We start from the raw sequence: 115,343 nt of genomic DNA on the forward strand, positions 1-115,343 counted from the left end.
GCCATGCACCGCAATATCCTTTTCCTAGGATCTCCATGATTCTGTATGTGGATCTGTTTCCGATGAACTTGACTTGTAATAGGATCGGTTTAGCTTCTCAGTTTGGTGGCAATCTGGTATCAGATGTTGATATTTTGCTGTTAAAGGATAGGATATAGGAATAGATTTCCTATCGCTTTTTGGGGAGTTGATTTAGCTGATTCCTCTCACATATGATTTTATAAATTGCAGCTCTTGTACTATGTCTGATATTACCTGGGCATATCATCTATTATTATCTCCATAACCTTCTTTTTATGAAGATATATCTCGCTTATGCTGTGATCATGTTATTCTTAAAGTATTTGCTCGATAATATTTTCCTTCCCATCATCTTTTTTATCGATTGAATAACCTCAACATTCTACTCAAGCGTTATCGAAAGTATGATTTTACATGATGATCTTGCTTTATCGCTTATTTTAGAATAGCGGTATTTGCTCGATTTCTTACCAATTGCGATATGTTATTTGCATGCTAGGGGAATTGTTGATGTAGAATTACTTTTAAGAAAAAAAGGCTAATGCGATGTCCATGATATATCGCATTAGCCTTTTAATAAGCGCAAGTGTACAGATCATCTGAAGAGCGCTGATGACCTTATTAGAATTATACTTTTAACTCATATAAATATAAAGAATGGTCGCTAGTGCGCTACCAATAAGTGGGCCAACTACAGGTATCCAAGCATAGGCCATATGGAAAGACTTTTTGTTTTTTATGGGTAATAAAGCATGTGCTATTCTCGGACCTAAATCACGAGCAGGATTAATGGCATATCCAGTAGTTCCTCCTAGCGAAAGTCCAATTCCCCAAACGATGAAACTTACGGGTAATGCTCCTATAGAGCCTAATCCAAAAGTTTCACCTTGATGTGTAGTTGGATTAGTAAAATGTAAAATCGAAAATATTAATACAAAAGTACCAACGATTTCACTGATTACATTAATTTTTGGATTATAAATAGCTGGTCTTGTGCAGAATACAGCTTCTTTAGCTGCAGCATCATCAGTTTCTGTGAAATGATCTTTATATATAAACCAAACAAGGAAAGAACCAAACATAGCACCGAGTACCTGCATTAGGATATATTGCAGACCTAATACGAGTGTCATTTTATTTAATATTAAATTGGCTAATGTGACTGCTGGATTAATATGGGCGCCACTATAAGGCCCAGCAATGATAACACCTGTAAAGACGGCTAGAGCCCAGCCCGTGGTGATGACTATCCAACCAGCATCATTTCCTTTGGTACCTTTTAATACCACATTTGCGACCACTCCACCACCCAATAGAATAAGCACTGCTGTACCTATAAATTCTGCGATTAATGCATTCATATCAATTACTCTTAGTGATTAAGATCATAATTTGCCCAAAATTTTACTGTTTCCACAGCTCGCTTCCATCCTTTAAGAGATTCTTTAACAGATTGATCTGGTATGGGAGTAAAGGTTCTGTCTATTTTCCATTGTTCCGATATTTCTTCGATATTTGACCAAAATCCTACAGCTAAGCCTGCTAAATATGCAGCTCCTAATGCTGTTGTCTCAACGACTTCAGGGCGTAAGGTAACCACATTTAAAAAATTAGCTTGGGTTTGCATTAAAAAGTTATTGGAACTCGCTCCTCCATCTACACGAAGTTCCTTGATGTCCGTCTGTGCATCAGATTGCATAGCGCTTAATATATCTGTAATTTGGAAGGCAATTCCTTCTAATGCTGCTCGGGCAATATGTGCTGAATTGGTTCCTCTAGACATGCCCAAAATAGTACCCCGTGCATAAGGATTCCAATGTGGTGCTCCTAATCCGGAGAAAGCAGGAACCAGATATACACCATTACTATCGTTGACGCTTTCCGCCAATTTTTCAATTTCTTGAGCATTTTTAATGATGCCTAATTCATCCCGTAACCATTGGACAACTGCTCCACCTATAAATACGCTGCCTTCCAATGCATATACAACTTGATCACCGATTTTCCAACCAATAGTTGTTACCAAATTATTTTTGGATAGAATGGGTTTAGAGCCGATGTTCATCAATAGGAAACAACCTGTTCCGTAGGTATTTTTTACCATACCCTTTTCTGTACACATTTGCCCAAAAAGAGCGGCTTGTTGATCTCCAGCGATCCCTGCTATGGGCACCTTGCTGGAAAGAATTTGTCCTGAAGTGTGTCCATATATTTCAGAAGATGATGCGACTGTTGGAAGGATACGTTCGGGAATATCGAATAGGGTCAAAAGCTCGGTATCCCAATCTAAGGTTTCGATATTGTATAACATTGTTCTGGAAGCATTGGACACATCTGTGACATGGACTTCTCCATTAGTTAAATTCCAAATAATCCAACTATCCACCGTTCCAAAAGCAAGTTCTCCAGCATTTGCTCTTTCTCTTGCCCCTTGAACATTGTCCAATATCCAATTGATTTTCGATGCCGAGAAATAGGCATCTATTCGGAGACCGGTTTTACTCTGTATTAGATCTGCATACCCTTGTTTTTCGATATTTTTACAATAATCAGCAGTCCTTCTGTCTTGCCAAACTATGGCATTGTAGATCGGTTCGCCTGTTATTCTGTCCCAGATAATAGTGGTTTCTCTTTGATTGGTAATTCCTATTCCTTTGATATTTTTCGGGGTTATTTTCATCTTAGCCATGACTTCTGTAAATACAGAGAGTTGACTAGACCAGATTTCTTTGGGATCATGCTCCACCCAGCCTGATTCAGGATAAATTTGTGTAAATTCTTTTTGTGCTATAGCTTCAATTTTTCCAGATTTTGAAAAAACGATCGCTCTTGAACTTGTAGTGCCTTGGTCTAGTGCCAAAATATATTCAGATGTATTCATGGGACAAGGTTTATTGTGATTGGTAATCGTATTGTTTGCAAAGGTTTAAAAATGAGGCTAATTGATCTTCTTGCCATGCAGTTGATCGGTCCAATTCTTTAGCCATTATTTTTACGACAAGGGGAGCTGCTTCTATTGCTGCTTTTGCATCCAGAAATAATATACGCATCCTTCTTGCCAATACATCTTCTACACCTCTAGCCATTTCATTTCGTACGGCCCACACGACTTCTGCGGCGATGTGATCAAATTTTGGATGTATTTTTTGAGCTAAATCGGGATTTTCTACAGCTAGATCCTGAATTGATTTTGCATCGGATCCATAAAATTGCCAGTGACCGTCTTGTTGCTCTTTTTGATAACCATGAATTTTTAATGTTTTGGTGACACATGGTTCATCCCTTAATTTTCCGATTTCAATAGCCTTATTTACCGTTTCTTCAGCCATTTTACGATATGTGGTCCATTTTCCTCCAGTAATGGTGATTAAACCTGATGGGCTGCTGATTAATTTATGATCTCGAGATATCTCCTTCGTCGAAGTTGAATTCGAATCTTTAGGTGCAGCTAAAGGTCTCAATCCTGCAAATACACTTAATATATCGGCTCTTTGTGGGGCAGGATTTAAATAATTTTTAGCGGTATCGAGAATAAATTCAATCTCTTCCTCTAAAGGTCTTGGTTCAATACTATGCACATTTAAGGGAGTATCTGTTGTTCCTAATAAAATATGATCGTGCCAAGGAACTCCAAACAATACGCGACCGTCTGTCGTCTCCGGAATCATAAGTGCATCTTCTTTGCCCAAGAACTTCTTGTCAATGACAATATGTGTTCCCTGTGAAGGTCTGACCAAATTTTTATGATTAGGAGATTCCATTTTTAAGATATCATCTACAAAGATTCCTGTAGCATTGATGACTGTTTTTGCTTTAATTTGATAACTTTCATTGGACTCGATATCGGTAAATGAGATACCGGAAACAAGTCCATCTGCATTTTTATGTATAGCATTTACATCGCAATAATTTAAAATTGTCGCTCCTAATGTATGTGCGGATTGTGCTAAATTAATCGCAAATCGCGCATCATCAAATTGTCCATCGTAGTAGATAATACCTCCTTGTAATCCCTCTTGTTTAACCGAATGAAGTTTAGAGATGACTTGTGCATTGGACAGAAATTTAGAATTTCCAATTCTATACTTGCCTGCCATCCAATCGTACATCTTCAAGCCAATGAGAAACTTCCATTTGCTAAAGAAAGAATAACAAGGAATGATAAAACTTTGTATTCGTGCCAAATGGGGAGCATTTTGGAAAATTAAGCCTCTTTCATGTAAAGCTGAGTACACGAGCTTAATATCGCCATTTGCTAAGTAACGTACACCCCCATGAACCAATTTTGTACTCCTGCTGGATGTCGCTTTTGCAAAATCGTATTTTTCCAGCAATAGGGTTTTGAATCCTCTTGATGCTGCATCTACAGCGATACCAAGTCCCGTAGCTCCACCTCCGATAATGACGGTATCCCATTCAGTAGTGCTTTTCACCGTTGCTAAACAGGTATTTCTATTAAAATTAATCATATATGTATCGTTTTATTACGATTTGTTTCTTTTTTATTATTCACTTGTGTCAATCAAATATAAATGAAACATTTTAATAATAAAACGAAATCTTACGAAAGCTTTTTTTATTTATATCACAATAAGTACTAACTTGCATTAAAAATTATTCAATTTTTATGAATCTGATAGATCGACATGAATATATCCTAGCCCAATTGAAAAAGTCTGAACATGTAACGGTGATGCAGCTGTGTAAAGATTTGAATGTTTCTACGGTAACCATACGAAAGGATTTGAAGCAATTGGAAGATTCTAACTTACTTTTTCGAACACATGGTGGTGCTACCAATAAAAATCCTTATATTATTGACCGTAATGTTTTTGAAAAAGAAAAATTTTATTCAAATGAAAAAGCATTGATTAGTAAGTGTGCTGTTTCTCATATGGAGTCTCATGAATCTATTATTATTGCTTCGGGAACGACTATGCACGCTTTGGCAGATGCCATGGATTCCAATATGGAGTTAAATGTGATTACATCGTCTTTACAGGTTAGTATGAAGCTCAATCAATTTCCTGCGGTAGAAGTCTTACAGTTGCCTGGGATTCTTCGGAAAAGTAGTATTTCCATCTCAGGCCATTATGCAGAACAAATTTTGGGGGATTATTTTTGTTCCAAATTGTTTATCGGCGTTGATGGTATTGATATCACGTATGGGTTGTCTACGACTTCTGGTCAAGAGGCTAAGTTGAATAAAGCAATGATCCAATCTGCCCAGAAAGTAATTGTTCTAGCAGACTCTTCTAAGTTTGGAAGAAAATCTTTTGGACGGATCTGTGCGATTGATGAAATTGATATCATCATAACCGACTACGGAATTACTCCTTATTATAAAGAAGAGATTGAGAAACTAGGCGTTAAATTAATAATAGCTGAATAGAAAAAATAGGCTATGTTGTTCGGAAATATGGTAACAAAATTTGGGATTTTACTCAACCAGATTTTATTATTTTTCTTTAAATTATGTAAAAAAAGACTAAAAATATTGTCATTCGTTAAAGAAATGCCTTTATTTGCACAAATCTCAAATTTAAATGGCTAAAAATTTACTCATAGTAGAGTCTCCTGCGAAAGCGAAAACAATAGAAGGGTATTTAGGTAAGGACTTTTTAGTGAAGTCTAGTTACGGACATATTCGTGATTTGGTGAAGACCGATGATGCTATTGATACAGACAAAGATTTTCAACAAAAGTATGAAGTTCCGAGTGATAAAAAGGCTGTTGTCAGTGAATTAAAGAAATTAGCTAAAGCTGCAGAAACCGTATGGTTAGCGTCCGATGAGGACCGTGAAGGAGAGGCAATATCGTGGCACTTATTTGAGACTTTGGGATTAAAGGATGAGAGTACCAAGCGTATTGTATTTCACGAGATCACGAAACCAGCAATTTTAAAAGCCATTGAGAATCCCCGTAAAATAGATTATAATTTAGTAAATGCTCAACAGGCACGTCGTGTATTGGATCGTTTGGTCGGATTTGAACTTTCGCCTGTATTATGGAAAAAAGTTAAACCGTCTTTATCTGCTGGACGTGTTCAATCCGTCGCTGTTCGTCTGATCGTTGATCGTGAACGTGAAGTTATCAGATTTAATGCTGAAGCATCCTTTCGTATAGTTGCATTTTTCCATACCGGAAAGGTCAAAGATAGTTTTAAAGCAGAATTGCCACATCGCTTTGCTACAGAAGCGGAAGCTAAGCAGTTTTTAGACGATTGTAAGACTGCGGAGTTTGCAGTGAAGAGTTTGGAAACTAAACCTGCAAAACGCGCTCCTGCGGCACCATTTACCACTTCAACGTTGCAACAAGAAGCTAGTCGTAAGCTTGGGTTCTCTGTTGCTCGTACGATGCAAGTGGCACAACGATTATATGAAGCTGGACGTATTACTTATATGCGTACCGATTCCGTTAATTTAAGTGATACTGCAACAGAAGCTGCTGAAAAAGAAATTCGCTCTGCTTATGGTGATCGTTATCACAAGCTGAGAAAATATAAAACTAAAACTTCTGGTGCTCAAGAGGCTCACGAAGCTATTCGCCCGACGTATTTTTCTGAACATAGTATCGAAGGTGATGCTGCGGAAAAACGTTTATATGATTTAATCTGGAAACGTGCTATTGCCTCTCAAATGAGTGAAGCAGAGTTCGAAAAAACATTAGCTAAAATTTCTATATCAACACGTAAGGAAGATTTATCTGCTTCGGGTGAGGTGATGAAATTTGATGGATTCTTAAAGGTTTATTTCGAATCTACGGATGAAGATCAAGATCAAACGAACGACGAAGAAAGTGATAATTCATTACTACCTCCATTAACAACAGGACAAGCAGTTGTGTTGAAAAGCATGAATGCGACAGAGCGTTTCACTAGACCTCCTGCTCGTTATACGGAAGCTGCCTTAGTGAAAAAGTTGGAAGAACTGGGTATTGGTAGACCTTCTACTTATGCACCAACGATTTCGACCATTCAAAACCGCGGTTATGTAGTGAAGGAAGAAAGAGAAGGTCGTTCCCGTGATTATCGGGTATTGACTTTGGAAAATGCTGAAATCTCTGCCGTGACTAAAACTGAAATAACGGGTGCTGAGAAAGGAAAAATGTTTCCAACGGATATCGGTATCGTGGTCAATGATTTCTTAGTTGAACATTTCAAGGGTATTGTTGACTTTAATTTCACTGCAAAAGTGGAAAAGGAATTCGATGAAATTGCACATGGTTTGACCGAATGGACCGATATGTTGCGCGAATTTTATGGACCTTTTCATTCGGAAGTACAGAATACGTTAGAAAATGCTGAGCGTGCGAACAATGAAAGGGAATTAGGTGTAGATCCTGTATCGGGTAAGCCTGTATCTGTTCGTATCGGTAAATTCGGTCCTTTAGTGCAGATCGGAGCACAGGACGATGAAGAGAAGCCGCGTTTTGCTTCTTTACGTAAAGGACAAATGATCGAAACGATTACTTTTGAGGATGCCATGGAACTGTTCAAGCTCCCTAAAAAAGTAGGTGTTTTTGAAGAAAAGGAAATGACCGTTGCTATTGGACGATTTGGTCCTTACATTCGTCACGATTCTTCTTTTTATTCTTTACCAAAAGATCTTGATCCTCTTGATGTAACCGAGGAAGAATGTATTCAGATCATTAAAGAAAAGAGACAAAAGGATATAGAAAAGGTTATACGTGTTTTTGATGAAAATCCTGAAGCTCAAATCGAGCAGGGCCGTTGGGGTCCTTTCATCCGTTTTGGAAAGCAAAATTTGAAAATCCCTAAAGGAACGGAAGTGGAGCAAATTACTTATGAGGATGTACTCAAATGGGCGGAAGCTGATGCACCTAAAGGAAAAGCTAAAGTAACCGCAAAAAAAGCGACTACAACAAAGAAAGCACCAGCTAAAAAGGCTACAGCAGCAAAAAAAACAACAACAACAAAAGCGACTACTACAAAAAAAGCAGCTCCAGTTAAAGCAACTAAAGCGAAATAATTGAAATGAAAAAGGATTTACCTGAAAACATTGTTCAAAATATCACAATCGCTGTTGTTTTGGAAAGTGAAAGCCCAGAGTCTAAGGTATGGAATGTCTATTTGATCAATGAAAAAAGTCAAGAGATTCAAAATGTATTGGTTACTTCTAAAGGGTATGGTGAAAAAGATGGTGTTCAGGTACAAACAAGTACATTGCGCCATTTTATTGGAAATGTTGCCGCACATTCTTTTGAAAAAATCGAAGCGATTGATGAACAGGTGTTTGGTTTAACAAATGAATATTGGTTGAGTTTTTACATAGATAATATTATTTACGATAAGAAATATATCTTCTTGCCAGAGAGTATCATTGAAGGAAATTTAATACTTGTTCCTTTGGTTAATAAGCTTGGGGTAATCATAGGGGGTATGAATTAGTTTTATGACAACTAGACATAACTTTATTATTGCTATTGATGGTTTTTCTTCCTGTGGAAAAAGTACAGTAGCAAAGGCATTAGCTAAAAAATTAAAATTCGTCTTCATCGACAGTGGTGCTATGTACCGTGCTGTAACACTTTACTTCATTAGAGAAGGGATTGATGTAGAAGATGATGCGGCAGTTGCACAAGCATTAGAAAATATTCATATTGACTTTATACCTAATCTAGAGAAAACAGAGATTCATCTCAATGATGAGGATATATCTGATGAGATTCGACAGATGTATATTTCTGATAAAGTGAGTGAAGTGAGTACGATCAAAGCGGTACGTCAAGCCATGGTTGCACAGCAACAAAAGCTAGGGCGTAGACGCAATATTGTGATGGATGGTCGTGATATTGGTACGACTGTATTTCCAGATGCTGATATGAAGATTTTTATGACAGCAGATCCACAGGTACGTGCAAATAGACGTTATCTGGAGTTGACCAATAAAGGTGAGCAAGTAACCATGGATGAGATTGTTAAAAATCTGGCACATCGCGATCATATCGATAGCACGCGAGAAGAAAGCCCACTACGGAAAGCTGATGATGCCATCATATTGAATAATTCCTATATGACTCAAGAAGATCAGCTGAAATTTGTCATCGAAGAATATACAAAAAGAAGAGCTTCCAAATAGGAAGCTCTTCTTTTTGTATTATGCAGTACTATTTTTTATTTAATACTATTGATTTGCTGTTGTTCTTTTAGTTTGGCAACATTGTTCTTCTCACCATACTCATCTGTTTTCTCTTGGAAAGAGTCCAATAGTTGACGAATTGCATCTGAATTGTCTGCCGTCCGTTGAAAAATATCCGGTAGAATTTTCTCCAGATTTTGGTCTCCAAGTTCGATATTATCCACCTCAATTTTTCCAATTTTTTCTAATACGGCTTGCTGACTTTTTCTTACATCTTCTAATTCTCTGGAAATTTTTTCCATCAATTCAAATTTCTTCAATTTATCCATATTATATCTATTTAGTGATCAATTACTATAATAACGTTTGAAGTGGGTAAAATGTTTTGTATGAAAAGAATAAACATCTTAAAACCGTTAGCTTTTGTATGCGAACTACATCATATTTTGATAGATCTATTGTGGGCCAAAAAAAATTAGCGATAAAAAAGGGACTATCGAGAACTTATTATAATCGCTTATGGAAAAATCCATGTAAAAGGCAATTGCATGGATAGCTGGTTAGGGGAAGTGTTTATTATAAAATAAAGGCTTATCACACAAGTGATAAGCCCTTATTTCATAGTTAAGTGAACAGGAATACAGTTTTGAACATGTATTCGATCGACTTATAGTGTACGGCCAGGATATACTTCGAGACCTTTTTCTAAACAGATCAATGCTTTTTTCAGGTCTTGTTGATTGAGTACGTATGCTAAACGAACTTCATTGTTTCCTGCGCCTGGAGTACTGTAAAATCCAGTAGCTGGTGCCATCATCACGGTCTCGTTTTCGTAAGCAAATTCTTCTAACATCCACTGACAGAATTTATCTGCATTGTCAATGGGTAATTTTGCTACAACATAAAATGCACCCCCAGGGTTTGGTGAAAATGCACCTTCAATTTTATTTAAGCCATTGACCAATGTATCACGACGGGCAGTATATTCTTTTGAAACAGCTTCAAAGTAACTATCGGGAGTATCTACAGCTGCCTCAGCAGCAATCTGACCTTCTAAAGAAGGGCTTAAGCGTGCTTGGGCAAATTTAAGTGCTACTTGGTATAGTTCTTTGTTTTTTGTTATTAAGCAACCTATTCTAGCCCCACAAGCTGAATAGCGTTTTGATACCGTATCAAAAACAACCACGTGCTGCTCTAATCCTTCCATATGCATAGGTGAAATAAATTCACGACCATCATAGCAGAATTCACGGTATGCTTCGTCAGAAAATAAGTACAAGTCATATTTTAAACAAAGTTCACGTAAGGCTTCTAGCTCTTCTCTGGAATATAAATAACCTGTTGGGTTATTTGGATTGCAGATAGCAATAGCTTTTGTCTTATCGGTGATCACTTTTTCAAATTCGGCGATAGAGGGTAAAGCAAAACCACTCTCGATGTAAGACATGATCGGCTTAACCACGATATCTGCTGAACATGCAAAACCATTATAATTAGCATAGAAAGGCTCTGGAATAATAACTTCTTCACCAGGGTTCAAACAGGCTTGCATAGCAATCATAATCGCTTCAGAGCCACCAGTTGTTACTAAAATATCAGTAGGTTCGATATGGTAGTTTAAATTATTGTAGTAGGTCGAGAGTTTATTGCGATAGGAAGCTGTTCCTTCTGAAGCCGTATATGCCCAAACTTTGAAGTCCATGTTTTTTAAAGCATTAAGCATCACCTCTGGTGTTTCAATGTCTGGCTGTCCGATATTTAAGTGATAGATTTTTTTTCCTTCTTTCTTTGCTTGATCAGCAAAAGGTGTAAGTTTTCTAATTGGGGAAGCGGGCATATCATACCCTTTTGTTGATATAGATGGCATTATTTTATATAAATTAGCAATACAAATTTAAGGAATAAAAACTAAAAAAGCCACTTTAGTTGAAGTGGCTTTTGTTCATGACGATATAGGTAAAGTAATTACTCTACAATTCCCTTAATGTACAATGTTTTTACAGGTGTTTTCGTATTGGATGTTACAGTAAAGCTCTTTGTAAATGGAGCCTTTGATGCCGCATTGAACGTCACCTTAATTGTTCCTGTATCACCTGGTTTTATTGGTGTTTTTGTGAACTCTGCCACTGAACATCCACATGATGGTTTTACATCACCAATGATAATCGGCTCACTACCTACGTTTGAAAATTTGAAACTATATGAAACTGGTGTTCCTTGTGCAATCTTTCCAAAATCATGCGTTTCCTTCTCAAATTTAAACTCGCTCTGACTCGTTTGCATTGCAGTAAATCCTACAAATGCGATAATAACAGTTAATACGGCTAAAAACTTTTTCATATCTTCTTCTTCTTTATTTGTTTACTATGCTACTTGATAATGTCAAACAACGTACCAAAGTAGCCATTTAGACTTTCATTTATTGGATAAAAGGAGCTAATAACAATAATATTACATTTATGTCAGATTAGATAATTCCTTCTTTTAACAAATCCTGAATGTGAATAATACCATCATATTTTCCTGCCTGTAAAACAATCAGTTGGGAAATGTTATTTTGGCGCATCATATGCAACGCATTTACTGCGAGTTCAGATTTGTCAATTGTTTTAGGGTGTGCACCCATGATGTCAGCGGCAGTGAGTCCAGTTAAATCCTGATGATTTTCGAGCATACGTCGAATATCACCATCGGTGATCACGCCAATAATCTGATCTTGCTCCAATACAGCAACTGCACCTAATCTATGTTGCGTAATGGTGAGTATAATTTCTCTGATACGCGCATTACTTTGAATTTTTGGTTTTTCATTTTGATCTGAAAGATCGGCAACTTTTAGATAGAGTTTTTTGCCGAGTGCTCCTCCGGGGTGATACTTGGCAAAATCTTGATGTGAAAAATCACGACACTCTTGAAGACATACGGCTAAGGCATCGCCCATCGCCAATTGCGCTGTCGTACTGGAGGTAGGAGCGAGGTTGTTTGGGCATGCTTCTTTGTCAACTGTAGTGTCTAATACATAATCAGCTTGTTCAGCTAAATAAGAATTAATATTTCCAACAAGAGCTACCAAAGTATTGCCTGTTTGCTTCAAGAAAGGCACCAATACTTTGATTTCAGGAGTCGTTCCGCTTTTGGAAATGGCAATGATTAAATCTTGCTGTTGAATGATCCCTAAATCACCATGAATGGCATCAGCGGCGTGCATAAAAATGGATGGTGTTCCTGTCGAATTCATTGTTGCAACAATTTTTTGAGCAATTATTGCACTTTTTCCTATGCCGGTAACGATGACTCTACCCTGTAAGTTTACAATTTGTTTAACCACGTTAACAAAGTCGTCGTCAATCCGTTGTGACAAGTCGGCTACCGCTTTAGCTTCTTCTTGTATCGCTTGGATAGCTATATTTTTTATATCGATGTTGCTTTTCACAAATAAAATATCTACTTTTATATTAAAGAATGAATACAAAAATAGGTTATTTTACAGATTTTTTGGTCATTTATCTATCTTATTTTTGCCCGAGGCTCGATGGAAATAGAAAAATCACTTTTCGACAATTTACAAGATTTTTTTGGTTTTGATACTTTTAAAGGGGATCAAGAAGCAATCATAACAAACGTGCTCCAGAGAAAGGACACATTTGTCATCATGCCTACTGGAGGTGGTAAATCCATCTGTTACCAGCTACCGGCATTGATGAGTGAGGGGACAGCAATTGTCATTTCACCTTTAATTGCCTTGATGAAAAACCAAGTTGATCAACTTCGCGCGTTTGGCGGAGAGGATAGTATTGCTCACTTTTTAAATTCTTCATTGAATAAAGGTGATATTATGCGTGTTAAACAGGATGTTACGGCAGGAAAAACAAAATTACTATATGTTGCACCAGAGTCGCTTTCCAAATTGGAAAACGTCGAATTTCTGAAGCAGATTACGGTTTCTTTTGTTGCTGTAGATGAGGCTCATTGTATCTCCGAGTGGGGACATGACTTCCGTCCTGAATATCGCAAGATTCGTCAAGTTATCAATGGTATTGGTGAAAATATTCCCATTATTGCATTGACAGCTACTGCTACACCAAAGGTGCAGTCCGATATTCGTAAGAATCTTCAAATGAATGATGCCATGCTCTTTAAATCTTCTTTTAATAGGGGTAATTTATTCTATGAAGTAAGACCTAAGAAAGATGTTGTTAAAGAAATTGTAAGATTTATCAAAGGTCAATCTGGAAAAACGGGTATTATTTATTGCTTAAGCCGTAAGAAGGTTGAGGAGATTAGTGAAGTCTTAAATATCAATGGAATCAAAGCTCTTCCTTATCATGCTGGTCTGGACGCTAAAACGCGTGCTGATACACAGGATAAATTTTTAATGGAGGATGTAGAGGTTATCGTGGCAACGATTGCTTTTGGTATGGGGATCGATAAACCCGATGTACGTTTTGTCATTCACCATGATATTCCAAAATCAATGGAAGGTTACTACCAAGAGACGGGTCGTGCTGGTCGTGATGGTGGAGAGGGTATATGTTTAGCTTTTTACTCAGAAAAGGACGTCGAGAAATTAACGAAATTCATGAAGGACAAGCCTGTTGCTGAAAGGGAAATAGGTACTCAAATTCTGAAAGAAGTTATTGATTATTCCGAATCTGCGGTTTGTCGACGTAAACAAATTTTACATTACTTTGGAGAGAACTTTGATGAAACGGGCTGTAGTAATATGTGTGATAATTGCCGTTCGCCAAAAACTTACTTTGAAGCGGAGGGCTCTTTATTAGAAGTGCTATCTTTCATCAAAGAGCAAGGGGAGAATTTTGATGATCTACATGTGATCAATGTCATGATCGGTCAAAATAATCAACCTGTTTCTGCATATAAACATGACGAACACCCATTATTTGGAAAAGGTAAGGATAAAGGACTTGTTTATTGGGAATCTTTGGTTCGTCAAGCAGTTCTGAATAACTTTTTAGCTAAGGATATTGATCATTATGGTTTATTAAAAATGACCGATATAGGACGTCATTATTTAGAAAATCCATATGCGTTGAAATTTGTGATGAATCGTCCTTTGGATTTTTCAGGGGATTCTTCATCTGAAGATGCTGGACATGCTACTGGAGCTTTAGATACCGAGTTGTTGAAGATGTTAAAAGATCTTCGTAAAAAGATTGCCAAATCAAAATCTTTACCTCCGTTTGTTATTTTTCAAGATCCATCGTTAGATGAAATGTGTACGCATTATCCTGTTTCATTGGATGAGCTGAAGCAGATACAAGGAGTGGGGAATGGTAAAGCGGTGAAGTTTGGTGCACAGTTTGTTGAATTGATCAAAAACTATGTAGAGGAAAATGATATCGATCGCCCAGTTGATTTGGTGATTAAGGGGACAGCTAATAAGTCTGCTTTAAAGGTTGCCATTATACAGAATATCGATCGTAAGATTGGATTAGATGATATTGCTGCGGCTAAGGGAATCAGCTATGAGGATTTGTTGAAAGAAGTAGAGACCATCGTCAATGCAGGTACAAAACTTAATATCGGATATTTCGTTGATGAGATGATCGATCAAGATCGTCAAGATGAGGTTTACGATTACTTTAAACAGGCTGATTCAGATTCTATTAATCAAGCTTTGAAAGATTTAGGTGGAGATGACTATTCGTATGAAGATATTCAATTGATGCGAATTAAATTTATGTCTGAATTAGGAAATTAGAAACGCATATAATAAATGATAAATACAGTACTACCTCAAATTAAAAATGGAGATTCTACGAATTTCTTTTTAATGGCAGGGCCATGTGCGATAGAAGGAGAAGAAATTGCTTTACGTATCGCGGAGAAAATCGTTACCATTACTGATCGCTTACATATTCCTTATATATTTAAAGGTTCTTATCGTAAAGCAAACCGATCTCGTGTAGATTCTTTTACGGGTATCGGCGATGAGAAAGCATTGCGTATTTTAGAGAAGGTGGGTAAAACATTTGGAGTACCTACAGTGACCGATATCCATGAAAGTCACGAAGCCGCATTGGCAGCAGCTTATGTTGATGTTTTGCAAATTCCAGCTTTTTTATGTCGTCAGACGGAATTGCTTGTAGCTGCGGCTGAAACGGGTAAAGTGGTGAATATAAAGAAGGGACAATTTTTAAATGCAGCTTCGATGAAATTTGCTGTTGATAAAGTGATAGACTCGGGCAATAAAAATGTGATGTTGACTGATCGTGGTAATACATTTGGATACCAAGATTTAATTGTTGATTTCAGAGGTATTCCTGAAATGCGTGGTTTTGGTGTACCTACAATCATGGATTGTACGCACTCTTTACAGCAACCAAATCAAACTTCTGGAGTGACAGGAGGTAAGCCCGAATTGATCGAAACGATTGCTAAAGCTGCAATCGCTGTAGGTGCTGATGGCTTGTTTATTGAAACGCATCCAAATCCTGCGCAAGCCAAATCAGATGGTGCCAATATGCTGCACTTAGATTATCTGGAAGATTTAATGGAAAAATTAGTTCGTGTAAGACAAGCTATTCTTTAACACGAATGATCATAGTGTAGCGTCCTAGAATAGGATGACATAAAAATTTGACGGTAATTATCCTTGCTTGACTATTTCAAGTAAGGATTTTTTGTTTCTGTACTTGACTAGGTGTTTTCTGCAACTCGATATCCATTCCAATTATTTTTTGCATAACTCTAGTGATTTGTTTTTTTGATTTGTCTTAATAATAGTTAGATTTGATTCTCAATCTAAATTATGAAGTTAAACTTATTTTTGTCTTTTTTAGGACTTTTTATTGCTTTCAGCTCATCTGCACAACAGCTTAAGTGGAATGACCCTCTTAAAAATAAGGCGATCCAAGGACGTATAGCTACGGAAGAATTAGCAAATTATTATCGATTGCCAGATCAGTTAAAAAGTCAGGTTCGATCACCGGTTTGGAGCCTCGGGACCAATAGTGCTGGTTTATATGTTGATTTTAAGACTGATGCTTCAGCGATTACGATTCGTTATAAAGTCAGTGGTTCGTTGGATATGCCCCATATGCCAACTACTGGGGTGAGCGGCGTAGATCTTTATGCAAAAGATGACAAAGGAAACTGGAATTGGGCATTTGGGAACTATAATTTTGCAGATACTGTTACTTATACCTATCAGAAATTAGGTGAAAATGCTCATTTTACTTATCGGTTATACCTACCCTTGTACAATACTGTTGAATGGTTGGAAATAGGGGTAGAAAACGATAAAAACTTTAAGTTTGAAGTGGAAGAGGGCAAACCTATCGTGATTTATGGTACTTCAATCGCACAAGGTGCCTGTGCTACAAGACCAGGTCTGGCATGGAGTAATATGTTGGGAAGAGCGGTTCCAAGTCCCATCGTCAATGTTGCTTTTTCGGGAAATGGCCGTTTGGAGCAGCCGATTATCAACCATATCAATCAAGTCGATGCAGCTGTGTATATCTTAGATTGTATCCCGAATCTAGCATTAACAAAAGATAGAACCGCTCATCAACTGGATTCTTTGTTGACGAATGCAGTTGATGAAATTAGGAAAAGACATCCCAAAACTCCTATTATCATTACGGAGCATAGTTCTGGATTTAACAAGGCTATTTTTAATTTAGATAAAAATGAAGAATACCGCAAAAGCAGTGCGGTTGCCTATGCATTTGTTGGTCGTGTAGCCGCATCTGGGGATAAGAATTTATATTTGTTAACCAATAAGGAAATTGGATTGGATATAAATTCAACAGTTGATTATGCACATCCGAATGATATTGGCATGCTTAAAATAGCTGATGCGTACCAAAAGCTGATTGCCAAAATACTTAAGAAGTAGCTCGCTTATCTATAGATGAAGCGATCCATGCTCCTGTGCTAAAGCATGCCTGCAAGAGGTATCCTCCTGTAGGCGCTTCCCAATCGATCATCTCGCCTGCGCAGTACACGTTAGGAAACTGATGGAGTGCAAGATTTTCACGAAGTTCTTTAAAAGGTATGCCTCCAGCTGTGGAAATAACTTCATCAATCGGTCTTAATCCAGACACTTGAATGGGATAATGTTTTATCGCGTCAGCTAAAGCTTCGGGATTGGTAAAGGTGTGTTTATCGAGGCGTTTTAAAAGGGCCGTTGCTGTTGCTGATAATCTGAGCTTGGTCTTGAGTATGGTGCTGACCTGGCCGCCAGATTGAAGCTGCTTGACAATAGCATCTTTAGTCAAGTTTGGTTTAAGATCAATATGAAGGTTTAACGGAAAATGGAAAGTTCTGGTGTACCGGTTCATATAATATAAAGGGCTACCCTCTATACCATATTTTGTAAATACCATTTCTCCTAATTTCTTTGTATTTTGAAAGGAAATTTCAATGTTTTTTAAGACCTGTCCCTCTAAATTAGCATAATCATCCGTTGTATTGTATCCAGAGTTGGCAGCTTGCAGGGGTTTTATCGTGATGTTTTTATTTTCTAATAGGGATATCCATGCTGCGTCCGATCCCGTTTTTTTCCAAGAGCCTCCTCCTAATGCTAATATCAGTTTTTGATAAGGCTTATGGATCGGTTCGTTGTTGTGATTTAAGGTCACCGAGTGCCGATCGAAATCAATGAAATTATGTTCATAATGTATCATAACGCCCAGTTGCTTGAGCTGGTCTAACCATGCTTGCAATACCTGTATCGGCTTGATATCTTTTTCGGGGAATATTTTTCCTGAACTTCCTACATACGTGGAAATGCCGATCTCGGCTAGCCACGCAACGGTATGACTGTTGTCAAATGATTGAACGATATGCTGGATCTGTTTGGCATCATATTTTTCTACGAAGGATGCGATCGGTTCGCTATGTGTGAGATTAAAGCCACCATGTCCTGCAACTAAGAATTTCCTTGCTGCAGCTTTATTTTTCTCGTAAATATGCACTTTGTAGCCTTTTTTTGCTAGTTGATGTGCTGCCATTAATCCTGCAGGACCTGCACCAATGATGATAATAGGATCTTCGTTCATTTGCTGCAAAAATAAGCATTTAAGATCATGAATAGCGTAGGCAGGATCAAAATCATTGACCGCATGAATAGGGAAGATGATGTACTAACCTTGGTCAGTCATCATCTTTTATTGTAGGTGTGTAATTTCTGCAATTTTAATTAAAGACTCTTTTTAGTGTTTTATGGGTACTCTACTTTAAAGGATAATATTTCTTTTTTAGCCATAAACTAGTTCTTACCAGAAGAATTAAAACGGGGACTTCTATCAAAGGCCCGATAACGCCCACAAAAGCTTGGGGAGAATGGATTCCAAATACGGCTATAGCAACTGCAATCGCCAGTTCAAAATTATTACCCGTAGCTGTAAACGCAATCGAAGCATTCTTGTCATAGGGGATATTTTGTGATTTGCTGATAAAGAAACTTGTAAAAAACATGAGTACAAAATACAGTATCAGTGGAATTGCTATTTTAACAACGTCTAGCGGTAACCTGACAATTTGATCTCCTTTTAAACTGAACATGAGTACAATGGTAAATAATAGCGCATAAAGCGTGATCGGGGAGATAGCAGGGATATATTTTCGATTGAACCAGTCCTTACCTTTTGTGCTGATCAAGATATATCGACTGAGGAAGCCAAGTAAAAAGGGGATGCCCAGATAAATGAGGACACTTTCAGTCACATCTCTTATGGATACCGACACATTAAATTGCGCTATACCTAAGCTAGCGGGTAGCTTATTGATAAAGAGCCAAACTAAAAAACTATAGGAAAATACTTGGAAAATACTATTCAATGCGATCAATAGCGCTCCATATTCTCGATTTCCTTTGGCGAGATCATTCCATACGATCACCATGGCTATACATCGGGCTAGCCCGATTAAAATCAGTCCGACCATATAGTCGGGTTGATCTCGCAGGAAGATGATCGCTAATCCGAACATCAATATGGGACCGATGATCCAGTTGAGTACAAGTGAAATTGTTATTGCTTTTTTGTCCGAAAATGCCTGAGGTAATAGGGAGTAGTCGACTTTTGCCAATGGCGGATACATCATGAGTATTAACCCTATGGCTAAGGGAATATTGGTACTTCCTACTGTGAGCGTGTTGAAGATATCAGGTACTTGGGGATAAAAATAACCAAGCGATACACCGAGCAACATGGCTAAAAATATCCATAAAGTCAAAAATCGATCAAGAAATTTTAGTTTGGTCTCCATACTTATTTTTTAATTTGAGAGCATACATAAAACATTTGTGAGGCAATTTCTAAACTTCGTGCTCTGTACACTTCCTCTTGCTGCTCGGTACCATCAGCTATTTTGGGATCTTTAAATGTGACTGAAATTCTTTTTTCAGCAGCAGGGATATAAGGACAGCCCTGATCTGCCTGTGAGCAGGTCATAATCGCAGCAAAATGGGATTGTGGGTTGAAGTTGTTATCATACTGCTTAGAGAAGCCAATTAGAGGTGCTGCATTTTGATCAAATTTGATTGCATATATGGGATTGGCAGTGTCAGCGATCATATCGATTTGCATGCCTTCTTCTTTCAGTATTTCTACTACTTTTGGAAATAGTGCAGTTGCTTCTGTACCTCCAGAATAACAATATGTTTTTGGAATTTGATAGTACAAAGCAGCTAATTGCGACCAGATCTGACAAAGGTGACTTCGTCTCGAATTGTGCGTACAGATAAAGTTTAAATTGACGTCTGCACCTTGATTCACCTTCAGTTGGATAAAATCAATCAAGGGCTGTAAAATAACTTTACGCTCGTGATTGATTGCTGTACGTACGATGCTTTTGATCGTGATGTCTAATTTTGGATTCATATTTTTACTGATTAGCAGCAGCCAGAGCCAGGTGTACAGGAATTGTTGGTAGATGCTACCACATGTAATGGTTGTAATGGAATACCACAAGACTCTAACGCTAGGCAGGCGGTGGTTTTATTGATGAGTATCAAGTTTTTTCCATCGAAATCTAAGCTGTATTTTCCAATGGTATCACGTTGATATTCTACTTCGATTTCATAATCGCCGATCTGCAGTTTTTCATCTGATAATTGAATAATATGTAACAATTTATCTGGTTTCAAGCGATGCTCGTAATCGTCGGCATTCCACAATTGAAAATTTACAGTATTTTCTACTCGAATGGTGCCTCCACAATCGATGAAATTTTTATTGATTTGCCCGACTTCGGTGACATGAACATGTGCTGGAACAGCTGTACCATCTGCTAGTTGGAAGACCACATTTTCTAATGTTGGTAGGATTTTTTTGATGTCTGATAATTTCATATGCTATATGATCTGTATATCGCTATATTACGATATATATGTTTAAAAAAATTTATGCTACAAGATGAAATACAGTATTAACAGCATTTCTGATTTTGGGTATTGACCATTATACCACCAAAGTAATTTTTTAAAAATCCAAAGGTTTTTTCATCAATACAATAACATATAGAGGTTCCTTCTATATTTCCTTTTATGAGTCCTGCATTTTTCAACTCTTTGAGATGCTGAGATATGGTTGACTGCGCTAATGGTAGTTCCTCTACGATATCACTACAGATACATACATTTACTTTTAATAAGTATTCGATAATGGCAATACGTGCTGGATGTCCGAGTGCTTTAATGATGTTCGCGATATGATTTTGTTCGGCTGTAAAAAGATCAGCTCTGGTGATTCCCATATGGATGTTATTTGTATATCGCAATATTACGATTAATTATTTATATTATTCATTTCTTTTAATTTTTTTTAATGTAGACATTGCTGGTGCATGATAGGAGCATATGCTCGTAAACTTAAAGTAATTATAAACGGGTGATTGATTGGAATAAAAATATGATTTTAGTATATTTAATGTAATCAATAATACTTAATATGGCTAAATCAATTAAATTAACTCAGCGGGTTAAAAAAGGTGATGAGGTAGTAGAGAGACCAATCTTTTTTATAGCAGAAAATATCGTTCATTTTGTTCAAAATGATTATCAGGGAAGACCCTTTACGACTATTTTCTGTATCGTTTCTACCACACATGGTACGATGTCATTTGACGTTACTGAATCGGCGGAAGAGGTGGCTAGATTGATAAATTTGTAGGGGAATATTTGGAAGACGAGTACCTTTTATGGCTATCCATTCAGGATAGCCTTTTTTCTATTAACATGACAATAAGTGCACAGGAATGTACCCTTTTGAAGAATTTGAGGGTGATCGATCATGAAAGATCACTTTGGCCCATTTATGAAGGATATTAACGATTAATGGGGTTCTATATGGATCAGAATATTTCCCAGTTGCGGCATTTCTTTTTGGAGATATGCCTGCAAATTATGCGCCAAGATATGTCCTTCTTTAACTGTTATATCACCATTAACAATGGCATGTAGATCGACCAGATGTTTTGTGCCTGATTTTCGAACGAAACATTTTTCTGTATCTAAAATTCCTTCGACTTTCAAAGAATGCATGCGAATATCTGCGATTAGTTCTTCGTAAAGGTTTTCATCCATAATTTCCGCTAATGCTGGTCTAAAAATTAGATAACAATTGTACAGTATAAACCCAGATGCAAAAAGTGCAGCAAAGTCATCGGCACTTTCATAACCTTTTCCTAAAATCAAGGCAATAGAGATCCCAATAAAAGCAGCTATAGAAGTTATCGCATCACTTCTATGGTGCCAAGCATCAGCTTTGAGCGAGGAGCTACCCGTCTCTTTGCTCTTTTTTATGACAATACGATAGGATACTTCCTTCCATATGATGATCGTAAGTAAAACGATGAGCGTCCAAGGTTTAGGCAATTCGTGTGGTGTACCAATATTTTGAATACTTTCATAAGCAATAACAGTGGCTGAAATAATTAAGAATCCGACAACTGCAAATGTAACCAGAGGTTCAATACGACCATGGCCATAGGGATGGTTTTCATCGGCAGGTCTCTTGGCATATTTTAATCCAAGTAGTACCAAGAAAGAAGAGAAAATATCTGCGGTGGATTCTATTGCGTCAGCAATAAGGGCATATGAATTACCAAAATAACCCGCTAGCCATTTCAGAACGGCAAGTAAAAAATTTCCTATTATACTAAAATATGTTGCTTTTATAGCTGTTTGTTCATTTGACATGTTACTGCTCTTTTATTGTCACATTAAAATTCTATATAAAAATACGATCCTTTAACTGCATCGCGATATAATAACACATGCATAATATTAAAGGGGTTCATCAAATAGGATGATGCTAATCAACATTATCCAACTCGATGTAGGTAAGGTATCAGATTTTAAAAAAATGATTATAGGAGCTTTGGTGGTTGCCAAATATGATTGATGTACGTACTGATGCGGTCTTGATCATCATGAAAAAATGCCTTTTTTTCGAAGAAAATAGTTGACATCAGCTGTGGTAGCTGGGTGGAAACTTGACAGTAGATGGCTGTTATATTCAAAGAATTAGCATGCTTAATAAAGGGAAGTTTCTGATCGGTATCTGCATCACCATCTTGATCGTGCTTATTATAATGATCGAACAAAAACTGTCCTATCGTTAGTTTGCTGTTATTTTTTTGATGCTCAAGGCAATGTGAAATCAAGATAGGCATCTTCAATAACTGAATTAATTCTGTCGTAGAGAATAAATAAAGAGACAATATTAATATGATTGAAAGATTTTTCACGTGGACAAATGTAATGGTTTTTGTCCTGTTTTAAAACTGCTGAATGCAATAAAGCCATAAAACAAAACCCAACTACCAGTTGGGTTTTGTTTTGTCTGCCACACACTTTTAAATCTCATTGAGGTATTATTAATGATAGCAGACTATTCTGCCATTGTCTATTTATCGTAACATACATGTAATCATTATTCGATAACATCCCCGAGGACAATAATTAATTTCTTGTACAGTGGTAAAATTTTTTCTATAAAAGGTTGAATGATACTATACTGCGACATTAATTAAATAAAAATTCAATTATAATACGGCCTATTGTAAAAACTGTATATTTGAAAGTATTGTAACAATTCTCTTTCTTTATGAATTCACCCAAACAAACAAAGCTCAAATTTACATTCGATAAAGGTGTCACTATACCCAGCTTGATATTTATAATAGGAATATGTCTTTTCTCGGTCCTGTTTCCTGTTGAGATCAAGGAAGTTTTGGATGAAATTAAAAATTTTATTTTTGTTAACCTCAACTGGGTATACGTATGGTGTGTTACGGTATTTGTGATTTTTCTGATATTTCTGATGTTTAGTAAGTATGGGAAAATTAGACTGGGCACAAATGACAGCAGACCCGAACATTCTTTTTTTTCATGGATTTCTATGCTTTTTGCTGCCGGTATGGGAATAGGTTTGATGTATTTTAGTGTGGCAGAACCGATGCAGCATTATTCTACGGATGCTTTTTCTGAAAGTCATGTTATAAGCAGGGCAAAAAATGCACAACTTTATACATTTTTCCACTGGGGAATTCATGCTTGGGCAATTTATGGTCTTGTGGGTCTGTGTTTAGCTTACTTTACTTACCGATACCGACTTCCATTATCGCTTCGCAGCTGTTTATATCCTTTATTGAAAGACAGAATCAAAGGCAAGTGGGGAAATGTCATTGATATATTTGCGCTATGTAGCACTTTTTTTGGTATTACAACAACCTTGGGATTTGGAGTTGTTCAAATAAATTCAGGACTGGAGACTCTTAATATTTTGCCGCAAACGGGGTTTATTTATCAGATATTAATTGTTGTTGTTTTGGTATCGTTTGCTGTTTTATCTGCAGTTTCTGGCGTTAATAAAGGAATTAAGATCTTAAGTAATATCAATGTTGTTGCAGTTATTATTCTCCTTTTATTTGTGTTGATTCTAGGGCCGACCGTTTATCTTATCGGAAGTTTTACCAATGGACTGGGTAATTATATCAATAATTTTTTTGATCTTACTTTCAATACGCATGTGTACGAGGATAAAACACTCCCTTGGTTTTATAACTGGACCATTCTGTATTGGGCATGGTGGATTTCTTGGTCACCTTTTGTTGGGCTTTTTATTGCAAAAATTTCTAAGGGACGCAGTATCCGTGAGTTTATTGCAGCAGTTTTGATTATTCCAACACTATTCAATTTTATCTGGATGTCGGTTTTTGGCAACAGTGCAATCTGGATTGACTTTAATATCGCAAACGGCGCACTAAGTGCCTTGGTTTCTGATCCGGATGCTCTGATGTTTAGATTTTTGGAGTATCTGCCACTTTCCAATATTTTAGCTTTTACGGTCATTTCCATTATTATGATATTTTTTGTCACCTCCGCGGATTCAGGAATGCTGGTGATGGACAGTATATCTTCAAAAAACTCCAGTAAATCTCCTAAACTTCAAATCGTATTCTGGGGCATACTTTTAGCCGTATTGTCGTTAATGTTACTGAATGCTGGAGGACTAGAGGCGCTGCAAACAATGACTCTTATCACTGCTTTGCCGTTTGCTATCATTATGATCTTATTTGTGGTGTCATTGATGAAGGCTCTTGTCATCGACTATCGTTACTACGAAAAAGGATTGTCTGTTTCAACAATCCCGTGGTCTGGCGAATTCTGGAAGCAAAGGCTGAAGCAAATTATTTCTTTTAAGACAGAAAAGTCCGTAAAAACTTTCATACAAGATCAGGTACTGCCTGCTTTCACTGAATTAAAGGATGAATTTGCACTAAACGGAATTACTGTTGAGATCAATTATATGCCGGATACTTTAAAGATTAATTTAGAAATCCATCACGACATTGTCAACAATTTTGTCTATGGCGTGATGGGTCAAAAAAGGATTGTCTCTGAATATATGGTGGATGATGACAATTTACCTGATCTGGATGGCAAGGTGACTTATTTTCCTAAAACATATTTTGGTGATTCACGTGAAGGATACGATGTGCAGTATTTTACCAAAAATGAATTAATCAGTGATGTACTTAAACACTATGACCGTTTTCTTAAAATAATCGCTGAAGAGTCTAACGAAATGTTCATTAGCATCGAGAATAATACTCAAGAAAATTAAAAACGATAAGCTAGTATGAAGAAAATAGGATTTTTATCATTTGGACATTGGGCCAATCATCCATCTTATCAGGCACGGACAGCCAGCGACACTCTGCTTCAGTCTATTGATCTCTCGGTAGCAGCAGAAGAAATAGGACTTGATGGAGCGTACTTTAGGGTACATCATTTTGCTCAGCAACTGGCTTCGCCGTTCCCCTTGCTTGTTGCTATCGGTGCTAAGACGAAACAAATAGAGATTGGGACCGGGGTGATCGATATGAGGTATGAAAACCCAATGTATATGGTAGAAGATGCTGGTGCCGCTGATCTGATCTCAGAGGGACGGCTGCAGCTTGGTATAAGCAGAGGTTCTCCTGAGCAGGTAATTGACGGATGGCGTTATTTTGGCTATGGGACCGAAGAAGGAGAGACTGATGCTGATATGGGACGTAAAAAATCCATGGAGTTTTTAGAAAGATTGAACGGTGTAGGATTTGCTATGCCAAATCCCAATCCAATGTTTCCTAATCCTCCAGGTTTATTACGATTAGAGCCCTATTCTGCAGGATTGCGGGACAGGATCTGGTGGGGGGCAGCATCTAATGCGACAGCAGTATGGGCAGCGGAGCATGGTATGAACCTACAAAGTTCTACCCTTAAGTATGACGAGAATGGAAAACCATTCCATATCCAGCAAGCAGAACAAATTAGGCTGTATAAAGAAGCTTGGAAAAAGGCAGGACATCAACGTGAACCAAGAGTAGCTGTGAGTCGATCTATTTTTGCGCTAATCAATGATCAAGACCGGTCTTACTTTGGACATGAAGGAAGGGGGACAGATAGCTTTGGTTATATTGAGCAGGATAGGCGGGCTGTCTTTGGTAAAAGCTATGCCGCTGAACCTCAAAAGTTAATTGCGGAACTTTCTCAGGACGAGGCTATAAAAGAAGCCGATACCTTATTACTCACCATTCCTAATACCTTAGGCGTTGAATATAATGTACATGTACTTTCAACTATTTTAAAATATATCGCCCCCGAATTAGGTTGGCGTTGATATTACTAGAGCCCTCTTAAAGGTGCTCTAGTAATATCAATCAGAAAGATACTAAAATGGAAATGTTTTAAGATTGAGGTGTTAGCAATATAAATTTTATTGCGACATCCAGTTATTGTCCGAATTCACATTTTCTAGAATGAAAAACTTCTCCTTTAATACACTCGGAATAGAAATGTACATTTAAAAAGGCATTATATTCTGTTTTTAACTAACCCAGACCAAATGTGGGCTCTAGTAATTCCATAAAATATGTAGACCGTAATTATTCCAAAATCCGTGATACATTAGATTGAACCTATATTTTTAACAGGACTCATTTTTGGATGATTGATATAGTGTAAAATTATACTTTATTTTATTAGTTTGGTGTAATTTATTACTAAATTGTGTTTTGTAAGAATATACATACAAAAATGGAAAAGGAAAATCTAATTACCGCAGATAAAATATTTGACTTGTACGGAGAGTACATCTTGAATCACGGCGAAAGACCAAAAAATATATACCGTTTCGCAAAGGACAATGAGTTTGAAGAAAAAGACTTCTACGATTATTTTTCAAGTTTTGAGCAGATTGAAAAATCAATGTTGGTCAATCTTTTTGATAAGTCTGTAGCATTGGCGTCTGAAGATCATATTTCGGATAAGATGTCCTCAAAAGAAAAGCTTTTGAACGTTTATTTTATCTTTTTTGAAAATATGACGATGAACCGTTCGTCGGTTTTGATGATTTTGGGAAATGATAAATTGCATTTCGCAAAAATTTCAAATCAACTCAAAGAAACGCATCGGCATTTTATCAAAACGCTTGATTTTAACGATTGGAGCATAATTAAAGAAGCAAAAGATGATGTGAAAAATTTCCACGAAAAAGCTAGAGAAGAGGCATTTTGGATTCATTTTGTTTCTGCCATCGAGTTTTGGAAAAAAGATACCTCTCCAGCATTTGAAAAAACAGATGTTTTCATTGAAAAAACAATTGATACAGGATTTGAACTGATGGACAATGAGCCTTTGCGAAAGGTAGTCGACCTCGGGAAGTTTTTATTCAAAGAAAAATTCAGAAAAAGTTAAAGGACAAATCTGAATTAAAAATCCTAATGTTTTCCAATCTAAATAATGGAAATTCTTTAAGTCTATTAGCTATGAAATTTTAATAATGAAAACACTCCATAAAATACCGACAGGAAAGTTAGAAAGAACGAGTAGTTTGCTGAAAGCAGGCGCCAAAGTTGGCGTTAATTACATCAAATATTACGGAAATAAAATTACAAGAGATAAAGATGAGGATGAAGCTCGAAAAACTTTAAATGAAGATAATGCGACTGATATTTACGATTCTCTAAAAGAATTGAAAGGTTCTGCTTTGAAAGTTGCCCAGATGCTGAGTATGGAAAAAAATATTCTTCCTCAAGCCTATGTTGAGAAATTTTCTTTATCGCAATTTTCTGTTCCGCCGCTTTCCGGAGCTTTGGTGAAAAAAACTTTTAGAAAATATTTTGGAAAAAATCCGGAAGAACTATTTGATGAATTTACTGATGAATCTGTTAATGCGGCAAGCATCGGACAAGTTCATAAAGCGAAGAAAGATGGGCAAAATTTTGCTATCAAAATTCAATATCCTGGCGTGAGAGAAAGTATTTCAAGCGATCTGAAAATGGTAAAGCCGATTGCGATGAAGATGTTTAATATTAAAAAAGAAGGTTCGGAATCGTATTTTCAGGAAGTGGAAAATAAATTGTTTGAGGAGACAGATTATGATTTGGAACTCAAAAGGAGTCAGGAAATTTCAGAAAAATGTGCTCATCTTCCGAATCTCGATTTTCCTAAATATTATCCAGAATTCTCTTGCGAAAGAATCATCACGATGGATTGGATGGAAGGAAAGCATTTCTCAGAGTTTACAAAACAAGATAACTCTCAGGATGATCTGAACAAAATTGGACAGACGCTTTGGGATTTTTATATGTACCAAATGCATGTTCTGAGGCAGGTGCATGCCGACCCGCATCCAGGTAATTTTTTGGTTTCGGCAGATAAAAAATTGCTTGTGATTGACTTTGGTTGCATTAAGGAAATTCCGAATGACTTTTACAGACCTTATTTTGAATTGGCAAAACGAGAGAATTTGGATAATCCTGAATTTTTTAAAGAAAAATTATACCAGTTGGAGATCTTGAGTGACAATGACTCTACAAAGGAACTGGAATTTTTTACCAAATTATTTTACGAATTGCTGGAATTATTTACAAGGCCTTTCAATACGGTGAATTTTGATTTTTCTGATGAAACTTTCTTTCAGGAAATTGCTGATTTAGGTCAGCGGTATGCGAAACTGAGCAATATGAAAGGGATGAACACCAACAGAGGTTCGAAACATTTTATTTATCTGAACCGAACATTTTTTGGTTTGTATAACATGATGCACGATTTGAAAGCCCAAAATATAGTCATCAATCAATATCAAAATTTCATCTAATATAATGCCTGCTAACTTACCTTCAAAGATTTGTGAAGTCTGTGGATTGCGCTTCAATTGGCGGAAAAAATGGAAAAAAAATTGGGACGACGTAAAATATTGCAGTGAAAAATGCCGGAAAAACAAAAAATCAACCTTCTCTGGTTCGGCAACGATTTAAGAATTAGAGACAATGAGTCACTTTTCAACGTCATGCAGGAAGATTTGCCTTTTCTTGCCGTGTATATTTTTGACGAAACTTTTTTCAGTTCGACACAATTTGGTTTCAAGAAAATTGGACAATTCAGAGCTCAATTTTTGTTGGAAACAGTTTCGGATTTGAACAATAATTTAAATCAAAAAAATATACCGTTTCTTAAAAAATTTGGGCAAACTCAAGATATTTTTAATCAAATTTCGGAATACTTTGAGATTGAAAAAATATTCTGTCAAAGTGAATGGACTCAAGAAGAAGTCGCGTTTGAAAAGCAAATTACATCTATTTTACCTTATGTAAAATGGGTGAAATCTTATTCCCAACTGTTGCTGCAACCTAATTTTGTAGCGGAGAAATTAGATGAAATTCCTTTACTGTTTACAACTTTCAGACAAAAAATTGAGAAAGATTTTAAAATTAGAAATGAATTTGAATGCGAACAGTTAGTGAACAGAAAACCGGATTTATATTTGAAAATAAAGAGCGATGACGTCACATTAAAAACGTTAGGTTTCGATGATTTTGAAATGCATCAATCTACGGCTTTTCCATTTTTGGGTGGAGAAACAGCAGCTATGCAACGATTGAATGCTTACTTTTTTGAAACTAAAAATCTCAGTCGTTATAAAGAAACAAGAAACGGTTTAATCGGTGAAGATTACAGTAGCAAATTTTCTGCATGGTTGGCGAACGGAAGTTTATCTGCTGTATCTATTTTCCACGAAATCAAGAAGTATGAAGCGAAATTTGGAAATAATGAATCAACCTATTGGCTTGTTTTTGAGTTACTTTGGCGTGACTTTTTTAAATATACTTCAATGCAATTTCGGGATAAAATATTCCTTAAAGTTGGAATTTTAGAAAGAGATGAGGAATTTAAATTTGCTCAAAATTTAATCAATCAATGGGTAAATGGTGGAACAAATTCTGATTTTATCAATGCCAATATGGAGGAAATTAAACATACAGGTTGGATGAGCAATCGCGGACGCCAAAATGTAGCTTCCTACTTTTGCAAAATTCTTAAACAGGAGTGGAGAATTGGAGCCGCATATTTTGAAGAAATGCTGATCGACTATGATGTTCATAGCAATTATGGAAATTGGATGTATCTCGCAGGTGTTGGAAATGACCCAAGAAGTAGAATTTTCCATGCTGAAAAACAGGCAGAACAGTACGATACGAACCACAAATTCAGAAATTTATGGCTATAGTAAAATCATCGACGGCTCAATTGATATTTCCGCATCAGCTCTTTAAAAACACAGATTATCTGGACAAAAATCAACCAATTTTCTTGGTGGAAGAGTTTCTGTTTTTTAATCAATACAAATTTCACAAACAGAAAATTGCCTTGCATAGAGCGAGTATGAAGTTTTATGAGGATTATTTAATCACAAAAAAATTTAAGGTTGAATATATTGAAAGTACGTCGCCACTTTCTGATGTCCAAAATTTGATTAAATATTTAGAAAAAGGAAAATTTGAGAAAATCCGCATTACTGATGTTTGTGACAATTGGCTTGAAAAAAGAATTAGGGAATCCAAATTGGAACTGGAAGTTCTTGAGAGTCCTTTATTCATAAATACTCGGGAAGATCTTAAGGTATATTTTGAGAATAGAAAATCCTATCATCAGACCGATTTTTACAAGCAGCAGCGCGTTTTTCGAAATATTCTGATGAAAGATGGCAAGCCTATTGGTGAAAAATGGACTTTTGATACGGAAAACAGAAAAAGATATCCTAAAAATAAAAAAGCGCCGGTCATTAATTTTCCTGAAAACAGCACATATTTTGAGGAAGCTAAAATATATACTAATCAAAATTTCAGTGATCACTATGGCAATTTAAGTTCATATCAACTGTATCCTGTTACTTTTGAGCAAGCAGAAAATTGGTTGAATCAGTTTCTTGAATTTCGATTTGCTGATTTTGGCGTGTATGAAGATAGTATCGTGGGTGGTGAACATTTTTTGCATCATAGCGTGCTTTCGCCTTTGCTTAATATTGGACTTTTGACTGCGGATCGTGTTTTGAAAAAAGCAATCGATCACGCTGAAGAACATAAAATCCCGATCAATTCTTTGGAAGGTTTTGTACGTCAGATTCTCGGCTGGAGAGAGTTTGTGAGGGGAATTTATTTGTATCAGGGAACTTATCAGCGTAACAAAAATTATTGGAAACATCACAACACGCTTCCCCAGTCTTTTTATACTGGAACGACAGAAATAAAACCGGTAGACAACACAATTTTAAAAGTTTTAGAAACGGGATATGCCCATCACATCGAGCGACTGATGATTTTTGCCAACTTGATGAATCTCCTTAAAATCGATCCTGATGATGTTTATCAATGGTTTATGGAATTATTTATTGATTCTTACGACTGGGTGATGGTGCCGAATGTCTATGGGATGAGCAGTTTTTCGGATGGCGGAAAAATGAGCACGAAACCGTACATCAGCGGAAGCAACTATATCAAAAAAATGAGCGATTATATGGACGGAGACTGGACAGATAAATGGGATGGTCTTTTCTGGAATTTTGTGAATGATAACCGATTTTTTGAGACAAACCCGAGGCTTGGCATGATGTTAAGGCTCACATTGGATAAAATGGAAGATGAGAAAAAAGCCAAGCATCTTGAAATAGCAAAACAGACGATTAAAAATCTAACATAATGACGAAAGAATTTGATTTAATACAAACGGACCGCATTATCGAGATGGCTTGGGAAGACCGAACGTCTTTTGAAGCGATAGAATTTCAGTTTGGAATTACTGAATCGGAGGTGATTGAAGTGATGAGAAGGGCATTAAAACCATCTAGTTTCAGAGTTTGGAGAAAAAGAGTGAATTCGAGTGTAAGCAAGAAACATCTGATGAAAAGAAATCCTGAAATAGAGAGGTTTAAATGTACAAGACAACGAACAATCAGTCATAATAAAATTTCGAAACGCTGAAAGTTTTGTTTCCCTTAAACTTAGGAGGAGTAAAATTTAATATTAATAAAATATTCGGATATGAAAAATATAGTTATCATTGGTTGCGGACAAGGAATTGGATTTGCCACTGCAAAAATATTATCAGAAAATCATCATGTGATTGGAATTTCACGAACTGAAAATCCTGAAGTTCGGAATTTGAATATGGAGTTTCATCCCATGGATATTCTCTCCGGAAATTTGGGCGAGATTAATTTCCCTGATGTGATTGACGGATTGGTTTATGCGCCAGGAAGTATTAATTTGAAACCATTTAGCAGACTTTCAGTTGATGATTTTAAAAATGATTTTGAAGTCAATGTTTTGGGTGCGGTGAAAACGATTCAGAAATTATTACCCAATTTAAAAAAATCTGATAGTGCTTCGGTTGTATTATTCAGTTCTGTGGCTGCTAAGATGGGTATGCCTTTTCACGCCTCGATTTCGGCCAGTAAAAGTGCTGTGGAAGGTTTGACTAAAAGTCTGGCGGCAGAATTGTCTGCTCAGAAAATTAGGGTTAATGCAATCGCACCTTCTTTAACGGACACAAAGCTTGCTTCACAACTCCTTTCAACACCTGAAAAGCGGGAGGCTTCGGAAAAAAGACATCCGCTGCAAAGAATTGGAAATGGAGACGAAATCGCAGAAATGGTCAAGTTTTTACTTTTAGAAAATTCAGCTTGGATTACAGGACAGATCATCGGAATTGACGGGGGGATGAGCAACATCAAATTGTAATCATTTATTTTTTTACCAAAAAAAATTATGCAAACCGACTCATTTATAGACTTGCTCTATCAAATGGAAGAATTTGATGTGAAGTTTCAATTTAAAAGTTCTAATTCCTGCTCAATTTCAACTTTGGTTGTCCATGTTATGGTATAAATAATCTACTTTCGTCTTTTTGCTCATTACCTTGGGTTACTTTGGAATGTCACCTCTAGCAATAATCTGATTAACAGATCCTAAAGTAGTTCTATACTTAAATCTTTATCTATGGATAGCCTGGTAAAGCTAAAGACGAATTCTGGATCATTTAATAGGAGCAATACGTTAAGATACTTCCATGTAATTACTGTACAAGATACCTACATGTATCTCGTCTTCAATTAGGGTTGCAAAAGTAATAGCAAATTTTATATTTTAAACAACAACATCAATGAAACGAACTACATGATCATCCGAAATAGTCTGATCCAAACTCGTGAAAAACATTTGATTGCGTGCCATCCCAGTAATGTGTTATATCATTAAATAGACAAATTGCATCCCTTACTATTGAAGTATTTTAGCTATTTTTGATATAATAACAGCGATTTTTTCACAGGCTGCCGTTAGCGGTAATTTTACAGATCTAAAGCAAAAACGGAAAAGACGAACAAATATTCAAAACAAATATCCTTTATGAATAAGTTAGTATGAATCTAAATGAAAAAACACTTTCGAAAGTAGTTGGAATTTTGATTATAATCATTGGCTTATCAATTATCTTTTATGATATTAAAAGTGAGTATAAATTATCAGTTTTATATTTAATTCCTTCAATTTTTGTTGCAGTTGGACTATTTGCTGTTTTTAAGGAAAGTATTTCAAGATGGTTTTATGCAATAATGATGAAAAAAATCATTGTAAAAAATAACAAATTTATCTTTTTTATTTTACCACTTTCTATATTTTCATTAATTGGTTTTGTTGCATTTTACTTTGCGATTAAATTTCCTCAAAATGTACCTTTATATGGCTGGGTTACTATTGCCATATTTGTAATAATACCGTTAATTTTAATCTATGGTTTCGTTTTTGGATTTTCAATTTCCGAAAAACGACAAAGACAAATCGAGCAAGAACAAAGACAAGAAAAAATATTTTATGATGATAACGGAATTACTATTGAAATGCCATTATTTGATAAAAATTGTTTTATAAGTTGGCAATCTATTGAGGCGATTATTTATTATAATTATGTTGTTAGTAGTGATTTTACCGAATATTATGAAGGTTATAAACTTTATTTGAATACTATTCCTATTTATGCAAAGTACAAAAAACAATGGTGGCTGAATAAGTTGTTTCCTAAAGACTCTCAAAGTAAAATAATCGACATAAAAGTAGAAACAAAGAACTTTTGGGAAATACCAAAAATAGTTGAGAAATATCTAAAATCAAAAGTTGATCTTGATTTTACAGACCCTATGAAAGGCACTATAGTTTCACGCCACACGTATCAGAGCAAGAATGTAAATACAACTATTGAAAATTGGAAGCCAAGCAAAAAAGAAAGTGAGCAAATTGTTTTTGACAAATTCAATAGAAGTGTAGACGAGATTAAAAAAAACTACCGCTAACATCAGCTTTGCTTCATGGCAGGTTTAGTGTTAATTTCAAGTTCAGTTTTTCAATAATACTTTAGTGCAAAACGGAAAGTTTCGTCTATGAAATCCGCCATTAATCAAAGTCTCGAAACGTTAAAAGCAATATTTACAAGACAATTATGACAAACGTCTTTCCTGAAATATTAACAACTGAAAAAATCAACGAAAGTCATCCTGACTTTCGCAAGGCTTTATTGGTTTTAGACTAAAAATCAATTCATGTTGTCCATTCAAAATACTTGACAAATATTTACAACTCAACGCAAAAACTTGACATTAGAAATAAAATTATAAAGCTATTTTATGACTTTAAGGTTGAAAGATTAAATGAATTCTTTTTCAAATGCGTATAAGAAGGGGCGGTATTTAGATATGAAAATCTATTCTTTACCTGGATTTTCAAATTTTGTTGAAGAGCAGGAGATTACTAAACCCAACGATTATCAAAGTGCATTAGAAAAAACTTATATACTGCTTTGAATTCAACGAAAGACGAGCGAAAAATCCTAATTGAAATTTTAGCTTGTATTGATATTCTTAAACCAGTTTCTTATGACAGACTAAATAGAGATTAATAATTGGACTTTTGTTGAATACTGGGGTGGAGAAAATAAATATAATGAAGAAGCTCTGAATAAATATTTTGGAAAATATATGACGTAAAAAAGCGAACTGAGAACGTCGGATTAAAAATATCCCATCTGCAATGCTTCTGTGGCTTATTTGCAAACTCGAACTATGATGCTTCATATCAAAGAAAAAAGCTTGGAAATTCAGCGCAGCATATGCAGTAAGCTGATCCCAGAAAAAATAAGATATACTTGTAAGAAAATCAAAGCGTTATGAAATTTCAGGCGCTTTTTTATTTAAATGTGTAACATTTTCTGTTTCTTATGCTCTAAATTCTAAAAACAGCAATGCAGGTTTTAAATTTCGAAGAGATATACCACGAGTACTGGAAGAGAATATTTCGAGTTTGTATGGGTTATGTGAATGATCATGATGTGGCAAAAGATCTTTGTCAGGAAACATTTGTGGCTGTTTTTCAGCAATTGCCAAAATTCAGGCAGGAAGCATCAGTCGGAACTTGGATTTATAGAATTGCTACTAATATCTGTTTAAGACAGATGAATATCGAAAAGAGAATGCCGAAAAGCGAGCTCTCTGATGAGATCAAAGACAATTCTGAAAAAGATAACAACCTGGAACAGGATAAAATGACCGATTTTCTTTACCAATGCATCTCAGAATTACCTGAATTGGAAAGGATCATCATCTCTCTGGAACTGGAAGAAATGAAACAGGCTGAAATTGCTGAAGTCGTAGGAATTTCGCCAGCCAATGTCAGAGTCAAAATACACAGAATCAAAGAAAAATTAACCTTAAAATTTAAGAATTATGCAAACAGATAATATCAATTTTCAAGATATTTGGAACAATAAAAATGCAGATATTCCTAACATTCAGGAAATAAAAGCTACTGCGGAAAAATACAGAAAAAAACAATTAAGCGGTACACTTCTTCTGATGTTATGGCTGATGGCTACCGCTTTTGGCATTATTTTCATTTGGAATGTCATTAATTTCAAAATGGTTACAACCAGTTTGGGAATCATCTTAATTCTTATTGCGCTGGCATTTTATATCTACTTATTTTTTCAAAATATCAACGTGATCAGGAAAATAAATCCATCGATCAGTAATCAGGAATACCTTTCTTCTTTGAAAAAACTACAGCGTCAGCGACTTTATATGCAGGCGAAAGGGATTAGTATCTATTACATTTTGCTTTCTGCTGGCTTTGCCTTTTATTTTTATGAATTTGCTTTATACATGTCAACAATGGCAGCATTTTTAGCTTATGGATTAACTTTCTTATGGTTGGCAATTGTGTGGTTTTTCCTAAGACCGAGACAAATCAGAAAGCAGAACCAAAAGATATTGAAGATTATCGATTCTCTGGAAACTATTGAAAAAGATTTAATATGATCTAACAGAAATTTTCACCATAAAAGATAGGTTTTGCTGCGATATCGGGTTTATGCCGTAGTCTTTTGCGGCATGTGGGCTGGAAACCCCATGTACTTTTGAATGTCTTATTCGACCGTTCTTAAGACAAATTGATGAAAGCTAAAATTAAAGACCAAGTCTATGATATGGGACTTAAACGGAAAGCTTATAAAAGCAGACACTACCCGCTAGAAACGCAGAATTTTTAAGCGTAAAAATAAGTGAAATTAAGTGATACTTACTCTGGTTAACACTGCTTTAGCCCGGCTAGAATATTTAAATGATCGGTAAATACTTCTTGTTCTATTCAGACCTTTTTCAATATCAATCGTAGTGTAAGCATATTTTTCTTCCAGTAGATCCACTAGTAACTTAGTCAATAGGAATTTGCCTTATTGCTGGTGCAATTTATTTTAAAGAACCTTTTAGACGTCGGCTTTTTATCGTCTTTCCTTTGGCTCTTTCAGCTTTTCATATCTGCTATATTATGATATCTATCATAAAAGCGTAGGAATGCCAACTTAACAAGATTGAAATCGCTATGACCAGCAGTTAAGATTCAATCAAAAACATCTGATTTTCAACAATAAATAACAAATAAAATAGTTTAATGTAAAATTATTTCTTTTGTATATATAATTGTAATATATTTACTAAAGAAATTTTTAGATAGTTATGTTATAGTCATTTTATATTTTCTAGTGACATTTTACCATCATGTTGGTTTTTAAATTAAACGTATGCTATCGTCCCTAAATATGATAAATCAATAATTGAATAATACATGAAAATAAATTTACTATTTTGTTTGCTGATACTTGTTTTTGTAAGTTGTAAAAATGAGAACAGTATCCTCCCTGAGAATAGCTCGTCAAATCCTATTGAAGCTTTGCACGCTGATTTTGAGAAACAAACAGGTTATCATCAAAAGGACTCCAATTTTCTGTTTCAAAGTTTTAAGACATCCATTAACTGGGAACAGAACAAAATAATCTCTGATGATACTGTTTACGTGAAAGTAAATGTTTTAGATAAGGTAGCTTTATTATCAACCGATTCACGTCATATTTCCATCAATAACATGGTTTGGATTAAAGCTATTAAAGTAAAAGATGCATGGTCGTATACTTTGCTGACGTTTGTTCCGGAAAACACTAAATTAGGATATACCGGTGCGATTATTTCGAAATCAATTTTATCCGGTGATCAATGGAAAGCATATTACGTAGAAGGTAAGCTTGTCCAGCATTCGAACGGCTTAAAAGCTTCGTCAACGGACCGAAAATGCACTTATGGAATTGTCAATGGTGAAGTGAATGTGATCAGCTGTGATCCTCCGCCCGGTGACAATCCTAACCATGGTGGAGGACCAATTGATTACGAAACTGTCGATCCGATGGAACATGGTGGTGCCGGAGGTAGTAGCGGAGGAGATGGCGCTGAAGGTGAGTCAACGACTAATCCTGACCATGAAATTATTGATGCTTTAGAAGGATATCCTTGTGCACAGGCAGTCTTAGCAAAATTGCCTAACTTAGAAAATAAGATTTCGACCTGGTTGAACAGTGTATTTAAAAATAATGCAAATAATAGCTTAACATTCAGAGTTAGTACTAATATAAAACCTGAAGTTGATGGCTTTTGGAACTATAATAACCCATCAGGAAAAGCTCAAACGATAAGTTTAAATGGCCAAATGCTTTCTAAGGCCTCTCAGGAATATATTGCGGCTACATTTTTTCATGAAGCTCTGCATGGCTATTTACATAATGAGAAAGTAAGACTTGAGGAAGAAGGTAAAGGATCTCAATTTGGAATTTTATATCCAGGATGGTCTGCTACAGATGTTCTAGTTGAAAATAGATATGTAATTGAGCATTCAACTATGGCAACCTCTTTAAAGGATTTAGCTGATGCAATAAAATCATTTAATCCTTCAATGAGTAACGCTGATGCGTTAGCATTGGCAAAAGCCGGTATAGTATCGAATATGACACAAGCAGAAATTGATTTGAACTTAAGACATAGAAATGGAAATGAGGGTACAAAATGTAACTAGGAAAATGAAATGTTGGTTTTTATTGCCGCTGTTATTGATTACGGTCAATTCGTCCGCACAGGTCAAATACTTTATTATACCGGATCAGGCAGAGGACTATACCATCAATCATTATAAATTATCGACTGAAAAATTATATGGTGTCAAAAAGAACGTAGAACTTTTTTCTCTGACCTTTCCTGGATCAGAAACCATAAAAAGAAGCATGAAACAGTATGTTGATATGGATCTCGATATAGTGCTTTTTTCAGTGCTGCCTGATTTATCAGGTAAAAGCGATTGGATTGAAATTAAAATGGATAGTATTAAAAGTAATATAATCACACATTCGAATCTAATAAGGCTACTGTCACTAAATACTTTTTCGGATTATGAGCAACAATATAGAGCAAAAAACAAATATTTTGATGAATATCAGGTTATAAAAAAAATAGACAATAAATACTTTGCATCCAAGCATTGTCTACTACAATTTTTTGCTGTCCGAAACAGGCCATCTGTTTTTCAAAATGTTTTTGGAACTATAAATACTGAGCAGGAACCGATCACAATCATTGAGATGGAGCAAATTTTTAAGAAAAGATACCGCGGTTCTATATTTCCACCCTATTCAATCGGAGAATCACCATATTCTTATTCTAGTGGGGGGTTCGATTTTCTACGGGATAGAAGAGAATACTTATCTAAAGTTATAAAATTGCGTAATGACGAACTGGCTTATCAATTCTGGACATATACAAATTGGCATGAGCATAGGCATGAATTTGAAATTGACCGGGGTATTGACCGTTTTGTATACCTGCCAGGTCAAGGCATTATCGGCGGTTCCTTTGACTTCTATTTTTACTTCCACAGAAAGAAGTTACCGATTGGATACGCTGACTTTATGCAGAATATAAAGGAAGAAAAAGTAATGATTGCAGATAATTATAAATAGGAAAATAATCACCCTTTACAAAAATTACCAATGGATTTTTGTAAGGGGTGATTATTTTGAGACCGATATCTTCTTGCGAAATCTCGAAGTCATGTACTATTTTTAGTTTCAGTATGCAGCTTTGAATAGATTTATAATTCCTTCATAATCTTAAGCAAAAGTTCCCATATTAGGATCAATATCTAGTTTCATTTTTATTCACTGATTCATTTGTCAAGATTTTCCTTTTCTATGACAAAAGCTTTCAATTCTGCAATTTTTCCATTTTCGAAGCGCCATATATCGCAATAATCATAGTGGTGATAAATGCCATTTGGCGCCTTCAAGGTGATTTCACCTGTCACGGTTACCATGCTACCTTCTTCAATGGTCGTTTCGACGGTAAATACAGGCGGTTCCACATAAAATTCTTTCATATAGTCTCGTACTTTATCTTTACCCTCGAGGATACGTTCTCCTACAAAAAACCATTTTGTATCTGGTGTACAATAAGCTAGAAAATCCTCGTAATTTCCCTTTTTAACAAATTCATTTGCTTGATGTAATATCGTTGCATTTTTCATTTTTGTTTCTTTTTTGATGTGAATTGATTCATTAATGCTTGTATCTAAACTGCTGTCAGATAATTCCATTTCCAAGCTTTCTCCATGATTTTCATTACAGTTATTCGTATTTTGAGCATTTGTAACTGTCAGGAATGTGTTTTGATTAGGAAGATATCTCATCGCTTGTGCAGTAATGCCGACTACTAGTAAGATGGATATGGTTAATGTCAGTTTTTTCACGTTAATATTTTATTTATACGCCAATTCATTAGTTCTAATCTTGATATTCATTATCACTTTTATATGCCTATTAATAAGGCATGTTATTCCTAATCTACTATAGGGCTTAGTTTAATAATGTTGATAATATCCGGATTAAGTATTATAAACTTTCCGAGGTTTCCTCCATCATTTCGATTCCGAAGCCTTTTAAGCGGTTACTGATATTATGAATTGGGACAATAGTTTCTGGAAGATATAAACCTCCAATCTTATGTTCCGGCTGTCCATTAAGTCCTAATATTTTTTCTGCAATCAAGTATACGCCAACAGCTGTTAGATGAGAATTTCCTCTCGGGCCCGATACGATCGTGCTGAGTTTTCTTTTTTCGCCGGAAAGTAGGGTACCTTCAATCGTCATGTATAAATCATGTGAAGCGTGCAAGCCTTTATTACTCCCTATTGACTCCCCTGTGATAAAGTCGAACCGAATATTTTTCGCATTCGTAAAAGCGGCAATGCTCGGTACATCCAGTGTGCTAAGTGGATAACCTATTACTGAGGAATGATTGTACAAATCAATAGTTCTCGGGTTTTCCTTTGCTTGTAATGATAGCCAATTCCCCTCCTTGCGGATCAGAGCATTACCAACAAAATCACTGACTTCGTTTGCAACTAGCGGTCCAACACTATCCTTTGGATCAAATAACCCGGCAAGTTCGATCGTTTTTATATCGCGGAATTTATTCGCTAGTTGTTTAACCACAAGGGTTAATATTCCTGCTTGCCAATGACCAGCGTATACAACTGGCGCAATGATCGTTTTGTGCAGGCCTAGAAATGCTGTGGGAGAAATTTGATCAGCTAATTCGCTGACGGCAATACACGCAATGCCATTTAAGATAGCAGTCTCTCTTAGTATATTACTATGATCATCCACTGCTGATATAATCAGATCAATTTTTTGAAAGTGACTTAAATCGAAGCTTTCTTCAAGGTTGATGTAAGCTGTTTCTGCATGATTTAATTCCTTCGCTAAAGATATTCCATTTTGCGGATTTCTTCCCGCTAGAATAAGTTCGATGTGATGATCAACTTGTCTGATTAGTCGTGCTATGTGACTTCCAACCATACCGTAACCGCCTACAATTAATACTCGTTTTTTCTGTGATTCCATCTTGAAATTTTTAAATTATATACTTTTTACATTTAGCAATTCAGTTTAAGCGTGTGGTCTGTCAAAATTTATCTAGAAACTCCAAATATGATTTGACACCAAGCGCTAGATGGCTTTTCGATATGTTGTGCTCTATCCCATAAAAAGCAAATGGCACTTGGTAATTAACTTTGACATATTGAAAAGTCAGCTCAAAAGGTCGTGTGAGTTCCTGTAAGGTGTACTTGTATTTTCCTGTCCCATTCAAATCGTTTTCATCTAAGCCCAGAGATATTGCCAAGGCTATTTTCTTCCCTTGCATCCGATATCCGCTTTGACTGCCATATGCCCATCCATGAGTCAACACGTCATCAAACCACTGTTTTAAAAGAGCGGGGCAGTTAAACCAGTAAAAAGGAAATTGGAAAACAATTTTATCATACTGTTCCACTAGGCGCTGTTTGGCCAAAACATCGATATTTCCCTCTTGATAACTTTCTTGTAAATGGTGTACGGTATATTTTTCAGGATATTTAAGCAGTTCCTCAGCCCATCTTTTATTTATCACCGACTTAGTTATATGAGGATGGACCACAATTATTAAAGTTTTCATATTTCAATTATTCATTTGTTGAAGACAAAGTTAGGGTTCCACATGAAGTTTTGTATATTGCCAGCTAATTGTTAGGTACTATAAATAATGTAAGTAATGAGTGAAATCAAACAAACCTCAACCAACTTCTCTAATAAGGCTGCTCTGAGCGATGAATGTCCGGAGGCATACGCCTCAAATATTATTGGCGGTCAATGGACATTGGTCATATGTTCATGGTTATTAAGTGGTAAACTTCGATTTGGGGAGCTAAAGAAGAAACTACCTGGTATTACTGAACGGATGTTGACTTTGCAACTGCGTAAGCTCGAAGAGAATAAAATAATTAGCCGGACTGTTTATGCTGAAGTTCCGCCACGAGTAGAATATGAAATGACAGAAATTGGATACGCGTTGAAGTCTGTTATTAAAGAGTTAGAAGCTTGGGGCGAAAGCCATAAGAAATTGACAAGTAAATAACCTAACATTCCTGTATGAAATCGTTAGTTTTTCTATTTCTTTTGAAAATCTAATGATTTAAATTCAGGAGCATTATACCAGGTACCTCATTTGGTTTGGTGCGATTGAAATAATTATTCCTTTCTATCAAGCAGCAAAGGTATGGTACGAGATTTCAAAAGCGACGTGAATGGTAATCAATAGAAGCTTGGGATATTTTGTGTATTTTAATGAAACAACTAAGCAAATTGTGTGCTATGCTAACCTAACATTCTGCACAAATTGTAAATATGGACATACAAATGAAAAAACAAATTTTACTATTTGCCACTTTATTATTTTTCACGTCTTGCAGTGGACAGGGAAAGGAAGTTAAAGCCTATTTTAAGAACGGCGAAATTAAGGAAGAGTATTATGTTGATGATAGAGGGCAAGTAACTGGAGATGCAAAAGTATATTTTAGCAATGGAAAGTTGTCAAGTGTTGGCAAATATAAAAACGGAAAGAAAATCGGAGAAAGAAAGTGGTATTGGGAAAATGGAAAATTAAGGGGTAGCATATCATTCAATGAAAATGAAAAAATGATAGGCGAATGGAAAGAATATCACGAGAATGGTCAACTGGCGGAAGTTGGGAATTATGAAAATGGTGAGAAAACAGGTCATTGGAAAATATATTTTGAAAATGGACAATTATCGAGTGTTGGAGAAAAGAAAAATGGGAGTGATGTAGGCGAATGGCGATTATATCACAAAGATGGAAAAACAAGAGCAAATTTTCAATTTGATGAAGAAGGGTTTAAAACAGGTGAATGGAAGGAGTATTTTGAAAATGGACAATTAGAAAGTATTGGTCAATATAAAAGAGGAGCGAAATCTGGTGAGTGGAAATATTATTATGAAAATGGGAAATTGGAACATTTAGAAATATATAATAAATATCATAAATATACTGGAGAATGGAAATTCTATAATGAAGAAGGTAATCTGATAAGAACTGAAAATTATGTCGACGGTAAAGAAATTGGTATCAAGGACAATTAGGAGCGTAAGACATCAAAAAAGGGAAAGAATGACATAAAAATCGGAACTAAAAAAGGTTCATTAATTACTTAAGTTTGAATCCTATTATAGAATTGTTTCAATAGTTTAATTTCACTCATTGCATTAGAGCTTTTGCCTTTTCTTATTTTTTACTTTAAACGCAGGAGCAGGAAATGCCATTTTCTTGATTGTCCCTGATTGTGGTCCTTTTAAGTCCGATGCAAGAATCTTTTTCCCATCCCTGAAGAACTTTAAAGATTTACCCATTGGATCAGCTTCAATTTGAATCTTAAGATTATCCAATTGTATGTCTACCGTTTTTCCCAGTTTTAAGCCATTTGCGATTGCCTGAATCTTTTGTAGATCTAAACCACCTAAATTTTCATGCTTTAGTAAAACCTGAATATCATAACCGGGGATACTGATTTCCTTTATCCTGATATGGCCAGATTTTAAACCGATCCCAATAATTAGAAAGATCGACCACGTTATGGTCCAAAGCAATTACACTGCGATTAGAAATGAGATTAGGGGATTGTAAATGCGGAGTTGCAGAGAATTATTTGAATTTGAAGTGAGGTGATCAATCCGCTACCTCACAATATTAATTTTAAGTACAACAATTTTTAATTATTTTTATTTGTTAAATGTATTTATAATGAATAGTCAGGATTACCTTTATCAGATCGGCTTATATCTAGCATGGTTTGAAACCCAGGTTGGAATTGAAAACGGAACAAATTATTTCGACATTAACAAGCATGCGGAAAGGTTTTAAATCAGAGAAATTTCTAAATTTGAAATGAATAGCGCAACGACGCAACAGCGGTTTGGCAATGTGGCAGCTCTTGTACTTCTATTAAAAATTTAAATAAAATGAGCAACATACCATTTCAGTCAATAGGCTGGTTATCAATTGATAAAATTGAATACCCAGGAAATAAAGAATAGCATTTTGGCAGACCATTCGATTTGAAGGACTTAGAATACGGTTGGTGAAATATTCAAATGGATATTTATCAGACCATAGGTGTCAAAAAGGAGACATTGTTCATAGTTTAGAAGGCGAATTCAAACAGGAGAGAAAATTAAATTAATGTTAGCTGTAACTATAGAACCGATGACGACCATGAAAAATAATATAATTTTAGTACTACTTGCCCTCCTTTTGCATTCTTGTAATTATGCACAAGAGCTAAAAGTAAATTCAGAAATTCAAGATTTTTTTGATGTGAAAGGAAATGTAAAAGAAATTACAACCACTAAAAAAATTTTTACAACAATGGGCGAAAGAAAATATGAGAGTAAAACTACTTTCAATAAAGAAGGAGAACCCATTGAAACTATTGATTATGACGAAAACGGAAATGTGGAAAGTAAAAAACCCTGGACAAAAGCTAATGAAAATGATTTTAAAGGATGGGAAGTAAAAGAGGTATTTGATGCACAAAAAAGGTTAATAAAAAGGACAAAATACAATAATGGGAAAATTTCATTCGAAAACTATTACAAATATGATTTAAATGGAAATAAAATTGAAGATTTTGAGAAAATAAATAATGAGAAAACAGAATTCAAATACATAAACAATCTTTTATCCGAAGAGATAACTTTCATTATTAATAAAGCGGAAGGCAACAAATTTTATTGGTACTGTAAAAAGAAGTTTTCTTATGATGAGAAATCAAATTTAACAGAAATGATTGTCTACTACTATCCTGATGACAAAATAATGAAAGGAAAATACAATTATAAATATGATAGCAAAGGAAGTTTAATAGAAAAAATTGCATATGTCGATAATGAAATTTCGGAAATATCGACAAGAAAAATAGTTTACTACTAAAAATACCTACAGCTAACAAGGTTTTGAGCCACTTTAAAAGACAATACAAAAACAAAACAAAATTTAAAGAAATCTATGGACAAAAAAGCCAAAAACATATTGTTCAAAACGTATTGGAAAAATGGTTGGATTGATGATAATGCAATACAAATAAATGGTGCTGACTTTGAGTATGCAAAATCAAAAGGATTGATGTTTGAACCTCTGACCATTTCTCACGACCAATGTTTGGACAAAATTTTTGAGATACTTCCAACAATTTCAATCGACAAAGTTGCAACAGCATTTTTAAGTAGTCTTTCTAATAGGCGTTTAGATTGGCGTTCCAGTTTGGCTTCCTATTTTATAGCGAAACAATTGGTTCCTCATCAATATAAAAAAGCAGTAAGTGGACAGAGTTTTGGAGAAGATGGAGAAGTAACACACGAGAGTTATACTTGTGGAATTTGCAGAGATTTAAAATATGGCATTATAGGCGACAAGGATTATACCAATGAAGACTTAAATGTATTGAATTTTGAAAGAATAAAATGGGGCGGAATTAGACACGGAAAACTTATTTACACTTTGTTCGACCTTCAACAACTACAAATAGCAGAAATCCCGGAACCTTCGATGGAAGATGTGGAGATTTTTAAAAATATCTTATCGATTATCAAAAATTCTCAATCCAACGATTATCCAAGTACATTAGAAAAAAACTTATCTACTGCTTTGAAATCAACGAAAGACGAGCGAAAAATATTAATTGAAATTTTAGCTTGCATTGACATTCTTAAACCAGCGTCCTATGACAGACCGAGTAGAGGAAAACACGATTGGAATTTTGTTGAATACTGGCGTGGGGAAGACAAATATAATGAAGAAGCTCTGAATACATATTTTGGAAAATATATGAAGTAAAAAAAGTACTGACAACGTCGGATTAAAAGTATAGTACCTGAAATGCTTCTCTGATCTTTTTTTGCAACCTTAAACCTTTAGTACTTCATATCAAAGAAAACTTTGGAAACTCAGAACGGCATGTGCAGTCAGCTAACCACCCCCAATTAATATATACTTGTAATAAAATCAAAGCGTATGAAGTTCCAAACGCTTTTTTTATTTAAATGTGTAACATTTTCTGTTTCTTATGCTCTTAATTCTAAAAGCAGCAATACAGGTTTTAAATTTCGAAGAGATATACCACGAGTACTGGAAAAGAATATTTCGTCTTTGTATGGGCTATGTGAATGATCATGATGCGGCAAAAGATCTTTCTCAGGGAAACATTTGTGGCTGTTTTTCAGAAATTGCCAAAGTTCAGGTAGGAAGCATCAGTTGGAACCTGGATTTATAGAATTGATACTAATATCTGCATCTTTCCCTACTATGTTGGGCTGGATACCGCAGAGATTTCTGTTGTGCACATTATCAACCACATACCACGCTTTTTGTGAAGTCGACTAATGTGCCTTGGTGCGCTGTTGCAACATTTTGATTAAAGATTTATTATAATCAAATCTTAACCAGATTACTTTTTTGCCCCGATGTGTTCCTAAAATAATTTTAAAAAGAGAAAGATTAAATTCAGGCTTCGTGTTTTGAGTATCCATAAGACTTCGCACTTTTAATATCTATAAAGCTATAAGTCACTGACAGATTGATAGATATTAAATTTGTGTGTTTTGTAAAACTTTCGGATATTTGTGCGTTACCAGCAATTTTAACCAAAATGACGTTAACACAAGAAATTTAAATAATCAAAAATGATATTAAAATACTTGAGTTTTAGCATTTCAATAGTTTTCATTTCTTTCATTGTTGGAATGATTTTGACCGCTCTGATAAGAAAAACAGATTTTTATAAAAAAACTTTATCAAAGCTGAACTTTCTAAAAAGTGACTTATTAAATAATTTAATTGGAGTTGGATTGGTAAAATGGATTGTTAAAAATACTTTTTTCAAATATCTAAATCCAAGTCTAAAAATTGACCGAAAAATGAAACTTGCAGAGTTAAATAATATTAGAAATCAAATGTCTAAAGCAGAAATTGACCATTTATTTGCTTTTCTTTTCGTCATAATTTTTGTAATTCTAAAAATTTATAAACAAGAATACATTTTTGCATTTGTAATCTTTTTGGTTAATATTTTAATGAACTTATGTCCAACTTTATTGCAACAACAAAATAAAAGGCGACTAGATAAATTAATTATAAGATTCTTAAAATCAACTGAATAGAAAACTGCAGGTAACAAGAGTTTTGCGTCAGGCGGGCTGAAGTGCAAAATTCAACAATAGTTTTTCAATTAAACCTTAGTAATAATATCAGCTTTTGTGCTTCGATTTCCCGCGCGAACGCAAAGCCCCAACCCGTTAACTGCAATCTTTCCAAAAACCGTATGAAATATAAAGTTTCAGAAAAAAGAGCTGAATTTTTAAGAGAAAAATTTTTTGAATACTCATTAAAAGGAGTTGATTTGGATCAAGAAACACTTAATAATATTTCTGAGCCCATTGAATTGGATTTCATTATCTTTAAAACTTACGTTTACCGACGTATATAAACAACAAAACCCGACTTGATAGTCGGGCTTTATTTTGTCTTGGCGGAAGAGGAGGGATTCGAACTACCTGCTCTAATGCCGCTAAAAAGCAATTTTTAAGTTACTTTTTTATTAGTGCCACGAATATGGATTTTCAATTTTTTATTGAATATCACTAATTCGTTTACTTTCTAAATTTTAGAATTTATCTTGAATCAAAGAGCAACCATCCGAAATGATTATTACAAAAATAATAAAAATAATTTTCGTTTTAAGTTTAAATATAATATTCCATTGGATTTCCAGGCTAACTGCTCAACAATTGCGTTTATGAATAATTGAATGGATTAAATTACTAATTCTTCTTGTGAGCACTAATTTTATAAATTTTCATTTAAGAGTTCTTTATCGATATATTTTAATTATGAAACTTTGTTTTAAAAAAGTATTTTTACAAAAAGTGATTCGATAATGTCACGACATCAACCATATATATATTAATTATAAATTATGAATATAAATCGCGGTTCGGAATGGAGAAAATGGGATTTACATTTTCACACTCCTTCTTCATATGATTATAAAGATAAAAATATCACCAATCAACAAATAATTGATGAATTGGTAAAAAATAATATTTCAGTTGTTGCAATTACTGATCATCATGTTATCGATTTAGATCGATTTAGAGATCTTAAAGTTTTAGGAGAGGCACAAAACTTAACTATTTTGCCAGGAATTGAATTTCTTTCTGATGCGAGAGGAGATGAGCCAATACATTTCATAGGAATTTTTGATTCAACAGATAAGCTTCCCTATATATGGAAACAAATAGAAAGTAATACAGATATAAAGAGAATAGAGGGAGAAGGAAAATCTCATAACCAAGTTTATTGTCATCTTATGCAAACCATCAATCTAATAAAAGAGCATGGTGGGATTGTTACAATTCATGCAGGCAATAAAACGAATGGTATTGAGAATATTACACATGCACTACCTCATGGGGTAGCTCAAAAAGAAGATATAGCTATCGCCATCGATATTTTTGAAATGGGAAAAGAGTCTGACTGTCCTGGATATAAAGACAAGGTTATTCCCTATTTAAAAAAGAAAATTTCTAAGCATATCCCTATGATTATTTGCACTGATAATCATAAGGTATCTGAGTATATCGTCAAACAGAATTTGTGGATCAAGGCAGATACTACTTTTGAGGGATTAAAGCAGATTATTTTCGAACCTGAACATAGGGTTAAAATTCAAAAAGATGAACCTGACTTTAAAGAAGATAAACTAATTATCGACTCAGTAAGATTCGTGTCTGCTGATAATAAATTTACAACAGAAACTATCTATCTGAATAAGAACTTAAATGTAATAATAGGTGGAAAATCTTCAGGTAAATCAATTTTACTTTATAATATAGCAAAAACACTCGTTTCTGACAATGGTTTTTTTGAAAAGGAAGGTATTTTGGATAAATACGATTTCAAAAGTGAAGACCCGACTTTTAATTTTGAAATTAAAACTAAAGGAGGGTTTTCTCAATCTCTATATAGAGATGAAAATGAGAACAGTATTATACCTGAAATAAAATATATTCCACAAAATTACCTTGTAAAACTTGCTGAACCAAGTTTAAATAAAAAAGGTGCGGAACTGAATAAGATTGTTAGGGAGCTCATAAATGAAGAACCAGAATCGCAGAAGAGATATGAAAAATTTATTTCTGCTTTAAAAGCAAATGATCGGCATAGAGAGAATATAATAATTGAATATTTCACCATAAAAGATCATATTGATTCTTTAAAAATTCAGCTCCAATCTAAATCAAAAAAAGAAATATTGGAAACAAATATCCGTTCCAATACCTTACGCCTTCAAGAGCTAAATGAAAGTGTAGGTTTGAATCAATCTCAAATTGATCATTTTAATAAGCTACAGTTTGAACAGGAGAATAATAAGCAAAATAGAGTAAAATTCATTAATGATTTTAAGAAAATAACAGAATTTAATTCAGAAATGAGAGATATTCTTAGTAGCCTAAAAAACAAAGAAATACTAGTTTCTAATTCTCTCGAGCATCCAGAACTTAAAGAACTTTTTTCAATTAATAGCAACAATATTAAAAATTCTATTGACGAATTGGAAAAGTTTATCTCCATTTTTGAAACTACAAAAGGTGAAGATGGCATTACTCGTTTGAGAAATGAAAGTTCACTTAAAACGTTAGTGTCTGAGATTGGAAGAAAGGAGAATGAAATCCAAGAACAGCTTAAGCCCTTTTTGGAGAATGAAGAAGTGAAAAAGCAAATAGAAACTATTTCAAAATCTATTAGCGAAGACAATTCATCTCTTAATGCAATTGAACAGCTAAGTAAAGAAATTAGGGATAACCAAATAGCATTAGAAAATACAAAACAAAGCTTATTTGAATTGTATAGATCAAATTATGATTTGTATTTAAATCTAATTGAGGATCAAAAAAGTCGTACATCTAATCTTGAAAGTGATGGATTAAAGATAACAGGAATTGCCAAGTTTAATTTTAGAAAATTTCAACAAAATATCTTTAGTATTAGTGATGGGCGTACGGCTTCTTATAAACAGTATGAAATATGCAATGAGAACAGAAATGCACTTTCAGATTACAATCTTGAATCTATTCTTGAATCAATAAAATTGATGTTTGAAAGTATTATTGTAGCTGAAACATATGCCTTAAATAGTAAAGCCGATCGAAAACATGCAATTGAAAAGCTTTTGGATGATTATTTTTTTGACTACTGGGAAATCGAATTTAAAGATGACAAGTTGGGGAAAATGTCCACAGGGAAGGCAAGTTTTGTAATATTAATGTTAATCGTTGGGCTAAGTAGATCGAAAGCCCCTATTCTTATTGACCAACCTGAAGATAATTTGGATAATCGTTCAATAACGACTGATTTAGTAGAATATTTGCGAAATAAAAAACTTGAACGTCAGATAATATTGGTTACACACAATCCTAATATTGTTGTAAATGCAGATGCTGAAAATATAATCATTGCAAATCAAAAAGGACAAAATGATTCAGAAACCTCTAGCCCTTACAAGTTTGATTATATAAACGGTTCATTAGAAAATACTTTTGCAAAAAAAGACTTTGAAAAAGATTTACTTAAAAGCATGGGGATTCGAGAGCATATTGCGGAAATCGTGGAAGGTGGTAAAGAAGCATTTAAGAAACGAGAAGAAAAATACGGGTTCTAAATATATAATGAAATGATAGTAAGAATTTGCAAAAGAAATATCTCATTACTTACAAAATGGCAATTAACTATTTAAATAAATAATAATGCAACAACTAATTTTACCTGAACGGTTTGGAAATTTAGAAAAAGTTGATAATCTAGTAGAAGGTTGGGAGACTGTAAAACTAGCTATAAGACCGGAATGTCGAGATGACAGAAGCATCAACAAAGCGAAAACTGCTATCGAATCAGGGCTCAATGACGCCGCGATCAATTATATATGGAACTTAGCTATGTATGATCTCCATAAAAAAATTATTGTATATGGAGTTGATTATTTTTCCAGTGCCATTAATTGGGATGGTAAACCATTAAAAACACTTGAAGATTTAAGAGAGGTAAAAGATTATCAATTAATTTCTGGTGCATTCGCTTTAGGAATCATTCCTTCAGAGGCACACTTTTTTTTACAACAGTGCAGGGAAATAAGAAATAATTTTTCTACCGCTCATCTACCAATGGGTGAAATTGATAAATTTGAAACTTTTAATTTCATAAAGAACTGCATCAAATATGTACTTACATTCGATTTACCTGCACCAGGGTTACAGATCAAAGATCTTGTAGAGAGCTTAATGGTAGAAAAGCTTGATAGCGTCGATGAGATAGAAGCAATAATCCAAGGTCAGTCTTCAAAAGTGTACGGACCGATTTTACACAATCTCTTTTCTAGCTTTATTAAGCACGATTGTGATCCAAATTTAAAACATAATATCAAACTTTTAGCACCGTTTTTATGGGAAATAGTATCTGACGAGGTCAAAAGCAATATTGCAGCCAAATTCTCCTCTCTTCGAGATGTAAAGGGGAAAGATGCGGCCAATGAGGCATTGGAGTTTTTAAAGGTAGTAAAAGGTGTAGAGTTCATACCTGAAAGCTTTAAAGAGATAATATTCAAAAAGCATGCTTTATTTTTAATAGACGCACATAATGGATGGGATAATTTCCATTATGAACCAGGTTATGCAAGAGACTTAGCATCCCTTGGTAGTAATGTTCCTGTATCAGCTATATATACATATGTAAAAGCTATATTATTGTCATTTATAGGCAATAGATATGGACTTGCCAATGCTGCTCAAGAATACAATACTCTAATGATAACAAATTTATCTCAAACGGGAATTAGGGCATTATTCTCAATTCTTAGCACAGATATAGATGTAATTCGAGAATTGACAAATGGTAGTCCTGCGGTGAGATTCTTAAAAGTTATGGATTTAATAAGAGAAAAAACAATGCTACCTAAACAAAAAGAGCTTTTTGAATTTATTGTTAAAAACAAGCTTCCACGTATTATAAAACATTTTAGTTCTTTGTATTGGGAACTTGTTAATAAATAGTTCGCTAAATTAAAAGATTTTAAAAGCATTGATATAAACAAAAGAGCGTGCCATTACACGCTCTTTATAATTGTACGGAAATCTCATTTTTGGAGTTGTTATTTCTGACTTTTATTCTACTTCCTAATTTTGGATGATAGGATGGATAATATTCAACATAATTAAGCTTCTGCAAATCCTTAATACATTTATGATAGGTTGGAAGGCTTCCGATATGGGATTTATTCATCAATACTTTTCTTGATGTTTGAATTGTCCTGTATCCATTTCCCCTACGGCTTAGCAAAACAATGGCAAAAAATAATGCCATATGAGATACAGTTAATCGTTGATCTGCAGTCGCCTTTCTGATTATTTCGTCATTCCACATTTCTGTCCTCCCTTTAATCTTTTGGTAATAGTTGTTTTACTTCATTATAGTTGTAATAATAATTGCCCCCTACCTTTTTATAAGTTAGTGCTCCAGTAATCCTCAAGCTCTGTAGCTTCCCTGGGGAGATTTGTAAAATCTGAAGTACTTCTTTTGACTTAATTGATTTCGGATAACTCTTTTCTTCTTGTAGGTTTAAGACTTGTTTGATCTCATTAAGCAATTTGATCCGAAACTCTTCCAGGTCCTCTTTTGTCACAATATTTACTATCATATCTAATTACTTATTTTTTCCATTTTCGATTTGTCATTGAAAAAATTCATAGGGTTTCATTCTTCCCTTTGAATTTTATCTTATCCGAATTACCCTCCATTTTATTTGAGTATTTCAATCGTCAACAAATAAAGCATGGGAGCTATATCAAGGCAGAAATGTGGTTCTGTTTGGCAGTTAGTGGTAGTAATTATCCAGGGTGCTTGTGAAATATTTCTGGATAATCGAAAAATATAGGAATTGTAAAATTTGTGATTTAGCTATCCATTTTAAATTTCAAACAAATGGAATGGGGTTGGTTTAAATGCTGGTAAAGAGTCTAAAATTTTGAATTTATCAGGATATAATTCAATTCCATAATCATAAAATCATAACAGTAGATTAAAGCAACAAGAAGATTCTATGACTCAGTTTTTAAATTGTGGGATTCAGCTTGGAATTTTAGTTATTCAGCATTGAATTTTACTGATTCAGCTTTTTAAAGGCTTCTATATAGCCATTCTCGGGGGTTTAAAGGCTAAATTTGGTATAACCATGCCGAACCGTATTATAATGCTCAAATGAGTTTTTTGCTGCCGATCCTCCACATATGACGAAACCTAAATAGACTTGAAAATGTGTAATCATCTGTTACCCTTTAAACGGTGTCCACCTTAACACGGAAATTGATTGCAGTCTCTTGGACTGAACTAATCCAAATTTTAATTCTAATAATATGCATATGAAAAGAAATTATTTTTTTGTTGCGATCACCATGTGGATTGCAACGATGGGTTGTCAAAAAAACTTAAACGACAACCAATTGAGCCATGATCGGATTGGGGAAGAATCTGGTTTAATGAATATTGTAGTGGATTGTACTCCAATTGTACTTTCAGGAACTATCAATAGCAATACCACCCTGCTTACTGGTAAGACTTATGTTTTAGATGGTGTTGTTGATGTGAAAAATGCTACTTTGACTATTCAGCCTGGTACATTGATATTGGGTAAATCTTCTGTATCTTCTGCGCTGGTGATTGACCGTACTGCGCAGATAAACGCGGTGGGAACGGCAACAAATCCTATTGTTTTTACATCGGATAAGTCCCCGGGGTCAAGAGCTGCCGGAGATTGGTTAGGTGTATATATTATGGGTAATGCTCCTAACAACCAAAGCAATGCTTTAGCTTTTAGTATTGAGGGTAATAGTTATACTGCTGGTGGTACTTCTCTAAGTAGCAGTGCCGGAAGTTTTCAATATGTTCAAGTTCATTTTGCTGGTAAACCTTCAAGCACTGGCGATGAACTGAGCAAAAGTGCGCTTTCGTTGGCTAGTGTTGGTAGTGGTATGACCATTAGAAACATTCAAATTACAAATTCATTAAATGATGGTTTAACACTATGGGGCGGTAGTGCAGGTGTTAAAGAGATTTTCGCCTTCAAATCTCATCGATGGGATTTTGCAGTTAGCCAGGGATATCGAGGTAATATGCAAAGCTTATTTGGGTTTAAGGATAACGTTTCTACTACGGTTCCTAATTCAACGAGCATGTATATTACAAATAACCTTAGAGGAGCAGACAACGCACCATATACCTACCCTGTAGTTTCAAATTTGACTTTACTTGGTGGTACTTACTCTAGTGGAAGCGATGCTGACTTTAATCGTGGAGTGACAATCGGTCTGAACGGAAGCGCAAGAATTTACAACTCTGTTATTGAAGGTTTTAGTCAATATGGTTTATTCCTTGCTGATGCCAATATTGTTTCAAAAACTAAAATTGGAACTGATCAATTAATTTACTCTTACAATTCTTCACATGATATCACTGCTAATCCGTATTTCGCACAAATTGCTCCTCTAACCTGGGCAGGTACGGACGGTTGCCGATTCAACGCCAGTGGAACAATGCAGAACTGGATTGAAGGTACTGCAGGTGTTGCCTGTCAACAAGCTGGCAATCAATTTAGTTTATTATCAACTGGATATTATAAAAATAGTATGTGTGGGGATAAGTGTTCTAATTTTCCTAATTTATACATAGACGCTGCAACAACTGATCTTGAAGATCCGGAGTATAGTGTGCTTGGAGGTTTCTTTGACCACCCTCAGTATAGGGGCGCTCTACAATCTTCAGCAAATACTTGGCTGAAAAATAGCTGGGTTGACTTTTGTATACTAACTCGAAATTACTGCGAATAAAATGCTTATAAGGAGTGGCTGGAAGCACTCTTGCATCCAGCCACCTTGTTTTATTCATTCTTATGGAATATCAAGAAGGCCATCGAGGTTAAAATTTTGAACAATGATGGTGATAATTGCCACTAAATAAAAAAATAAAAAGGCAGCCTCCTGGAAAGGAAGCCGCCCTAGTCGAACCATGACTGCTTATATGAAAAAAATTATCGAATCAGACTAATGTCTCCTTTTAAAATCTTATTTGTGCCATCTGGAAATTCTAGGCTTATGTTATAGTAGTAAATTCCAGCGTCACAATCTTTGTCCATAAATCTTCCGTCCCAACCGGCTTTATTATCGCTATATTGATATACCATTTGTCCGTATCGGTTATACACCTCAAATCTTAAGATATTCCAATTCTTACCTGGTAAGGTGAAAAGATCATTGATTCCATCACCATTGGGCGTAAAGGCATTAGGCATCCTGATATTCTTGTTAAAATCAACACTTACTTTTACATAAGCTGTATCCCGGCAACCATAGTCATTTGTTCCTACTACTGTATAATCGGTAGTTTCGGTAGGTCTAGCGATTACTTCATTACTTGTTCGTGTATTTAGGGAACCTGCGGGAGTCCAGGTATAGTTCACTGCACCAGATGCGCTTAGTGTAATTTCCTCACCGATTAGAAGTTGCGCTATTGGTGGTATTACCGTGATTACTGGTATCGGGTATGCTTTTAATTCTACTTCCATTGTAGTAAAACAGTCGCCGCGGGATGAAATATTGAGCGTATAGATTCCTGCATCTAAATTTGGAATTGAATGGTAACTCTCATTAGATTTTTCGTAAATCTTGCCTCCAAAACTATTGTACAAACTTAGTCCGAATGGAGCACCATTAATTGCTGCAGCCTTCAATTCGATGTAACCGGGACAACCATATTGAACGCCTTCAATATTGGGCATTGTGGCAAAATGTACATCAAAGGAATCTATATACAGAACGCAGTCTTTAAAATACTTAACCCAATATATTCCCGATTGTGTTACTGTAATTTCATTGTCTGGTGATCCATTGCTCCATTCGATACAACTAGCACCATCGGCCACTTTTAATGTATCACTTTCATGGTAGCAAACATTTTTCCGCAACAAAGGACTTGTTACTGTGTCTATATGATTCTTTGGGGGTAGTACGATTTCTCTAGGTAGATTTGTTCTTCCGTAAGTTTCAAACATCCCATTTTGAAAGTTATAAATGGCATTAAGATTTGGACTACAGCTTAATCCGGGCAAATCAGGCTGATTGATGACGTGTAAGGCAAGTCCAACGCCCGAGGTTCCTGTACAAACCTGGGGCTGCCCATTGGTCATGTACAGTTTGACGTCTCTCCCAATACGCATTGATCCAAGAGCACCAATATTTTGAGGACAGAATGTGATATTCCATTGAACAGCTGGATTCGATAAAATGAGGGTCTTACTGTTTTCAATTGCTGTTAAATCCAATAAGGAAAGGTCAAATTGATACAGGTGGTGCTCGGTCTGAGATAAGGGCTGATTAGGCTGAATTCTGGGCAAATTACATTGCACGTAAAGTTTGCTATTATCGGGTGAGAATGCAATTCCATAATTAAAATTCCCTTCATCAAAAATTCTGGCGTTTTTGAGCTTTCCATTACATTTATCAAAATCATACAACTCGATTCCTCCTTGCTGGTTAAGGTGGTCAACCTTTGGAAATGCGGTGGCCAATGATTGACCATTTGGTGAGGCAACGAGTTCAACCTGCGTACTGTAGGCATTTATGGGCATTAAGCCAATTTCTGAGACCACCGGAGTAATCTGTAAACCATTTTCATCAATCTTATAACTTAAGTACTGGTTGTTAATTTGATGCCTTACGATCAGCCATATACCATTGCAGCCCTGTACGGTAGTCATTCTTGAACCGATCACGGTATTGTAGTTACCAATTAGCCTATTATGCTGGCCAGGGACAACATTTCCCAGACCGCCGTTAAGGCTTATGTCAAAAAGTGAATACAGAAGGCCTTTGTTACGGGTATAGAAAATGTAGTACTGATTAGGATTGCCGGGATGCGGTACAATAGAGGGTATCTTATTATACGCTCCATCAAGCGGATCAAAAAGAAAGCTTGTGCCAGCGATTGGATTCTCGTTCCTGTCAAAAATATTTGGAGCATTTGGATTGGATACCGCATCCAAGCATTTGACCGTAAATAGTATATTACCACTGGCATCACATACCGTGCTAGCGCGATGATAATTAAAGAACACGTTGTTTGGATTTGTTGTCCGATTGGACTGACCGTTATAGTAGACCGTATCTTTTAAAATTGGAGGGCTATAATTGAAATCTAAAGAATACCCGTGCCCAAAGGTCCAGATGTTATTTTCTCCTGATTGGGCATATGATTTATAGATAAAACAAAACATTGCCATCAATAACAACACAGTACATCTTTTCATGGCTAAATAAGTTTAAATGGTTATTTAGAAAACTTAACTAAGGTTGTATTGCCCAGTGGTTTTCCGCTATTGGAATTGTAAACATTGAACAGATAATTTCCATTACTGAGATTTCCAAGCTCAATTTCACTGTTGCCTTCTGGAACTTCGATCCTGGATACGATCTTGCCTGACAGATCAGAAATCAATAATCGTAATTTCATGGATGAGGTAATCGATAATTGCTCATTAAATGGATTAGGATAGATTTTTATACCCAGGTTTTCCAGTTCATTTATTGAAGTATGGTCAGTGACCGAGATCTCATTGGATAGCCCGGTACACCCATTATTTCCTGTGACCTTTAAGGTATAGGTTCCATTTTGTAAAATTATATGGGTCGGATCGGTAGCACCAGTAATCGTACCTCCATTTAGTAACCATTGATATGTGCTAAAATTTTGAGATACACTCAATATATTGCCACTTCTACTGATTGTCGGAATAGGTGCGGGGTTAACTGTGACAGGCAAAAGCACGGTATCACTTGCACCGCATATATTTATTGCTACCGCTTTAAGTGTTCCTCCATTTGAACCTGTAGTTACACTTATTGTATCTGTTGAACTTATGCCCGTCCAGCCGTTAGGCAAAATCCAAATAAATGAATCCGCATCTAGGTTAGTAGGTATTGTATATTGCTGTTCGGAGTTCTCACAGACAACCGTGTTTCCTGAAATTGCTGTTGGCGTTGCTGGCAGGTTACACATTTTGATTTTTAATAGCCAGCCATCCTGATTCCCACCAAGGCTGGTTTGATGCGCACCTGTGGTGTTAATTCCGGTAATGCTTTCTGTTCTACCTCCAATAAAGATTTGCTCTTGATCATTGATGGCAATGGTATTTAGATCGTCAGTTATATCTCCACCCAGGTATGAAGCCCATAACCGTTGACCGGCTGAAGAAAACGTGACCAACATACCTTCTGAATAAGAATTATTGAATACAGGAACAATTGCATCTGGCGTTGCTATATTATTTGGACTTACTGTCATTCCAATAGCAAATAATTTGTCGTGAGCGAATGACAAAGCTGTTATTCCGTCATTATCAGAACCCCCATAATATGTGCTCCATTGCATCACACCTGTAGCATCTAATTTCCCAAGACATCCATCCATCGTACTTCCAATTGCTGTTTGGTGTGCATTTGCAGAAGCAATGTTTGCTGTACTATAAGTTATGCCTCCAAAATAGATGGCATTCGACGAATCTGTTGCAATGGTGATTAATCTTTCATAATCCTGACCTCCGAAGTAGGTACCCCAAGTCCTTTGTCCCGCGGCATTAAATTTTGCAATAAAGCCTTCCCGTCCTCCATTGCCAATTTCCAGGTAACTACCTGATGTAGAAAGGCCTGTGGTGCTCATGGTTTCTCCGGTTACCACAATATCTCCTGAATTGTCTACGGCTATCCCATTGATCCAATCTATGGAAGTTGTTCCGAAATACGTGCCCCAAATCAATGAACCGTTTGAATCAAATTTGCTGATAAAGCCATCTTCACTTCCCGGCCTTGTTACCTGGAAAGCTCCTGATGTTGCAATTCCATTATTGCTTTGGGTGTTACCTGCTAAATAAATTTGATTCAACTTGTTTGAAACTACTGCAACTGACTGCGTGCCATCAGCACCAGTACCACCAAAATAAGTCCCCCAGATAGGTGATCCTGACGTATCAAACTTTACAAGGAACACGTCATAACCTGATGACGTACCTGCCTTTGACTGCTGATAGCTTCCTGTAGTAGCAATTCCAGTCTGGCTGTTTGTACGACCAGCCATGTATACATTTCCAGAAGTATCTACTGTCAACGACAATCCTAGATCGATATTGCTTCCACCATAATATGTTGACCAAATACAATTCCCATCTGTACCAAATTTGCTAATAAAGGCATCCGAACCCTGAGAACCGGTACCTCCCTGAAAGGTGATGAGATGAGCTCCAACCGTTGCCATATTCGTTGTGCTGTTTGTTGATCCAACAACATAAATAAAACTGTCTTTTCCTATTTTTACATCTTTGATCTCATCGTACTCACTACCTCCAAAATAAGTTGACCAATCAATCACAGGGTCGATTACCAAAGTTCCTGTGTAAGAACCTGTTTTAAAGCTTACCGTATTGCCCATAATCTGATACGAGGAATTGACTTTCTTCTTTGAGCTTTGTTCATAACTATATGGGGCAGGTTCTGTAATTTGTCCATATTTGGTTGTAGCTATCAAATTGCCAAACCGATCAGCTTTTACTTGATCAGCCCCAGCATATTGCAGTTTAATATCAGACACTTTGCCGCCGGGTTTTACAATAAAGTCGTGTTCCAATTTACCAACTGAATTGAAATAAAATACCCAATCTATGCCATGATAAATTTCGTGGTAAACAATTCTTCTAAATCCTTTAGCTGTCCCATTTATATCAGCCAGATGATATTGCTCTCTGAAATCCGTTTCAGCTTCTTTACTAATTTTTGGATCAAGATTTGCCCCAATCAGCTTTGCATCCATACGGTATATTTCATTTTCATTTGCCCATTGATAATGAACGCCTGATTTTGATAGGTAGATGTTTAGTCCGTTACTAGCATTGTGTTTTGCAATAATATCCGGGCGTTTATTCTGAAATTGATCAGTTACCTGACCAACGTTTTCAATAAAATGCTTTTTCCAAGCGTGTGCTTTCAGGCTAAATCCCAATAATACAATAAACCCGATTATCACTTTGAATTTTTTGTTTGTCATGGCAGTTTATTTAATGGTTAATAATATAAGTTTGGGGTATTCTTTATAGGGCAAAGTAATATCTATATCATGCATTAAACAATTCGATTATTCGAAGATTGTGAACTGTACAGATATGCTTAAATTGTCGTAAATTGCATTAAATGCTAGCCTATGTACAAGAAAAAAGATTATGTTTCAGATCTTGTCTCATCGCTAAATAAAGATGAAAAACGCCAATTTACTTTACTTTACGGAGAATCATTCAAAGGGGAAGCTCCACCTTTATTCTATCAGCTATATTCTGTTTATGAAAATGACAAAAGTGAACTTCCCAAAAATAAATTGACTATAGTAGCTACTTCCATAACCTCGGCCAAGAGAAGGCTCTATCACAATTTATTGCGTACACTTAGGGATATGAATGAGAATTCTTCAACAGATATTTTTATTCAGAATAAACTCACAAACGTTGAATTGCTTTATAACCATAGGTTACCAGAACAAAGCGTACTGGAATTGAATAAAGCATATAGTGAAGCACAGAAGTTTGAAAAATTCGGGCTAATGCTACAATTACTAGAATGGGAGAAAAGATTAAACATCGTTTTACCTACGCCAACAAGAAGCCTATCCGAAATTAAAAAAGAGGAAAGGGAAATTTTGAAAAAATTTTCTCAGCAATTGGATATGGAAACTATGTATAGTCATATCCTGGAACTTAAAAGGGAGATTGGTTATGCCAAAGGAAAGGATAAAAGAAGGGTTGAAAATGCTACAATAAAGAGTGTTTTAATGCCCAAGGAAAGTGAATGCCTGAGCAACAATGCTAGGTTCTACCGGCATTACATTTATTCGATTTACTACTGGATGACTTTTAATCACAAAGAAGCCTATACTCACAGTAGACAGCTTATTGAATATGATCAGCATAATATTCAACCTAACGATTACATCCATGGCATCTTTCAACACATCACCTCCAGTGTTTGTATGGGGTTGTTTGCAGACACTTTGAATGGGATATCTCTAGCTGAGGCATTTACAAGCCAATACCGGCTTAACCAGTCCTTGCACTTTTCAAGCATTTTGTTTGCATATCACGTCAACTACAAGATGATTGTGTTAAACTATATGGGGGAACAGAGGCAGCTAAAGGATTTTGTTCAAAAAGTTGAACTTCGATTAAGAGATTCTGGCAAGACAATTCCAGCAGAATCTCTGCAGATTATTTTGGCGAATTTAATGGTGAGCTATATGGGGTTAGATCTTCACGATAAGGCTGTCGAAACTAGAAAACGTCTGCTTGATTTAAAAAAGAAAATCAGTATCCGACTGGATATCCTAACTGATGTTTATTTCTTTCAAATATTTATCCTCATGCAAGAAAAATCCTATGAGCTGATTAAGCCTGCGGCAGAGTCCGCGTTACGTTTTTTTAGAAAGAATGATGATGCTCAAAAGGTTTTTGAGGTTGAAATGCCAATTGCCTTGCTTTTGGCAAGGCCGCATAATTATGAGGATAAAAAAGTATTGTCTATGCTTCTTGTCAAATGCAGAAAGATCGTTGTTGAATATATTGCGAAATTAAAAGGTACAATTCAATTTCAGGAACATTATACCCGATACGTCATTTGGTTTAATGCCATTGATCAAGGTATTCCGTTCCATCAGGCAGCAAGGGATTGGTATAAAGAATTCAAGAAAACTGATTAATAAGCCGATTTGACGCAGTGGCCGTGGCTCATTTTATATACTTCGAGCTGTTCGTCGGTCATGTGGCCGTATTCTGCAATTGCCTGATTGAGAAATTCTGCTAAGGTCATCTTGCCTTTGACGCCCAGGTTGCTTTTAATATTGGCATTGCTGAATTTGTTTAATTTGGCTTGTTCATAGGCTTGCCATTCGTAAAATACTTCCGGATAATTTCGGTGAAGCCAAAGGATTTCTTGCTTACTCAGGAATGGACACATCATGCAATTGGAAGGTGGGGGCAAGGGTAAGCCTGTTGATCGGATATAGGACTGGCAAGCGGATCTATCCATTTGTAAATCCACCAATGGATATACCTTTTCCAAGCAGTGGTCCATCCATGTTGCTTTGGTGACAATCAGATTGCCAAAAATATCAACCTCATGTGAAGGTTTGGCTATGCGGGATTCTTCACCTGCAGCAATACCTAAGAGGACGTGGATTTTGCCATATTGCTTGCAGAAATGTTTGATGTACCGTTTTCCTTTCGGACGATTTGGTTCATTATAGCTGTAATAGTGCCTGGCTATGTAATGGTCGAGGAAATTGTATAGCGGTTTGATCTTTAGGTTGTCGGTGCAGGTTTTGGGAAAGGCAACTGACATTACCGTATTATGGGCCTGAAAATTTGCCTGTAAGGAATCCCAATTTTTAGGGTGATACCCCTGGGTACTGGTAATCAGATAAAATTCAATATTATGGGATTTACAGAAGGTCCTAATAAATTGAACATGTGCATACGTTGCGGGATGTTCATTTCCCGTATCGGACATTAATACAATCAATTTCCCTTTTACGTAATGATCCCGGAAATCTTTATCTATTACTAATTTGTACAAAATGGCGGTACTATCCTGTCCGGCTCCGAAAGATAATATAGTGATGTTCTTTTCCATGCTTTTTGAAAGCAGAACAGAGAAGGGGATGATCCCTCATTCCCGGAAATATATTTGCTGAAAACAGCCTGTGAAAAGAACCTGTTCTATTGGACCTGAGAGCTTAACATGGTAGAAAAACGGGGTGACAAACGATTAGTAACGTTATAGTTACGGGAAATCCCCTATTTGTTAGATTTCAATTTGATTGTATTTTTACATTAAAATAAAACACACATGAAAAATACATTCTATCCAAAATTGCCTTATCCTGTTGCAGATTTATCGGCCTATACTTTGAGTGTTGGCATATTTTTTATTTCGCTAAAAACAGAAGAAATTATTCGGTTTGAACCTGAAGATCAAGAACATTTTAAATGTTGGCTAGAAAAGTTTCAGGTAAGAAATATAAAGAAGGATTTGGATAAACTCTAGTTCTAAAAAATTGAAGTACCAATTTTTAGTTGGTACTTCAATAAGTTATCATTAAAAAGATTCTAAAAATCTCTTGAATTCTGTAAATTCTTTACGGGGATTATTTTGTCAATATTCGTTCTTTGGTCATATTAATTTCCTTACTGATGTTTCCTGTGCCCTTTGAGAAAAAAGAAAGACAGATGGAGACGAAAGAAAGATAGCCTCCAATATCCATGCCTCCCGAATAATATCCAGAAGGTATCACTGAGAATCCTTTATTTACAATAGCTTCTTCAAATCCAATGAATAAATTTTCTTTAAACAACGCTGTACACAGGTACGCCCCTTGAATTCCTTTAATTTTTGCTTTATCAGGAGGCAAATAAAGATAAACATATTGTCCGCCATCTTTAAAGCAGATACATCCGTATTGAATTTCAGCAGGTTCAGACAGAATAAAATCTTTAAAATGTGAATTTCGGAAGTTATCATTAAATTCTACATCACTGAAATTCTTATTATTTAACCAATAATGAGTTGGGGCATAGCCGTAGCTATTAAAACTTGCTATTATGGCAAACATTTCACCGTATCCTGAACAGTTAGCAAGATAATTCCGGATATCAAGTGAATCTACTTCAAAAGGTAGCTCTTCAGGGGCATTATCCTTATCATAGGATAAAAAAAGCAATGATGGATAGCGGGTGTAATTGATCATAATTGTTTTACAGGTTCGAAATAACCTATTTTAAATGGTATTTTTTACTCATCTTTAGCATTTCATCCGTAGTTCTTAAATTTTGAATTTTGGTAATTCTTTTTTCGCATTCTATGGCATTTTCATAACGTTCAGTCTGCACTTCACAAATATCCCTCAATTTTTCACAAAGATCTTTTTGTAGCGAAATAGTACGCATCGCCTTTAAGATATTAGTCGTGGCATCAATCAAATAAAGATTAACCAAATTACCTTCTGCATTTAACCAAACCTCTCGATCTGAGTCCGTCTTAATTTTGAGAATATTAATGCTGCAATCCAAACTCCAATTTTCAAATTCGATTATAAAGAAAGGGCAGCTATCTTGTTCAAAAATAGCATATGTCAATGCTCCTTTTTTCCAGTCTCTAATTTCGTCTATGACCGGATTATTGAGATAACATTTTACATCAAATAATGAGGGAGTAATATCGGACAAGGTTATTTCTGCGCCAGCGCCAGGATGAGGAAAGGGGAATGACTTATTAACTTCATATTTAATCATAAATTTATCTCTAATTGATTTTAGTTGGGGTAATTAAAACCCATATATTATCGTATTATTTACCATGTTTATTATTGATACTAACTATAAATATGCTCATTATAGTTGACAATTAAGGATGGTTGCGCAATTTAAGAAAATTCAAAAACAATACAAAAGGGAAGAGCATACTAGAGGAAGCTAGAAAAATTTCAGGTCATGGCCTTTGACGAAACGCTTCGTTAATTATTTTGTGCCCATTTAAATAAATATGACTAACTTAAGTTAAACAAAATCAGAATGGCTAATTTAAAGATTACTCTGAAATTATTGGAATTCTTTCAGGAGAAAGGTTATCAGGCCATACTTCTCAGGCATGGTCAAGATACCTATATTCCGGTTTTTGAAGATTTGTATGAGCTCACGGAAAAGATAAGTATGATTCCCTTACAGGAAGATCAAGTGATCAGCATATCAGATGCGATAGATCTGTTTGACGAGCTTGAACTTGCAGACAAAGAAATAATCAATGTATTTGAAAATGACTAAACTTCATTAATCAGAATAAAGAAGCTTGTACCGCATTCGGATCGTCTGTACCTAATGGTGGCAGACCTTCCCATTGGAAAGGATCGTATCGGTGCAAACCATCAGGTCTTTCTGGATATCCCCGGAGTGTATATACAGGATAAAATATCATTTGCTCTTCGGGGTATTGAAATTCAAATATTGCAGGCATATCACTTTCCTGAATATCGGAAATCCATTCTTTTTCTAGTCCAGGCGTTAAATACAATGGCATACGGTGTTTGTTGGGTCCGTGGTTATGTATATTTGCCATTGCCGGGTTAGCGGTTCTAGTTAGCATCCCAAAAGATCCAACTGTTTCGATCACTCCGTCACCATCTACAGTTTCATGTAATTGGTATAATCCTGGAACATAAAATATTTCCCGACCTTTTTCTGCAATGTAATATGGAACTTTCTTTTTCCAGCCTTTAATGGCGCGATGTTCATATGTACCGCTAACAGGAATAAGGCAGCGTTGATTTCTTAATCTATACCATGCAGATTTATGATCACCCAAAATTCGCTCACTTCTGATATTCACCTGGTTTCTTCGGCGGTCGGCCTGCTCTTTCGGATCTTTTATATATGTAGGCAATATACCCCATTCCATTTCAGTGAGTGCCAGGTCGCCCGTTTCTTTTTCTCTGTAAATTATGGGGTAAGGTGGGAACGTAATGGCCTGTACATTTTCAAAATAGTACATATCCATTTCTTTATCTTTTCGAAGGTCCGTTAACTGCGGAAAATTCTTTTTTATTATTTCTACGTCTGAATGTAGTGATATATCCCAACACATAATATTTGTTATTTAATTAGTTCAAATGCAGTAACATCTAATGATTTATCCTTTGCTCTTACTTCTGCAATTAATCGCCCAAATTTTAGCGTGAAATTGATATCAATACTATCCTGCCGGGTGAATGCAGTTTTGCTGCGGAGATAATTGACAATGTTTCGTTCATATTCTTTCAACATCCTTTTGTTCCAATTTGTTTCTTTGAATCTGTCAAGAAATAAATGGTACCCGGTTCCCTTTTTTATGAGGCCAAGCAGTTTGTCAACATCTTTGGAAATATCTAATAGCTTTCCTTCTTTTTCTTTGAGGTTTTGTTCATGATCTTTTGCTCGTTCTATATCAACATAAGGTGTTACGAGAAAAGTTGTTGATCTACTTAGCCGAGGCCACTCAAAACGCTGCAATACAAGAAAATGCTTTCCTTCTTGTTGAAGTGAACTTAATATTTCTTCTGTAAAACGAACAAATGGATTATACATTTTAAAGTGCTGTCTAAATAAAGATAACTAAATTCCTTGAGCCATATATTGCTTTTTATCCGCTTTTGGTTGTCAATCAAAATAAAGCACCTAAGAGGTAATTTACTTAGGTGCTTAAATTTAGCTATTTTGTTTTTGTCGGACGTACTTCGATTTTGCTGGGCAATACGTTCGGATTCATTTTGAGCAGATTTACGATAATTTCACCAATATCTGCAGGTTGAATTTTCCAATCATCTTCTTCATTTGGTACATGGCCGGCAAAGTGTGAAGTGACTGATCCAGGCATTATGGTCGTACATTTAATGTCATAATTTCGCAGGTCCAGCATAGCTGCCTGGGTAAATCCTACCAATCCAAACTTTGAGGCATTATATCCTGCACCTTGGGGGAAGAAATTTGTTCCGGCTAAGGAGGCAATAGAAATATAATATCCTTTGTTCTCCTTCAATTGCTCTACTGTGGCTTTGAGCGTATGAAAAGCACCAGTCAAATTCGTATTGATCATTTCATTCCAATCATCAATGGACAGTTCATCTACAGCGGCAAATTTTCCAACTCCCGCGTTTGCAATAACGATATCTAACTTACCGAATTTCTCCACAATTGCTTCCACAGCATTTACTTCATCATCAAAATTTCTTACGTCACCTTTTATTGCGATTACATTCTTATTGCCTAATTGCTGGGTAGCAGTTTCTAAATCCTGAATGTTTCTTCCTGAGATTGCAACTTTGAGTCCTGCTTCAATAAGCGCTTTAGCAATTCCCAGTCCTATACCCTTTGTGCCACCAGTAACATATGCTACCTTTTCATGAATATTTTGCATATTGTATTTTTTAATCTTTTTTGTTCAATAAGGACTTTATATCCTAAAGTATCCACAATATAAACCAAATATATTACCGAAAGTTTTTGCTAACAACATTTTAATAGGTAACCTGAAGTACTTTGTTGGGATACTTGTTAGCATAAGATAGTATCAATTGCGACATATAATGATTGCCATAATAACGATTTAAACTGCCTTTAATATCTAAAAGATCCTGTAATTGGCTATCCTGGTCTATGTATCCCATACCGTAGAAGTTACCTTTTTCGATCCAGATGCAACTTTTTTCTGTCCGTTCACGACCTTTGTCCATTATTGCGAATGTGGGCCTGCTGTTATCCAGATCATAGAGCGCTTCATCTACCAATGTATTGTGCTCATCCACAGAAGGTAAGGGTTTTGTGTCCACGTTCGTCAGCATTTCTTGGCGAGAAATCTTTGCGGTTGAAAATCTGCAGAGCCTTGGTTCAATTCCATATTTTTCTACTATGCCGGTAAGCATTTTAACTGCATCATATTCCCGGTTAACAACAGCAAAACAGGTTTGATATTTGGAAAGCTTACCTACAGAAATTCGTTTATATCCTGCCAGGTCTTCATATACAAACAATCCAAACTTTGGATCGAACTTCTTGAGTGCACGATTGTGTGCTGGCCATAGCTTCTTGATTTCAGCACATTCTAATAGCAGTGCCATCAGTTCCGTTGCACAGATTACAGAAGAAATGGAATATATTTCTCGGAGAAAGTTCTGACGCTGAGGGTTGATATTATGACCAGAAAAGTGCTGGCCTACACGCTTTTTAATATTGAGCGCCTTTCCCACATAAATCACTTTCCCTTTCTGGTCGTGAAAGTAATATACACCCGGGCGTTCCGGAAGTACTTCAAACTGCTGCTCGGGCAGGTTTGGCGGTAGCCTTTGGTCTTTGGAAGTCTTTTTGACCATATCAGCTATGATACCCTCTTCGTCCCACCCAATAAGCTTTGTAAAAAGAATGGCTGTTGCATCACAGTCCCCACCGGCTCGGTGTCTGTTCGCTACGGGAATATCGAGTTGATCACAAAGCTTGCCCAGGCTATATGATCTATGACCAGGCTTTATTTTACGCGCCATTCTTACTGTACATAGCTTTTTTGCTGTCCATTTAAATCCACATTCAGACAATTGATGTCGAACGAAGGAATAATCAAAATTGACGTTATGTGCTACAAAGATGCGGCCATCCAGCATTTCAAAAACCTGTTTTGCTATATCCTCAAATACTGGAGCGTTCTGCACCATTTTGTTATCAATTCCAGTCAGAGCGAAGATTGCAAGAGGAATTTCCTTTTCGGGATTAATTAAGGTTTCAAACGACTCTATTACTTCGGTTCCGTTATGTATACGGATGGCAATTTCTGTCATTCGGCTTCCGCGGGCATTGCCGCCGGTTGTTTCTATATCTACTATAGCGTATTCCATATTGCTATGTTGTACATTTAAAAATTAAATACTTCTTGGGTCTGGTTTCAAAGGCATTCTGGCGCAACGGATCACATCGATTGCGGGGCAACCAAATTCCAAAACCACGCGACCTTCTATTAGATACAATCCAGCACCGCGTAAGGGATACGAAGCTAATGACGGTGGGAAATGCACGGTATCAAAGAATTCGCCATCAGCGTCCAAAAAGGTTCCGAATTTCATGAGTTTATCGTTCTTTGCCATTACTCTTTTTTCGACCACAAAATCACCAACCATGCGAATGGTCTTTCCCTGGTATTGTATCAGATCACGGGCTTTTGCATCACCTCTGTAATCACTTTTGGCCAGGTCAAACATAGAGCCGGATACAATAAAACCTATGAGTTCAATTTCATCGTAAAAATCTTCCCAAATTGAACTGATCAATTTTGGAAGTACAGGTTTCCGGCTGTTACTTTCAAACAGCATTGGACCAGTGCTGGCTTTCTTGTCTTTAGAAAGTAGCAGATGTGCTTCCCATAACAACTCTTTCTTGGCCTGACCAGTAAAACGGAGAGCTCCAGTTCTTATTAGAATTATGAGATGTTCCAGACTTACACCTGTTCGAAGTACAAAATTCTCAAGGCTTGTATATTCGCCGTTCGTTAAACGTTCCTCCGGTATTCGATAAGCAAGTTCTTTATCCATGTTCAGTAAAGAGTCAAAACCGAGGTAAATATCATCCCCATATATGGCCGTATTATAAACGCTGTTATTCACACATGGCAGATTAATTAAAGCACCTGCTCTTTTCGCTTCGTTCACATACACTTTGCGATTATAAAAACCCCCATAATTGTTTAACACAGCCACGATAAATTCCCTAGGATAGTAGGTTTTTAGAAATAGACTCTGGTAGCTTTCCACAGCGAAAGAGGCGGAGTGCGCTTTATTAAAGCTATAGCCGGCAAAGCTTTCCATCTGGCGCCAGATTTCGCGGCTGGTCGCTTCCGGGTAGCCCATCTTTTTGCAATGGGTAAAGAATTTGTCCTCTATCTCAATGAGGTGTTCTTTGCTGCGGTATTTGCCCGACATCATTCGACGTAATACATCTGCATCCGCCATATCCAAGCCTCCGTACGCGTTTCCTATTTTCATCACGTCCTCCTGATACACCATTACTCCGTACGTTTCAGCCAACTGTTCCTTAAACACCGGGTGCGGATAGACCACTTTAGACGGATCATGGTGCCTGCGGATGAATTCAGCCATCATGCCCGAAGAAGCCACTCCAGGTCGAATGATGGAGGATGCAGCAACCAACGTTAAGTAATTATCACAGCACAATTTGGTAATCAGTTGCCGCATGGCGGGCGATTCGATGTAGAAGCAGCCAATGGTATTGCTAGACCGAAGTTGATCCGCAATTTTAGGGTCTTTAAAAAAACGCTTTGGATTGCTGGTATCAATAACAATACCTCGATTCTGTTTTACAATTTCGCGACAGTCTTTAATGTGACCAATCCCGCGCTGGGATAGGATATCAAACTTTTCAAATCCCATCTCTTCTGCAGCGTACATATCAAACTGCACTGTGGGAAGGCTCTTTGGCGGATAGTCCAAAGCACAATAGTATGTCAACGGTAATTCAGAAATCAATACCCCACTTGAATGAATGGTGCGCTGGTTCGGAAAGTCCACCATCCGATTATATACCGAAAGAATGGTGTTGGTGACTTCATTTACATTGAGCATGTTTTGGGGGTCTAGGACTAAGCGATCTATTTCAGCTTTGGGTAAGCCATAAACTTTACCTAGCTCTCGCAAGGTACTGCGGTGCTTAAAAGTACTCATAGCACCCATGAGGGCTGTATTTCCGCTCTGATATCTATTAAAGATATAGTCGTAGATATCGTCCCGATCATTCCAGGAAAAATCAATATCGAAATCGGGGGGGCTCTGTCTTTTGGGGTTTAGAAAACGTTCAAATGGCAAATTGAGTTCTATCGGATCAACATCCGTTATGCCCAAACAATAAGCTACCGCGGAGTTCGCGCCAGATCCCCGGCCTACGTAATGATAATCCTTTGAGCGTGCGTACCTGCATATATCATCTGTTATTAAAAAGTATGATGAAAAGTTCAGATTTTCGATGATCTCCAATTCTTTTTTTATACGCTCTGTGGCTACTTTATCTGTTTTGCTATATCTTCGTGCAAAACCGTCCTGGGTGTATTTGTGCAGTAGCTGGCGATCGTTCGTGCGGTTACCCGTAAAAGTCTCTTTATTCTTAATTTTTTTAAAGTCCAGATCAAAAGAACAGCTTCCCAATAATTTGTTTGTATTCCGGATCAAAAGCGGAAAATCACGGTACAATTCAAGTAGTTTTACCTTTGAAACAAACACTTCCTCTTTGGAAGCAACCATCTTTTTATCCAATTGAGAAAAAAGGATGTTATGATTTATCGCTCGCAATTGGCAATGCAATTTATAGTCTGCTAAAGCAAATGTAACAGGAGATAAAATCACATATTTCTCCAAATTAGTAGCAGGCTCAAATCTGATCAGATTCAGCTCAGCAGGCCTGATGCCGATATATTCATTCTCTTTTAAATCAGGAACCTGCTTGCTTCGATATGGGTAAATAAAATAAACTTGATCCAGGAAAGGTGCTTCTGCAGGCAATACTTTTTTATCTCTATTCGCTGCAGTCATGAATTCATTTAGCTGACGGAATCCTTCGTTATTTTTTGCTATTCCTATGTATAATAAATGATCACCATTCCTGAATTCCATTCCTGCAAGAATGTTAAGTCCAGCCTTCATGCCCAGGCGCAGAAAGTTCAATGAGCCTGATGAATTATTTATATCAGTCAACACTGCTGTTTCGTGTCCTGTTTCCAGCATCCCCGTAATTAAATCCTCTAAACTTAAGGTACCATATCTTAGACTATAATAGCTATGCAAATTGATCATCATGTCCACCTCCCTTTTCTTTATCCAATAAACAAATACCTTTTTTTATGTAATTGACTCCAAAACGGTTTCTGATTTTATCGATCGCCTGCATGAGGTTAATATCTTGCTGGGTGTCGTTAAAAAGATCAACTTGATAAGAACCATGAATCAGCTTAGAAAATTTCACACCTATGAGACGGATCAGCATACGTCGACTATATAATTTCTTAAATAGTTCCATTACCTTTTCCGTGATCACTCGATCAGAATTTGAATAATTAATACTGATCTGTTGTGTATGGGTATCAAAATTAGAGTAGCGGATTTTGATGGTGATACAACCAGTAAGTTTCTGTTGCGCGCGTAATTCGTATGCCAGCTCATCAACCATAGCGATAAGTGTCCTTCTCAGAATATTCATATCTATGGTGTCTATTTGAAATGTCGTTTCCTTACTCATAGATTTTTGCTCTCTAAAAGGCACAACAGGAGTGTTATCCTGACCATTGGCCTTTTGCCATATAGACACTCCATTTTCGCCCATTACCCGGCGCATGGTAAAGACTTCCATTTGCTGTAAAGTTTCAATCTGCGAAATACCCATATTGCGGAGCAGCAAATATGATTTTTCACCCACTTGCGGAATTTTCCGAATAGATAAGGGAGCTAGGAATAATTTCTCCGTTCCATCAGCCACCTGTTTTTCTCCGCTGGGCTTTGCTTCTCCGGTAGCAATTTTGGATACCGTTTTATTCACCGATAGTCCAAAGCTGATCGGTAGCCCTGTTTCTTTTATGATCTTGGACCGAAGCTCTTTTGTCCAATTCCAGGAACCGAAAAACCTATCCATGCCGGAGATATCCAGGTAATGCTCATCTATTGATGCTTTTTCTACAATAGGAGCGACCCCTTCAATAATTTCAGTAACGATATTTGAATATTTAGCATACAGGTCGTGGTCTCCGCGTACGACTGTAGCCTCAGGACACAATCGTAAGGCCAATTTCATTGGCATTGCTGAATGCACACCGAATTTTCGCGCTTCATATGAACACGAGGCCACCACACCTCTGTCGCCATTTCCGCCTATTAACACAGGCTTTCCTTTTAGGTCTGAATTTATCAGCCTTTCCACCGATACAAAAAAAGTATCTAAATCGCAGTGCACTATATGCCTATCCATGGTTTTTGCATTAATATTTTATATATTTGCTACAATTAGTAGCAATTGTATGATTGTTAAAGTAGCAATTCAATATGAAAGAGCAAAAAATATTTTTCGGAATCAACCTTAAATTCCTTCGAGAGCGCAGGAAAATCAGCCAGGAAGAGCTTGCAAAAAAAATGAATGTAACAAGGGCGAAATTAGGAGCACTAGAGACGGGTCATACTAAAGCCCCTCAGCCATTGGATTACATTGAAATATCAAATTTTTTTAAGATAAGTATTGATAGTTTATTGAGAGTTGATCTGAGTAAACTTGGCGAACTTAAATTGCGGGAGTTAGAGGCCGGTAATGATATTTATTTAAAGGGAGGAAATATTCGCATTCTTGCTATAAGCGTAGATTCAACAAATACGGAACAGACCCAATATGTACCCTTGAAAGCAAAGGCGGGTTATTCTGATGGTGGATACTCAGACCCTGAATATATTGCTGAACTCCCGAAATTCAAGTTACCTCATATTCCTGCGGAGGGGACATTTCGAATATTTCCAATATCGGGAGATTCCATGTTGCCTATACCGGATGGCGCGGATGTTACTGGTCAATTTGTGGAGGATTGGACCACACTGAAACCTGCCACACCTGCTATCGTCATTTTAAAAGGCCAGCAGGATATGGTGTTTAAATTGTTGACATTTCAGAATAGTGAAAATGTGCTTTTAGAATCTTTGAATAGTGCCTATGCTCCTTATACTGTAGAAGCTGAAGAGATATTGGAGGTCTGGAAATTTTATGCATACACAAGCAAAGAGATGCCTGAAGCAGCGACAGAACTTAACATGATTATAAGAGAGATTCGAGAACTTAAAGGAAGGCTTGGAAAATAAATCTCATAGCAAGAAAAAATACGTCAGTATAATTTTGCGTGTTGTCATTGTACTAAATTATTTGTCTTCACGATATTTTCTAATTGGCGAATGTGTCTCTGTGTGTGATAAATATTAAACCATATCCATTCGTATCGAGTGAATTCACCATATTCAGGAATTGAAAAATCAATACAGGTTAAAGAGAGGTCCTCGCTTTTGATTACTTTTTCTATTTGCTCAATCTTTTTTTGTAAACCACTAATTATGGTTTCTTTATTTATTTTTTCGTTTGTGGGAATAATGGCTTTGGGAGATTCCATTTTAAGCGAATCATCCGCGAACATAAATTTAACAGGTTCCAATTTTTCATCAATAGGTCGTACTGTCATTCTTGTTTCACCATTCAATGTCCTAACGAATGCGTAGGATTTCAACAAATGGTCCGCAAGCTGACCGGCAGACCAGCCTTGATCTGGTTGATAGTTTAACTGCTCTTCTGTTAAATGATTAAGAAGGTTTATTAGTCCCAATGCTGTATTATGAAATTCCTGGAATGTAGTTTCTTGCATTTTTTGTAAAATTTTATTTAATAAAACATGCTATTTATATAGGCAATACACAACTAGCCAATTTGAATGAGCTTACCTATTTGTACGAATCCAATAAAAGATATTCATTTCATCCCAACTATTTTGTAAAAGTACCACGAATTGAAGTTTAATCACTTGTCAGATGACAAGAAAAACACAGAAATTAAAAACTCTATTAAGTAAAAGTCCGAATGAAATATCAATAGTAATATATAATACAGAGTATCGCCTGGTCAAGAATGGCGAGTCATGGTTAAATAAGCATTATAATAAGATGTCTATGTCTAGTGAGCTCGCCGAAGCAATAGTAAAGACAGGATAAAATATAAATAAAGCCCCGAAAATTCGAGGCCATGCAACATAGGCTTGTACCGTACTTAAATATTAAAATCTATATTTTTTAATAGCCATTTCGATTTGCGGTACCTTAGAACGATTGATAGTTATTTAGAACTAAACAATATTTAAGGTTCCCCGGGGCTTTCGTATTGTTGCATATTATTTACACAGGAAAATACAGTTTGTATCATTTTGTTTCGTAAAGCATTCATCAATTTCATGCCTTTATAATTCTGCTCTTTCCTCCGCATATAGTACTTATAAAAATGCGCATTCTTGTTTCGCAAACTGGAAACGACACTTATATGCAACAATGTTTTCATGCTTTTATTACCGATCGCTGTTCCCCGGCTTCTTCTTTTCAAGCTGGTTCCTGATTCGCTCATAAAGGGAGCGATGGAAGCGTAAGATGCGTATTTCCTAGGACAATCAAAACTTTTAAATTCGTTTGTTGTAATTATCAGTGCACGGAACAGTTTAGGCCCTACGCCTGGCACAGAACAGATAACCTCTTTCAATTTCGACAACCTATCATCCCCCGCGATAAGTTCGGCAATACACTTCTCCAATTGCTTTATATCATTTTCGATCATTGACATCGATCTCAGGTAAGCATCTGAATATATTGGCAAGTTGAATTCCAGGTTACATTTTCGCTTAGAATCCAAAAGGAGATAGGCTTTTGACAAGCGACCGATAGATGTATCATAATACCTGAGATCCTGTATTATTTTTCGAGGTGGTGCATAATACGAAAGATTCTTTAAGTTCTTTAGGGCATAATCTCCGATACGTTTGGCATCAGCCTTGTCGTTCTTTCCTTTTACAATCCCCAGCGAGCGGTGTATCCTTAAGGGCGAATCAAAGCATACGCGCCATTTAGTTTTTTCTGTAAACTGTTTAAGGAATTCCCCATACACGCCTGTTTCTTCCGCACAGAAAATAGTGTTGGATACCTTGCATCCCAAATTTTTAATATGCTTTTCAAAGATTGAAATAGCAGCAGGGTTATTATCGATTTTGAAACTTTCCGAATATTCCCCTTCCCAAAATAGAGCAAGATCTAATGTTTTTTTAGAGATGTCAATACCGACAACATGACGTATACGTGCCATTATTAATTAATTGATTAAGTTAATAATTGCAGTATGGTTCGACGCGGGCAAAAGTATAGGATTTTCCAATAGGAGCCAATTAAAAAAAAGCCCTCTTTCGAGGGCTTGCAACAGCAAAGAATAACATGCGCTGTGAAAAAGAATTTCAGCCAATCGTATATTCATATACCTAAACCGATAATTTATCATAATGTCTAGTTACCTACAACTATGTTAAGTACTAAAAATTCCCGGTAGCTTCGGTGTTGTTGCTACTATTTGGCTGCGAAAATATGCTTTTTTATGATGATGGCAAATGATTAGTCTGAAGCGAATGTTAGAAACAAGCAAGCCCTCAAATGAGGGCTTGCAATAAGGAATAGTGCTCTTAAGGAATAGTAATTTAGAGACCTGATTATTCCAATTCGTATACCGGAGTCTTAGAACGATTGATAGTCACTAACGACTGACAATAATGTTAATTATCCCCGGAAACGACATTGTATTGCCTATACAACCTCTCTTCCAATGAGTGTATGTAATGATCATAGTGCATATTTATCAAGCAGTTTTCAACTTGAAATAATAAGAGCCCTTTACATTATAGAGTCGCGAAAGTATGGTATAATCCGGGACTTTAACGGTAAAAATAAATTTGAATGAAATGTTTTGAATCATGCAGATCATGTATCAATAAGTTTATGAAGTTATGTTAGTAAGGACGGAATCGTTTTCAAGTTGTCAAAAAACTTAACAAATGCTGCTTGGAGTATGATTTTTTCTTTTTTCTTTATACGCTTATTCTATTATAGACTAAAATCGTATGGCTGATATGAAAAGCTAGAAATGCCACAGAAACGGCAATAAAAGGCCAGCGTCTGAAAGGTAGGCTAAAATAAAATGAATCCCCGATAAGGCCAATTCCCAATAGCCAAATTGCTGGGGTATATGCAGGGGCAGAAAATCCTAACATACTTTCACTCCAAGTGTTATTAGGAAAAATGATCAAGATAGACCAGGAGGCAAAATACAATAGCAACCCAATTACATAAATACATAATCCCAATCGTTGCCTGTCGCTACGTAAATTTAAAGGCATCAGAAATGCTAATAAAAAGATCACAATTCTTGTGACGTTTTCCCCCAATGTTACATAAGCCGGAATTCCTCTTGAAAAGACGTCCTGCTGATAATTAACCGGTAATTTGTTGGTTAGAAAAACATTCCAAATCAGTATGGGTAAAACCAAAATGAAACAATTCATAAAATAATTCTTGCGCATAATCTATTTGGTATGGTTGAGTCAAATGAGCTCATTACTGATCAATACCCTATTCGCCCAAATTACTAATTATTTATCCATTCCTTGAAGGCTTTTGCTTTAAGCTGACTAACTACAGCGTTCACCGGAATCGGCATTAAAAGTTCCACTTCAATTTTTCCGTATTCCAGAGGCTTGTATGCTCTACATGAAGTACGTGAGGTGATTAATTGTCTATTGAGACGAAAGAAAGTATCATTTTTCAAGTACTCCTTTTCTAACTCATCCATTGTGAGGTCTGTCAAAAATTCTTTTTCCTCCTTACTTCGTATTATGACTCTTCCGTCAATTATATAGGTTGCAGCGATCTGATCAGGCCTTAAAAAAAGCACACTAATTCCATCCTGAACTTTTATCCTAAGTTCTGTATTCAAGTCTTCAACAATTTCCTCTGAAATTTGAGCTACCGGCACTGGTGCATGATTTCCTTTTAAGAACTGAATCCCCAGTAAACAATATGGAGTCATGATAAAAATCACATTAAGCATGAGGATCAATACGACCACAAATGGAAAACCATAATAGAGGTAATCCGTTCTCATGATATCAACATCATAGCTATAAAAGTAAATTGCAGCCATTATAAAAACTAAAACCAATGGTAAAAACAATCCGAACAATACCTGAAGTAATAGTCTATACAAAACGTGGCCATGCCAGGTTACTTTCTTCTCTAAGCGATTATTAACAAAGTTTACCAGCTCTACTACGGATAAACTAATCAAGACAGTAGCAACATACTCCTTATAAAAATCAAGCGTTCGGAGCCTGGTTGTCAAAGCATCGACACTTCCCAGTTCAGTTATATACACTGAAGCAGCCAAAACGATTACCAGCCTGAACCAAAATTTGTCCAATAGATTTTCAACGTCCATGTGATTAATTGAATTATTTGTTTTCAATTTTGTTTTATAATTAATATATTAGTCAATATCATAAACGCAAAACAATAAACCTTATGCCAAAACCCACTTTAACACCTATTGATGTAGACGCATACCTGGAAGAACTTTACGGGCTTTCCGATAGCGATCTTTTGTTAGAAGCAAATTCTGTTGCAACTGATTTTTCATCGTGGTTGAGTGCAAAATTTGTACTCACAACAGATGAAGCAAATTATCTCGGTACCTATACGGAAAAAGTAAACAAATTTTACGGTTACCTCTTTGCCGCTGCATTTTTAACCCGCGGACCGATATCTTTTCCAGCCATACCAGCTAATCCAGCACCAAGACGAATCAAAGAAACAAGAGCGAACCTATTCGGCAACATCAGCTTTAACGATAGTGCTCAAGACTTAGACGGAAGCGTTGAGGTCAATGTTGAATTCTCCTTACTTTAATAAATAAATGCTGCATTTGCGAAATGCGAACTATGCAGCATTTATCTGTTCATCCAATCTTTAAAGCTGGCAACCCGGTCGCCACTTACCATACATGTTTTTACGAATACTTCTGTTTTCATATCATCCAGTTTCATATACTCCGATTTAAATAATAAGCGTAGTCCCTTATCTGTTGTATTTTCAAATGCATCGATCATCTTAAAGTTCACAATACACTGTCTGTTGATTCTAAAAAAGTCCCGTTCATCCAAATATTCCATCAATTCAGATAGCGTGCCTGAATATTGATAACAGTCACCAAGATTTTTGATACCCTTAGTTGCGATGAATAGGGTTTTGTTATAGATAAAGAAGATGACTACATCCTTCAGTTTTATCGGAATACTCCTTAATGGCGTATCCACTATTAGGATTTCTTTTGGCTCTTTTTTCTGTTCGGCCTCCTTAGCTTTATGGTTAAGCATTGTGTTCTCCGCGTAACCATTGTTTGTTTCTAATTCGCTATTTGTTATTGATTCAACCTTCTCAACTGGTGTTGTAACCTCTATGGGGCTTTCCATTTGGTAAGTAAATGGTACCATATCCATTTGTACCTCTTGCTTATCTGCCGGCATTATTTCATGTTCGGATCTCGGATGCATGTAAAAATAATAGGCAACATAATAAAAGTTCAGGATTGTAATTAGTGCAATAGAGAATGGAAGTTCATAATCCAGATATCCTGAATCAGTAAGATCCTGCCCGAATGCAAAGAAATAAATCCAAACCAGAAAGAAGGAGAGGATAGATACGACTACGACTCCAAAAAGGAATTGTAACATGGCTCTACGCCATAAATCGCTGTACCAGTCGTGATAGCTATCCAGGAGAATAGTTACTTTTTTAACCCCCATTCCCACAATAAGCGCGATAGCATAATTAACTAGAAGTGTGGGGTAATAAGAAAGTATCATCAAAGCCTGGAATGTGCTCAGGTCGGGCCTTCCCATCATAACGATGTAATGTGCAGCCAGCAAACAAGCTATGCCGCGAAACAAAAAATCTTTATAATTTATAACTGGTTTATGATTATTTCTTTCCAATACGCCTCCCTTATCAAAAATAGGTGCTACATATCTTCTAAATATATTAAATAATTTCCTTATATTAGTAATAAGTTTAATAATATTCTAATTCCAATAAGGATATCCAATTTTTAACCACTGATATTTCAGTATTTTTTTTAGTCCACTTATTTATAAGATTATGGAGAAAGTTGAATTTAGCCCGGAAGGTTTTAAAGACTTAGAATCCCAGCTCTATGTATTAGATGACAATTCGTTAATTGCCGAAGCCAATGCGGTGCTGGCAGACTACATCAACTGGGTAGATGAGCATGTCATACTGAGTACGGATCAGGTGAATTATTTACAAGGATTAGACCCACTATTTATTGCTTCACTTGCAGCAAAAGCATCAATAGCTTTTGCCAACAGGTTGCCGCTTAACTTGATATTGCCGGCTGATTATCTCACAACAAATACAGGTGAAGGAAGGGGCAAATGGTTCCTAGATTCGAGTACAATCGAAGCATCAAATAAGCCTGGTGAAACAGTTACTGCAACCGGCGAACTCATCTATATTTTTGATTTTGAAGAATAAAAGAATAAAGTCATGAAATCTCGTGTGGAATATAGTGAGCAGGAGTTGCTACAGCAATTGAAGAAAGGTGATCATTCAGCCTTTGAACAGCTTTATAATAAATATGCCTACCAGCTTACCGCAAAGCTGTTCAAGCTGCTACGTGACGAAGAACTCGCCGGAGATGTCTTACAAGATCTTTTTCTAAAGATCTGGGAGCGGAGGGAAGATATTGATCCCGGACAGTCTTTAGGTGGTTATTTGTACACTATTGCCTCAAATATGGCAAAAAATAAATTTGCGAATGCGTTACATCGGCAAATATATTTCCAATCGCTGCCCGCCAATGAAGAAGGATTTGATAGCGTTTCCCGATTTGTAGACCAGAAAGAAATGAAACTTGCCATTGATCAAGCACTGGCAAAACTCCCCGAACGACAACGCGAAATCTATACACTGTATAAAATTGAAGGGCTATCCTATAAAGAGATTCAGGTTAGAGCCGGAATAAGCAAACCGGCAGTAAATAGGTTAATTCAGGAGGCAGGAAAGAAGATGCGTGAATACTTGAAACCACATAGCTATATAATCCTTTGCTGCGTCTTAATTGATGTCACACATTAAAAGCATAATGCTTTAATAATACATACTCAAGCCAGTTCCATGTCCAAACATGAGCTGGCTTCTTAAGTATGAAATTGTTCAAAATAAATTTTAAAAAAAATCATTTACACCCTATTACTTTTCTGCCCTGAACTGTAATACTATTAAAAGGTCATAATTACGGCTATGGAAGACAACATCAAGCAATTATTTTACAAATATATCAATGGCGAGACCAATGTGGAGGAGCTAAAAGAGCTGTATGACTATTTTGGTATTCATGAGAATGAAGAATGGTTGTCGCGTCTTATCCAGGACCATTTAAAGAGTGAGACCGAAAATTCTGATGACAACCAGATTAAACAAATTGTCGATGAGCGCTGGAATAACATCCATGCTTTAACGGGCAGCAATAAAAAGGTCAAAAAAATATGGAAGTATTGGACAGCTGTTGCTGCTCTTTTGATTGGTGTTGGGCTAGTATCCATGTATTATGTCATTACCAAACAAGAGATAAACTCAAAGGCTTTGACCAGCATTTACGGCTCAGATGTACTTCCTCCAAGTTCTTCACAAGCAACCCTTGTCCTTTCAGACGGTCGAACAATACAATTGGACAGTACCACTAATGGAATTCAAATTGGTGGGTCTGCTATAGCATATGAAAACGGGGGGCTGATTTCAAAAACAGATCAAGTCGCTTATGCAACGCTTCATGTTCCAAATGGGGGTCTTTACAACGTTATGCTTCCTGATGGCTCTAAGGTCATCCTTAACTCAGGTTCATCACTCAGCTATCCGATTCGATTTGACGACAGCATCCGTTTGGTAAAACTCATCGGAGAAGGTTATTTCGAAGTAGCAAAAGATTTAAAGCATCCTTTTAAGGTTGAAACAACGGACAGGCAATTGGTGACTGTATTGGGTACGCATTTCAATGTAAAATCTTATGGTGGAGAACTCACTGAGACCACCTTGTTAGAAGGAAAAGTAGCACTTACATCCGATCAGACAAATGCAACAGTCATTTTGAAACCCGGCCAGCAGAGCAAGTTCAACAAGAATAAATTTGAGACAAGGAATGTGAATGCAGAGGAAGCAACAGCGTGGTCGAAAAATTTATTTGTATTCAACCAGATGACGCTTGGTGAAATCTTTAAAAATTTGGAGCGTTGGTATGATGTTGAGTTTACCTATCCTCCACATTTATCAAAAGAAGAATTTATGATGGAGATTCCGAAGGATCGAAAGTTATCAGAAATATTAGAAGCCATTTCAGCATTTGTGAAGGTGACTTTTAAAATAGAAGGAAGGAGGATCACCGTCAAGCAAGAGTAAATAAATATCATATGTTTGCCAGATACCATAAAAATGCCGGAGTCGTTAGCGCAACTCCGGCGGGTATCGGGTTTAAAAAAAAATCTAACTCTACATTTTAACCCTTGGATACAAACTTAAGCATTGCTGGCATCATTGTCAACAGTGCAGAAGTAATATCCGCTAACCAAAATAAATTATGAATGGTCAATATCATTCTAAAGAACGCTCAAAAAGAGAGGTTCTGCAATCATCGAAAGATTGTTTTCGATTATTGCACAAGTTTAAGGCGCTGCTTTTTACTTGCCTGTTCTTGCTATTAAGTTTTAAGGCCTGTTTTGCGCAAACAGTTAGTTTGCAGGCCAAGAGCCAACCGCTTGAACAAGTTATTAAGCAACTCAGGGCACAGACAGACTATGCGATTATGGCCCCATCAGCAGTTTTAGCTAAAGGAAAAACAGTAACCGTTAATCTGAATAAAGTAACGATTGAACAAGCCTTAAAAGAAATCTTTAAAAATCAACCCGCTACTATTGATTATGAGATCAAAGGAAAGAATATTATTATCCGTGATCGTACGGTAGCAGAAACAGAAGAAAATACAAAAACAAAAAAAGAGCAACCTGCAAAAAAATCAGGGAGTGTTGTAGATCAGGACGGAAAACCATTAGCCGGAGCAACAGTTAAATTAATTGACGGAACATCGGTAACCACTAATGGAGAAGGTCGTTTTTTTATTAATAGTAACAATAGTAATATAGTTACTGTAACCATGTTGGGATTTGAGCCTTTAGAAATATACTTGAAAAGCGACAATGAAAATATAATTCAACTGAATAAAAGCCAATCAGTTCTTGATGAAGCGATAGTTATGGGTTATGGTATTACTTCTAAAAGATTTAATACCGGATCAATAGAACGGATTTCAACAAAAGAAATTGAAAGTCAACCCGTATCAAATTTGTTGTCAACATTATCAGGAAGAGTGCCAGGAATACTAATTAATCAATCCACAGGAGTTGCAGGTGGAAAAATTAGAATAGAAGTGCAGGGTCGTAACAATCTTGATCCGGGAACAGTAGCAGAGCCATTAATAATAATTGATGGTGTACCATTTGCAGCCCAAAATGACAGAACTAATAGAATGGGCAGTACCGATCTTAGTCCGTTATCACTTATAAACCCAAATGATATAGCCAGTATTGAGGTTTTGAAAGATGCTGATGCAACTGCTATTTATGGTTCAAGAGGTGCTTATGGTGTAATACTTATTTCTACTAAAAAAGGAACGATAGGTAAAACCACCGTCACGGCCTCGCAAAACTTCAACATAAATAGTCCTACTCGCAAAATTAATCTGCTAAATACGGAACAATACTTGGAAATGCGAAAAGAAGCTTTTGCCAACGATGGGGTAACGCCTGATATATTTAATGCTCCTGACCTGGTTAGCTGGGATCAGACAACTTATACAAATTGGCAAAAAGAACTGATAGGTAATAAATCCTATTCTAAAAACACGCAACTATCAATTTCCGGTGGCAGTAAAAATACGCGATTTTTGCTTAGTGGCAATTATCTAAATGAAGATTTGTTGTTTAAACACACCAAGCCATATTCAAGATTGTCTACCCACTCTAGCCTGGATCATACCTCTGAAAATAGCAGGTTTAATATTACATTTTCTGCCGGATATAATAAAAGTACTAATAATACCACGGTTTCGGATTTAACAGGCTTGACAATTTTACTACCCCCAAATTATCCAAAGACTTTAGACGAAAATGGGAACCTCATCTGGGAATATGATGGCGTATCGCTGTATTATGGAAATCCATACGATTATACCAAACAAAAATATCAGGTAACAACCAAGGGGTTAACCACTAATTTATCAATGAGCTATAAGATATTTAAAGATCTTACGGCTCGTATAAATAGTGGCTACAATTCTATCGATACTTATTCTGAATATTTAATTCCTAAATCTGCAGGTGATCCACAATATAATCCTACCGGTTATATGTCAACAGGAAATAATAACTATGATAGCTGGTTAATGGAACCACAATTGGAGTATAATAAGACTATTTATCAATCAAAATTGAGTGTTTTAATTGGCTCTACATTCCAGCAAACAAAAAATGATATAAAAGATTTACAGGCAATAGGTTTCACTACAGATGATTTGTTAGGATCTCTAGGTGCTGCCTCCAGTTATACCGCTTCAAGCTATAGTTCTGACTATCGATACTCAGCTTTATTTGGCAGGATAAACTACAATTTGAACAATCGTTATATCATAAATCTCTCCGGAAGAAGAGACGGCTCCAGCAGATTCAGTCCCGGACATAGATTTGGCAATTTTGGTGCAGTAGGTTTGGGATGGATTTTTACTGAGGATGGATTTATTAAAGAGCACTTACCATTGCTCAGTTTCGGGAAACTAAGAACTAGTTATGGGATTACAGGAAGTGATAAAATTGGAGATTATAAGTACATGGATTCCTGGCGTACGATCGTTAACCCATACTTGGACATAAAGGGAATCTACCCTGTTCGTTTAGCTAACCAAAACTTTATTTGGGAATCCAATAAAAAATTTGCCATTGGCTTAGAATTGGGATTCTTAAAGGATCACATTTTCTTTAATGCAGGATATTTTGATAACCGTAGCAGTAATCAATTAATCAATACCCCATTACCCAACATTGCAGGTTTTTCTACTATTATTGAGAATTTCCCTGCAACAATTCAAAACAAAGGTTGGGAGATTTCCTTGTTGACGACAAACCTGCGCACAAAGGAATGGAGCTGGAATACGAACTTTAATATCACTATTCCTAAAAATAAATTACTGGAATTTCCGGGAATAGAAACCAGTAATTATGCCAATACCTATATTATCGGGAAGTCATTAAACCTGATCAGGGCATATACTTCAAAAGGAGTTGATCCGCAAACAGGTATTTTTACATTCAAAGATGTCAATGGAGATGGCTTAATCAACCAGGAAGACCGATCATATTTTGGCACAACAGATCCGAAGTTTTATGGAGGACTACAAAATACACTTGGTTATAAAGGATTCTCGATGGACCTTTTCTTTGAATTTAGAAAACAAACCGGTTTAAATTATTTAAGCTCAATATATCAAGGTAATGGTGATGTCCCCGGATTTCTGGCAAATTTTCCGGACTATGTACTGGATAGGTGGCAACAACCAGGTGATATAACAAATATGCAAAAGTTCAGTGCTAATTATGGCACAGAGGCTTCTGATGCAAGTTTGCTATTAGGTAAAGATGTTGATATTAAGTACTCAGACGCATCATTTATCCGCTTAAAGACTGTGTCTTTATCCTACACGCTTCCTTCCCAAACTGTTTCTAAACTCAAAATAAACGGCCTGCGTTTTTCTATCAGAGCTCAAAATTTATTTACGATTACTGATTATAAGGGAGCAGATCCTGAAATCCAAAATTTAAGGATATTACCGCCCCTTAGAACAATTAGTTTTGGTATAGAACTATCGCTTTAACTCTTACCATTATGAAAAAGACATTCTACTCCATAAGCATTTTACTAATCATTCTGATTTCATCATGCGAAAAGTTCCTTGATAATGATCCTCCCGTACAGGATATAGTATCGCAAAAGGTTTTCAACAATGAAGAAAGTGCAAATGCAGCTGTTGTTGGTTTATATAGCCGAATGACGGCACGTAATAATGATGCAATGAACGGATTCTTATCCATCTTTACCGGTCTGGCAGGTGATGAGATATGGAATACCAGTACTAATGCATCATACGATGCTTTTAAAAACAATGCAATCCTGGATAATAACACCGTGATCAATTCAAATTTATGGACTCCTCTCTATAATTACATTTACCACGCCAATACTATTATTGAGCATCTGAATAAATCAAATGCAATTACTGCGGAAACTAAGAACAGGTTATTAGGTGAGATGTATTTTATAAGGGCCATATTGAATTTTTACTTGGTAAATTTATTTGGTGACATCCCGCTCATCCTAACAGCAGACTATGAATTAAATCGCTATGCTCAAAAAAGTAATCAAGAGGAAGTATACAAACAGATCACTAATGATCTACTCATAGCCAAAGATCTGCTACTGGAACCGTATACCAATACTGAACGGATCAGGCCAAATAAACATGCAGCAAAAGCATTGTTGGCAAGAATATATTTGTATACTAAAAAATATGAGCTGGCCATAACAGAGGCAACGGATATAATACAATCAGGTACTTACCAATTAGAAATTAATCTTTCTAATACATTCTTACCCACCAGTAAAGAAGCTATCTTGCAGTTGTATCCAACCAATACGGCTTACAATACTGCGGAGGGATTTGCCTTTATCCCAACTAATGCTACTGCCCGCCCAGCATTGTCATTTTATCGTAGAGTAACGAATGGATTCGAACCCGGAGATATGCGTAAAGTTTCATGGATAGATACACGCATCCTTTCTGGTATCAGTTACAGCTATCCGTCAAAATATAAGGTCAGGGCGAACACCATTAAATCTGAATACAATACTGTAATACGTTTAGCTGAAATGTACCTGATAAGAGCGGAATCAAACCTAAACCTGGGTAATACTAAGGATGCTATAAGAGATTTAAATATTATCCGTTCAAGGGCGGGAATCTCTGCACTGGACGAAAATATTCCCAAGGATGATTGTTTTACAACTATGATGAATGAAAGGCAAAATGAGTTCTTTGCAGAATGGGGACACCGATGGCTGGATCTTAAACGATGGAATATGATTGATCAGGAAATTCCAAAAACCAAAACCGGATGGGAATCTTCTGATTCTCTTTTCCCGATCCCATACGATGAGTTTGTTTATAATCCTTATTTATAATAATGCAATGATGAAATTAATAATATTTTCAATCCTGTTTCTTGTAAATTTTTACAGTAAAGGTCAAATTTATGGAATTAATGATTCTTTAAACCTAACAATTAATAATATAAAACACTATTCGGAAACAGCCATTAATGTGCCAACCAAAAATAAAAAATTGACCATTCTGAATATGATTTCCACTACTTGTGCACCTTGTCTTGAACATATTCCACAATTAGATAAATATCAAAAAATGTTCAATAATGATATCCAAATTATTTTAGTATTTCATGAGGACCAGAAAACAATAGATCGATTTCGAAGTTTTGTACCACAATTAAAAAATACGATTCTACCGGTAATAACAAAAGAATCTGGATTGGCTAAAAAATTTCAGACAAAAGTTTACGGCAGTTGTGTTTGGATTAATCATAATGGGATAATTAAAACTCAATTGGCTTATGAGCAATTTAATGACAAGGCTATAAGTTCTTATCTAAATCAAGGCACTCTTTTAAAAAATAAAGTTAATCACTTCATAGATACAAAAAAATCTGTAATGGATAACCTGAAGTTAGATTCCTCAAACATATTGACCACTTCTTTCCGATTGTTTCGAATAGATACTGGTTTTCAAACTTTGCAAAAAGATATGTGGCAATTTGAAAAAGACAGTAAAGGAAATATAAATAGAGCGTATTGTTACAATACGGATTTAAGAGCGATAGCTAAGCAGCTGATGGATCAAAAATATATTCACAATAGCAGAGTAATTTTAAATGTAACTGAAAACAAAAGATTACTGCCTAATTATAGTAAAGAACATTATAACCACTTTGCATTCGAATTTACCAATAGTGAAAACACAAATGGCAATATCTTAAAATCATTAAAGGTTTATTTTTCACAAGCTTTAGGTGTAGATTTTAAGGACACAACATTAAATATAGATTGCTATGTTCTTAAAAGATTCAAAAAAGTGAAACTAAAATCTAAAAAAATAATTGATCCCTTTTCACTTTCTGGGGATGAACATAAATTTAATAATAAAATGAAGTCAAAAACAGAGGACTACTATTTAAGTTTAAATAGTATGAAATGGGGAATGTTTATTGATGATATTAACCTTGGTAACTATAGTAAAAAATTTGATCTGTATATAGTTGATGAAACAGGAATACCGTTAGAAGAAATGGTGGATATTAGCTTTTATTTAAGACCTGAAAACATTAACCTTGTTAATAATTCTCTTTGGAAGTATGGATTAAAATTGGAGAAAGGAATTCGCCAATTACCAGTATTATTGGTTGAAGATAGGAATTAAAAAGGCGGCGATATTTTCGCCGCCATATCTAAACATCATTAAAGGATGTGACTATTGTTGACCTAATGTTGCCGCAGGCGAATTGATCTGACCAGGTTTTACACCAGAAGAGGGCACGCCAGGAGTATTTAACTGATCGTCACGATATCCACGTTCACAACCTGTCTTATTACGCTCGCATGGTGCTGTCTCCATTTCTTCATCGTCAATCGTATTAGATTGACGAAATACTGGAGTTCCTGAAGGTGAATACCAATGTAACACGTCAGCAGTCTGCGTATTTGCTTTCATTTCGACTTTTACTTCAGGTTTAGCATCTCCTTTTGTTTCAGGAGTACCGGCAAATGCGGTGAAAGATAATGCCATAATAATGGCTGCTGCGGAAAAGATTGATTTTTTCATGTTTTTTTTAAATTTTATGGTTCGATAATGAATACTTTATACCAACTACAAAGCAATCGGTTTTGGGTGAAGAAATATTGCCTACTCGATTTTACAGGTTTTCGGCTTCGCCTGTGTTTCCATCATTTATGAAGTTTTATAAATGTTCTTTCTTATGGTGTAAATATCAACCTTGCCTGACCACAAGCTGTTGCCGGGAACCATCTTGCTGTAGTCTGTGCACATGGACGGCAGTCTTGGGTAATAGCTACATAGGTATAAATAAGAGCTAGGCCACAGGGAGGTTCGCCAATGGTGCCAACAGTAGGTTGACAGAGCGTTGGACCATTTGGAATTCTGGCACCTACAATGCTTTTGGAAGCATTTATAGGATATGTGCCCCCCAGCGGAATTGATGTATTGTAATTGTGGACATTTCCCGGATTTATGGCAATTAATGCACTTAAATATTTATTTCCACAGATACAAAGGTCATCACCGAAAATCTGGTAATACTGTACACAATTGGTTTGATTTTCAACACGAAGTGCTCGGGCCTGGGAAAAAGCAATAGATGAAATTAATAAGGCAACAAGTAAAGAGAATAGCTTGTTCATATAATTTGAATTTAGGTTGAAATGAAAACAAAGGATTTCAGGCCGGTAGCTATGCAGCCGGGATTAAGGTTAAACAGAAATATTTTATTTCATTTTACAGGCAATTGGTTGCCTTTTTTATATGGACTCCAAAAAGGAGATGTTGAATCGCAAGGATGTGCTAATGCTGGGCTACTCGTATAATAATGTATCTTCTGATAGAAAGGTGCTGTTTTCATTTCCTCGCAGGTTAGCTTCTTGCTTAATAAACTTGGAAGTAATGCTAACGCAAGAACAATACCTATATAAATAAATCTCTTTAGCCTTAATATGAATATTTTCCGCTTTATTTCTTTCTTCGTCCGTTTCAGAATTTCAAGAGCAATTTTAAAAATTTCCCTCTCGACGGATGTAAGTTGTCTCTCTTCGTTATTCTCTTTATGGCTTTGTTCCATTCTAAAAGTTTTAGGAATACCATATTATCTAAAATATATATTCATCAATTTAAGCTTTCAGAAAAATAGCTTATCTTTAAAGCTCTATAAATGACCTCTTTAGGTGATTTACATACCAAAGATACACCCCGTATCCATGAAAAACATCAGGCTTCAAGTCAGGTTGTTCAACTATTATGTGAACGATATTTTTTTCTTTGTGAAAATCTTGATTTACTATGTAAACGTCAAAAAATAAATCAAAAAAAAGCCGGGATAATCCCGGCTAAAGAAAATAAACTGTGTTTAAGGACAAAGGAACGATACTGTAGGATGACCTGTTACCGATGTGGAACGTCCAGACCGGTTAGCATCTTTAGACGATTGGAAGGTTAGTACTGCTCGTCTTGTCAAGTTTAATTTGTTCTTTTTCATGATGTTGGTTTTAAATTGTGAAACATACCTAAATATAAAAATCTGAAGAGCTAGTCAAAAATTTATTATATGAACAGCAGGTTATCCTATACAAAAGCTCCGGCAACCATAAAAGAATTCTTGCGAACCTCTTTTTGGGTTGTCATTGTCTTTACAACTATCATTGTATTTACTAATCTTGAGTTTTATTTAGTCTCTAATTCCAGTCAGGGAACATATGCCCCTGTGTATGTATTTGTAATCTATTACTGTGAGGAGTTTGTATTTTTGCTTTTTTCCTATGTTTGGATACTACCACTTCTTAAGCGGAAAATACCCCGTTACCCTTTAATATTGATGATTACAATAACATGGTTAACTAGTGGAGCAATATTCAGCAACCTCATAAAAATCTACATTTATTATTTGCATGACCGTACTCAAACGTTTGGTGAAATAGTACTCTCGTTTTTCAACGCTTTATATCGTCATGGAATCCTCTTTATGGTTTTTAGTGCTGTCTATAGTTTTTGGCTTTGGATAAAGGAGCGCGTTATATCTCATCGGAATCAAAACCTCGTTAATGAGCTTACCCACGAGAATATGCAGCTCCAAACTTCTCTATTGGGTATACAGATGAATCCGCACTTGATGGTCAATGTGCTTAATGCCATACAAGGGAATATTATGGAGAAATCGCCCGAATCCTTTCACCTGATCAGTGGGATTGCTGGAATCCAAGAGCACCTGTTGACCAAGAGTGGAACAGAACAATTGAATACGCTGGCGGATGAAATAGAACTTATCCAAAAAGTATTGAGACTCTATAAAGAGCTAGGGCAAGAATTGGAAAATTTCAATCTAGTGGTCAATGCTCCCATTGAAAAAATATTATTTCCGGCTAATTTACTGGTTCCCTTGATCGAAAATATCTTTAAGCATGGTGACATTAATGACCTGAAAGATCCGCCCATCGTTAATTTACAGATTCAACCTTCGTTCCTAGAGTTGTACATCCGTAATAAAGCCTTATTAGTGGCTAGTTCTCAAAACCGGCCAAGATTTGGAATCCGTAACTGTATTAAGCGACTGGATGCCTATTTTGCCAATCGGTATAAGTTTATGGCATTTACCAAAGAACAACACTATCAGCTTATTCTTGAAATAAAACTTGAAAACTATGATTAATTGCTACATCATTGATGATATGCCCGTGCAGTTTAAACTGTTGAGCATTCTGATCAAACAACATGCTGAGCTTAATTTAATAGGAGCAGATACCAATGCTGAAGCATTCTTGACAAAACACCGTAGTGGAGAACTTGAAATTGATCTACTCTTTCTGGATATTGAAATGCCCGGCATTTCAGGGATTGATCTTGCTAAGTTACTATTGCCAAATGTAAAAGTGATCTTTGTAACCGGCCATCGGGATTTTGCGCTTGATGCTTTTGATCTACACGCTGTAGACTACCTGTTGAAACCTATACATCCCGAACGGTTTGCCAAAGCTATTGAAAAGGTGGTGGCACTATTGGGCGATAAAGATCGGCGTACTGAATTACAACCGGAAAATCAATTTCTAGTGGTAAAAGGAAGCGGTAAAGCGTCCTGGATAAAGTTAGCCTTTGATAAGATTATCAGTCTGGAAGCCGACTCCAACTATACCACCATTTACTATGAAGACACTAAAATCATGATTTACGGTACGCTTGGAAGTATGGAACAAAAGCTGGACTTCCCGCCATTTATGCGGATACATAAATCTCATATCGTCAACCTGGATCATGTGCAGAAGGGTTTACGTGGGGAAAAGGTGATCCTAAGTAACCAACGTGAAGTTCCAATCGGCAAAACCTTCGTTACCCGTTTAAAGGAATATTTGGGTCGAATTTAAACAATGCATATTCCCTTGCTTTACTTTGCTTAAAAAGGTACTCATAAAAAATAAGCTCATGTGTGCGCTGATGTTCCGGGAACATACGATTGATATGCATGTGTAGCAGATCTCCAAAGAGTGTTGCGTCCATTAAAGGACCGGCACTCTTCAGTAATTCCAGGAATGAATGTTCAAATTGGGTCTTCAAAGAATCTGTTTCATTTGAAATGAATAGCGTTTTGGTCTGTTTGTGCCATTTCTCAAAAGCGATATTGATTTTTTTATGGTGCTGTTTTTGCAAATTGTGCTCTGTGCCGAACTTACTCTTGATCTGCCGGATAACTTCCATAAAGCGAACTATTGCAAAATGTTGGGTACCTATATCCAGCATACATATGGCTAATAGTTTGTACCGCTCATCCGTAGAAAAGCCGTTTTTCAATACATCCAATACCAGTGCTGTATCGTGGCAAAAATGTTCTTCAACCAAGTCCATTCCTGCATAGGCATAGCGTTCTAATTCGCGGGTATAGGTACAGATTTTAATGTCGCTGATCAGACCCGTATTCCGGTAAGGGGCGAAGGAATGAAACAGTGTTTGGATTAGTTCGCCAGTATAGGCTTTATTCTGCTGTAAGATGCGGAGCCTTAAGTGATCCCCACCTTCATTGTAACGGATATAGAACCAACCTTTTATTTTGTCGTTAATCTCTTCCATGATGGCGGGAATCTGCTCTATTAACAGTTTATCCAGCACCTGCGGGTGAGCATAAATTTCAAAATACAGCCATTCGGAGCCTGGGTAAAAATTCCGCTGATCGGAATGCGATACGAGGTACAATGGGAGGGAGGTATATACCGGTGATTCATAGTAATAGGAAAGCACTATTTCTGAAACAAAAGGATTTCCTTGCCCATCCTGAACCAGTTCCCTATCGCTTTGAATGTACTCTTCCGCCCATAGCTCTTTCCGAAGTTTTAGTATGGAAACCAATAGTACCCTATCGGCCGGAGATTCGATATCTATCCGTAAGGTCTGATCACCAGATCCCACCTGCAGGTAGCGGTCAACCTTGCAATTGTGGATGTAATCTTTAAAATGGGAGGGAAGCTCGAAGTTATCATCATATTTTAATAGCCAGGAGCGTAGCGATATGATAACATTTCGGTACTGCAAACGCGGTCGATATTCCAAATCGGGCAGTAGTGTTTGCAATTCAGGCTTTAGGCTTGTCACCATGCCCTTTCCCTGTAGATCGCATAGCAACCGGAATAAAGGTAGATCGGACCTGCCGTAATTATACGCCGTTGCGATACGAGGCATTAACCGCTTTTGCATCTTTTGGGAAAATAACATCAATTCTGAACCGACTACTTTTAAAATGATATCCTGTATGTCGATTGTTGAGTCTTCGGAATAGTTGTGGATGGAAAGCGTGTGTTCATATATCAGTTTTCTTCGGTTAATGTTGTCAATGTCCGGTTCTCCCGAATAAGCTACGTCGAAAAAGAGGATATCCGGATTGGCCTGTTGCTCTATAGCTGCCAGTGCCTGGCATTGCTCATAAACGCTGTTATCTGCTATCGTAAATCTTCCTAATAGCGCATTCGCTGTTGTTCCCCCAACCTGATTGAGCTGTATTATGTCCCCGGTGATTTTTATTAATGCGCTGAAGGTATTTGGTAGCTTGTGGTTATCCTCGGCCTTATCGGGAAGATTCAGTTCTTCAAGCTGTATAGTAGCTTTCCTTTCCTTTTTTAATAGCTCAGCATATATCCGGTTCGTTATTGCAATTTTGTCAGGACTTTCGCTTGTTTCTTGCTTTGCATTAATAAGCTCCCGCAGCAGATCTGATTCCGCATCGGTTTTCGCATAACTTCCATATCCAATTCCCAGAATGGGGTCCAGGGCTTCCATAATAGGTACGGCTTGCTGGTCGTACCTTTTCTGAAATGCTATTATAAAATCCTCCAGTTCTTTATTGTTTGAGCTGCTAAGCCGTTTGCGGTTTAGATAATTGAGCGTTTCGGTTACGACATTTAACTGTTGTTGGGATAAAACGCCACTGACAGGTTTTTGTACCCCAATTTTGTAGCTTTTCTCTTCAGCGTCTGGCTCAGCATTAAGGAATTCCATCTTATCGCTAATTATGGCCGGGTGTTTATCGGTAATGATCAATTGGTATTCTATTAGCTCTACTATAAGTTCCCGTAACTCGTCTGGTGTAAATTCATTTGCAGGAAGATGCTTTTCCAGTCGCGGAAGTGTCTTTGATTCTTTTAGATTTTCCAGAATGGTAAACACTTCCGGGTAATAAGGAATTTCTGATAGTTCAAATTTATCCATGTTGTTATAAATGTAACGTATGGAGTCACTAAATCGGTAATAGCTCATGTTGGCCTGCAGGTACAACTCATCTAGTTCATAATCCTTCCATTTATCCTTTGCTTCTTTTACGAGTGACCAATCGCGAAGTTTAACGATGTGGGACTCACCAGGTATAACAATTGGATATGCTTCCGTATCAGAAATAGGAACGGTGCCAATGCTTGCAAAGGTGCCATATGGGGTCGAGCGAAACTTTGCGCGGTTAAAATATTTTTCAATGGTGCGCTTTATACTCACCGGCTGCGCTTCTATATCTCGGTATTCCAGATCCTTTATGGCGTTGAAAAAGTAGGTGGAAGCATCTTTTATTGAAAGTTTTAATGCTGGCCAACATTCTTCGAGTATTGCATTTGTTGGAAACTGGGGCACCCGAAAGAGGGCTTTAGGATATAGTTTAATCTTCATAATAAAATCCGGTTTCCCTAAAATAGAAAGGTATCTATTGTGTTTTTTAGAAATTATATGAACGACTATAAAAGCTATATGAATGAGCACGAATGCCATTACCATCTACGTTTGGCGGCTAAGTCCATTGGTCGATAAAATCTACCACTCTTGAAGGTATATCTGACAGCCAGTCTAGGATCCACACAAAAAATATACGTTTGATTAACTCCATCATTGCGGATTTAAATGATTTTTTGCGCGACTTTGTACGTTTTTTTTGCGTCATAATTAGATGTTTTTAATAACTGAGTAAGAAAAGTATAAGCGGTTTTGATTTAATAATCAAAAAAAGTTGAAAATTTTAGCCGATTTCCATTCTTACTACTAAATTCCAAATCATCTGATCAATAAAAAAAAATAGTCCCACATTGTGGGACTATTTTTTTTAAATTCTTGTATTTTCAAAAGATTAACCTGGGATAATTTGATTATTAAAATGGATTCCAAAGGTAATTCGGTAAATCAAACTCTTTCCGTACTTCTTCCATTCGCTTCTCTAAATTTTTGAAAAAGTCGGGGTTGGTAAAACTTTCGGTTCGCAATAAGAAATGAACGTAGCTTGTTTTTTCCATACGCCCTTCTTTAACTGCCTTTTCCAAAAGTTCTTTGAAGAAAGTTTGGCGCAGTTGGATATTATCGTAATGGCTTAAAATAATTGGTTGATACCAACTAACAGTTTTTCCTACTTCTTCTGAACTAAAGTATTTTTTATGTTGCTTGTAAAAAGCTAGGATATTGACATTTTGAATACTGTCTTGCTTTTTAAATTCTTGAAACCTTTTATCCTGATAGACAGGATCGTCTTCCTTGTATATGTACTTTAACTTCCTAATTAACTGATCATTGATAAAAAATCTAATGATTTGCTCTCCTGCAGCTTTATCCGAAGCCTTTTCATTTTTCTTATAATCGTTAATTGCTTTGGTAATTATCGGCTCCCGGTTCTTTTTCACACTGAAATACTTAATGAAAGCAATATCAGAGGTGATTAAAAGGCGTACCAAGTCCTCATAATTGTAATGCCTTAATTTTTGATTCAGGAGCTTTTTGCTTCGTTCTTCATTGCCAATAAAATGATAGGCACAGATTAAGTATGGGATGGGTAGTTGGCTAATTTCTGATTCTCTATCCAATATCAAAAGTTCACCATATTCAATGATATTCCGATAACGTTCCTCTAGTAATAAGGAATCAAAGGTTTTGGTATATCTAACTTTTTCCTTTTCTAATTCAGATTTTTCGATGGTTTGAAAAGCAGAAGTTTTTGCAGTGTCCTGGGCTTTTAAATTTAGAGTTGCCCAAAAGGTCAGCAGTAGGGAAGGCATAGCAAATAGCTTAATAAATTTTTTCATAACAGATAATTTTAGGTAAAAGATCTATTTCAAATTTGGCTTATTGCAATTTATATTATTCTTTGTAAATCAGATTCTATTATAATGATTTTTTTTAAATGCTTAATTTTATAGTTCACTATGACGTGAAATAGTTCACCCTTTTCATATCTCTATTTCACTATTCTTGGCGCGCTAAATATTTCCTTTAAAATAGCGCTATGGCCATTTTTGTCATCACAATTACTGTGACATTTCACCAAAATGATGCTATATGAGAAAATTTACGAAAGAGTTGTATCAAAACCTTCAATTGTCGATTCAGGATATTTCCAATACTGGTATGACTGGATTTGACTATTACAAAAGCTGTTATCAGGAAACTATGGAGGCAAGTAAAAAACTAAAGTCCTTTATATTGAATTATCGATTTTCCGATGAAGCAGAAGAGATAGAATTTTTTAAGGAAATTAAACCCCGATTTCAATCCAAGTTAATGTACTTCACGGAGTTGATCCAGGTGGAGATACAAAAGCCTTTGCTTGCTGAAAAAAGAATGTTATTGAAGTATTACCGGAGGTCATCGAGCCATTATACCGCACTTGCGAACAAGAATCAAATTTTCTTGCACTACGTTCGTTCTCAAATTGACATTGGAGATCATCATCTATTTGTTCGCTCAGGAGGTAGTTTTGATTTTATCCCCAATGATCTGGATCTTGACGATAAATATTCAACCCCCGGCAGTAATGAATTATCAAAGCTCCTATCTTACGAAATGGTTTTAGATCACCTGGCACAGAAAATTCAGGCATTAAGTACTACAAAGACGAGTGAGGTGACAATTCCACAACATCGATTGACATGGACAGGACGAAGTGCAGCCCTTATAGAGCTGGCTTATGGCCTACAATCTGTAGGTGCTATTAATAATGGAACTGCGTCGGTTTCCGAAATTGTCGCTGCACTTGAATATATTTTTAATACCGATACCGGTAAGTTCTACCGCGTTTTTCAAAACATCCGTATTCGTAAAGGGAGTCGCACAATTTTCCTGGATGAAGTTATAGCAAAGTTGATCCATAGAATGGATGAAACAGATTTACATGGAAAAAACTGGCAGTAACCATTTTTTTCATCAGCTTTAACCTTTAGCGGCTGGAAGGTGCGGCACGGACTGTGGATAGAAGTATAATCAAGTACCATGACAGACTGGAAAGCTTCAGTAAGCCAGACCAACTCAACTCTTGGTTAACAAGTGTTGAGTTGGTCTGGCATCGGACTTGTGATGTAAGCTTAAACGCAGACAAAGTCCACCATTAATCAATAATTTATAGCGTATTATTTTTGAATTGTTTCAAATGGAAGATTAATATTTATGGTAACAAGGAAACGCTTAAACATTTCTTCAAATAATCTTACTGAAAGTTCATCGTTGGCCGAATAAAGACGTATTAATTGCACCCAATTGTGGTTTGTCTTTGATTCCATATCTTTATTGACAAAATCTCTAAACTGGGATAACGTATTCAAGATTTGTTTATCGTGAATAGCCTGTGTATAGCCCTTTATTAAATAGTCTAAATCCTCAACCTTATTAACGTTCAAATTTGAAGGCTTGTTAATTGCTGAAAATACAAAAGTTAGAAATCTACTTAGTTCTATTTTTTTCATGTCCTTTATTTAAACTCTTTTTCCAAATAGAGCATATCTCGAAAATTCAAAGATTAATTTATAAATCTCTCAATCAATTTCTTTTTAAATTCAAGATCGTATTTGAAATTGCTTACTTGTTGTTGGGCAATAGTAAATTTATTCTTTTCGGTAAGGTATTCGAAGTAAGCAATCAAACCAGCTTCATACCTTACTTCCGCTGCTTTAAATGCTGTTTGAGCATAAAATAGCTGACTATTTGCGTTTTCATATTTTTGAATTGCAAGCTGGTAATCGGTGCAGGCAGCATAAATATCCTTTTTTAGTTTAAGTAGCCCTTCTTTATTAGCTATATAGGCTTTTTCTAGACCTATTTTGGCGGTTTTAATTGAATTCCTGGATGTAAAATTATTAAATAGTGGAATGCTTAATCCCAAACCAAATGAGTGTGACAAGTTGGAGTTTAGCTGCTTTCCAAAATTCATTAAACGTCTGTCACCGTTTGGTAAGTACTCATAAAAAGACGAAGAGTAATTCGTTCCTGTGGAGTAATAAGTATTAAGTGATGGTAAGCTACCGGCTTTGACTATTTGAATATCTTTTTTAGCTATTTGAATTGCTATTTCATTGGATTTAACGCTATGAAAAGTGTTTAGAGCTAATTGGTAAACTTCTTCGGGAATGTATACAGTCTTTTGGTTAAAATCCTCAGTTGATGAATAGGAAATGGCCATTGGAGTCTCGAAATCGAAATTCATCATTGCTTTCAATTCATAAAGTGATTGTTTATAATTTAGTTCGGCCTGTAGGAACATTCCACTATCTACTGTAAGCTGGGTATTTGCCTGGGATAATTCTAGAACATTACTTTTACCCGCATTTAATAATCTTTCAATTCTATTTTTGTTGTTAATACTAAGATCAATCTGATATTTCATATTTGCAACTTCTTCCTTTGCTAACAATCCACGCAAATAGGCTGTACTTATATTTAGTACTATATCATCTTTTAGTTGTTCGTATATTTCATTCGTTTTATCCAGATTTAATTGACTTTTTTCAATTGCATATTTTTTCTGAAACCATCCAAATAATAAAACACTGACACCACCACTTATACCTGTGTAAGTGTATTGGGTGTTTTCAAACTGGTTGGTTGTAGGGTTGATACTACGGCCTAAGCTAGTCCCGGCACTGGTTGATAAACTTAGACTTGGATACCGTGAACTTTTGGCTGAGTTTTGTTCAATAAAAAGTAGCTTTTTGTCTAATTCACTTTGCTTAATGGTAAGGTTATTTTCTAAGGCATAGGTAATACAATCCTGTAATGTCCATACCGTACCCTGACTATAGCAATTCAGGGAAAAGGATAAAACGATTAAAAATAAAAGCCTTCTCAAATTTTGTATTTTAGATTATTTCTTAATTGTTTTGATCAGGTCGTAGTAAAGGCTTTCGGCAAGGCGTAGATCTTTTGTAATTATCTCGGAATGGGCTATCAGGCCTTCTACAAACGGAATATTCTTTTTGTAATTTGTTTCCAGATTATTAGGTAAAATTACCTTGGCCAAATAAAAGCCGCTGTCGGTTGGAACTGGACTTATATAATCAATCTTACCTGTTACAGTTCCAAATTGTTGCCAGGGATAGGCTTCAAATTTTAAAATCACTTTTTGGCCTAATTCAACTTTCCCAAAGTTGTTTTGCGGAATGAGCGTTTCAAGATACATGTCACTTTTTGGCGGTATTATATTTGCAATAACCTTTCCAGATTCCAGGTTTTGATTGACCTGCAAAAATGAAGAGAAAACTAATTTTCCAGTGCAATTCGCTACCAAAAGGAAATTTTGCTTCCATAAATCAATTTTGCTCTTAAAATGTAATACAGCTTGTTCAAACAGCGATTGCTCAATACTAATTTTATTGTCCAACTCGGTTAACTCCTTATTTATAGCATTTACCTGTGCTTCATTGCCAATGAAGCCCGACCTGAGTTGAGGTTCGTTCATTTGCTTATTAATATATTGGCTGTTGAGATTTCGATACTCTTCCTCCGAAATTAATTTCTCATCTAATAATAATTTATTTTTATCAACGGTTGTTTGCGTTAAATCCATATCCTTTTTCTGAAGGCTCTTCTGGTCATTTAAAACACTTTTTGATTGATTTACTATACTTAAGTCCTTATTCAGGAGCTGTTTTCTTTTGGATACATAATCACCAAGCACATAATCCCGGAATGGAATATATGCCTGAACAAACGACTGATAATCCCCCTGCAACTCTCCAAGGTGCTGGAATGATTGCTGCATATCACTTTTAATATTATTTAATGAACCTTTTTGAATATTATCTTCTATATTTTTTAAAAGTTGTTCTAACCTCAGTATCTCGTTGTAATCAGCTGTAGATTCCAACACGGCTATAATATCTCCTTGCTTTACCTGTTGATTATCCGATATAAACAGATGTGCCAGACGAAGATTTTGTTTGGCAATGAGTGGTTTCGGTGCATTGGTCCCGGTAAGTTTTGAACGAGTAGTAACTGTTTCAGGGTATTTTATGAACCAGGTAAACAATCCCACAACTACTAATGTTATACAAGTAATGTAGGTTCCATATTTAGAAATTAAATTTAATCTCATAATTTATCAGATTTAGTTTCCCAGTTCAAGTTGGTTTTTGACTAACTCATAGTATTTTCCCTTTTGGAGACTAAGGGTTTGGTGTGTACCTTCCTCGACTATTTCCCCATGTTCAAGTACAACAATTTTGTCTGCATTTTTGACGGTGCTTAAACGGTGCGCAACTACAACAACAGTCCTGCCTTTAAAAAATGACTGTAGGTTTTCTAGAATTACCTTTTCGTTATTAGCATCCAGTGAATTCGTAGCCTCGTCAAAAAATAATATTTCTGGATCTTTATAAACCGCGCGGGCTATGAGAATCCTTTGCCGTTGCCCCATGCTTATACCCTTGCCTTCAAGTCCGATTTTAGTTCGGAAGCCAAGAGGCAATTCTTCAATAAATGACAGGATATTGGCCATCTTTGCCGCGTACTCTAATCTTTCTACATCAGGTTCTTCTACACCTACCGCAATATTCCCGGCTATGGTTTCATTGAAAATGTATCCATCCTGCATCACACTCCCGATGCTCTCACGCCAGTGCTTAGGTACGATTTGCTTCAATTCCTTTCCTTTTGAGGATAACTCATTATCTGATTGTTTTCCGGAAAGAATATTGATCGTTCCTTTATATTTATCATCGTAGAATTTCTGTAAGATCTTTAATAAGGTTGTTTTACCACTTCCGCTCATACCCACAATCGCCGTAACTTCTCCGACTGGAATATCTAGGTTAATTTGCTTCAGTACCCTTTCTTCAATTCCTGATTGATAGCCAAAATCAAGTTTTGATATCCTAAAACCAAATCCACCGGATCGTTGCGGAGCATTGTTAACAGATTGCTTTTCATCTTCTTCCTTATGGATTTCATTCAACCTTTCCAGTGAAATTTTGGCATCCTGAAACTCTTGTATAAAGCCAGTAAACTGTTGCACGGGGCTATTTAAAGCACCCAAAATGTATTGAATGGCTAACATTGTACCAAGTGTTAGCTCGCCCTTAATGACTGCGGTGGCTACCAGGCCAGTAACAAGCAAATTTTTGCCTTCATTGATAAACAACGCACCAGCATTCTGAATTTGGCTCAACGATAGGTTTTTAAAACTAATATCGAATAATCCTCTTTGCATTCTAGCCCAATTCCACCTGAAGGCTTTTTCGGCATTATGCATTTTAATTTCCTGCATTCCATGAACCAATTCCATAGTAGCACTGTTTTCCCGCGAAGCAAGCGCAAACTGTTTGTAGTTCAGTTTCCTTCTTTGCTTTAGAAAGACGGAGATCCACAACATATATAATATGCTCCCACACAGGAATATCATAAAGACAGGTATGCTGTATATCAGCATTACAAAAGAATAAACAAGGAGGTTAATCATGGAAAATAAGGTACTTATGCTGTTGCCGGTAAGAAATCGTTCTATACGGTTTTGGTCGCCAAGTCTTTGCATGATATCTCCAGTCTGTTTGGTATCAAAATAACTTATGGGAAGACGCATAAGTTTTTTCCAGAAATCAGTTAGTAATGAAAGGTTGATATGTGTACTGACATATAGTAAAATTCCCTGACGAGAAAAATCTATAATTGTTCTGCCCAACATTAAAACGAACTGAGCTGCAAGTGCTATATAAACGAAATTTACGTCCTGGGTATTGACACCTTTGTCTACAATTCCTTGTGTAAGAAATGGTATAAGGAGCTGAAATAAGCTAGCAGCTAACAAGCCTATTATTATCTGAAAAAAATATCGTTTATGTTGAACAAGATAACCCAAGAGTTTGTTCCAGGAAACCTCTTTATTCTGATCTTGATTCATTTCAACTTCCTCTTCGGTTTTTCCAAAATCAGGAGTTGTTTCCAAGAGCATAGCTATACCGATATTACTTTGATTACCATGCCAAAGGCTCATAAAGGTATCTGCATCTAGTTTCATCAGATCATCACTACCAGGATCGGCTATCCAAAACTTAGAACGTTCAACCTTTGATGTAGGATTACTTACTTTATGAAGTACTACATAATGGCCGTTATTCCAGTGAAGAATGCAGGGCATGGGGTCGGTGCGTATTTTTTCAGCTGTTGTTCTTACTTCTAACGTATTAAAGCCAATTTGTTCGGCAGCATTACTGATCGCAGCTAATGTAACACCTTGTTTTCCCGTTTCACAAATACGGCGAAGTTTATTAATACTGTATTCCTTTCCATGTTGCCTCGCTACTATTCTTAGGCAGGTAGCGCCGCAATCCATATTATCCAGCTGTTTATAAAAGGCGAATTTCATTAGTCAAGTTGTTTACAAAAGAAAGATGTGGTTTCCAAAAGGACTGAGAGAGCAACTAAAATTGATAATATTCAATCGCATTTTGCTTTAGCGGGTTCGTACTCCAATCTTCCCATTGCGCATTATAGGGATCATAACCACATTTTAGTGGGGCACTGTATATATCCGTCGGATTATCCAGGTAAGCCCTGCAATCTGTACATACGTACCTGAATTCACAATCCTTGCATTTTGATATTTCGTCCTTTTTGATGTGCCAAAACTTCTCAAAGTCGGGATGAGTAATAGCTTTTTCAAGGTTGGTATCTTTAATATTGCCATAACTTTGTATCATGCTAGGGCAGTTTTTAATATTTCCCAAAGTATCCACTGCGATCTTGCGATTCAGGCAAGTATTGTGGTTCATGGATTCAGTAAAATGATCGATTTCTAAATTGAAATAGAATTGCTGAATAGCGCCACAATTCTTTACATTAATGGATCTAGCAATTTGAATAATGTTAACTTTATTTTTTTCAACAAAAGTATGGTCATCGTTCTTGGCATTGAAAATTACGATCTCATTCAGGATAGAATATTTTTCGATAAAGTTTTCTTGCAAATAATTACTATTACCTCCAAAGCAATTTGCATCTATAACAACAGATAGGCCATAAAATGCCTTTAGAGAAACTATATAGTTCAATAATTCCTCTATTTTTTCTATTGTATAAATATTAAAAAAGCGTACCTGCAGGGTAGAAGTTCCTCGTAATCCAATAGCATGAATGAAGCGAAATATCTCCGCCTTTAGATTTTCGTTGTAATCAATTATGGCATTATTAAAATAGAATGGTGAGTCCCATTCCTTATACATTTCCCCGGCGTGCATACTCCAAAATGTCCACTCTTTTTCATTGCAAAATTTACCAAAACCAATTTCTTCAAGCCAATAGAAAAAAGCAAGAATGTCTTCCATATCATTTCCTTCGAACTCATCTCCAATTTCCAAAAAGCTTTTTGTATAGGATGACCTTAGCAATGGAATTAATTCACTATTTATTGAAAATATGGATTGTCTTGAAATATTTTGTAATAAAGCATTTTGATTGCCTTTGGTAATTTTACAGTTATTGAATATGCGAAAAAATAAAGTGTTATAGTTGGACATCAAATCTGCTTATTGCTTTGGTTAGTTTTTGCTTCTTTGCACGTGGATTTTTAATCGATGATATGTTGATACTATTTTTATCATCATGTTGGTTTTCCAGCACAACAGTTACCTTTCGCTTTACTAATGGAATATTATCGCATTCCAGGTATCTGAAATTAAAAGGCACAGTGTAAAGATCAGCTGGGTTCAGGATATTTAATTTCTTCCTTTGCATTTTCGATTAGAATTTTAGCTATTTCCCTTTCAATAAATTGGTTTGATAATACACTTAAAAAATCCAATTGACCAACAGGGTTAATCTCCAGGAAAACAAATTCATAATCGTTGGTTATCATAAAGTCTGCTGATCCGCTTTCCAATTTTAAGTTTTTTGCTAATCTTAATAATTTATGCTCTACATCAACTGGAAGTTTTATACTCGTAACCATTCGATCCTCTCCATAATCGTTTATTCCAGACCTTATATCAACGGGCTGGTTCATCTCATCATAGAATGAAATCGCAGCAGCAAAGGTTTTACCTAAGATAAAGAACACCCTTATCTCACATTTTCTATCAATTTTCTTTTGGAATAATGAAGGGAAGAAAAAATGACTTTCATCTTTTAATAGGTCTTCAATAGTTGCCTCTTCGGTCCCTTGAGTAAGAAATACGTTGTTTGTTAGACAGAAGAATGAGTCTTTTATAGCTTTTGTAATATATTGATCTACTTCCAGCTTCTGTTTTATAACATCTTTGTTTGAAGTAATAATCGTTTCCGGTATAAGAAAACCAACATTTTTAGCTTCTGCTAATGTGGATAGTTTGTTTACTTCATACCCAGTTGGAATATTAATGGTACGTACTTTCTTTTCAATCTGTTCATATACAAAGTCTATTAAGGTATTTGCTTCGGATTGTTTATAGTTAGAAAAGGAATTGTTCAACAATTCGTCATCTGGGAATGCTGCATTTTTAATTTCTGAATTTCCGAAATCTTTTACAAAAATTGAACCTCTCCTAAACCATATCAGATTGTAAATTTCCATCAAATTCAACCTTTTACCTTTGTAACTAAAAAGGAGCTGGGTATCATTGTTTTGGGAAATCACTACGGCTTCTAATAACAGAGGAATGTGGTCACTATTGATCCTGTCAAAATCAGCCCCAAAATGATCCAGCCATTGACTCACTTTATCTGCGGTGGTATCACCACTTTCGGTTATAATCAAAATCTTCTTTGCCACGGTATAAGATATATTTGATGCCTTTATCTTTTAGTATTTGTTCATAGCTATCTTCAAAATCTGGGTCTGGAATAATTTCAACTTCAGGATAAGCAAACCCTTCGGAGCCGTAGAAAAATTCATATGAAATAATCTTAGAATGTTCATATACATCATTTAGATATAATTGTTTCCTCCGATTATTTATGGTTTTTAATAAACTGTCTTCGATCATAAATATATAGCACGATTTAGTAAATTGTAAAGAAGCTGACCCGCCAAATAATCCATACACTTTATTGCAATTCTGTTCTTTTGACCAATTAGATTGCGTATTTAAGTAATAACTGGTGCAATATCGGTCATATAAGTAAGCTACTGATGGGGCATATAATACACCGCTAAAAACACAAGAATCTAATAATTCTTTGTTGTAATATCCCCAAGGTGAAGTGTGCCTTAAAATAACTAACAAATCTTGAACAGCTGGATAGCCTATTGTTTTTTCCAGGTTCAACTTATTCTTAATCGCCATCCTAAGCAATTCACAAACCTCATTAAAATTCACCGAATCGATCATTTTAACTGCTGGCAAAAGTGATTTATCCTGTGTATAAGCAATAGCTTGAGAGAGTTTCTCTGGCAAGATCCTAATTGCCTGATCTTTTATTAAAGCGTCACTAATCAGGTTGACAGCCATAAGATCTTTGGCAGGTAAGGAATCCTGATTGTTACTTTTTAAAAGGTTGATAAAAGGTAAATATCCAGGTAATTTACCGTATCGTTCCCTTACTGATATGCCTCTGGTTCCAATTTCTTTTAATAGTTTTTTGACATAATTACTATCAGGTTGCTTTGAATGAATAGCAGCATACAAAGCATTATTCAAATCAATAAAGTAGGCAGTTTGAAAATCTTTGAGGGCAATTTTATACATTTCATTTGCCTTATCAAAATTCCCCTGACACACCTCGCTTGTTGCCTTTTGTGACATTAAGTAATATTGCTCTAAGTCATTTTTGGCATAGCTATTCATTGTGAATAGTAATGCAATTGAAAGTAAAAATATTTTAGGAATGTGCATTTTACATTTTTTAAATGATGAAAACTCCACCACAAATTATCCGGATAATTTGTAGTGGAGATATTATTCATTATCCAACATCTTTTAACCACTGGGCGTAGTCATCAGATTTCATATAGTTATCTAAAGTTCCCCAAGAAGCCCCTACAAGCCTTGTTTTTCCATTAGCGGTTAAATCGCCACAATAATCCCAGGAAGATCCATCAGGTAACACTTTTTTACCACCGTCTGTTCTTGTTACAGTAGTACCGCCGGTAATATGACGTGTTTGATTTTTAGAAAGTGTATCATTTTCATACTTTCCGTTCTTTAAACTTTTCAATAAAGACATATTGTTGATATTAGTTTGGTTTTTCTCCCCTGTCTTAAACACCAATGGGGCGATTGTTCAGCGTTTTTTCCACTGTTTATTTATTCTTAGGTCAAACTGAGGACAATGACCGCAACTATAGCTATGAGTATCTTAGGCCATACTTTGTGAAAAGTATCGCAATTGTTTAGTGAAATTGGTAGGGATTTGGGTTTATTGGTGGCCAATAGCCGTCACGCACAAGAAGGTACTAGGTTAGGTCGGTTAGTTATATAACGCAACTCTCTACAATATAAATATGTATTAGTTGCTTGTAATCACAATATTAGATTGTTTATTTTTTAGCTCCAAAAATTTCGGCAAAAAATATTTTAGATAAACTATATCTTTGTTTTGTTAAACTAAACAAATTATGAACATCAATCTTTTGACTGCCAGTAAGATAAAAGAATTACGTGCCAAGCATAACTTAACTGTTGAAGCAGTTGCAGGTATGCTTAAGATCTCTAAGGGCGCTTACAGTCAATTGGAAAATGGTCATACTGAAATCACTCTTTCAAGGATTGAAGCACTTTCCCAAATCTTTAATGTTTCAATTGCTGATATAATCCCATCAAGTGTCGTAAACAATCAGACCAACAATGGCGATCACGGAATTAATGTAAGCAATAATTCCGCGCATACTGTAAATAATTTTTACACCAATGAGGAGAGCCTCGAAAGCATAATGCAAATAATTAAGAAAGCACTTCAAGGGCAAACTGGTCAGTCGTAGGAAGCATTATTTAGCTAGAACTATTAAAAAAAGAGCTTTCATTTTGAAATAGTCGATCAAAAATGAATGACGAAGGTATTTAATTAGTCTTAAGTCTCCAATAGGGGAATTCCCGTATTTTTCCATTTAAACAGCAACAATAGTAATTGTTGCTGTTTTTTTATTGAAGAAGTTCAACTCTTTTTCCATTCTATTACTGAAGTAGGAAGATGGTGAAGCAAACTAATTTTACATTTTAGCAAAAAAAATACGCCAATTTTCGCATCAATACTCATCTATTACTGTAAGTGACGTACAGCCTTTGAAAGCCTTTGATAATAAGGGTTTTAATATATCCTATAATTTTTATGGTAACTATTTTGCAAAATTTTGCTATAGATTTTGCATAAAATCCGATGTGCTTACTGTAAGCCCTAAGTGTCAAAGCACCCTTTCCATTCATCTCATCTTTGCATTGTGAACGATTAACACTAAATCAAAAGCAATGGACAATTATATTACTTATACAGAACTAATGCTGATCACTGGCGGACTTTTAATTCTATACATCATCCTAAAATTTATCAGGGGTCACTGGTTTGAATTTATGGAAATGCTAAACCAGGAAGTTGAGGTCTATGAATTGGATCTATTAGCCGATCAGCATGCTGCAGTTGCCAAGGATGGCAACTTTCTCAAAGCATTGGAGAAATTGATCAATGATCTCCGGTTTAACATATTGGTTAAGGCAGGAAAAACGGCAACCAAAGAGCAGCTCATGGAAGCTTTTTCAGAAAAGGTTGCAAACTATGATGGGCTTCATCATCCTGCCTTCCGATATGCCCTAAACAACTACATCATTCAATATACTGAAAAAATTTGCGGGGTAAAGATCGAGGAAGAAGAGCTGGAAAACCTGTGGAATGATTTGCCCCGCAAAACTAAAACCCTATAAAAAAATCATGGTATTATCTACAACAAACAGACTGTGGGCCATTGCAGCAATGGCCGGTCTCCTGGGGCTAAGCTCCTGCAAAAATGAGCGGGGATTGGAACCGTTCGCAGAAAAATTGGAAATTCAAAACAAAGGTTCTGTAACGGCATCTGAAGGCACGGTTACTTTAAAACATGACTGGCTATATTTTAAAGATAAACGGTCCTTTGAAAGTACAATTGCTTCTTTGGAAAAGATGCAGGAATCCGGTGATCTGGACAAATGGTCAAATCAGTTTAAAGGCTTTACGTCCTGGCGGTCGGCAGAGCCGGAAGAAGTGGAAGGGAAAAGCGATCAAGAATCCCGTATTGATATTCCTGATCCGATGTTGACTACTTTATTGAGCGCAACTGGTCGGATTCAGATTGCTGATACCATATATCAACTAAGCCATGACGGTAAAGAGCCAATTCTTTATGCTGTTCCACAGATTAGTTATGCTCCCCTTATGAAAGGTGTTGGGCCGCAGCGTATTCCTACTGCGGTAGCGCATAAAGTTGGACTTCATCTGATGCCGATTTTTCCGAAATGGGAGGATAACGAAAGAGTAGTTACACCTTATCCTGTAGCGCCGATCTGTGATTATCCTAATCAACTACTTTTCCCTTGGTGGGGACAAAAAGGCGATTACATTTATAAGGATAATTTAGGAAATCAACTGGCAAAAGATAATGGACGTGAGGTTCGTATCGATTACCACCGTTGGCGAGTAGGGTTCTTATTTTATTCTTCCATTGGAGTTCGTGTGAAAATTTATAAGCATACCCGCTTGGGAGGTTGGATGTCTACAGTCAACATGCAGGATGTGGGTTTTATGGCCTGTAGTAAAGGGTTGATCGTCATACCTGGCTTGCTCCCCGTACCATATGATGCGCAGGTTTCTGCAGGTGGTTACAATACCAATAAGCTAGAAAGAACCTTGAAATGGGCCGCGGCACCTATGCATGTGGAAGTTATTCCACATCACTTCAATTTCAATTTTGCGGTGACCTACCGCGACCAGCATATTAGCCGTTTTATCCGAGAATAATTTGTCGAAAATAAAAAGGGAGGGCGCTTGAATGTCCCGTTGATTCGGTTACAGATGTAAGCGTTCCTGCCCTTGCTATGCCTAATTGAATTTAACACAAGCTAATCATTGTGCTATGAATATTAATAGAATGGAATTCATTTTTTGGATGGAGCGTATTCTGGCTCGCATTGATATTTTGAATGATAATATCAATGATCTCCAGAAAGGAAAAGCAAGTATAGATGGTGATGAACTGTTAGATAACCAGGACCTACTACAGATGCTGAAAATCAGTAACCGTTCTCTGCAACGTTACCGCTCATCGGGTAAATTACCCTATTACTCTATCAGCGGAAAACTCTATTATAAACTTTCGGATGTCCATCAATTTATACGCGAAAGCTTTAAGCCACAATCACCGAAGTGAGACAATAAAGGACAACAGCCGCCTAAAAATGCCAGTTAATCAACACCAGATGTTACTCCATTTAGTTTCGGTATCACATTTAAAACAAAATAATTATGAGCCAAGAAAAAACAATCAACCAGGAAAGGCCCGAAGAACTAACAGATATCCTATTAGTTCTGGACAAGGAAAAAAAGAAAATTCAGGCAGTAAAGGGTCTGGACGAAAAAGGGAATATGGAAACCGTAAATGCCAATAAAAGTAATATTGGCAATTTCATGAAAGTGGATAGGCAAGGTAATTTATTTTCCAACTTCTGGAAGAATTTTGTCAGTGAAATAAAGAATCCGACCAACTTTTCATTTTTCAAAATTCCTTCTCCGATTGCCATTGACGTTGCGAAGGAATTGCAGAAACAGGTTAAAAATCCTACACCGGAAGGAGAGAAACTTATGCAGCAATATGAACTTAAAGTGGATACCCCAAAGGAGCAGGTAAAAACAGATAATCCCAAAGATCAGATAAAGACGGAGATTCCTAAAGAGAATATTGATGTAAGTTCTCAAACGCCCAAACAGGAATCAAAGAAAGATGGAAATAAATATAAGGTGGAGGACATCGATTGGGATACTATGAACAACCTGGGGCTGAGTAAAGAGTATCTTTTACAAAAAAAATTATTGGAGCCATTGTTGAAAGGCTACAAAACCAATGTATTGGTTCCTGTAAGTCTTAACCTGGGAGGTGCGGCTTTGCGTACCCATGCACGCATATGGTTGCAACCTGCTGAGGATGGTAAGCCCATTGCTGCTTTCCAAGGTGTGAGAAAAGAACCTGAGTTAAAATACCCATTTTTTGGTCACAAGTTTACAGAAGAGGATAAGAAAAATCTTTTGGAGACTGGAAATATGGGAAGGGTTGTCAATCTAACCAATACTAAAAATGGTGAGATCATTCCTTCTATTGTCAGTATTGATCGATTGACCAATGAGTTAGTAGCACTCCGTACTACTAAAATGGTTATACCAGAAAAGATAAAAGGGGTAAAGTTAGAGGATTGGCAAAAGCAAACCTTGATGGAAGGTAAACCTATATATCTGGAAGGGATGACCTCTAAAAATAACAAGGAATTTGCGTCAATTGTTCAAATCAATGCTGATACGCGCAATGTACAATTCATCTTTGAACAAAAAGAGTTCAAGCAGGCGGTACCGCTGCTCGTTGAGGGTAAACAAGAACAAAAGAAACATGAAATCCCTTCCAGCTACCGCGGCCAAGAACTGGATAAAGAGCAACTTGATAAGTTAGAAAATAACCAAGCTGCTTTTATCAAGTTAGAAGATAAACAGGGAAAGCCTTACCAGGGTTATATTACATTTAATAAAGAAACTGGGAAATTCGACTTTTCATGGCCCAACCACAAAAAAGAGCAAGCAGTACCTGCTGAAGCTAATAAAACCCAGGTAGCAGTTAATTCGGAAGGTAAAACCAATGAGTCCACAAAGAAGATTAATGAACCTCTTGATTCGAAACAGAATAAGCCAAAAAACCAGAAACAGCAAGAAGCGGCAGCTGCTCCGCAAAAATCTAAAGCTCCTAAACTATAGATATTATGATAACAGTTATAGCAGAAAAACCCAGTGTAGGTAGAGAGATTGCCTCCTTCTTAGGAGCAATCGAAAAGAAAGATGGTTATCATGAAGGGAATGGATATTATGTTACTTGGGCGATAGGACATCTGGTTAGTTTAGCAATGCCAGAAGATTATGGTCTAAGAGGTTTTGACAAATCGGTCTTACCCATATTACCTGATCCTTTTAAATTGACAGTCCGCAAGGTTAAGAAGGATAAAGATTATCATCCTGATCCTGGTGCATTAAAACAATTGAAAGTAATAGAAAAGCTTTTTCATAAATGTGATGGGATTATTGTAGCTACTGATGCCGGCCGTGAAGGGGAGCTGATATTCCGCTATATCTATAGTTATCTGGAATGCAAAAAACCTTTTGAGCGTTTATGGATCAGCTCGTTGACTGAGAAAGCTATAAAGGATGGTTTTGCCACCCTTAAATCGGGCCGTGATTTCGATGGATTGTATCATGCTGCACAGGGCAGGAGCTACGCTGATTGGCTTGTCGGTATAAACGCTACGCAGGCACTCAGTATTGCTGCCGCAAATGGTATTTATTCTTTGGGCCGTGTTCAAACGCCAACATTGGCGCTTATCTGTAAGCGCTATCTGGATCATAAAGCATTCAAGGTTGAGAAATACTATCAAATCCAATTGATCCACAATAAGGAGTTTATTGAATTTAAAAGTCTATCCAAAACTAAATGGAACGATCGAAAGCTTGCCGATGATACCTTAGGTTCTATAGCAAGAAACGGTAATACTGCTACTGTTATTTCGGTGGTGTCGAAAACTGTAAATGAGCAGGCTCCGTTACTGTTTGACCTTACCGGATTGCAAAAGGAGGCCAATAAAAAATTGAACCTTTCTGCAGATGAAACCTTGAAGATTGCCCAGGAACTTTACGAGAAAAAATACATTACTTATCCACGTACCGGCAGTAAATATATTCCAGAAGACATATGGTCAACTATTCCGGATCTGGTTAGGTCCTTGCAAGATCGGGAAGTCTGTAAGACCGCAGTAGGTAAAATGAAATGGGGGCGATTCAATAAAAGGATCGTGAATGATCTGAGGGTTACTGACCATCATGGTCTATTAATCACTGGGAAAATACCTTCGGCATTAAATGCCAAAGAAAATGCGGTCTATGATATGATTGCCTTCCGTTTGCTCGAAGCCCTATCACATTCTTGCATTAAAGAGGTGACCGATATTTTACTGCAGGCATTTCATTATGAATTTGCTTTAAAAGGAAGTAAAGTAACGGAACAAGGCTGGCGCGGTATCAAAGGTAGTTTCTTAGAAGAGGATTCGGAGCCGGAACAGGAAATACCTGAACTAAAGAAAGGTGATGAACTGAAAATAATAGACTCATCGGTTTTGGAGAAGAAAACGAAGCCACCTGTTCTGTACACTGAGGCCAACCTGCTTTCCGCTATGGAAAGTGCGGGAAAGGAAATTGAAAATGCCGATGAACGGAAAGCCTTGCAACAGATCGGTATTGGTACGCCCGCCACTCGCGCAGCCATTATTGAAACTCTGTTTGCCCGTAATTACATCCAACGGGATAGGAAGTCTTTAATACCTACGGATAAAGGATTACAGGTTTATAGCCTGGTCTCCGATAAGAAAATCGCTGACGTGGCCATGACTGCTGAATGGGAATTGGTATTGCAGAAGATCGAGAACAATGAGGCAGATGCTGGGTCGTTCAGAAAGGATATTGAATCCTATGCAAAAACTATTACCCAGGAATTACTTGAAATTTCTATCGACCTGCCTCAACTTCCAAAACTGCCTTGTCCAAAATGCCAAAGCGGGGAACTGTTGATTCGGGATAAGGTTGTAAAGTGCCCTGATACTGGTTGCGGATGGATACAGTTTCGAAATGTATGTGGAATGATGCTTAGTATTGCTGATATTGAACGGTTGGTAATTGGTGGTAGAACTGGCTTGATTAAAGGCATGAAAAGTAAGAGTGGGAAGAAATTTGATGCTTTTATTGTAATGGGTAAAGAGGGAAAGACGGCGTTTGCGTTTGAGGATAATAAGAGAAAGAAATAAAAAGTAGCTGAATACTTGAGTTCCTCATTTTGGATATTATTCAAAATACTAAAAATCTAGTATCTAGATGGATAATTGTGTAAATGCTATGATATTCATTTTGTTGGGCAAACAGAATACTAATAAAGCCACCAGAATCTACAATAAAAGTATGAGCAATCAATGCCTGTTGGACTTACAACGGTGGATAAGCCAATATCCTCCGATTGAATTGAGGTTTTCCCTGATACTTACGATCGATTTTTGAAAATACAGAACTCTACAATATCGGAGCATTGCTGAAGAAACTGAACAAAAATGGTTTGCCTTTTCGAGAATAGATATTGATGTTCAAAAAATGTTTCAGATCTTAAATAATTAACCCTCCGAACTTGGAGGGTTAATCATTTATCTAAATACTTTTTAAACCTAACTCTTTTAAGAAATCGTTATGTTTATCTGTATTTATTTTAATCTTCTCATCTATAACTTCAAGGTTGGAATGAACCTCACTCAAGTCAATTTGAGCATCATCTATTGCCGTACTAATATATCTAGAAATATTAAGATTAAAACCATTCTTTTCAATTTCCTCCATAGTGACCCTACGAGCATATCTTTCAATATTTTCAGGTCTGAATTGATAAGCATCAACGATTCTTTGAATATGTTTTGGTTCTAAAGAATTTTGTCTTTTTCCTGGCTTATATTGTTCAGAAGCATTAATAAATAAAACATCATCGTGCTTTTTACACTTCTTTAAAACTAAAATACAAACAGGTATACCAGTTGAGTAGAATAAATTAGATGGTAATCCAATAACTGTATCGATATGATTATCTTTTAGTAGTTTTGTTCTAATCCTTTCTTCTGCGCCTCCACGAAATAAAACACCATGTGGTAATATAATAGCCATAGTACCCTCATCACTTAGGAAATGGAAGCCATGCAGTAAAAACGCAAAATCCGCCGCTGATTTAGGAGCTAATCCATAACTTTTAAAGCGAAAATCTTCAGCCATAGTGTCGTTTGGTTCCCAACGCAAGCTAAAAGGAGGATTAGCAACTATTGCATCAAATTCAACCTTCTTACTTGGGTTCATTTCATTTAATAAATCCCAATGATTTAACAAGGTGTCTCCATGGAATATCTCAAACTCGGTATCTTTCATGCCGTGTAACAGCATATTCATTCTGGCAAGGTTATAGGTTGTAATATTCTTCTCTTGTCCGTATATTTTATTGATAGTGCCCTTGGCATTTCTAATTTGTTTCCTCACATTCAATAATAGAGAGCCAGAGCCACATGCAAAATCAAGTACTTTGTCTAGTTTGCCTTTTTTCCCAGAAGAAGGGTCTTGACTATCAAGCGTTACAATTTCTGATAGAATGGATGAAATTTCCTGAGGTGTATAAAATTCCCCAGCTTTTTTACCGGATCCTGCAGCAAACTGACCGACTAAATACTCATAAGCATCTCCTAAAGTATCTGTATCGGTAGAAAAATCATCGATACCTTCAGAAATTTTCTGAATGATATTACAAAGTGTCTTATTCCGGTCTGTATTAGTTTTACCTAATTTATCAGAGTTTAAATTGATTTCAGAGAATAGTCCTTGAAAAGCACTATCAAAAGATTCATCCTGTATATATTTAAAGCCTTTATTTAATGTAGGCAATAATTCATCGTCATGAGTTCGTGCCATTTCTGTGATATTACTCCACAAATACAGCGGTTTTATCACATAGTGAACCTTTCTTCTCATTTGCTTTTCAAACTCATCTATGTCCTCATTATTTCCTTCATACCATAGCTGAAGTGGTGTTGTTACACCAAACTCTGAAACAATATTTGAATCCATTTGAGGATAATCTGAGCCTAATTCTTTTTTGGCAGCTTCTTCATAATTACTTGATAGATATTTTAAAAATAAGAATGATAGCATATAATCACGGAAATCATCCGCGTTCATTGCACCTCGTAATTCGTTTGCTATATCCCAAAGGGCTTTGCCCAATTTTTGTTGCTCTTTTTGTTTCATTTTAACTGTTTGATTGATCATGTTCCACAA

103 protein-coding genes (1 of these 103 running past the window's edge) are annotated in these 115,343 nt (G+C 36.2%); 52 read left to right on the plus strand and 51 right to left on the minus strand.

Features of this window, described 5'->3' with window-relative positions; genetic code table 11:
- Positions 1-656: 656 nt before the first annotated feature.
- The 3 genes from C8N37_RS16435 to C8N37_RS16445 are packed head-to-tail and all read right to left on the minus strand — an operon-like array spanning position 657 to position 4,490.
- Complete coding sequence (locus C8N37_RS16435) at positions 657-1,382, minus strand: MIP/aquaporin family protein (protein ID WP_108159928.1); 726 nt, start codon at positions 1,380-1,382, stop codon at positions 657-659.
- A gap of 11 nt (positions 1,383-1,393) precedes the next feature.
- Positions 1,394-2,902 (minus strand): glycerol kinase GlpK, encoded by a 1,509-nt coding sequence (glpK, locus tag C8N37_RS16440; protein ID WP_108159929.1) that lies wholly within the window; start codon positions 2,900-2,902, stop codon positions 1,394-1,396.
- A gap of 10 nt (positions 2,903-2,912) precedes the next feature.
- Positions 2,913-4,490: a glycerol-3-phosphate dehydrogenase/oxidase gene (locus C8N37_RS16445; RefSeq protein ID WP_186812840.1), complete on the minus strand. Its 1,578-nt coding sequence runs from the start codon at positions 4,488-4,490 to the stop codon at positions 2,913-2,915.
- Positions 4,491-4,648: 158 nt separating this feature from the next.
- Here C8N37_RS16445 and C8N37_RS16450 point away from each other — a divergent pair, with 158 nt between their 5' ends.
- The 4 genes from C8N37_RS16450 (at position 4,649) to cmk (ending at position 9,122) form a co-directional block, all read left to right on the plus strand.
- Positions 4,649-5,413, plus strand: a complete 765-nt coding sequence (locus C8N37_RS16450; protein ID WP_186812839.1) for a DeoR/GlpR family DNA-binding transcription regulator — start codon at positions 4,649-4,651, stop codon at positions 5,411-5,413.
- 154 nt (positions 5,414-5,567) lie between these two features.
- A complete protein-coding gene (gene topA / locus C8N37_RS16455) occupies positions 5,568-8,012 on the plus strand; it encodes a type I DNA topoisomerase (RefSeq protein WP_108159930.1) in 2,445 nt (814 codons plus the stop codon).
- 5 nt (positions 8,013-8,017) lie between these two features.
- Entirely contained in the window at positions 8,018-8,431 is a 414-nt protein-coding gene (locus C8N37_RS16460; RefSeq protein WP_108159931.1) for a hypothetical protein, read from the plus strand.
- Positions 8,432-8,435: 4 nt separating this feature from the next.
- Complete coding sequence (gene cmk / locus C8N37_RS16465; RefSeq protein ID WP_108159932.1) at positions 8,436-9,122, plus strand: (d)CMP kinase; 687 nt, start codon at positions 8,436-8,438, stop codon at positions 9,120-9,122.
- A gap of 35 nt (positions 9,123-9,157) precedes the next feature.
- On the opposite strand, the gene C8N37_RS16470 is transcribed toward cmk, so the two are convergent.
- The 4 genes from C8N37_RS16470 to C8N37_RS16485 all read right to left on the minus strand — a co-directional run bounded on the left by C8N37_RS16470 (position 9,158) and on the right by C8N37_RS16485 (position 12,555).
- Positions 9,158-9,451: a hypothetical protein gene (locus C8N37_RS16470; RefSeq protein ID WP_045756026.1), complete on the minus strand. Its 294-nt coding sequence runs from the start codon at positions 9,449-9,451 to the stop codon at positions 9,158-9,160.
- 338 nt (positions 9,452-9,789) lie between these two features.
- Positions 9,790-10,989 carry a pyridoxal phosphate-dependent aminotransferase gene (locus tag C8N37_RS16475; RefSeq protein ID WP_108159933.1) on the minus strand — a complete coding sequence of 400 codons (1,200 nt, stop codon included), beginning with the start codon at positions 10,987-10,989 and terminating at the stop codon, positions 9,790-9,792.
- A 98-nt stretch (positions 10,990-11,087) separates the two neighbouring features.
- Complete coding sequence (locus tag C8N37_RS16480) at positions 11,088-11,462, minus strand: DUF1573 domain-containing protein (RefSeq protein ID WP_108159934.1); 375 nt, start codon at positions 11,460-11,462, stop codon at positions 11,088-11,090.
- Positions 11,463-11,589: 127 nt separating this feature from the next.
- Positions 11,590-12,555: a KpsF/GutQ family sugar-phosphate isomerase gene (locus C8N37_RS16485; protein WP_108159935.1), complete on the minus strand. Its 966-nt coding sequence runs from the start codon at positions 12,553-12,555 to the stop codon at positions 11,590-11,592.
- Positions 12,556-12,654: 99 nt separating this feature from the next.
- On the opposite strand from C8N37_RS16485, the gene recQ reads away from it, so the two are divergent.
- The 3 genes from recQ to C8N37_RS16500 all read left to right on the plus strand — a co-directional run bounded on the left by recQ (position 12,655) and on the right by C8N37_RS16500 (position 16,983).
- Positions 12,655-14,844, plus strand: a complete 2,190-nt coding sequence (recQ, locus tag C8N37_RS16490; RefSeq protein ID WP_108159936.1) for a DNA helicase RecQ — start codon at positions 12,655-12,657, stop codon at positions 14,842-14,844.
- A 15-nt stretch (positions 14,845-14,859) separates the two neighbouring features.
- Entirely contained in the window at positions 14,860-15,675 is an 816-nt protein-coding gene (gene kdsA, locus C8N37_RS16495) for a 3-deoxy-8-phosphooctulonate synthase (protein ID WP_108159937.1), read from the plus strand.
- 219 nt (positions 15,676-15,894) lie between these two features.
- Complete coding sequence (locus tag C8N37_RS16500; protein WP_108159938.1) at positions 15,895-16,983, plus strand: SGNH/GDSL hydrolase family protein; 1,089 nt, start codon at positions 15,895-15,897, stop codon at positions 16,981-16,983.
- Here C8N37_RS16500 and C8N37_RS16505 read toward each other — a convergent pair.
- From C8N37_RS16505 to C8N37_RS16525, 5 genes are all read right to left on the minus strand, one after another.
- Entirely contained in the window at positions 16,973-18,148 is a 1,176-nt protein-coding gene (locus C8N37_RS16505; RefSeq protein WP_108159939.1) for a BaiN/RdsA family NAD(P)/FAD-dependent oxidoreductase, read from the minus strand. The two genes, C8N37_RS16500 and C8N37_RS16505, sit on opposite strands and share 11 nt — an antisense overlap.
- A 172-nt stretch (positions 18,149-18,320) precedes the next feature.
- Positions 18,321-19,358, minus strand: a complete 1,038-nt coding sequence (arsB, locus tag C8N37_RS16510) for an ACR3 family arsenite efflux transporter (protein WP_108159940.1) — start codon at positions 19,356-19,358, stop codon at positions 18,321-18,323.
- A gap of 2 nt (positions 19,359-19,360) precedes the next feature.
- A complete protein-coding gene (locus tag C8N37_RS16515; RefSeq protein ID WP_108159941.1) occupies positions 19,361-19,972 on the minus strand; it encodes a low molecular weight phosphatase family protein in 612 nt (203 codons plus the stop codon).
- An 11-nt stretch (positions 19,973-19,983) separates the two neighbouring features.
- Entirely contained in the window at positions 19,984-20,442 is a 459-nt protein-coding gene (locus C8N37_RS16520; RefSeq protein WP_108159942.1) for a DUF6428 family protein, read from the minus strand.
- Between the two features lie 77 nt (positions 20,443-20,519).
- Positions 20,520-20,846: an ArsR/SmtB family transcription factor gene (locus C8N37_RS16525; RefSeq protein ID WP_108159943.1), complete on the minus strand. Its 327-nt coding sequence runs from the start codon at positions 20,844-20,846 to the stop codon at positions 20,520-20,522.
- A gap of 194 nt (positions 20,847-21,040) precedes the next feature.
- On the opposite strand from C8N37_RS16525, the gene C8N37_RS16530 reads away from it, so the two are divergent.
- Positions 21,041-21,262 carry a hypothetical protein gene (locus C8N37_RS16530; protein WP_108159944.1) on the plus strand — a complete coding sequence of 74 codons (222 nt, stop codon included), beginning with the start codon at positions 21,041-21,043 and terminating at the stop codon, positions 21,260-21,262.
- A 161-nt stretch (positions 21,263-21,423) separates the two neighbouring features.
- Here C8N37_RS16530 and C8N37_RS16535 read toward each other — a convergent pair whose 3' ends face one another.
- Both C8N37_RS16535 and C8N37_RS16540 read right to left on the minus strand, forming a co-directional pair.
- Positions 21,424-22,290 carry a cation diffusion facilitator family transporter gene (locus tag C8N37_RS16535; RefSeq protein ID WP_108159945.1) on the minus strand — a complete coding sequence of 289 codons (867 nt, stop codon included), beginning with the start codon at positions 22,288-22,290 and terminating at the stop codon, positions 21,424-21,426.
- Between the two features lie 170 nt (positions 22,291-22,460).
- On the minus strand, positions 22,461-22,841 hold the full coding sequence (locus tag C8N37_RS16540; RefSeq protein WP_146171093.1) for a hypothetical protein: 381 nt from the start codon (positions 22,839-22,841) through the stop codon (positions 22,461-22,463).
- Positions 22,842-23,200: 359 nt separating this feature from the next.
- Between C8N37_RS16540 and C8N37_RS16545 the strand changes: the two genes are divergently transcribed.
- The 14 genes from C8N37_RS16545 to C8N37_RS16610 all read left to right on the plus strand — a co-directional run bounded on the left by C8N37_RS16545 (position 23,201) and on the right by C8N37_RS16610 (position 39,300).
- The gene (locus tag C8N37_RS16545; RefSeq protein WP_108159947.1) at positions 23,201-25,222 is read left to right on the plus strand and encodes a BCCT family transporter; all 2,022 of its coding nucleotides are present in this window, start codon (positions 23,201-23,203) and stop codon (positions 25,220-25,222) included.
- 15 nt (positions 25,223-25,237) lie between these two features.
- Positions 25,238-26,260: an LLM class flavin-dependent oxidoreductase gene (locus C8N37_RS16550; protein WP_108159948.1), complete on the plus strand. Its 1,023-nt coding sequence runs from the start codon at positions 25,238-25,240 to the stop codon at positions 26,258-26,260.
- Between the two features lie 416 nt (positions 26,261-26,676).
- Entirely contained in the window at positions 26,677-27,336 is a 660-nt protein-coding gene (locus tag C8N37_RS16555) for a heat-shock protein (protein ID WP_108159949.1), read from the plus strand.
- Between the two features lie 85 nt (positions 27,337-27,421).
- Positions 27,422-28,741 carry an ABC1 kinase family protein gene (locus C8N37_RS16560; RefSeq protein ID WP_108159950.1) on the plus strand — a complete coding sequence of 440 codons (1,320 nt, stop codon included), beginning with the start codon at positions 27,422-27,424 and terminating at the stop codon, positions 28,739-28,741.
- Positions 28,742-28,745: 4 nt separating this feature from the next.
- Positions 28,746-28,901 carry a DUF2256 domain-containing protein gene (locus C8N37_RS16565; RefSeq protein ID WP_108159951.1) on the plus strand — a complete coding sequence of 52 codons (156 nt, stop codon included), beginning with the start codon at positions 28,746-28,748 and terminating at the stop codon, positions 28,899-28,901.
- A complete protein-coding gene (locus C8N37_RS16570; protein ID WP_108159952.1) occupies positions 28,853-30,151 on the plus strand; it encodes a DASH family cryptochrome in 1,299 nt (432 codons plus the stop codon). Before C8N37_RS16565 ends, C8N37_RS16570 begins: the two co-directional genes overlap by 49 nt.
- Complete coding sequence (locus C8N37_RS16575; RefSeq protein ID WP_108159953.1) at positions 30,142-31,620, plus strand: cryptochrome/photolyase family protein; 1,479 nt, start codon at positions 30,142-30,144, stop codon at positions 31,618-31,620. Before C8N37_RS16570 ends, C8N37_RS16575 begins: the two co-directional genes overlap by 10 nt.
- Entirely contained in the window at positions 31,620-31,901 is a 282-nt protein-coding gene (locus C8N37_RS16580) for a TIGR03643 family protein (protein WP_108159954.1), read from the plus strand. The genes C8N37_RS16575 and C8N37_RS16580 overlap by 1 nt, the downstream gene beginning before the upstream one ends.
- 60 nt (positions 31,902-31,961) lie before the next feature.
- Positions 31,962-32,660, plus strand: a complete 699-nt coding sequence (locus C8N37_RS16585) for an SDR family NAD(P)-dependent oxidoreductase (protein ID WP_108159955.1) — start codon at positions 31,962-31,964, stop codon at positions 32,658-32,660.
- A 680-nt stretch (positions 32,661-33,340) separates the two neighbouring features.
- Positions 33,341-34,267: a hypothetical protein gene (locus tag C8N37_RS16590; protein ID WP_108159956.1), complete on the plus strand. Its 927-nt coding sequence runs from the start codon at positions 33,341-33,343 to the stop codon at positions 34,265-34,267.
- Positions 34,268-35,211: 944 nt separating this feature from the next.
- Entirely contained in the window at positions 35,212-35,706 is a 495-nt protein-coding gene (locus C8N37_RS16595; RefSeq protein WP_108159957.1) for an RNA polymerase sigma factor, read from the plus strand.
- Complete coding sequence (locus C8N37_RS16600; RefSeq protein WP_108159958.1) at positions 35,693-36,283, plus strand: hypothetical protein; 591 nt, start codon at positions 35,693-35,695, stop codon at positions 36,281-36,283. The genes C8N37_RS16595 and C8N37_RS16600 overlap by 14 nt, the downstream gene beginning before the upstream one ends.
- Before the next feature lie 805 nt (positions 36,284-37,088).
- Entirely contained in the window at positions 37,089-38,363 is a 1,275-nt protein-coding gene (locus C8N37_RS16605; RefSeq protein ID WP_108159959.1) for a hypothetical protein, read from the plus strand.
- A gap of 4 nt (positions 38,364-38,367) precedes the next feature.
- Positions 38,368-39,300, plus strand: coding sequence for a hypothetical protein (locus tag C8N37_RS16610; protein ID WP_146171094.1), 933 nt, complete (start codon positions 38,368-38,370; stop codon positions 39,298-39,300).
- Between the two features lie 206 nt (positions 39,301-39,506).
- Here the strand turns inward: C8N37_RS16610 and C8N37_RS23115 are convergent, their stop codons facing one another.
- The 3 genes from C8N37_RS23115 to C8N37_RS16625 form a co-directional block, all read right to left on the minus strand.
- A complete protein-coding gene (locus C8N37_RS23115) occupies positions 39,507-40,085 on the minus strand; it encodes a nuclear transport factor 2 family protein (protein WP_244914452.1) in 579 nt (192 codons plus the stop codon).
- A gap of 142 nt (positions 40,086-40,227) precedes the next feature.
- Positions 40,228-41,241, minus strand: coding sequence for a Rossmann-fold NAD(P)-binding domain-containing protein (locus C8N37_RS16620; RefSeq protein ID WP_108159961.1), 1,014 nt, complete (start codon positions 41,239-41,241; stop codon positions 40,228-40,230).
- A 61-nt stretch (positions 41,242-41,302) separates the two neighbouring features.
- The gene (locus C8N37_RS16625; RefSeq protein WP_108159962.1) at positions 41,303-41,833 is read right to left on the minus strand and encodes an NAD(P)H-dependent oxidoreductase; all 531 of its coding nucleotides are present in this window, start codon (positions 41,831-41,833) and stop codon (positions 41,303-41,305) included.
- Positions 41,834-41,929: 96 nt separating this feature from the next.
- Here C8N37_RS16625 and C8N37_RS16630 point away from each other — a divergent pair, with 96 nt between their 5' ends.
- Together C8N37_RS16630 and C8N37_RS16635 are read left to right on the plus strand one after the other, a co-directional pair.
- Positions 41,930-42,292, plus strand: a complete 363-nt coding sequence (locus C8N37_RS16630) for a winged helix-turn-helix transcriptional regulator (RefSeq protein WP_108159963.1) — start codon at positions 41,930-41,932, stop codon at positions 42,290-42,292.
- A gap of 281 nt (positions 42,293-42,573) precedes the next feature.
- Complete coding sequence (locus C8N37_RS16635) at positions 42,574-43,314, plus strand: toxin-antitoxin system YwqK family antitoxin (protein ID WP_170114550.1); 741 nt, start codon at positions 42,574-42,576, stop codon at positions 43,312-43,314.
- 123 nt (positions 43,315-43,437) lie between these two features.
- Here the strand turns inward: C8N37_RS16635 and C8N37_RS16640 are convergent, their stop codons facing one another.
- Entirely contained in the window at positions 43,438-43,818 is a 381-nt protein-coding gene (locus tag C8N37_RS16640) for a hypothetical protein (protein WP_108159965.1), read from the minus strand.
- Positions 43,819-44,443: 625 nt separating this feature from the next.
- Between C8N37_RS16640 and C8N37_RS16645 the strand changes: the two genes are divergently transcribed.
- The 7 genes from C8N37_RS16645 (at position 44,444) to C8N37_RS16670 (ending at position 52,329) form a co-directional block, all read left to right on the plus strand.
- Positions 44,444-45,160, plus strand: a complete 717-nt coding sequence (locus tag C8N37_RS16645; protein ID WP_146171095.1) for a hypothetical protein — start codon at positions 44,444-44,446, stop codon at positions 45,158-45,160.
- A gap of 75 nt (positions 45,161-45,235) precedes the next feature.
- Positions 45,236-46,063 (plus strand): hypothetical protein, encoded by an 828-nt coding sequence (locus C8N37_RS16650; RefSeq protein ID WP_108159967.1) that lies wholly within the window; start codon positions 45,236-45,238, stop codon positions 46,061-46,063.
- Between the two features lie 229 nt (positions 46,064-46,292).
- On the plus strand, positions 46,293-46,499 hold the full coding sequence (locus C8N37_RS16655) for a hypothetical protein (RefSeq protein WP_108159968.1): 207 nt from the start codon (positions 46,293-46,295) through the stop codon (positions 46,497-46,499).
- Positions 46,500-46,908: 409 nt separating this feature from the next.
- Complete coding sequence (locus tag C8N37_RS16660) at positions 46,909-47,385, plus strand: glycosyl-4,4'-diaponeurosporenoate acyltransferase CrtO family protein (RefSeq protein WP_108159969.1); 477 nt, start codon at positions 46,909-46,911, stop codon at positions 47,383-47,385.
- Between the two features lie 161 nt (positions 47,386-47,546).
- The gene (locus C8N37_RS22855) at positions 47,547-47,711 is read left to right on the plus strand and encodes a hypothetical protein (RefSeq protein WP_153195765.1); all 165 of its coding nucleotides are present in this window, start codon (positions 47,547-47,549) and stop codon (positions 47,709-47,711) included.
- A gap of 489 nt (positions 47,712-48,200) precedes the next feature.
- Complete coding sequence (locus tag C8N37_RS16665) at positions 48,201-50,945, plus strand: TrlF family AAA-like ATPase (RefSeq protein ID WP_108159970.1); 2,745 nt, start codon at positions 48,201-48,203, stop codon at positions 50,943-50,945.
- 85 nt (positions 50,946-51,030) lie between these two features.
- Entirely contained in the window at positions 51,031-52,329 is a 1,299-nt protein-coding gene (locus C8N37_RS16670; protein WP_108159971.1) for a hypothetical protein, read from the plus strand.
- A 383-nt stretch (positions 52,330-52,712) separates the two neighbouring features.
- On the opposite strand, the gene C8N37_RS16680 is transcribed toward C8N37_RS16670, so the two are convergent.
- Positions 52,713-52,973, minus strand: a complete 261-nt coding sequence (locus C8N37_RS16680; protein WP_108159973.1) for a MerR family transcriptional regulator — start codon at positions 52,971-52,973, stop codon at positions 52,713-52,715.
- 721 nt (positions 52,974-53,694) lie between these two features.
- On the opposite strand from C8N37_RS16680, the gene C8N37_RS16685 reads away from it, so the two are divergent.
- A complete protein-coding gene (locus C8N37_RS16685; RefSeq protein ID WP_146171096.1) occupies positions 53,695-55,158 on the plus strand; it encodes a hypothetical protein in 1,464 nt (487 codons plus the stop codon).
- A 200-nt stretch (positions 55,159-55,358) separates the two neighbouring features.
- On the opposite strand, the gene C8N37_RS16690 is transcribed toward C8N37_RS16685, so the two are convergent.
- Positions 55,359-57,632: a T9SS type B sorting domain-containing protein gene (locus C8N37_RS16690; protein WP_108159975.1), complete on the minus strand. Its 2,274-nt coding sequence runs from the start codon at positions 57,630-57,632 to the stop codon at positions 55,359-55,361.
- 20 nt (positions 57,633-57,652) lie between these two features.
- Complete coding sequence (locus tag C8N37_RS16695) at positions 57,653-60,418, minus strand: DUF7948 domain-containing protein (protein ID WP_108159976.1); 2,766 nt, start codon at positions 60,416-60,418, stop codon at positions 57,653-57,655.
- Positions 60,419-60,571: 153 nt separating this feature from the next.
- On the opposite strand from C8N37_RS16695, the gene C8N37_RS16700 reads away from it, so the two are divergent.
- Positions 60,572-62,113, plus strand: a complete 1,542-nt coding sequence (locus C8N37_RS16700) for a hypothetical protein (RefSeq protein WP_108159977.1) — start codon at positions 60,572-60,574, stop codon at positions 62,111-62,113.
- On the opposite strand, the gene C8N37_RS16705 is transcribed toward C8N37_RS16700, so the two are convergent.
- A complete protein-coding gene (locus tag C8N37_RS16705) occupies positions 62,110-63,045 on the minus strand; it encodes an adenine nucleotide alpha hydrolase family protein (RefSeq protein WP_108159978.1) in 936 nt (311 codons plus the stop codon). The two genes, C8N37_RS16700 and C8N37_RS16705, sit on opposite strands and share 4 nt — an antisense overlap.
- 216 nt (positions 63,046-63,261) lie before the next feature.
- Between C8N37_RS16705 and C8N37_RS16710 the strand changes: the two genes are divergently transcribed.
- Complete coding sequence (locus C8N37_RS16710; protein WP_108159979.1) at positions 63,262-63,459, plus strand: hypothetical protein; 198 nt, start codon at positions 63,262-63,264, stop codon at positions 63,457-63,459.
- A gap of 100 nt (positions 63,460-63,559) precedes the next feature.
- Here the strand turns inward: C8N37_RS16710 and C8N37_RS16715 are convergent, their stop codons facing one another.
- Both C8N37_RS16715 and C8N37_RS16720 read right to left on the minus strand, forming a co-directional pair.
- Positions 63,560-64,159: a hypothetical protein gene (locus tag C8N37_RS16715; protein WP_108159980.1), complete on the minus strand. Its 600-nt coding sequence runs from the start codon at positions 64,157-64,159 to the stop codon at positions 63,560-63,562.
- A 25-nt stretch (positions 64,160-64,184) separates the two neighbouring features.
- Positions 64,185-64,703 carry a hypothetical protein gene (locus C8N37_RS16720; protein WP_108159981.1) on the minus strand — a complete coding sequence of 173 codons (519 nt, stop codon included), beginning with the start codon at positions 64,701-64,703 and terminating at the stop codon, positions 64,185-64,187.
- Positions 64,704-64,982: 279 nt separating this feature from the next.
- Here C8N37_RS16720 and C8N37_RS16725 point away from each other — a divergent pair, with 279 nt between their 5' ends.
- Positions 64,983-65,231 (plus strand): hypothetical protein, encoded by a 249-nt coding sequence (locus C8N37_RS16725; RefSeq protein ID WP_108159982.1) that lies wholly within the window; start codon positions 64,983-64,985, stop codon positions 65,229-65,231.
- Positions 65,232-65,241: 10 nt separating this feature from the next.
- On the opposite strand, the gene C8N37_RS16730 is transcribed toward C8N37_RS16725, so the two are convergent.
- From C8N37_RS16730 to dinB, 6 genes are all read right to left on the minus strand, one after another.
- Positions 65,242-66,048, minus strand: a complete 807-nt coding sequence (locus C8N37_RS16730; RefSeq protein WP_108159983.1) for an SOS response-associated peptidase — start codon at positions 66,046-66,048, stop codon at positions 65,242-65,244.
- An 8-nt stretch (positions 66,049-66,056) separates the two neighbouring features.
- Positions 66,057-66,527, minus strand: a complete 471-nt coding sequence (locus tag C8N37_RS16735) for a hypothetical protein (protein ID WP_108159984.1) — start codon at positions 66,525-66,527, stop codon at positions 66,057-66,059.
- A 124-nt stretch (positions 66,528-66,651) separates the two neighbouring features.
- Complete coding sequence (locus tag C8N37_RS16740) at positions 66,652-67,356, minus strand: SDR family oxidoreductase (RefSeq protein ID WP_108159985.1); 705 nt, start codon at positions 67,354-67,356, stop codon at positions 66,652-66,654.
- 100 nt (positions 67,357-67,456) lie between these two features.
- Complete coding sequence (locus tag C8N37_RS16745; protein WP_108159986.1) at positions 67,457-68,824, minus strand: exonuclease domain-containing protein; 1,368 nt, start codon at positions 68,822-68,824, stop codon at positions 67,457-67,459.
- 24 nt (positions 68,825-68,848) lie between these two features.
- Complete coding sequence (locus C8N37_RS16750) at positions 68,849-71,785, minus strand: DNA polymerase III subunit alpha (RefSeq protein ID WP_211322293.1); 2,937 nt, start codon at positions 71,783-71,785, stop codon at positions 68,849-68,851.
- The gene (gene dinB / locus C8N37_RS16755) at positions 71,766-72,947 is read right to left on the minus strand and encodes a DNA polymerase IV (RefSeq protein WP_108159987.1); all 1,182 of its coding nucleotides are present in this window, start codon (positions 72,945-72,947) and stop codon (positions 71,766-71,768) included. The genes C8N37_RS16750 and dinB overlap by 20 nt, the downstream gene beginning before the upstream one ends.
- Positions 72,948-73,021: 74 nt before the next feature.
- Between dinB and C8N37_RS16760 the strand changes: the two genes are divergently transcribed.
- Positions 73,022-73,819, plus strand: coding sequence for an XRE family transcriptional regulator (locus C8N37_RS16760; RefSeq protein ID WP_108159988.1), 798 nt, complete (start codon positions 73,022-73,024; stop codon positions 73,817-73,819).
- Between the two features lie 44 nt (positions 73,820-73,863).
- Here the strand turns inward: C8N37_RS16760 and C8N37_RS16765 are convergent, their stop codons facing one another.
- From C8N37_RS16765 to C8N37_RS16785, 4 genes are all read right to left on the minus strand, one after another.
- Positions 73,864-74,370: a DinB family protein gene (locus tag C8N37_RS16765; RefSeq protein ID WP_108159989.1), complete on the minus strand. Its 507-nt coding sequence runs from the start codon at positions 74,368-74,370 to the stop codon at positions 73,864-73,866.
- Positions 74,371-74,855: 485 nt separating this feature from the next.
- On the minus strand, positions 74,856-75,845 hold the full coding sequence (locus C8N37_RS16775; RefSeq protein ID WP_108159991.1) for a transposase: 990 nt from the start codon (positions 75,843-75,845) through the stop codon (positions 74,856-74,858).
- 769 nt (positions 75,846-76,614) lie between these two features.
- The gene (locus C8N37_RS16780; RefSeq protein ID WP_146171097.1) at positions 76,615-77,088 is read right to left on the minus strand and encodes a hypothetical protein; all 474 of its coding nucleotides are present in this window, start codon (positions 77,086-77,088) and stop codon (positions 76,615-76,617) included.
- A gap of 83 nt (positions 77,089-77,171) precedes the next feature.
- Positions 77,172-78,020, minus strand: coding sequence for a LytTR family transcriptional regulator DNA-binding domain-containing protein (locus C8N37_RS16785; RefSeq protein WP_108159993.1), 849 nt, complete (start codon positions 78,018-78,020; stop codon positions 77,172-77,174).
- Positions 78,021-78,103: 83 nt separating this feature from the next.
- On the opposite strand from C8N37_RS16785, the gene C8N37_RS16790 reads away from it, so the two are divergent.
- Positions 78,104-78,487 (plus strand): hypothetical protein, encoded by a 384-nt coding sequence (locus tag C8N37_RS16790; protein WP_108159994.1) that lies wholly within the window; start codon positions 78,104-78,106, stop codon positions 78,485-78,487.
- A gap of 41 nt (positions 78,488-78,528) precedes the next feature.
- Here the strand turns inward: C8N37_RS16790 and C8N37_RS16795 are convergent, their stop codons facing one another.
- A complete protein-coding gene (locus C8N37_RS16795) occupies positions 78,529-79,482 on the minus strand; it encodes a LytTR family DNA-binding domain-containing protein (RefSeq protein WP_108159995.1) in 954 nt (317 codons plus the stop codon).
- Between the two features lie 253 nt (positions 79,483-79,735).
- On the opposite strand from C8N37_RS16795, the gene C8N37_RS16800 reads away from it, so the two are divergent.
- The 6 genes from C8N37_RS16800 (at position 79,736) to C8N37_RS16825 (ending at position 88,244) form a co-directional block, all read left to right on the plus strand.
- Positions 79,736-80,131, plus strand: coding sequence for a hypothetical protein (locus C8N37_RS16800; RefSeq protein WP_108159996.1), 396 nt, complete (start codon positions 79,736-79,738; stop codon positions 80,129-80,131).
- 12 nt (positions 80,132-80,143) lie between these two features.
- Positions 80,144-80,734, plus strand: coding sequence for an RNA polymerase sigma factor (locus C8N37_RS16805; protein ID WP_108159997.1), 591 nt, complete (start codon positions 80,144-80,146; stop codon positions 80,732-80,734).
- A gap of 165 nt (positions 80,735-80,899) precedes the next feature.
- Positions 80,900-82,051, plus strand: coding sequence for a FecR family protein (locus C8N37_RS16810; RefSeq protein ID WP_108159998.1), 1,152 nt, complete (start codon positions 80,900-80,902; stop codon positions 82,049-82,051).
- Between the two features lie 178 nt (positions 82,052-82,229).
- Positions 82,230-85,571: a SusC/RagA family TonB-linked outer membrane protein gene (locus C8N37_RS16815; RefSeq protein ID WP_108159999.1), complete on the plus strand. Its 3,342-nt coding sequence runs from the start codon at positions 82,230-82,232 to the stop codon at positions 85,569-85,571.
- Positions 85,572-85,582: 11 nt separating this feature from the next.
- Positions 85,583-86,935 carry a RagB/SusD family nutrient uptake outer membrane protein gene (locus C8N37_RS16820; protein WP_108160000.1) on the plus strand — a complete coding sequence of 451 codons (1,353 nt, stop codon included), beginning with the start codon at positions 85,583-85,585 and terminating at the stop codon, positions 86,933-86,935.
- 7 nt (positions 86,936-86,942) lie between these two features.
- Complete coding sequence (locus tag C8N37_RS16825; RefSeq protein WP_146171098.1) at positions 86,943-88,244, plus strand: TlpA family protein disulfide reductase; 1,302 nt, start codon at positions 86,943-86,945, stop codon at positions 88,242-88,244.
- A 51-nt stretch (positions 88,245-88,295) separates the two neighbouring features.
- Here C8N37_RS16825 and C8N37_RS16830 read toward each other — a convergent pair whose 3' ends face one another.
- The 4 genes from C8N37_RS16830 to C8N37_RS23195 form a co-directional block, all read right to left on the minus strand.
- Positions 88,296-88,646 (minus strand): hypothetical protein, encoded by a 351-nt coding sequence (locus tag C8N37_RS16830; protein ID WP_108160002.1) that lies wholly within the window; start codon positions 88,644-88,646, stop codon positions 88,296-88,298.
- Positions 88,647-88,798: 152 nt separating this feature from the next.
- Complete coding sequence (locus C8N37_RS16835) at positions 88,799-89,242, minus strand: hypothetical protein (RefSeq protein ID WP_108160003.1); 444 nt, start codon at positions 89,240-89,242, stop codon at positions 88,799-88,801.
- An 89-nt stretch (positions 89,243-89,331) separates the two neighbouring features.
- Entirely contained in the window at positions 89,332-89,676 is a 345-nt protein-coding gene (locus C8N37_RS16840) for a hypothetical protein (RefSeq protein WP_108160004.1), read from the minus strand.
- 285 nt (positions 89,677-89,961) lie between these two features.
- A complete protein-coding gene (locus tag C8N37_RS23195; protein WP_261775301.1) occupies positions 89,962-90,090 on the minus strand; it encodes a hypothetical protein in 129 nt (42 codons plus the stop codon).
- Between the two features lie 69 nt (positions 90,091-90,159).
- Between C8N37_RS23195 and C8N37_RS16845 the strand changes: the two genes are divergently transcribed.
- A complete protein-coding gene (locus tag C8N37_RS16845; RefSeq protein ID WP_108160005.1) occupies positions 90,160-91,257 on the plus strand; it encodes a histidine kinase in 1,098 nt (365 codons plus the stop codon).
- Positions 91,258-91,276: 19 nt separating this feature from the next.
- Positions 91,277-91,966: a LytR/AlgR family response regulator transcription factor gene (locus C8N37_RS16850; protein ID WP_170114552.1), complete on the plus strand. Its 690-nt coding sequence runs from the start codon at positions 91,277-91,279 to the stop codon at positions 91,964-91,966.
- Here the strand turns inward: C8N37_RS16850 and C8N37_RS16855 are convergent.
- On the minus strand, positions 91,932-94,742 hold the full coding sequence (locus tag C8N37_RS16855; protein ID WP_170114553.1) for a lantibiotic dehydratase: 2,811 nt from the start codon (positions 94,740-94,742) through the stop codon (positions 91,932-91,934). The two genes, C8N37_RS16850 and C8N37_RS16855, sit on opposite strands and share 35 nt — an antisense overlap.
- Positions 94,743-95,215: 473 nt before the next feature.
- A complete protein-coding gene (locus tag C8N37_RS16860) occupies positions 95,216-96,136 on the minus strand; it encodes a hypothetical protein (RefSeq protein WP_108160008.1) in 921 nt (306 codons plus the stop codon).
- 253 nt (positions 96,137-96,389) lie between these two features.
- On the opposite strand from C8N37_RS16860, the gene C8N37_RS16865 reads away from it, so the two are divergent.
- Positions 96,390-97,241, plus strand: coding sequence for an RteC domain-containing protein (locus C8N37_RS16865; protein ID WP_108160009.1), 852 nt, complete (start codon positions 96,390-96,392; stop codon positions 97,239-97,241).
- A 215-nt stretch (positions 97,242-97,456) separates the two neighbouring features.
- Here the strand turns inward: C8N37_RS16865 and C8N37_RS16870 are convergent, their stop codons facing one another.
- From C8N37_RS16870 to C8N37_RS16910, 8 genes are all read right to left on the minus strand, one after another.
- Positions 97,457-97,789: a hypothetical protein gene (locus C8N37_RS16870; protein WP_108160010.1), complete on the minus strand. Its 333-nt coding sequence runs from the start codon at positions 97,787-97,789 to the stop codon at positions 97,457-97,459.
- A 53-nt stretch (positions 97,790-97,842) separates the two neighbouring features.
- Positions 97,843-99,168, minus strand: coding sequence for a TolC family protein (locus tag C8N37_RS16875; RefSeq protein WP_108160011.1), 1,326 nt, complete (start codon positions 99,166-99,168; stop codon positions 97,843-97,845).
- Positions 99,169-99,183: 15 nt separating this feature from the next.
- Positions 99,184-100,413, minus strand: coding sequence for an HlyD family secretion protein (locus C8N37_RS16880; protein ID WP_108160012.1), 1,230 nt, complete (start codon positions 100,411-100,413; stop codon positions 99,184-99,186).
- A 12-nt stretch (positions 100,414-100,425) separates the two neighbouring features.
- Entirely contained in the window at positions 100,426-102,678 is a 2,253-nt protein-coding gene (locus C8N37_RS16885; protein WP_108160013.1) for a peptidase domain-containing ABC transporter, read from the minus strand.
- A 55-nt stretch (positions 102,679-102,733) separates the two neighbouring features.
- Complete coding sequence (gwsS, locus tag C8N37_RS16890) at positions 102,734-103,828, minus strand: grasp-with-spasm system SPASM domain peptide maturase (RefSeq protein ID WP_108160014.1); 1,095 nt, start codon at positions 103,826-103,828, stop codon at positions 102,734-102,736.
- A 179-nt stretch (positions 103,829-104,007) separates the two neighbouring features.
- The gene (locus C8N37_RS16900; protein WP_108160016.1) at positions 104,008-105,057 is read right to left on the minus strand and encodes an MvdC/MvdD family ATP grasp protein; all 1,050 of its coding nucleotides are present in this window, start codon (positions 105,055-105,057) and stop codon (positions 104,008-104,010) included.
- Positions 105,020-106,120 (minus strand): hypothetical protein, encoded by a 1,101-nt coding sequence (locus C8N37_RS16905; RefSeq protein WP_146171099.1) that lies wholly within the window; start codon positions 106,118-106,120, stop codon positions 105,020-105,022. The genes C8N37_RS16900 and C8N37_RS16905 overlap by 38 nt, the downstream gene beginning before the upstream one ends.
- Before the next feature lie 70 nt (positions 106,121-106,190).
- A complete protein-coding gene (locus C8N37_RS16910) occupies positions 106,191-106,451 on the minus strand; it encodes a hypothetical protein (RefSeq protein ID WP_108160018.1) in 261 nt (86 codons plus the stop codon).
- Between the two features lie 391 nt (positions 106,452-106,842).
- Between C8N37_RS16910 and C8N37_RS16915 the strand changes: the two genes are divergently transcribed.
- From C8N37_RS16915 to C8N37_RS16940, 6 genes are all read left to right on the plus strand, one after another.
- Positions 106,843-107,205, plus strand: a complete 363-nt coding sequence (locus C8N37_RS16915; protein ID WP_108160019.1) for a helix-turn-helix domain-containing protein — start codon at positions 106,843-106,845, stop codon at positions 107,203-107,205.
- Between the two features lie 484 nt (positions 107,206-107,689).
- Positions 107,690-108,139: a hypothetical protein gene (locus tag C8N37_RS16920; protein ID WP_108160020.1), complete on the plus strand. Its 450-nt coding sequence runs from the start codon at positions 107,690-107,692 to the stop codon at positions 108,137-108,139.
- A 7-nt stretch (positions 108,140-108,146) separates the two neighbouring features.
- Positions 108,147-109,208 (plus strand): hypothetical protein, encoded by a 1,062-nt coding sequence (locus C8N37_RS16925; protein WP_108160021.1) that lies wholly within the window; start codon positions 108,147-108,149, stop codon positions 109,206-109,208.
- Between the two features lie 130 nt (positions 109,209-109,338).
- Complete coding sequence (locus C8N37_RS16930; RefSeq protein ID WP_445009327.1) at positions 109,339-109,617, plus strand: helix-turn-helix domain-containing protein; 279 nt, start codon at positions 109,339-109,341, stop codon at positions 109,615-109,617.
- A gap of 95 nt (positions 109,618-109,712) precedes the next feature.
- Entirely contained in the window at positions 109,713-111,203 is a 1,491-nt protein-coding gene (locus tag C8N37_RS16935; protein ID WP_108160023.1) for a DUF3945 domain-containing protein, read from the plus strand.
- Positions 111,204-111,208: 5 nt separating this feature from the next.
- Complete coding sequence (locus tag C8N37_RS16940; protein WP_108160024.1) at positions 111,209-113,293, plus strand: type IA DNA topoisomerase; 2,085 nt, start codon at positions 111,209-111,211, stop codon at positions 113,291-113,293.
- A gap of 391 nt (positions 113,294-113,684) precedes the next feature.
- Here C8N37_RS16940 and C8N37_RS16950 read toward each other — a convergent pair whose 3' ends face one another.
- The gene (locus C8N37_RS16950; RefSeq protein WP_108160357.1) at positions 113,685-115,313 is read right to left on the minus strand and encodes a type I restriction-modification system subunit M; all 1,629 of its coding nucleotides are present in this window, start codon (positions 115,311-115,313) and stop codon (positions 113,685-113,687) included.
- A gap of 1 nt (position 115,314) precedes the next feature.
- Positions 115,315-115,343, minus strand: the 3' end of a protein-coding gene (locus C8N37_RS16955; protein WP_108160025.1) for an AAA family ATPase. It continues 1,198 nt past the right edge of the window; 29 of the gene's 1,227 nt are visible here — the last part of the coding sequence; its start codon lies beyond the right edge, outside the window; the stop codon is at positions 115,315-115,317.

Source organism: Sphingobacterium faecium (assembly GCF_003054045.1).
In the GTDB taxonomy this organism is placed as follows: Bacteria; Bacteroidota; Bacteroidia; order Sphingobacteriales; family Sphingobacteriaceae; genus Sphingobacterium; species Sphingobacterium faecium.

Coding starts and splice junctions, on each gene's coding strand:
- C8N37_RS16435 (WP_108159928.1), bottom strand. CDS start 1,382: ATGAATGCATTAATCGCAGAATTTATAGGTACAGCAGTGCTTATTCTA.
- glpK (WP_108159929.1), bottom strand. CDS start 2,902: ATGAATACATCTGAATATATTTTGGCACTAGACCAAGGCACTACAAGT.
- C8N37_RS16445 (WP_186812840.1), bottom strand. CDS start 4,490: ATGATTAATTTTAATAGAAATACCTGTTTAGCAACGGTGAAAAGCACT.
- C8N37_RS16450 (WP_186812839.1), top strand. CDS start 4,649: ATGAATCTGATAGATCGACATGAATATATCCTAGCCCAATTGAAAAAG.
- topA (WP_108159930.1), top strand. CDS start 5,568: ATGGCTAAAAATTTACTCATAGTAGAGTCTCCTGCGAAAGCGAAAACA.
- C8N37_RS16460 (WP_108159931.1), top strand. CDS start 8,018: ATGAAAAAGGATTTACCTGAAAACATTGTTCAAAATATCACAATCGCT.
- cmk (WP_108159932.1), top strand. CDS start 8,436: ATGACAACTAGACATAACTTTATTATTGCTATTGATGGTTTTTCTTCC.
- C8N37_RS16470 (WP_045756026.1), bottom strand. CDS start 9,451: ATGGATAAATTGAAGAAATTTGAATTGATGGAAAAAATTTCCAGAGAA.
- C8N37_RS16475 (WP_108159933.1), bottom strand. CDS start 10,989: ATGCCATCTATATCAACAAAAGGGTATGATATGCCCGCTTCCCCAATT.
- C8N37_RS16480 (WP_108159934.1), bottom strand. CDS start 11,462: ATGAAAAAGTTTTTAGCCGTATTAACTGTTATTATCGCATTTGTAGGA.
- recQ (WP_108159936.1), top strand. CDS start 12,655: ATGGAAATAGAAAAATCACTTTTCGACAATTTACAAGATTTTTTTGGT.
- kdsA (WP_108159937.1), top strand. CDS start 14,860: ATGATAAATACAGTACTACCTCAAATTAAAAATGGAGATTCTACGAAT.
- C8N37_RS16500 (WP_108159938.1), top strand. CDS start 15,895: ATGAAGTTAAACTTATTTTTGTCTTTTTTAGGACTTTTTATTGCTTTC.
- C8N37_RS16505 (WP_108159939.1), bottom strand. CDS start 18,148: ATGAACGAAGATCCTATTATCATCATTGGTGCAGGTCCTGCAGGATTA.
- arsB (WP_108159940.1), bottom strand. CDS start 19,358: ATGGAGACCAAACTAAAATTTCTTGATCGATTTTTGACTTTATGGATA.
- C8N37_RS16515 (WP_108159941.1), bottom strand. CDS start 19,972: ATGAATCCAAAATTAGACATCACGATCAAAAGCATCGTACGTACAGCA.
- C8N37_RS16520 (WP_108159942.1), bottom strand. CDS start 20,442: ATGAAATTATCAGACATCAAAAAAATCCTACCAACATTAGAAAATGTG.
- C8N37_RS16525 (WP_108159943.1), bottom strand. CDS start 20,846: ATGGGAATCACCAGAGCTGATCTTTTTACAGCCGAACAAAATCATATC.
- C8N37_RS16530 (WP_108159944.1), top strand. CDS start 21,041: ATGGCTAAATCAATTAAATTAACTCAGCGGGTTAAAAAAGGTGATGAG.
- C8N37_RS16535 (WP_108159945.1), bottom strand. CDS start 22,290: ATGTCAAATGAACAAACAGCTATAAAAGCAACATATTTTAGTATAATA.
- C8N37_RS16545 (WP_108159947.1), top strand. CDS start 23,201: ATGAATTCACCCAAACAAACAAAGCTCAAATTTACATTCGATAAAGGT.
- C8N37_RS16550 (WP_108159948.1), top strand. CDS start 25,238: ATGAAGAAAATAGGATTTTTATCATTTGGACATTGGGCCAATCATCCA.
- C8N37_RS16555 (WP_108159949.1), top strand. CDS start 26,677: ATGGAAAAGGAAAATCTAATTACCGCAGATAAAATATTTGACTTGTAC.
- C8N37_RS16560 (WP_108159950.1), top strand. CDS start 27,422: ATGAAAACACTCCATAAAATACCGACAGGAAAGTTAGAAAGAACGAGT.
- C8N37_RS16565 (WP_108159951.1), top strand. CDS start 28,746: ATGCCTGCTAACTTACCTTCAAAGATTTGTGAAGTCTGTGGATTGCGC.
- C8N37_RS16570 (WP_108159952.1), top strand. CDS start 28,853: ATGCCGGAAAAACAAAAAATCAACCTTCTCTGGTTCGGCAACGATTTA.
- C8N37_RS16575 (WP_108159953.1), top strand. CDS start 30,142: ATGGCTATAGTAAAATCATCGACGGCTCAATTGATATTTCCGCATCAG.
- C8N37_RS16580 (WP_108159954.1), top strand. CDS start 31,620: ATGACGAAAGAATTTGATTTAATACAAACGGACCGCATTATCGAGATG.
- C8N37_RS16585 (WP_108159955.1), top strand. CDS start 31,962: ATGAAAAATATAGTTATCATTGGTTGCGGACAAGGAATTGGATTTGCC.
- C8N37_RS16590 (WP_108159956.1), top strand. CDS start 33,341: ATGAATCTAAATGAAAAAACACTTTCGAAAGTAGTTGGAATTTTGATT.
- C8N37_RS16595 (WP_108159957.1), top strand. CDS start 35,212: ATGCAGGTTTTAAATTTCGAAGAGATATACCACGAGTACTGGAAGAGA.
- C8N37_RS16600 (WP_108159958.1), top strand. CDS start 35,693: ATGCAAACAGATAATATCAATTTTCAAGATATTTGGAACAATAAAAAT.
- C8N37_RS16605 (WP_108159959.1), top strand. CDS start 37,089: ATGAAAATAAATTTACTATTTTGTTTGCTGATACTTGTTTTTGTAAGT.
- C8N37_RS16610 (WP_146171094.1), top strand. CDS start 38,368: ATGAAATGTTGGTTTTTATTGCCGCTGTTATTGATTACGGTCAATTCG.
- C8N37_RS16620 (WP_108159961.1), bottom strand. CDS start 41,241: ATGGAATCACAGAAAAAACGAGTATTAATTGTAGGCGGTTACGGTATG.
- C8N37_RS16625 (WP_108159962.1), bottom strand. CDS start 41,833: ATGAAAACTTTAATAATTGTGGTCCATCCTCATATAACTAAGTCGGTG.
- C8N37_RS16630 (WP_108159963.1), top strand. CDS start 41,930: ATGAGTGAAATCAAACAAACCTCAACCAACTTCTCTAATAAGGCTGCT.
- C8N37_RS16635 (WP_170114550.1), top strand. CDS start 42,574: ATGAAAAAACAAATTTTACTATTTGCCACTTTATTATTTTTCACGTCT.
- C8N37_RS16645 (WP_146171095.1), top strand. CDS start 44,444: ATGAAAAATAATATAATTTTAGTACTACTTGCCCTCCTTTTGCATTCT.
- C8N37_RS16650 (WP_108159967.1), top strand. CDS start 45,236: ATGGACAAAAAAGCCAAAAACATATTGTTCAAAACGTATTGGAAAAAT.
- C8N37_RS16655 (WP_108159968.1), top strand. CDS start 46,293: ATGCTCTTAATTCTAAAAGCAGCAATACAGGTTTTAAATTTCGAAGAG.
- C8N37_RS16660 (WP_108159969.1), top strand. CDS start 46,909: ATGATATTAAAATACTTGAGTTTTAGCATTTCAATAGTTTTCATTTCT.
- C8N37_RS22855 (WP_153195765.1), top strand. CDS start 47,547: ATGAAATATAAAGTTTCAGAAAAAAGAGCTGAATTTTTAAGAGAAAAA.
- C8N37_RS16665 (WP_108159970.1), top strand. CDS start 48,201: ATGAATATAAATCGCGGTTCGGAATGGAGAAAATGGGATTTACATTTT.
- C8N37_RS16670 (WP_108159971.1), top strand. CDS start 51,031: ATGCAACAACTAATTTTACCTGAACGGTTTGGAAATTTAGAAAAAGTT.
- C8N37_RS16680 (WP_108159973.1), bottom strand. CDS start 52,973: ATGATAGTAAATATTGTGACAAAAGAGGACCTGGAAGAGTTTCGGATC.
- C8N37_RS16685 (WP_146171096.1), top strand. CDS start 53,695: ATGAAAAGAAATTATTTTTTTGTTGCGATCACCATGTGGATTGCAACG.
- C8N37_RS16690 (WP_108159975.1), bottom strand. CDS start 57,632: ATGAAAAGATGTACTGTGTTGTTATTGATGGCAATGTTTTGTTTTATC.
- C8N37_RS16695 (WP_108159976.1), bottom strand. CDS start 60,418: ATGACAAACAAAAAATTCAAAGTGATAATCGGGTTTATTGTATTATTG.
- C8N37_RS16700 (WP_108159977.1), top strand. CDS start 60,572: ATGTACAAGAAAAAAGATTATGTTTCAGATCTTGTCTCATCGCTAAAT.
- C8N37_RS16705 (WP_108159978.1), bottom strand. CDS start 63,045: ATGGAAAAGAACATCACTATATTATCTTTCGGAGCCGGACAGGATAGT.
- C8N37_RS16710 (WP_108159979.1), top strand. CDS start 63,262: ATGAAAAATACATTCTATCCAAAATTGCCTTATCCTGTTGCAGATTTA.
- C8N37_RS16715 (WP_108159980.1), bottom strand. CDS start 64,159: ATGATCAATTACACCCGCTATCCATCATTGCTTTTTTTATCCTATGAT.
- C8N37_RS16720 (WP_108159981.1), bottom strand. CDS start 64,703: ATGATTAAATATGAAGTTAATAAGTCATTCCCCTTTCCTCATCCTGGC.
- C8N37_RS16725 (WP_108159982.1), top strand. CDS start 64,983: ATGGCTAATTTAAAGATTACTCTGAAATTATTGGAATTCTTTCAGGAG.
- C8N37_RS16730 (WP_108159983.1), bottom strand. CDS start 66,048: ATGTGTTGGGATATATCACTACATTCAGACGTAGAAATAATAAAAAAG.
- C8N37_RS16735 (WP_108159984.1), bottom strand. CDS start 66,527: ATGTATAATCCATTTGTTCGTTTTACAGAAGAAATATTAAGTTCACTT.
- C8N37_RS16740 (WP_108159985.1), bottom strand. CDS start 67,356: ATGCAAAATATTCATGAAAAGGTAGCATATGTTACTGGTGGCACAAAG.
- C8N37_RS16745 (WP_108159986.1), bottom strand. CDS start 68,824: ATGGAATACGCTATAGTAGATATAGAAACAACCGGCGGCAATGCCCGC.
- C8N37_RS16750 (WP_211322293.1), bottom strand. CDS start 71,785: ATGATGATCAATTTGCATAGCTATTATAGTCTAAGATATGGTACCTTA.
- dinB (WP_108159987.1), bottom strand. CDS start 72,947: ATGGATAGGCATATAGTGCACTGCGATTTAGATACTTTTTTTGTATCG.
- C8N37_RS16760 (WP_108159988.1), top strand. CDS start 73,022: ATGAAAGAGCAAAAAATATTTTTCGGAATCAACCTTAAATTCCTTCGA.
- C8N37_RS16765 (WP_108159989.1), bottom strand. CDS start 74,370: ATGCAAGAAACTACATTCCAGGAATTTCATAATACAGCATTGGGACTA.
- C8N37_RS16775 (WP_108159991.1), bottom strand. CDS start 75,845: ATGGCACGTATACGTCATGTTGTCGGTATTGACATCTCTAAAAAAACA.
- C8N37_RS16780 (WP_146171097.1), bottom strand. CDS start 77,088: ATGAATTGTTTCATTTTGGTTTTACCCATACTGATTTGGAATGTTTTT.
- C8N37_RS16785 (WP_108159993.1), bottom strand. CDS start 78,020: ATGGACGTTGAAAATCTATTGGACAAATTTTGGTTCAGGCTGGTAATC.
- C8N37_RS16790 (WP_108159994.1), top strand. CDS start 78,104: ATGCCAAAACCCACTTTAACACCTATTGATGTAGACGCATACCTGGAA.
- C8N37_RS16795 (WP_108159995.1), bottom strand. CDS start 79,482: ATGATGGGAAGGCCCGACCTGAGCACATTCCAGGCTTTGATGATACTT.
- C8N37_RS16800 (WP_108159996.1), top strand. CDS start 79,736: ATGGAGAAAGTTGAATTTAGCCCGGAAGGTTTTAAAGACTTAGAATCC.
- C8N37_RS16805 (WP_108159997.1), top strand. CDS start 80,144: ATGAAATCTCGTGTGGAATATAGTGAGCAGGAGTTGCTACAGCAATTG.
- C8N37_RS16810 (WP_108159998.1), top strand. CDS start 80,900: ATGGAAGACAACATCAAGCAATTATTTTACAAATATATCAATGGCGAG.
- C8N37_RS16815 (WP_108159999.1), top strand. CDS start 82,230: ATGAATGGTCAATATCATTCTAAAGAACGCTCAAAAAGAGAGGTTCTG.
- C8N37_RS16820 (WP_108160000.1), top strand. CDS start 85,583: ATGAAAAAGACATTCTACTCCATAAGCATTTTACTAATCATTCTGATT.
- C8N37_RS16825 (WP_146171098.1), top strand. CDS start 86,943: ATGATGAAATTAATAATATTTTCAATCCTGTTTCTTGTAAATTTTTAC.
- C8N37_RS16830 (WP_108160002.1), bottom strand. CDS start 88,646: ATGAAAAAATCAATCTTTTCCGCAGCAGCCATTATTATGGCATTATCT.
- C8N37_RS16835 (WP_108160003.1), bottom strand. CDS start 89,242: ATGAACAAGCTATTCTCTTTACTTGTTGCCTTATTAATTTCATCTATT.
- C8N37_RS16840 (WP_108160004.1), bottom strand. CDS start 89,676: ATGGAACAAAGCCATAAAGAGAATAACGAAGAGAGACAACTTACATCC.
- C8N37_RS23195 (WP_261775301.1), bottom strand. CDS start 90,090: ATGAAAAAGAACAAATTAAACTTGACAAGACGAGCAGTACTAACCTTC.
- C8N37_RS16845 (WP_108160005.1), top strand. CDS start 90,160: ATGAACAGCAGGTTATCCTATACAAAAGCTCCGGCAACCATAAAAGAA.
- C8N37_RS16850 (WP_170114552.1), top strand. CDS start 91,277: ATGCCCGTGCAGTTTAAACTGTTGAGCATTCTGATCAAACAACATGCT.
- C8N37_RS16855 (WP_170114553.1), bottom strand. CDS start 94,742: ATGAAGATTAAACTATATCCTAAAGCCCTCTTTCGGGTGCCCCAGTTT.
- C8N37_RS16860 (WP_108160008.1), bottom strand. CDS start 96,136: ATGAAAAAATTTATTAAGCTATTTGCTATGCCTTCCCTACTGCTGACC.
- C8N37_RS16865 (WP_108160009.1), top strand. CDS start 96,390: ATGAGAAAATTTACGAAAGAGTTGTATCAAAACCTTCAATTGTCGATT.
- C8N37_RS16870 (WP_108160010.1), bottom strand. CDS start 97,789: ATGAAAAAAATAGAACTAAGTAGATTTCTAACTTTTGTATTTTCAGCA.
- C8N37_RS16880 (WP_108160012.1), bottom strand. CDS start 100,413: ATGAGATTAAATTTAATTTCTAAATATGGAACCTACATTACTTGTATA.
- C8N37_RS16885 (WP_108160013.1), bottom strand. CDS start 102,678: ATGAAATTCGCCTTTTATAAACAGCTGGATAATATGGATTGCGGCGCT.
- gwsS (WP_108160014.1), bottom strand. CDS start 103,828: ATGTCCAACTATAACACTTTATTTTTTCGCATATTCAATAACTGTAAA.
- C8N37_RS16905 (WP_146171099.1), bottom strand. CDS start 106,120: ATGCACATTCCTAAAATATTTTTACTTTCAATTGCATTACTATTCACA.
- C8N37_RS16910 (WP_108160018.1), bottom strand. CDS start 106,451: ATGTCTTTATTGAAAAGTTTAAAGAACGGAAAGTATGAAAATGATACA.
- C8N37_RS16915 (WP_108160019.1), top strand. CDS start 106,843: ATGAACATCAATCTTTTGACTGCCAGTAAGATAAAAGAATTACGTGCC.
- C8N37_RS16920 (WP_108160020.1), top strand. CDS start 107,690: ATGGACAATTATATTACTTATACAGAACTAATGCTGATCACTGGCGGA.
- C8N37_RS16925 (WP_108160021.1), top strand. CDS start 108,147: ATGGTATTATCTACAACAAACAGACTGTGGGCCATTGCAGCAATGGCC.
- C8N37_RS16930 (WP_445009327.1), top strand. CDS start 109,339: ATGGAATTCATTTTTTGGATGGAGCGTATTCTGGCTCGCATTGATATT.
- C8N37_RS16935 (WP_108160023.1), top strand. CDS start 109,713: ATGAGCCAAGAAAAAACAATCAACCAGGAAAGGCCCGAAGAACTAACA.
- C8N37_RS16940 (WP_108160024.1), top strand. CDS start 111,209: ATGATAACAGTTATAGCAGAAAAACCCAGTGTAGGTAGAGAGATTGCC.
- C8N37_RS16950 (WP_108160357.1), bottom strand. CDS start 115,313: ATGAAACAAAAAGAGCAACAAAAATTGGGCAAAGCCCTTTGGGATATA.